We start from the raw sequence: 115,343 nt of genomic DNA, 5'->3' as shown, positions 1-115,343 counted from the left end.
AATCGCCTGCGGCCACTTCAAGACTGGCACAACCGACGCGGAAGAATACCGCGCGCTTGGTCCGACCTACGGCCGCCTAGATCCCGAACGGCATTTCATCGCCCGCGCGTCGGGCAACTCGATGAATGGAGGAAAACACCCCATTCAAGACGGCGACTACCTTCTTTTGGAGTTCATCACCCCCACTCGAGCCGGCGCCATCACGGGCGCGGTGATGGCGATCGAACGGCAAGACGAAACTGGTGAAGGAAACCAATATCTTCTGCGAACGGTCGTCAAATCACCGGAGGGTGGGTATATCCTACGCGCAAACAATCCCGACTATGAGGATTTACCCGCGACCGAAGACATGCGCACTTTGGCCCGGTTGAAGGATGTGATCAACCCGTTGGACCTTGCGATTGGCCAGGCGTTTATGCGCGAAGACATCCCGACGTTGTTCGGCGATGAGTTCAGCGTCGGCAAATGGAATGTCGGCCATATCTCGTTGGCCGGCCAGAAAGCGGCCGTTCTGCTGGTGACGATCAATAAGCAAGGCAAAGCGGCGGATCATCGGTACATGGATCACTGGATCGATGACAATACTTTCCATTGGCAAAGCCAAAACTCGACCACTCCGACCAATAAAAGAGGGCGTGAAATAATTGACCACGAGAAAACAGGTACTGCCATTCATTTGTTTGTACGCGAAAACAAGCTTTCAAATGGAAAAGCAGCGCCATTTTTCTATCATGGCACTGTGCGGTACAGAAGTCATTCGGGAAGTGGTCCGATGAGTGTCGTTTTTGAGAAGGACCGTTAGCCTCAAAGTAAACATCAGCGGCCCCATATCGGGCGTGCAGCTTACAAATCAATTGTCCTACGCTGCAGCACGCGGCGCTGCTCGCGCTATTACCGGTCCACGAACGCCGTCACAAAAATTGACGGCCATGGGCTACGCTCCTACCCCGCCTGTCGTAGAATGGCCTTAATCAACGCTGCTCGCTTGCCTGCCTTCGTAAGCGATCCGCCCCCACCCACATCCGCGGAGGCGAACCGCCCATGCTTCGGCAATTCCTGTGTCTTCTTGCCGCGCTGTTCCTGAGCCAAGCCGCGCATGCCGCGAGCGGTGAGCTGGTCATGATCGCGCCCACCGACCTGACCATGCCGCTGGTGCAGTTCCGCGACGGCAAACTGAGCGGCGGCATCCTGAAAGACCTGGGCGACGCCTTGGCCCAGCGGCTGGGGCGGCAAGCCAGCTACCTGAGCGTGGACGTCGATGGCGTGACGCCCACCCTGACCCAGGGCCGCGCCGATGGCATCTGCTACGTGCTGCCGTTCTGGATCGACGGCGACTACCAGTGGAGCCGGCCGCTGATCCCCGATGCGGAACTGGTGGTGGCGCGCGAGGGCGCGCCGCCGATCCGTTCGCTGGCCGACCTGCGCGACCGCCCCGTCGGCACCGTCACGGGCTACCGCTATCCGCGCGTGGAGCAGGTGCTGGGCCAGCAGTTCTTCCGCACCGAGTCGCCCAATATGGACAAGAACCTGCGCCGGCTGATGGCGGGCGAGGTACAGTACACCATCATGGTCCAGTCCTCCTTGGCCTACCTGACCCGCAACGACAAGACGCTGCGGCTGCGGCCCGACCTGGTGTTCTCCACCTTCAAGGCGCAGTGCGCGTTCTCGCGCAAGTCGACCATCCCGTTCCAGGACATCAACCGCGCCCTCGACGCGCTGGCCGACGACGGCAGCGTGGAGCGGATCCTGGCCCGCTACCGCTGAACTTCCGGCGTGCCCGGCGCGCCCAGCGTGGCGGCCAGCGCCCGCGCCGCGCGCCAGCGGCTGGCCGGAGCCGGGTGGTCTTCGCTGTCGAGATAGGGGCGGCCGCTGGCGCGCATCATCTTGCGGTAGTACAGGGCCAGCCGTTCGGGCGGCCAGCCGGCGCGCGCGGCCAGCAGCAGGCCCGCGTGGTCGGCCTCCGCCTCCTGCGCCAGATTCAGCGGCGCCAGCCTGGCCATCAGCGCCGCGTCGTGGTCGACGGCGTCCACCAGCGCTTCGAACGGACGCCCGGCCCAGGCCGGGTCCAGTACCAGCGCCTGCTCCAGTTCCCGCAAGTTGTGGCGCAGCGCGGCGTGCGCGATCTCATGCGCCAGCAGCATGGCCAGTTCCGCGTCGCTCAATTCCAGCCGTTCCACGTAGGCCTGGCTGACGAGGATCTTGCCGCCGGCCATGCAATCGGCGTCCTGGTCCGGATCGGAGCTGGTGTGGACTTCCCAGCGCCAGCTTGCTGTTTCGGGATAGTCGCGGGCGGCCTGCGCGATCAGGCCGGCCGCCACCCGCCGCACACGGGCCGTAAAGGCGGGCACCGGATCGAGCTGGCCGGCCGCATCGAACACGGCGACCCGGCTGGCGTACATGCCGGCCGCGTGCGCCGCCACTTGCTCCTGCGTGAGCGGCCGCGTCAAAGGCTGCGTCGAAAGTTGCGCCGAAGGCTGCGTCACAGGCTGCGTCACAGGCTGCGTCAACGGCTGCGTCAACGGCTGCGTCAACGGCTGCGCGAGCGATGGTGCGGGCGCGGCGGCGGAAGCGGCCAGCAGCGCCAGCACCGGCGCCGCACGTCGTATCTGCCTCGGAAGGAAAGAACACATGCCAGCCTGCTTGTGGAAACGATATTCGTCCATGTTAGGCCAGTCCCTGCGGCGACTCAATGCCTGAGCGCCTAAGCAATCTTCCATTTCAAAAATAGAACTGATAACATTAAAAAATTAATAACTTATGGAGCATGGCCATGCGCTTGCTGCTGCCCCTGACCTCCCTGCTGCTGGCGACCAACGCCGGCGCCGCCATGACCTACGTCGGCAAACCAGACTGCCTGATCGCCAATCCGCACCCCATCGAGGACGAACAGGCGAGCTGGAGCGGCGGTTGCAAGGATGGCTACGCGGATGGCATGGGCACCCTGAACTGGTCCGTCCGGGGACGCCCGCATGGCGGCTACGAAGGCGTGTTGGTGAAGGGCGTGCCCAACGGCCCAGGCTTCCTGCTGCTGGCCAACGACGCCTCGCTGCAGGGCGATTTCAAAGAGGGCAAGCTGGAGGGCAAGGGCGTCTACACCAACGCCAAGGGCGGCAAGCTCAACGCGACCTTCGTTGCCGGCGTGGCGACCGGTATCGCCGATTACAGTTCCCCGCAGGGCGACACGTACCACGGCGAGTGGCGCGGCAATACCCCCCACGGCCAAGGCAAGATGAGCTACGGCGCCGGCGGCAGTTACGAAGGCGGTTGGGCGAATGGAGAATTCAGCGGCAAAGGGGTGATCACCTACCCGAACGGGGTCGAGGTGACGCGTGAGTTCCATCCGCAGCCACGGCCGCGGGAACCGGTGGAACGGCCAAGCTACGGCGTCCGCCAGGAGCAACCCGACCTCGGCACCAACATCAAGCATGACGCCGCGTATGGCTTCAACGTGCCACCCGGCCTGAGCTACGCGCAACTGTCGCCGGAACAACAGCAACTGGTCAAGCAGCCGTACCATATCCTGCTGGAAGACGACGAGCCGCCCTATCCGATCAAAGGGCCGGAAGCGATCGCCAAGGCGTTCATGGAAATGCACGCCAAGGCCAGGGTGCGCGGCAAATTCCGGATCAATGTGCAGATCGACAGCGACGGCACGCCCCTCAGCGTCGCCGTACTGGAGGCGCCCGAGCCGGAACTGGGCCGTATCGCCGGTTCCGTGCTCATGCTCACCAAGTTCAAACCGGCGCGCTGCGGTGGCAAGCCCTGCGCCATGCGCTATACCTACAACACGGATTTCATCATCAAGCTGTGACGGTACGGCCGCAGCCTTCGCGGCGCGGGGTTAGCACGCCCTGCGCCAGCCAGTGCCGCAGATAGCCGGCCAACGCCGGCACGGCGGCCTCGCCCCGCTGCGCACCGATGTCTTCACATAGCGAGCCGAAGGTGGCGCCTTCGCCTATGCGCGACAGTGCGCCGACCTCGCCCACATCCAGCGAACGGAAATGCGGTTGCTCGCCGTGGCGCCACACCAGCCACGTCACGCTCGTATCGGATGGCGCCGCATCGGGCGGCGTTTGCTCCGCACCCAGCGCCTGCCATAGCGCCACCGCGTTCCAGCGCAACGGCAGCAGGCGTACGGATGGATGCCAGTCCAGCGCCAGCTCATCCAACGCTGACGGCGCCAGTTGCGCCACATCGGCCGCCGTCAGTGGCGCGGCATCGGCCGCGTCGAACGCCAGGCCCAGGGCCCATTCGAAGCGGGCCAGCTCCGCCACCCACGGGTACTCGGGCAAGGCTTGCGCGACATGGTCGGCAAAGACGTCGCCATACCAGCGCAGATTGGGCTGGCGCGAGGGATGGGCGGCCAGGTAACTGTCGGCCAGTTGCGCGAACAGCGCGTCGCCCAGATAGCTCCACGTCTTGTCGTATGCTTCGCACAGCGCCTCGCGCATGCGGACGCGGTAGGCGTTGCGGTAAATCGCCAGCCGCTCCAGCGCGCCCAGCCCGTACTGGCCGGACGGGCCAGACTGGCCACATACAGCGCGCACGATGGAGGGCTGCGCTCCGCCCTGGCCCGATATGTTGGCCGGCGCATCCGGTGACACGTCAGCCGCCATATCATCCGGCGCATCAGGCGGGACATCATTCGGCACATTCTCCAGCACCTCATCGGGCAGGTCTGCCAGCACATAGGCCTGGAACGCGGCCTGGATCTCCGCCAGCCCGTTCATGCCGCCTCCGCTTCGGTCAGCACGGCGGCGGCCAGCTGGCGTGCGCGCCGCAGTTCGGCCGCCAGCTCCGGCAACGGCGGAATGTTATCGTCCCGTTCTATCATGGTGGCCACTGGGCCAAAGCGGCGCAATGCGTCCGCGTACAGCGCCCACACGGGATCGGCCACCGGCTGGTCGTGGGTGTCGATGATGCAGCCGGCTTGCACGCTGTGGCCGGCCAGGTGGATCTGTTGCACCCGCCGCGTGGGCAGCGCGCGCAAATACGCGTGCGGATCGAAACCGTGATTGACGCTGCTGACGTAGACGTTGTTCACGTCCAGCAGAATCAGGCTGTCCGACTGTTCCGCCACGGCCGCCACGAACTCCCATTCGCGCAGCGTGTCGGCCGTGAACGACACATAGCTCGACACGTTCTCCAGCAGGATGGGGCGGCCCAGGTAGTCCTGCACGCGGCGCACATTGCGCACCACGGCGGCCACGGCTTCCTCCGTGTACGGCAGCGGATACAGGTCATGCATGTTCCGGCCGTGCACACCGGTCCAGCACAGGTGGTCCGACACCCACAGCGGTTGCACCCGCTCCACCAGCGCCTTGAGCGCGCGCAGGTAGTCGTCCGACGGCCCTTGCGGCGTGCCCACCGACATCGACACGCCATGCATCACGACTGGATAGTCGCGCCGTACGCGTTCCAGCATGGCCAGCGGCTTGCCGCCGGGGACCATGTAGTTCTCGGACAGGATCTCAAACCAGTCCACGCCCGAGCTGGCGGGACTGCTGCCGATCACGTCGAGGTAGTGGGCGGGACGCAGGCCCAGGCCGAAGCCGGGCGAAGCTTGCAGGCGGATGGCATGGTGCGGGTAGCTCAGGTGGTGGTTGGGGGAGACGGCGCCCGGTGGAGCGAGGCGCCGCCCGCTCGTGCGATGCGATGCTTACTTATCCAGGTCAACGATCTTGCCCTGCTTGGCGAAACACTCGCCGGCCTTGGACTTGAGGAAGCCGTGGCCCTTGCACACGTTCTGGCCCTTGCAGGCGTTTTCCGCCGTGGCGCAATCGCTGGTGCCCTTGCAGCTGTTGATGCCGGCGCAGTGTACGGTGTCGTCGGCGGCGATGGTGCTGGTGGCGGCGACGGCGGCGCCCGACAAGGCCATGGCGGCGACGGCGGCGGCGATCAGGGCGGCGGATTTGGTGGTGATGCGGTTGTTGGTGGTGTTCATGTTGTTCTCCAGGTGGGGTTGAATTGGTGGACACGTTGTCCCATCCCGCCCGGCACTGTCACAACAGTTGGCACCCGGCGTGGACTTGCACCTCTGTCGCCCTACTGCCGCGATTACTTACACATCCAACAAAAAATATTCGTCAAATCAAGGTGCGCGCACGCCAAACGGGCTACACCGCCATGTCCCGGACAATTTTGACTTAGATCAAAGTTTCTGTGGCACCGCAGCAATAGACTGATTGCGTTACTTCAATGAAACAAAGAGAGGAAATACAAATGCAAAAGTCTGCAGCAGCAATCATTCTGGTCTCCCTCGGCATGTTCGCCGGCAACGTGATGGCGGAAGAAAGCCCATGGCTGGTGCGCGCACGCGCCGTGCACCTGGACCCTGCAAACAAATCCGACCCAGTCGGTGGCGTGGGCGCTTCGGACCTCATCCACGTGAGCTCCAAGACCATTCCCGAAGTGGACATCTCCTATTTCTTCACCCGCAACGTGTCGGCCGAACTGGTACTGACCTACCCGCAAAAGCATGACGTGTCCCTGAACGGCACCAACATCGGTACCTTCAAGCACCTGCCGCCAACGCTGCTGGCCCAGTACCACTTCATGCCCGACGCGCAACTGAATCCATACGTCGGCGCTGGTATCAACTACACCAACATCACCAAGGTGGAACTGCTGAACGGCGCCGGTGGCCTGGAGCACAAGAGCTTTGGCCTGGCCCTGCAAGCTGGCGTGGACTACAAGATCGACAAGAACTGGTCGCTCAACTTCGACGTGAAAAAAGTGCAGATCCGCAGCGACGTGTTCGTCAGCGGCGCCAAGGTCAGCAACGTGCAAATCGACCCATGGCTGGTGGGCGTGGGCGTGGGCTACCGCTTCTAAGCAAGCCGGTTCCCCATCCATTCACGCGGCGCCCGCCGCGTGTATCGCCAGCGTCGCCCCCCGGTCATTACCCGGCCGGGCGCGACGCGCTTTTCATTGCGCTTTCCGCTTCGCTTGCCGTTTCGTTTTCTTCTCGCTTCCGCTTCGATCCCGTCTCCGGCCCACCCTGGCCACCCATCCGCGAACGGCACCCATCGCGCGCACCGCATGCGCCGCCTGGGCAGCAAAGGCGCCATCCGCCCGCCCCGCTGCCGCTATAATGGACCCACCTTTTTTGCTACCGACTCCCGCCATGCGCAAGATCCTGCTCGCCACCCTGCCCCTGCTGCTGACGGCCTGCGTCGATGACTCGGCCTCCTATTACGTGGGCGGCCGCGGCAGCAGTCACGCGCTGACCGTCAAGCGGGAACAGGAACACCTGTGGAAGCGCGACGCGGCCGTGTCGCTGATCCTGTCGCGCTTGCCGGACTGCCAGCGCCGCATCACGCTGGGCAGCATGCCGGCCAAGGAAGTGGAAATCGAACTGTTCGGCCTGGGCGAACAAGGGTGGATCCTGCGCGACGGCAACCAGCTGTGGCAGGTGGAGACGCAAACCTGCACCGAGCTGCCGGAACCGAAAAAGGAAGCGGGCGATTTGCTGGGCGTATTCCGGGTGGAAGGCGGCAAGCTGGTGTTCGTGCCGGCCGTGCTCTCGCCGGACGGCGCGCCTGGCGCGGCGGCCGATGGCCAGCCGGAGGCGCAGGCCGATGAAGGCCAGGCGGCGGCCGAACCCGGCGCGGCCGGCGGCGGCGCCCCGGCATCCGGCAAAGCGGCGCAATAACCCGGCGGAAAACAAATGGGGGCGTGACACGATCGTGTCACGCCCCCATGTTCGTTGCTGCCGGTTGATTAGCGCGACAGCGCCACCCGGCGCGCCGGCTTGGCCACGCGCGCGGGGGCTGCTGCCGTGGCGGCGGACCGCACGGCCTCGCCACTGAGCCGGAAGCGCGCCACCATGTCCGCCAGATGGGCCGCCTGTTCCTGCATGCTGCCGGCGGCAGCGGCGGCTTGCTCCACCAGGGCCGCGTTCTGCTGCGTCACGCTATCCATTTCCGTGATCGCCATGTTGACGTGGCCGATGCCGGTGCTCTGCTCGGTCGAGGCGGCCGTGATGTCGCGCATGATGGCCGTCACGCGTGACACGCTGGCCACCACCTGGTCCATCGTGGTGCCGGCCTGGGCCACGAGCGCGCTGCCGGCGTTGATGCTGTCGACGGAATCGTTGATCAGGGTCTTGATCTCCTTGGCCGCCGCCGCGCTGCGCTGGGCCAGGTTGCGCACTTCCGACGCCACCACCGCGAAGCCGCGGCCCTGCTCGCCGGCGCGGGCCGCTTCCACCGCCGCGTTCAGCGCCAGGATGTTGGTCTGGAACGCGATGCCATCGATCACGCTGATGATGTCGACGATGCGGGTGGCCGAGGCGTTGATGGTTTCCATGGTCTGCACCACTTGCGACACCACGCGTCCACCCTGCTCGGCCACGGCCGAGGCCGACTCCACCAGTTCATTGGCCTGCACCGCGTTGCTGGCGTTCTGGTTCACGGTGGAAGTCAGTTCCTCCATCGAGGCGGCCGTCTGTTCCAGCGCGCTGGCCTGCGATTCAGTGCGGGCCGACAAGTCCATATTGCCCGTGGCGATCTCGGCCGAGGCGGTGGCGATCATCTCGGCGCTGTGGCGGATCTCGCCGATGGTGTCGGCCAGTTGATCGCGCATGGCGCGCATGCCGTACAGGATGCTGCCACGGTCGCTGTCGTGGGTGTCCACGGCCGAACTCAGGTCGCCGCTGGCGATGCGGGCCGCTACTTCGCCCGCGTATTCCGGATCGCCACCGATGGTGTGGCGCAGACTGCGGTTGACCACGCTGACGATCAGCGCCAGCACGGCGCACACGGCCAGCAGCACGGCGCCCGAGGCGAGCAAGGAATTGCGGAACGCGGTGTCGATATCGTCCACATACACGCCCGTCAGCAGGTGCCAGTCCCACGGCGCATAGCGGCCCACGCGGCTCAGCTTGGGGACGGGGTCGGCGGCACCGGGACGGGGCCAGTAATAACGCACGAAGCCGCCACCTTCGGCGCTGTTGCCGGCGGCGACGATGTCGTGATAGATGTAATTGCCCTTGGGGTCTTTCAAGCTGCCCATGTCCTTGCCATCCATTTCCGGCTTGATCGGATGCATGACGACGACGGATTTGGAATCGTTGATCGACAGGTAGCCATCGGCGCCGTAACGCATGCTGCGGATCGCGGCCTTGGCCCGGTTTTGCGCCTCTTCCTTGGTCAACGCGCCCGACGCCACCTGGGCGTCGAACCCTTTGACGACACTGAGCGCGCTATCGACGATGTTGCGCAAATCATTGCTGCGTTCCTCCATCCGCACATCGCGCGCGTGAAAAGCGTCGACGATGAAAATCGCCATGATGCACAGCAGGCTGCAAATTAATGGTACCCACAGTTTTTGTTGGAAGGTCAGGCGATTCACGGCGAGCTCCTTTGTTGACAAGGAGAAAGAATACGCCGAAATGGTGCAGAGAGCTATACAGATGGGAACTGTCTGTCATTCATGTTGTTAATTTGCCGTAGAGGTTTTGATAAGGTGAGTGATAACAGCACACTCACCTTGTTGCCATTACGCCATCAGGCGCGCCGCTCGCTGTCGAGCAGGGCCACGGCATGGGCGTTGTAGCGCGCGCCAGCGGCGGCGCCGGCCGGTACCGCCTGCTCCAGCCGCGCCAGATCGGCCGCCGACAGGTGCACGCTGGCCGCGCCCAGCGCCTCGGCCAGCCGGGTGCGGCTGCGCGCCCCCACCAGCGGCACGATATCGCCACCATGCGCGGCCCCTTGCGCGGCCACCCAGGCGATCGCCACCTGGGCCACGGACACGCCCATCTCATCGGCGATGGCGCGCACCTGTTCCACCAGCGCCAGGTTGTGGCGCAGGTTATCGCCCTGGAAGCGGGGACTGTGCTGGCCACGGAAATCGCCCTCGCCGGCACGCTGGGCCGTCCAGTGGCCGCTGATCAGGCCGCGCGACAGCACGCCGTAGGCCGTGATGCCGATGCCCAGCTCGCGGCAGGTCTGCAGGATGCCGTCCTCGATGCCGCGCGAGATCATCGAATACTCGATCTGCAAATCGCTGATGGGGTGCACGGCGTGGGCCCGGCGCAGCGTGTCCGGCCCCACTTCCGACAGGCCGATGTGGCGGATCAGGCCGGCCTTGACCAGCTCGGCCATGGCGCCCACCGTGTCCTCGATGGGCACGGCCGGGTCCAGGCGGGCCGGGCGGTAGATGTCGATGTGCTGCACGCCCAGCCGTTGCAGCGTATAGGCCAGGAAATTCTTCAGCGCCACGGGCCGGTTATCCACCCCGCTCCAGCCGCCCAACGGGTCGCGCAGCGCGCCGAACTTGACGCTGATGACGGCCTGCGCGCGGCGGCCACCGGCCAGCGCCTCGCGCAGCAGCAGCTCGTTGTGGCCCATGCCGTAAAAGTCGCCCGTGTCGAGCAAGGTCACGCCGGCCTCCAGCGCGGCATGGATGGTGGCGATGCTTTCGGCGCGGTCGGCCGGGCCATACAGGTCCGACATGCCCATCAGGCCCAGGCCCAGTTGCGACACTTGCGGTCCGGTACGGCCAAGTTGACGTGTTTGCATGTGATTCTCCAGTTCGGTGTGGGGCGCCGCCAGGATGGGAGCGCGATGGCGCCATTATGCTATTATCGACTTGCACAATAAATGTGCAAAAATACATAACTTTATTCGAGAAAAATTAATAATCATGGACCAGCTGAAAGCCATGCACATCTTCAAGGCCGTGGCCGACAGCAAGAGTTTCACGCTGGCGGCCCAGCAGCTGGACTTGCCCAAGCCCACCGTGACCAACGCCGTGCAAGCGATCGAACAGCAACTGGGGGTGCGTCTGCTGCAACGCACCACGCGCAAGGTCAGCCTGACCGTGGAAGGCGCGCTGTACCTGGACCGCTGCGGCGCGCTGCTCAACGACCTGGACGACCTGAACGGCCTGTTCCTGGGCGACGGCCGCCAGCCGGCCGGCAGCCTGCGGGTGGATTTGCCGGAGCGTCTCGCCCACCAGGTGGTGATCCCGGCGCTACCCGATTTCTTCCAGCGCTATCCCGAGATCCAGGTCAAGCTCGGTTCGCGCGACCGCTACGCCGACCTGGTGGGCGAAGGCATCGACTGCGCCGTGCGGGCCGGCGTGCTGCGCGACTCCACGCTGGTGGCGCGCAAGGTGACGGACATGGAACAGATCAACGTGGGCGCGCCCGCCTACCTGGACCGCCACGGCCGGCCCCGCACGCTGGCCGACCTGCGCCAGCACTGGGCCGTCAATTTCTTTTCCAGCCAGACCGGACGCGATCTGGACTGGGAATACGTGGATGGCGAAGGCGTGCCGCGCACGCTTGCCATGCGCAGCCAGGTGTCGGTCAGCGGTACGGAAGCCTACCTGGAAAGCTGCCGCGCCGGCCTGGGCCTGATCCAGTCGCCCCGGCTCGGCATGCTGGACTTGCTGGCGGCAGGTGAACTGGAGGAAGTGCTGCCCGCCTACCGGCCCGCGCCGCTGCCGCTCAACATCGTGTATGCCCACAACCGCCACCTGTCGCCTCGGGTGCGGGTGTTTGTCGACTGGCTGGCTGATGTGCTGTTGCAGCATTCTGTGTCAAAATAAGCCATTCTTCCGCCAACCGCATTCTTCCCCATGACATTTCACCCCTACGCGGCGTTGCTGGCGCTGTGCGCGTGCGCCGCCGCCGGCGCCGCCCCCACCGCCGCGCCGCTCCACGTCGACACCGACGCCATGCTGTCCCAGATCACCACGCTCGCCTCGGACGAGTTCGAAGGCCGCGCGCCGGGCAGCCATGGCGAAACGCTCACCATCGACTACCTGCAACAACAACTGAAGAAACTGGGCCTGGAACCGGGCAACCCGGACGGCACTTATCTGCAAGCCGTGCCCATGGTGGGCATTTCCACCCATCCCACGCTCAGCTACCGGGCTGGCGCCGGCGCGCCCGTCAAGCTGGCCTATCCGGAGCAGTTCGTGGCCTGGAGCGCGCGCACGGAAAAGCAGCTCAACGTGGCCGATTCGGACCTGGTGTTCGTCGGCTACGGCATCACGGCGCCGCAATACCAGTGGGACGACTACAAAGGCGTGGACCTGCACGGCAAGACGCTGGTGGTGCTGATCAACGATCCGCCGCTGCCCGACCCCAAGCATCCGAAACAGCTCGACGCCAGCCAGTTCGGCGGCAAGGCGCTCACCTGGTACGGGCGCTGGAACTACAAGTTCGAGATGGCGGCCAAGCTGGGCGCGGCCGCCGTGCTGATCGTGCACGACACCAAGCCGGCCGGCTATCCCTACGAAGTGGTGCGCGCCAGCCTGGCGCGGGAAGTGTTCACCATCAAGAGCAAGGGGCCCAACCCCGCGTTTCCGCCGCTGGCCGGCTGGCTGCCGCTGGAACAGGCGCGCGCCATGTTCAAGGCCGGCGGCCAGGACTTCGACCAGTTGCAGCGCGGCGCCTTGTCGCGCGACTTCAAGCCGGTGGCGCTGGGCGTGAAAGTGAGCCTGAGCGCGCAGAACTCGTGGCGTGAGGTAGCGTCCAACAACGTGGTGGCCAAGGTCACCGGCTCGGACCCGGCGCTCAAGAATGAAGTCGTGCTCTACAGCGCGCACTGGGACCATTTCGGCATCGACACGACGCTGCCGGGGCCGCGCACCCAGCAGATCTTCCACGGCGCGCGCGACAACGCCTCGGGCGTGGCCGCCCTGCTGGCCGTGGCCAAGGCCTACAAGGCGCTGCCCACGGCGCCCAAGCGCAGCATCGTGTTCCTGTTTACCACCGGCGAGGAACGGGGCCTGCTGGGCGCGCAATACTACGCGCGCAATCCGCTCTACCCGCTCAACAAGACCGTGCTCGACCTGAACGTGGACGGCATCAACCTGTGGGGCCGCACGCGCGACGTGGAACTGGTGGGCATGGGCCGCAGCGATGCCGAGGAGGTGGTGGTCAGCGCCGCCAAGGCCCAGGGGCGCACCGTGCATGGCGAGATCAATCCCGAGCTGGGCACCTACTTCCGCAACGACCAGCTGGAATTCGCGCGCGCCGGCGTGCCGGCCCTGATCCTGCGCGGCGGCGCGCAATACACGGGCGCGGGCGCGGCGGCGGCGCTGGCCAAGCGCCAGGCTTACACAGCCAACCAATACCACACCGTGCACGACGTGGTGGAAGCGGACTGGGATTTGCGCGGCGCGGCGCAGGATATCGCGCTGTTGTACGAAGTGGGCCACCAGGTGGCGCAAGGCGGCACCACCCCGCAATGGAAACCGGGCGCCGAATTCAAGGCCGCGCGCGAGCAATCGCTGGCGGCGCGGCCGAAATAAACCCATCCGGCGCCAGCAAAAAAAATCAGGGACGGACCCCGATTTGCGCGAGCGCAAATCGGGGTCCGTCCCTGATTTTTTGGGCGTGTCAGTCGCGCGCCAGCGCCAGGAATTCCGTGCGCAGCGCCAGGTTGGGCTGCAACTCGCCCAGCATGGCCGAGGTGATGGTTTCCTCGCCCGGCGTGCGGATGCCGCGGCTTTCCATGCACATGTGGCGGCACTTGACGACCACCCCCACCGCCTTCGGTTCCAGCACTTCCATCAGCGCGTTGGCGATCTGGATCGTCATCCGCTCCTGCACTTGCAGCCGCTTGGCGAAGCAGTCCACGAGACGGGTCAGCTTGGACAGGCCGACGATCTTGCCATTGGGCAGGTAGCCGACCGTGGCTTTGCCGAAGAACGGCGCCAGGTGGTGTTCGCAATGGCTGTAGACGGGGATATTCTTCACCACGATCAGCTCGTTGTACTGCTCGGCGCCATCCTCGAACGCTTTCAGCAGCGCGACCGGGTCTTGCTCGTAGCCCGAGGTCCAGTGTTTCCAGGCCTTGGCCACCCGGTGCGGGGTTTCGGCCAGGCCGGGACGGTCCGGATCCTCGCCCAGCGAACTGAGCAGGCGACGCCAGTCTTGTTCCGTGAAAGCTTCTTCTTTAGACATGATGATGTAAGACCATAAAAATAACGATTGCCGCCAGTATATAGAAAATGCGGGCGGAGGATCGGCTGACGGCGCGGCAAGCCGCGCGCCGCGCCGTCAGCGCCCCGGCGGCCGGTGGGCGTTGATCAGGGCGGCCGCGACCGACACGGTGATGGGCATCTCGGGCCACGCGTCATCCGGGCCGAACCAGCGCGCGTCGGCGATCTCGGCGGGATCGACCCGGATCTCGCCGTCCAGGTAATCTGCCGTGAAGGCCACCATCAGCGAGTGGGGGAACGGCCAGGGCTGGCTGGCGAAGTAGCGCAGGTTATGCACCCGCAAGCCGACCTCCTCGTACACTTCGCGGTGCACCGCTTCCTCGATCGATTCGCCCGCCTCCAGGAAGCCGGCCAGCGCCGTGTAGCGCTGGTAGGGCGAATTGGCGTGCATGGCCAGCAACACCTGCTCGCCCTTGCGGATCAGCACCATCATGGCCGGCGAGATGCGCGGGTAGGCGCTCATGCCGCAGGCCGGGCACTGGTAGCAGCGCTCGCCCGCCACATGCTGCATGGGCGTGGCGCAGGCGCCGCAAAAGCGGTGGGTACGGGCCCATTCGGCCAGTTGCACAGCCCGCCCCGCCACGCCGAGAAAACCGTCGTCGCACACGCCAAACAGGGCGCGCAGGCTGTGCCAGCCGTATTCCGGCCCCGGCACGGCATCGCTGTCGGTCCAGGCCGTCTGGTAGTACTGGCCGTCCAGCATACCGACCGGGTGGATGCGCTCGGGCGCCAGCGCCAACGGGCCGAGCGCGGCAGCGGGCGGCAACGACAAATCGCTGTTGCACAAAAGCAACTGCCCGCGATACACTAGGAAGGTCCAGGGTGCGGCATCGGCTGGCGGGCGGAGCAGGGGAATGAAGGCGGCAGGGGTGCGGAGCATGGGGCCATGGGTGCGTCATCGATAACGGTGTCCATCTTACCGTGTTTCAAAATTGCTCACACGGCGACGCCCACGCGCTCGCGCCGGCCCCCGCCATCGTGGGCCCAATGCGCCCCCCGGCCGCCCCGAGAAAACCGCCGACCTGCTGCTGTTTTGGTTTAGAATGATCTGCGCATGTCTCTGGGGCAAGCGTCTCGCCGGCCGGTTGGATGAGGCCGGTGTCGGCCACTGGCGAACCGTTGCACAACGATTGAACGATGACAAATACATCCAAACTGAGCCCACCGGCTCTTCTCCAAGCGTTTACCGCCGCTTTGCGCAATAGTGACCATGTACGCACCGCCGAGCTGGCCACCCAGCTGGCCCGCACCGGTGCCTTGCCGATCACGGACCTGTTCAACCTCACCCAGCAATGGACCGAGCAAGGCCACCCCGCCCAGTCAGTGGCGCTGTTCCAGTTGTGGTTGGCCCACACCGAGACGCCGGCAAAGTACGCGGTGTTGTTCAATCTGGGCGTCACGCTCGCCAATTTGCAAGACCTCGACGGCGCCGAGGCGGCCTACCGTAGCGCGCTCGAACTCAAGCCCGATTTCATCGAAGGCTTGCTGAACCTGGGGACCCTGCTCGAACGCAAGGGCGACCCGCGCGGCGCGCTGACGCAGTGGAACAGCGTCACCGCGATCGCCAAACCGGACGAGCCGGCCCACCAGGCGTTCTACCAGCAGGCGCTGAACAACCTGGGACGGTTGCTGGAAATTCTCAAGCAGTATCCGGAAGCGGAAGATATGCTGACCCGCAGCCTGCTGGTCGACCCGGCCCAACCCAAGGTGATCACCCACCTGATCCATTTGCGCCAGAAACAATGTAAATGGCCGATCTACGCGGAAATCCCTGGCGTCACCTCGCAGGCGATGCGGGCCCACACCTCGGCGCTGGCCGTGCTGAGCGCGTCGGGCGACCCGCAAGTGCAGCTGGACGCGGCGCGCCGCTTCGTGGCCGAAAACGTCATCACGCCGACCACGCCGCTGGCGCCGGCCGATGGCTACCGGCACGACCGTCTGCGCATCGGCTACCTGTCATCGGACCTGCAGTCGCACGCGGTCTCGATCCTGACGGCCGAGCTGTATGAATTGCATGACCGCAGCCGGACCGAAGTGTATGCATTCTCCTGGAGCAAGGAAGATGGGACACCGCTGCGGGCGCGCGTGGTGCGTGCCATGGATCACTACATCCCCATCGCCCACATGAGCGACGAACAGGCCGCGCGCTGCATCCGCGAGCATGAAATCGACGTCCTGATCGACCTGCACGGCCTCACGGCCGGCACCCGGCCCAACATCCTGTCCTGGCGCCCGGCGCCCGTGCAAGTGACCTACCTGGGCTTCCCCGGCCCGACCGCGTTGCCCTGCATCGACTATGTGCTGGCCGACCGCTTCGTGTTGCCGCCCGACCTGGCCGCCTATTTCGTCGAACGGCCGCTGTATCTGCCCGACACCTTCCAGATCAACGACCGCCAGCGCGAAATCGGCCCGCGCCCCACGCGCGCCGCGTGCGGGCTGCCCGAGGACGCCTTCGTCTACTGTTCCTTCAACAACAATTTCAAGATCACGGAAACCATCTTCGCGTGCTGGATGCGGATCCTGCAGCGCACGCCAGGCAGCGTGCTGTGGCTGGTGGCCGACCACCAGGTGGTGCGCGACAACCTGCGCGCCAGCGCCCAGCGCGCCGGCGTGGATCCGGAACGCTTGTATTTCGCGGGGCGCGTGGGGCCGACCGAATACCTGGCCCGCTACCAGGTGGCCGACCTGTTCCTCGACACCGACACCTTCAACGCCGGCACCACCGGCAGCGACGCCCTGTGGGCCGGACTGCCGCTGCTGACCTGCGCCGGCCAGACCTTCTCCTCGCGCATGGCCGGCAGCCTGCTGCTGGCGGCCGGCTTGCCGGAGCTGGTGACCCACAACCTGGCCGACTACGAGGAACTGGCGGTGCAGCTGGGCCGCCAGCCATCCCTGCTGGCCACGCTCAAGCAGCGCCTGGCCGACAATCGCCTGAGCTGTCCCTTGTTCGACAGTCCGCGCCTCGTGCGCAACCTGGAAGACCAACTGGAAAGAATCGCCATGCACCCGACGCAGGAAATCAAGCAAACCCCGATCAACGACGTGCATAACGCCGACGTCTACAACTTCATGCGCAAGGATTACGGCGGCGTGGTGGAAGTGGGCTCCAGCAGCGGCGCGCTGGCGCGTGTCTACCGCGACGCCAACCCCGGCTGCAGCTACGTCGGCATCGAGATCGACGCCGACTACGCCGACGCCTCGCGCCGCCATTGCACGGAAGTCATACTGGGCAACGTCGAAAAGCTGTCGGACGACACCATCAACCGCATAGGCAAAGATGCCCAGTGCTGGGTGTTCGCCGACGCGCTGGAACATTTGTACGACCCATGGCAGCTGCTGCGCCGCATCAAGCACGCCTCCGGCGCCGGCACCGAAGTCGTGGCCTGCATTCCAAACGCGCAATACTGGGGCTTGCAGGCGCACCTGAACGGCGGCAAGTTCATCTACCAGGATTCCGGCATCCTCGACCGCACCCACATCCGCTGGCTGACGCGCCTGACCATCATCGACCTGTTCCAGGCCAACGGCTACCGGGTCGAGAACATGATCGCCCGTATCCTGACCCGGCCCAGCGCCGCCATGGAGGCGGCGCTGCGCCAGATGGCCCTGGCCAGCGGCAACGACCCCGACCTGGCCGTGCAGGACGCCACCGCCTTCCAGTACGTCGTCAAAGCCGTCGCCACCGCATAAGGATGCCCCATGGCCGATGCCGTTCACCTCTTCCATATCGCCTATTCGGAGCAGACCCTGGCCCAGGTGCCGCCCGGCTACCAGCCGCTCGACAACCTGAACAGTCCGCACAACGATTGGCGCGAGTACTGGCCGATCCGCAATTACCTGCTCGATCACGCGCTCGATGACGATGCCTGGTATGGCTTCTTCTCGCCCCGCTTTGCCCAGAAGACGGGGTTGAGCGCGGCCCAGGTGACGGCCTTCGTGCAAGCCAACGCGGCCCGCGCCGACGTGGTCACCTTCAGCCCGCAAGCCGACATGGGCGCCTTCTTCCTCAACGTGTTCGAGCAGGAAGAAGTGTTTTCGCCCGGCTTCATCGGCGCCGCCGAAGCGTTCCTGGCCGAGGTCGGCCAGCCGCTGGCGCTGGGCACGCTGGTGATGGATACGCGCCAGGTCGTGTTCAGCAATTACTTCGTGGCGCGGCCGGCCTTCTGGCGCGCCTGGCTGGTGCTGAACGAAGCCCTGTTCGCCCTGTGCGAAGGGCCGGCCAGCGACTTGCAGCGGCAACTGACCCAGGCGACCAACTACCCCGGCGCCGTGCAGCGCAAGGTGTTCCTGATGGAGCGCATCGTCTCGCTGCTGCTGACCGTCAACCCGGCATGGCGGGTGGCCGCCTACAACACCTTCGACTGCGCCTGGTCGGGCACGCCGCTCAACCAGTTCAAGCTCGAAGCCGTGCTCAGCGATGCGCTCAAGATCGCCATGCGCGAGCAGGGCTACCACCAGTACCGCGAAGCTTACGCCACGCTGCGCGACAAGCTGCGCCATCCCGCCGCCGCCGCCGACGCCACCTGATCGCCCCCCATGGAAAACCTGATCCTCATCCTGCACAGCGACGATATCGGGCCGGCGCTTCAGATCGCCGCCCCCCTCGACAGCTACCGGGTGGTCACCTTCGATCCCACCCTGCTCGACCGCATCCGGCACGCCGGCCTGGCGCGCGCGGAACTGATCGCCTGGCCCGACGCCCCCTCGTTCAACGACATGGACCGCGCCGCGCACCGCCAGGCCACTGCATTTGAACAGCGGCTGGACCCGCTCATCGCACGCCTCGCGCCCGGCCTCTCGATCGCCGGCTGGCAGCATTACAATCTGTATTTCCTGTTCATGACGCTGGGCTGGAACCAGGCAATCTGGCCTGCCATGGCCGCCCATTTCAGCCACTGCAAGCTGCACGTGCTGGTCTGCGATACGCCGCTGGCCTACTATTTCAATTCCTTCCTGCCCAGCGCCATGCTGCTCGATTACTGCCGCCAGCACGGCGTGGAGCTGGCGCCGTTCACCTACCCGCCCAAGGAGGCGCCGCAACGGCAGGTGCCGGCGCTGAGCGAGATCCGTCCCGCCGGCGAACGCCACCTGCTGCTGACGCACTTGCCGACCTGCATGTACGACATCGGGTACTTCAATGCGGAACTGGCGGCCAGTGGCAAGCAGGTGGTGAATCTGAAGGGCCGTTACTTCAACATGCCGGTGGTGGCGCATGAAACCATCGAGACGGCATCCCAGGACGCGCTGCTGGGGCTGCTGCCGCCGGCGTGGCAGGCAGCCTTGCCGGAGTTGCAAAGCCTGCTGACGGCCGAGATCGACGCCATGCTGCAAGCCTACCCGCTGCTGCCGCATTTTCGCCGCCGCCAGGCCGAGCACGTGGCGCAAGTCTATTGCGACCAGCTGGTGACGCAGGCGCTGCTGGAGCGACATTTCCAGCACAGCAAGCCGGAACGGCTGCTGCTGGCCGACCACGACACCGACTTCCACGGGCCGCTGCTGGCGTTCGCGCAACGCCACCAGTTGCCGGTCCTGTATGTGCCGCACTCGAAGACCACCTCGGACATCTTCTTCGACTATGGCAACCTGCTGTGCCTGACCCACCCGATCCAGGGCGACGTGATCCTGCGGCCGGATGGGCGGCGCGCGGCCCAGGCCAGCCTGGCGTTTCCGGAACAGCTGCAGTTCGCCACCGCGCCGCGCAAGCCGCTGGCCCGGGTCGGCATCCTGCTGCAGGCCGTGTCGTTGAATGGGATTTATGCCACCGACTTGCCGGCCTATATCGCGGGCCTGCGCCAGATGGTGGCCTGGTGCCGTGAGCACCAGCTGGAATTCACGCTGCGCTGCAAGCCGGCCTATTTCCTGATCAGCATGCTGGAACAGGAACTGGGGCTGGAGCGCGACATGTTGATGAGCGCGGTGCAAATACCGATGAGCGACTATGCGGTCAGCTGCGACCTGTGCCTGATGTACGACGCGCCGACGTCGGCCGAACTGGAATTCCTCAACCGCGGTATCCCCTTGCTCAACCCGGTGGTCAAGGACATGAGCAATGTGGAAGCGATGGTGGCCGATCCGGACATCATCCCGCGCGCCAGCGTGGCGCAAACGCTGAGGACCGCCACCACGCTGCTGCGCGATCCGGTGGCGCTGGATCATTTCCGCCGCCGTCAATTCACGGCCTACCTGTCGGCCTACCGCGATGCCCAGCCGCTGCGGGCCTTCCTGGATGGCCCGGCCGGCGGCGGCCGGCCAGGCTGAACCCGCGGCACCGGCGGGCGCGCCGCACTGGCGTACCCGCCCGTGCCTGGCGGCGCCCGGCGGCGCTTTACGTGCGCAGGTAGCGCGCCTGCTCGGCCTGCGTCAGGTGCACCTCGCCGTAGGCCGATGAGCCGCCCCAGATGTTATCCTTGTGCCACTTGCCATTCTCGATCCACCATACGCGTGGATCGCGGAAGCGGTCGGCGGTACGCCAGAACTCTTCCTCGCTCATGTCCACATAGTCCAGCCAGTACTGCAGGTCGCCCGACACCACGTGATCGTACTTGCGCACCATCTCGACCGCTTCCTCGCGCGTCATATAGCCGGTACGCACATCCTTCGAACCATGGTCGGAGCCGCGGCCATAACCGAATTTCACGAACTTGAGCAGATCGTGGATGCCATTCTCGTAGCGGTCGTCGAGGTTGGAGGCGCGCCGGTAGGTGCGCTCGAACGGGGTGGCCGACTCCTTCCAGCCATACAGGTCTTTCATGAGCTGGGTGTGCTTGTACGGGTCCCATTTGAAGAAGTTACCGATATACAGGCCGCGCACGCCGGTCTTCAGGATATCGTCATCATTCGGATACTTGGCCCACATCAGGTCGTTCTCCTTCAACGGCTCCTGCGGGTCGTTCAGCATGTCGTACCATTCGAAGCCGCGCAAGCCATGCTCGTGGCGCACCCGGGCCGAGAATTCGACGAAATCGTTCGGGTCATACATGCCCGAAATATCCCAGGCGATCTCGCCCCACACCATCAGCGGCACATTGAAGCGCACCGCCATCTGGATCGGCAGCGAGAAAATGCCGCAGTGGCCATGCCAGTTCATGTCGCCCATCTTGCGGAAGCACAGACGGTTCAACTTTTTCAACACCTCGACGCTGGGGCCCATCACCAGGTGATCGCAATTGAACACTTCGCGCATGCGGTCGCGGTTGTAATTGCCCTCGGGCAGATAATTGTTGCCGTGGTAGGTCACCAGCAGCGGCTTGAGGCCGTATTCGACCGCCATGATATGGGTCTGCCAGTAACTGTCCTTGCCGCCGCTGACCGGCACGATGCAGTCGTAGTCGCTGTCGGGCTTATGCTTGCGCAATTCCTCGATCTTGCGTTCAAACAGATTCTTGCGCTGGGCCCAGAATTCCGGCGTCAACTCTTCGAACGCCTCGGCCGTATGACAGGCGCTGCAGATCCCGTCGTCATCGACCGCCAGATTGACGGCGACAAAGGGGTAGGTGCAGCGGCTGCAGTATTGCATCCGACGATAATTACTCATCATGACTCCATAGGACTAAGTTTCGTTGATCATAGCGCAACGGGCATGGCGTGGATGATTTTTTTTGCCCTAAGCCAATATCGAGCGCGCCGGCCTCAGATCTCCAGCAGCTCGGGGGAACGCACCAGCAGGCCGGCGCCGTACAGGTGCTGGCGGGCCAGGTACACGCTCTGGTCGCTGTAGTGGAAGATATTGGCGGCCGCCACGGCGTCGACCCGGGTTTGCTGCAAACCTTGCGCCATGTGTTCCCACTCGCCCACGCCGCCGCAGCCGATCACGGGAAGCCGCACGGCGGCGCTGACCGTGTCGAGCAGGGGCAGGTCGTAACCGTTCTTCATGCCGTCGCGGTCGATGGAGTTGAGCAGGATCTCGCCGGCCCCCATCTGTTCCACGCGGCGGGCCCAGTCCACGGCGGTCCAGCCGGTGGCTTCGCGGTTGCCGTCGCGCCGCACGCGGTGCACGCCATCCTCCTCCAGCCGGGCGTCGATCGACACCACGATGCACTGCGAACCGAATTCGCGCGCCGCCGTCGTGATGAAGGCCGGGTCGTCCAGCGCGATGGTGTTGATGGCGATCTTGTCGGCGCCGCGCGACAGGCGTTTTTCGATATCCTGCAGGCTGCGGATGCGCCCGCCGATGGTGATCGGCATGAAGGCATTGCGCGACACGTCCTCGATGATATCGAGCACGCTATCGTGGTTGGCGTGGCCCAGGTCGTCGCGCCGCATGTCATAGGTGTCGTCGCGCGTGATATCGAGGTAGATCAATTCGTCCGAGCCCCATTCCGACAAGCGCTTGACGGCCGTGACGGGATTGCCCAGGTTCTGGTACCGCTTGAACAGCTTGCTTTGCACGAGGAAACCGTTGCGCAACAGCAGGACCGGGATGACGCGATGTTTTTTCATGACAAAGCCAAAAAGTTCTTGGCCAGCCGCATGCCGGCGCGCTGGCTCTTTTCAGGATGGAATTGCACCCCGTACACATTGTCGCGGCCGACGGCGGCGCAGAACGTGCCGCCATAGTCGCTGGTGGCCAGCACTTGCCCGGGCTGCGCCACGTCGAACATGAAGCTGTGCACGTAATAGAAGTCCGGCGCCTGCTCCAGGCCCGCGAGCAGGGGGCTGGGGCGCACCACGTCGATATTGTTCCAGCCCACATGGGGCAAGGGCAGGTCACCGGCTTCCAGCCGGCGCACGTTGCCGCCTATCCAGCCCAGGCCGGGTGTCTCGCCGAACTCGTGGCCGACGTCGGCCAGCACTTGCATGCCGACGCAAATGCCCAGGAAGGGCCGGCCTTGCTGGCGCACCACCCGTTCCAGCACGTCCAGCGGCAGGCGCTCGTGGATGCGCCGCATGGCGGCCGCGAACGCGCCCACGCCGGGCAGCACGATATGGCTGGCGGCCTCGATATCGGCCACCTCGTTGGAGACCACCACGTCCGTGGCCAGCGCGGCAAACAGATTGTAGACCGACTTCACATTACCCGACCCGTAGTCGAGGATACAGACCCGTTGCACTATGCTTCTCCCTGGTCCAGCAAGTCCCAGCGCAAGGCGGTGCCGCGCGCGATGGCCACCTTGGCCCGGCTGTCCAGCACCGTGCCGAGATGCTTGGGCGCCAGTCCCAGACCGGGACGGATGGCGCGCACGTTATCGGCCGTCAACGGCGCGCCGGCCGCGATGTCGCAGCTGGCGTACAGCGAACGGCGGAATTTGGTCGACGCCTGCTCGGCCTGCGTGGCGCCGTAACTGACCTGCCCCAGCGCCTGCCAGGCGCGTTCCGTTTCCGTCACCAGCGCTTGCAGTTCGGCCGGCTCCAGCGAGAAGGCCGAGTCGACGCCGCCATCGGCGCGGTTCAGGGTGAAGTGCTTCTCGATCACGCTCGCCCCCAGCGCCACCGCCGCCACCGACACGCCGATGCCCATGGTGTGGTCGGACAGGCCGATCTCGCAGCCGTACAACTGGCGCATGTGGGGGATGGTCAGGATGTTGGTATTGGTGGGCAGGGCCGGGTAGGTACTGGTGCACTTGAGCAGGATCAGATCCTGGCAGCCGGCGGCCCGCGCCACCCGCACCGTCTCGTCCAGCTCGCCCATGCTGGCCATGCCGGTGGAAATGATCATCGGCTTGCCGGTGGCGGCCACGCGCCGGATCAGCGGCAAGTCGGTGTTTTCGAACGAGGCGATCTTATAGCAGGCCACGTCCAGGCTTTCCAGGAAATCGACGGCGCTGTCGTCGAACGGGGTGCTGAACGGAATCATGCCCAGTTCACGGGCGCGCGCGAAAATGGGCGCGTGCCACTCCCACGGGGTATGGGCCTCCTGGTACAGGTCGTACAGGGTGCGTCCGTTCCACAGCGACTTGGGGTCGTTGATGACGAAATCGGGGCCGGCCACGTCCAGCGTCATGGTGTCGGCGGTATAGGTTTGCAGCTTCAAGGCATGCGCGCCGGCGCGGGCGGCGGCCTCGACGATTTCCAGGGCCCGCTCCAGCGATTGATTGTGGTTGCCGGACATTTCGGCGATAACGAAGGGCTGGTGCCCGAGTCCGACCTGGCGATGCGCGATTTTCATGTTCACTCTCTGGTTAATTGTCTGCCCCGAACAGGCGGGCGAAGCGTGGCCGTTGCGCGGCCCACTCGTGCGCCAGGATGCCCAGCAAGGCCACATCGGTGCGGCGGCCATCCTTGATGACGTTGGCGCGCCGCGTCCCTTCCAGCGTGAAGCCGAATTTCTGGTGCATCTCGATCACCTTGGGATTGCTGGCCAACACTTCGCAATTGAGTTTCTGCAGGCCGAATTCGCCGAACGCCAGGTCCAGCAGGCGGAATTCCACCAGGCCGCCCACACCCTGCCCCTGCATGGCCGGGCTCAGGTAGAACGCCCATTCGGCCGACTGATGCTGGGGCTTGATGGCGCTCAGCGATACCAGCCCTTCGATGTTACCCATGTACAAAACCACCCAGGCCCGCTGGCTGGGGTTGGCGGCCAGGCTGGCCAGCCAGGCGGCGTGCTCGGGCACACCGATCTCATGGTCGGAATACATGTGGCAACGCACTTCGGGCGCGTTGCGCAACTGGCGCACCCGCTCCTGGTCCGCCGCGCTGCGCTCCAGCAGCGGCACGAACTGGACGCTGTCCAGACGGGGCTTGTTCAAGGCAACCTCCTTTACGTTCAACTGCTGGGCGCCAGGATGGCAGCGCACAGGCGGCCACACCCTTGCCCATCGATCATGCCGAAGTCCGGGAACCAGTGCGCGGGGATGCCGTCGGCGCACCAGCGCTCCAGGGCGCCGGCCAGGGCGGGCTCGTCCGCGTCAGCGGCGTCGCCCAGCCAGTCCACCAGGCCGCGTTCGGCCAGCAGGCCGGTCACCGCGCGCTGGTTGTCGGCCACCGTCACCACCACGCAGGGCAAGCCCAGGCACAAGCGTTCCCAGCAGGTGGCGCCGCCGGCGCCCAGCGCCAGGTCGGCCTGCATCATCAGCGGCGCCAGGCTGGGCAAGGCGCGATGCAGGCGCAACATGGCGTGCGGCGCCGCCAGCGCCTGCAAGTCGGGCCAGGCCGGGTTATTGGCCCCCACCACGACGTCAGCCGTCACACCGGGCAGGCTCAGGGAGATAATGGCCCGCATGGCGCGCTCCGTCAAGCCGTCGCGGTCGACGCCGCCGAAGAACACCAGCAGGCGCCGCACGGCGCCCTGGCGCGGGCGCGCTTCCTGGTGCAGGCGCGCATACAGCGGTTGCAACAGGGCGTAGCGTGGTCCGGCCAGCACCTGGCAGCCAGCCGGCACCAGCCCGTCGTAGCGGGCCGCGCCCTGCGCCGTCAAGTTTTGGTCCAGCAACAGGTCGCACGCGTGGCGCCGGTCGGCCAGGTCGTCGATGACCAGGATGCGGCCCACGCTGGCGCGCATGGCTAGCTGCCAGCGCCAGTCCAGCCCGTAATGGTCAACGATCAGCCAGTCTGGCCGCCACGGCAGCGCGGCCGCCGTTTCGGCCGCGTCCGTCTCCCAGCGCGCGCCCACCCAGGCCGCGTGCGCCGGCTGCGCATCGGCATCGGCGCTGGCCCCGCCATCGAGCGCCAGCAAGCGCACCGGGAAGCCCAGCGCCTCGAGCTGCGGACCCAGATGGCCGGGATGGGCACGGCACACGAAGGCCACCTCGGCCCCGCCGGCGCGCAACGATTCGGCCAGGGTCAGGCAGCGCATCACGTGGCCCGAGCCTATCTGCCACGCGGCATCGGTGCGAAAGACGATACGCATGGCGCCCCCTCAGGCCGTGGGGCCGGGGTCCAGGCGCAGCGCCTGGTAGGCCAGTTCGGCCCGGCGCCAGTCATCCGGCGTGTCGATATCGACCGCGCGCCAGGGCGGGATCACCAGCCCGCTGCCGTGCAGGTGGGGCGAGCGGCCCGCCAGCCAGGCGTCGCGCCGGCCCCAGTAGAACTGGCCGGCGTCGTAATAGCCTGGCGCCAGGTCCTGGCTGCGGGTGGCGGTAAATTCGGGAAAGAAGGGCGCCATGGCGCCATCGGCGTCGCGCCGCAGCGCGCGCTGTACGGCGGCCGGAAACACGGTCACGGCGAACGCGTAACCGGCGGCGTTGTTTTCGAGCAAAGCCAGCGCCGCGCCCAGGTCGGCACTGGCCAGCAATGGCACGGCCGGATAAATGCAGCACACCTGTTCGGCCTGCGGCCAGCCCAGCGCTTCGCAACGCTCGATCGCATCGATCACCACCGGTGTGGTGCCGGCGTGGTCGTCGGCCAGTGCCGGCGCCCGCAGGAACGGCACCTCGGCGCCGTACTGGCGCGCCGTGGCGGCGATCTCGGCGTCGTCGGTGGACACCACGATATGGTCGAACAGGCCGCTGGCGCGGGCCGCCTCGATCGCGTACGCGATCATCGGCTTGCCGGCGAACGGCTTGACGTTCTTGCGCGGGATGCGCTTGCTGCCGCCGCGGGCCGGAATCACGGCCAATCTCATGCCAGCGCGCTCCGCACGGCGGCCACCACCTGGTCTTGCTCGGCCTCGCTCAAGGCATAGTACAGCGGCAGGCTGATGGCCCCGGCGTAATAGCTTTCCGCCTGCGGACACAGGCCGGACTGGAAGCCCAGCCGCTGGTAATACGGCTGCTGGTAGACCGGGATGTAGTGCACATTGGCGCCCACCCCCTGGGCCCGCAGCGCGTCGAACACGGCGCGCCGGCGTTCCGGCGCCACGTGGATCGGATACAGGTGGTAGGCCGAGCGGCCGCTTGCGGCCTGGCCGGGGGTGCGCAACGCCAGCGGCGCCAGCAGCGTATCGTAGCGGGCCGCCAGCGCGCGCCGGCGCGCCACGAATTCATCGAGCCGGCTCAGCTGCGACAGCCCCAGCGCGGCCTGCAGGTCGGTGATCCGGTAGTTGTAGCCGAGCGCCACCTGTTCGTAGTACCAGGCGCCCTCGTCCGGATGCTGCAGCAGGGCCTGGTCGCGCGTCATGCCGTGCGAACGCAGCAGTTGCAAGGCCTGGTGCAGTGCCGGCTGGCGCGTCAGCACCATGCCCCCCTCGGCGGTGGTGAGGATCTTGACCGGGTGGAAGCTGAACACGGTCAGGTCGCTGTAGGCGCAGTTGCCAACCTTGCCGTCGCGGTAGTCGGCGCCCACCGCGTGCGAGGCATCCTCGATCACGCGGAAGCCGTAGCGCTGCGCCAGCGCGGCGATGGCCGCCATGTCGCACGACTGGCCGGCGAAATGGACCGGGATCACCACCTTGGGCAGGCGCCCGGCCTGGGCCGCCTGTTCCAGCTTGCGTTCCAGCGCCTGCGGGCACAGGTTGTAGGTGACCGGGTCGATATCGACGAAATCGACCTGGGCGCCGCAATACAGGGCGCAATTGGCCGAGGCCAGGAAGGTGTTGGGCGAGGTCCAGACCAGGTCGCCCGGCCCCACCTGCAGCGCCAGGCAGGCGATGTGCAGCGCGGCCGTGGCGTTGGCCACCGCCACCGCGTGCGGCGCGCCGCAATAGGCCGCCAGGCCTTGTTCGAAGGCGGTGATGGCCGGCCCCTGGGTGATCCAGTCCGAGCGCAGTACGGCCACCACGGCCGCGATGTCCTGCTCCGAAATCGATTGACGGCCGTAAGGGATCACGTCGGGCTGCCTTGCGCGATCAGGGCCTGGATCGCCGCCACGTCGAGGAACACGGGATTGGTGCCGGAACTGTATTCGAAACCGCTGGCGACGGCCGCGCCGGTCTCGCCGCAACCGTTGACTTCATACGGCGTTTCCATGTTGAACGCGATCGAGGGCTTGATCACGAAGTGGTCGTGGAATTCCAGCGTCAGGTGCGAATCGTCCAGCGGGCACATCACCTCATGCAGCTTTTCGCCCGGACGAATGCCGATGATCTTGCGCGGCAGCTGGGGCGCCATGGCCTGGGCCAGGTCGAGGATGGTGGCCGACGGAATCTTGGGCACGAAGATTTCGCCGCCATGCATGCGGGCAAAATTCTTGATCACAAAGTCCACCCCGTCCTGCAGCGTGATCCAGAAGCGCGTCATGCGCTCGTCGGTGATGGGCAATTCCTTGACGCCTTCGGCCAGCAGCTTCTGGAAGAACGGGATCACCGAACCGCGCGATCCGACCACGTTACCGTAGCGCACCACGGAGAAGCGGGTCGAGCGCTGGCCGACGATGTTGTTGGCCGCCACGAACAGTTTATCCGAGGCCAGCTTGGTGGCGCCGTACAGGTTGATGGGATTGGCCGCCTTGTCGGTCGACAGCGCGATCACCCGGTGCACGCCGCAGGCCAGCGCCGCATGGATCACGTTCTCGGCGCCATAGATATTGGTCTTGATGCATTCCATCGGATTGTATTCGGCCACCGGCACGTGCTTGAGCGCGGCCGCGTGGATCACATAGTCGACCCCGTCCATGGCCTGCGTCAGGCGCGCCTGGTCGCGCACGTCGCCGATGAAATAACGCATTTGCGGCGCGTTGAACGTCTGCGCCATTTCATATTGCTTGAGTTCATCGCGCGAATAGATGATCACCTTCTTGGGCTGATAGCGCGCCAGGATGGTCTGCACGAACTGTTTACCGAAGGAGCCGGTGCCGCCGGTGATGAGGATGGTTTTTTGATTGAGCATCGCGTCTTCCATAGATGAGTAGTGGCGCCGGGCCGACGCGCCATTATGCCTAGTATGCCCCATATCAACAATGACGGGGTCCAGAAAATTGCCGCGTGCTAGGGCTCGCGCACCGATTCGCTCACCGCCTTGGTCAGCGGCCACACCAGGTAGGACAACACGGAACGGTGGCCCACCACGATCTCCGCTTGCAGCGTCATGCCGGGCAGCAGGCGCGACTGCGGTTTCATGTTCTTGAGCGTGGCCTTGCCCAGCGTGATGCGGCTCAGATAATACGCATCCTGGCCCTGGGCCTGCGCCGTGTCGCGCCGGAACGCATCCTCGCTGACGGTGCGCACCGTGGCCGGCAAGTCGCCGTGGCGCTGGAACGGGAACGCGTCCAGTTTGATGTGCACTGGGTCGCCCGGCTTGATATAGCCGATGTCGAGCGAATCGATCTGCACTTCCGCCTCCAGCGTGGCCGCCAGCGGCACCAGGGTGAAGAACGGTTCGGCCTCGCGCGCGATGGAGCCGGTCGACAGCTTGGCGATCTCCAGCACCACGCCGTCGGCCGGCGCCGTCAGGCTCACCAGCTGGTGGCGCTTGTCGGCCTTCTGCAACTGCTCCTGCACGTCGTTACGCTCGCGCGAGATCAGCAGCATGTCCTCCATCGTCTTCTGGCGCCAGCTGCGGTCGAAGGCAGAGCGCTCGGCTTCCAGCCCGGCCAGCTCGCGCACCAGTTCCTGCTCGCGGTTCTTGGCCATCAGCTGGTCGCGCTCGACCTCGAGCCGCTTGTCCTGGGCCGCCAGCAACTGCATGCGGGCCCCGTACTGCTGGGCCACCAGCTTCTCCTGCATGGCCTCCAGCTCGCGCACCGATTTCAGGCGCGCCGCCAGCACCTGCTGGTCGCGCCGGTTGGTTTCCAGCGACGCGCGCAGGCGGCCGATGTTCTCCGTCAGCCGGTCCAGCTGGGCGCTGAAGTTGGCGCGCCGCTCGAGCGCCAGGCGCTGCTGCAGCAAGCTGTCGGCGTCGCCAGTGGTCAGGGTGGGCGCCGTCTTGCCCGACAGTTCCAGCGCCAGGCTGTCGCTCTGGGTGGTCAGGCTGCGCAGCTTGCTGCGCAACTGGCTTTCGTCGGCCTGGGCGAAGGTGGGGTCGAGCGTGGCCAGCCGTTCACCCTTGTGCACCACCTGGCCCACCCGCACTTCGATCTTTTGCACGATCGACGTTTCCAGCGGCTGCACCACGATGTTGGGCAAGGGATTGATCAGACGGCCGCGGCCCACCACCACCTGGTCGATCTCCGACAGGCTGGCCCAGACCAGCGCGATCAGCAGCGCGCCGGCCAGCACGGGCAAGGTGATGCGGGCGAAGCGCGGCAGCGGCCGCAGTTCGATCTCGTCCGCGTCGGGCAGGAATTCGACTTCCTTACGGCCGGCGCCGTCGTTCACAGGTGGCTTGTTTGTTGATTCCATAGGTGCTGATAGGTCTCGCTGCGCTGTAACAATTCTTCATGCCGGCCGCTGTCCATCAGGCTGCCGCGCTGCATGACCAGGATGGCGTCGGCGTTGACCAGGGTCGACAGGCGGTGCGAAATCATCACCACCGTACGGCCCACGGCGATGCGCGACAGGTTGTTGATGAAGATGGCTTCGCTTTCCGGGTCCAGCGCGCTGGCCGCCTCGTCCAGGATCAGGATGCGCGGCTTGGTCAGCAGGGCGCGGGCGATCGACAAGCGTTGCTTCTGGCCGCCCGACAGGTTGGAGGCATTCTCCTCGAGCAGCGTATCATAGCCCTGCGGCATGCGCTCGATGAATTCGTCGGCGCCGGCGGCCGAGGCGGCCGCGACGATTTCCTCGAACGTCGCGTCGGCCTTGGCGGCGGCGATGTTCTCGCGCACCGTGCCGCGGAACAGGAAGTTTTCCTGCAACACCACGCCGATCTGACGCCGCAAATGGGTCAGGTCGATTTCGCGCGCATCGACCCCGTCAAAGCGCACAATGCCTTCCTGCAGCGGATACAGGCCCTGGATCAGCTTGGTCAAGGTGGTCTTGCCGGAACCGCTGCGGCCGACGATGCCGACGATGGTGCCCGGCTCGATGGCGAAACTGGCCCGGTCCAGCGCCGTGGTGGTGGCGCCCGGATAGCGGAACGTGACCTGGTCGAAGGCGATCCGGCCCTGCAGCTGCGGCCGCAGGCCGGCGCCGCCGGCACGCCCTTCCGGCGCGCGGTTCATGACCTCGCCCAGCATGCGCACCGACAGCGCCGTCTCCTGGTATTCGTTGACCAGGCCGACGATGCTGATCAGCGGTTGCACCACGCGCCCGGTGATCATCTGGAAGGCGATCAGCGCGCCCACCGACAGGGTCTGGTCGAACACGTCCTGGGCGCCGATCACGATGATCACGACCGGCAGCAGCTTGCCGAGGAAGTCGGTGATGGCGTTGCCCGTGATGGAAATCTGGCCGACCCGGAAGTGCATCGCGATCGACTCGGCCGAACGCTGGTCCCAATGCTTGCGCTGGGTCGGTTCCAGCGCCAGCGCCTTGACCGTGCGCATGCCGTGCACGGTCTCGACCAGCATGGCCTGGCGCCGTCCTTCGGCCGAGTACAGGGCCGACAGGCGGCGCTGGAACGTCGGCACCATGGCCGCCACCACGGCACCGATGGCCACCGTGAAGGCCAGCGTGATCATGGCCAGCTTGACGGAATAGGTAAACAGGATGGGCAGGAAGATCAGCAGCGCGGTCGCGTCCAGCGCCGTGAAGAACAGCCGGCCGGTGAGGAAGTTGCGGATCTTTTCCAGCTGCTGCATGTGGCGCGTGATGACGCCGGCACTGGTGGTTTCGAAGTAATCGATCGGCAACGTCAGCAGGTGGCCAAAGGTGCGCCGGGTCAGCCGCATGTCGATCTTGTTGGTGGCCGCCAAGGTCAAAATCTGGCGCAGGAAGCCGAACAGGGCGTCGAACACCAGCGCGATGACGATGCCCACGCCCAGCACCACCAGGGTGGAATTACTCTGGTGCACCAGCACCTTGTCGATCACCAGCTGGAAGAACACCGGCGAGGCGAGCGCCAGGAAGTGCATGGCGATGGCGGCGATGGCGATATCGCGGAAGGCCGCCTTCTGCTTGAGGATTTCGGGAATGAACCAGCGCAGGCCGAAGGGCTGATTGACGTCCGTCAGCGCGTGCTGGCGTTTGACGAACAGCACCGCGCCATGCCAGCGGCTGGTGAACTGGGCTTTATCGAGCAGGATCAAGCCCACGCCTTCCTCGAGCGGATCGAGGATCACCACCTTGCCATCCTCGCTGCGCACGCCGACCACGATCACGGCGTTGCCATTGTCGAGCCGCGCCATCAGCGGGAACACCCCGCCCTGGGCCAGCAGGGTATCCCAGTCGAGGTGGCCGACCCGCGCCTTGAGCCCAATCTCGGTCGCGATGCGCAGCACCAAGGCATCGGCTGGCTCGGCTGCCCCCAGGGCGTAATCGTCAACCAAGCGTTCTGGGTGGACTTGCAACCCATGATGCTGGGCGATGGCGGTCAAGCATTGTACGACGGTATGGGGAAATTTCGCTTGCATCGTCTCAGGCTAAAGTGAATACACGGGGGAACAAGCTGGCGCGGCAGGCCGAGCATGATTCTACTCTGCCTGCCGCGCCCTGTGGCGGCTTTTTCCACCTGCTGCGGCGCCGTTTAACGGGGCATGGCGAGCACGCCTTGCACGGCCGCCACGTCCCAGCGCGCGATGGCGCTGGCCACGCTGACGCCGCCTGGCGCGGCGGCGCCAGCCAGGGGGGCGGCGCCGGTGCCGGCCTGGGCCAGCAGGCCAGCCAGCCGCTGGGCCGCACCGGCCAGGCCGGGGCTGGCGGCGCTCTGGAACCAGACGTCGGCCATGGCATGGTGCTGGCCATCGACGGTTTCGTAGCGGGAACTCAGTCCCACCCAGTTGCCGTTGTTGACCTGCCCCTGCGCCTGGGCCGCCAGGTCCAGGCTGGCGATGCCACGCTGTTGCAGCGTGCTCAGTTCGGACGCCTGGCTGACGCCGTCGGCATTGCTGTCGACCCACACTGTCAAGGCGCCAAAGGCGCTATCGTTGCGGTCGATCTTGCCATCGCCGTTGCTGTCGAGTGCCGCCAGTGCCTGGTAACCTTGGGCCGCCTTGCTGCCGTCGGCCAGAGTCACGGCACTACCGAACAGCTCACCGCCGTCGTCGATCCGGCCGTTACCGTTGCGGTCCATCGCCAGCAAGCCATCGCCGCCGCCGACCCAACCGGTGTTGACGGCCGTACCGCTGGCCTGGATGTCGAACTGCACACCGGCCGCCACATTCAAGGTCTGCACGCCGTTGCCATCCAGGTCCAGCACCAGCGGTGTCTGGCCCAGGTACAGCAGGTGAGGCAACTGGGTGCCGCTGAGCGCGGCGACTTGGGTCGTGGTGAGGGCGCGTGACTGGACCGAAGTCAGCGCTTCCAGCTGCGCCGTGCCAAGCGCGGCCATGTCCGCCGTGGACAGGATGTGGATGGCGGCCGTGCGCAGCGCGGCGATCGCCTGCGGTGCCAGCGCCACCAGGTCGGCCGTGCCCAGCGCGGCCACCTGGGCCGAGCGCAGCGCGGCCACCTGGACCGTCGTCAAGGCGGCGGCCAGGCCGGTGCTGAGCACGGCCATGCTGCTGGTGCCCAGCGCCGCCACCACGGCCGTGCTCAAGGCTTGCAGCTGGGTGGTGCCGAGCGAGTCGATAAAGGAGGTGCTGAGCGCCGCGATCTGGGCCGTGCGCAGCGCCGCCACGGCCGCCGTCGACAATTGGTTCAGCTGGGCACCGCTGAGCGCGGCCACTTGCGTCGTGCTCAGCGCGGCCACTTGCGCCGAGCGCAACTCGCCCAGCTGGCTACTGGTCAGCGCCGCCACTTCCGCACTGCTGAGGCCAAGGATGGCGCTGGTGCGCAAGGCGCTGAGCTGGCTGCCATCCAGGCTGGCCACGCCGGCGCTCGCCAGTGCCTGCACCTGGGCCGAGCGCAGCGCGGCGAAGTCGGCACTGGACAAGGCGGCCAGCTGGGCCGGCGACAAGGCCGCCACCTGGGCCGTCGTGAAGGCGGCCACCTGGCGCGTGTCGAGCGCGTCCAGCTGGCTGGTGCCGAGCGCGCCGATGGCGGCCGTCGACAGCGCCGCCACGGCGCTGGTGCGCAGCCCGGCCAGGGCACTGGGCGCCAGCACGGCCACATCGCCCGTGCTCAGCGCGGCCAGTTGGACGGTGCGCAGCGCGGCCAGCTGGGCCGTCCCCAGGCCGGCCACCTGCGCCGTCCCCAGGGCGGCGATGGCCGCCGTGTTGAGCGCGCCGAAGGCGGCCGTGCGCAAGGCATTCAATTGTGTGCTGCTGAGCGCGCCGATATCGGCGGCGTTCCAGCTTGCCACCTGGGCGGTACGCAGCGCCCCCAGGTCGTCCGGCGACAGACTACCCAGCTGGGCGCTGTTCAAGGCCTCCAACTGGGCCGTGCCCAGCGCCGCGATCTGGGGTGTGCTCAGCGCGCCAAGTTGGCTCGTGCTGAGCCCCGCCACCAGCGAGGTGGCCAACGCAGCGATGGCGGAAGTGCGCAACGCCGCCAGCCAGCTGCCGTCCAGGGCCAGCACGCTGGCGCTGGACAAGGCCGCCAGCTGGGCGGTACGCAAGGCGCCGATATCGGCCGAATCGAGGGCGGCCAGCTGGCCGCTGCCCAGCACGGCCACCTGGCCCGTGCGCAGGGCCGCGATCTGGCGCGTGCCCAAGGCGGCGATCTGGCTGGTGGCCAGGGCCGCCAGCTCGGTGGTGCCGATGGCGGCGATGGCCGAGGTGCCCAGTTGCGCCAGCAAGTGCGGCGTCAGCGCCGTCAGCCCCAGCGCCATCACCTGTTCCGGTTTGAGCGCGGCCACCTGGCGCGAGCTGAGTGCATCGATCTGGCTGGTGCCGAGCGCGACGATGCCGGCGCTGCCCAACGCCACCAGGGACGAGGTGCGCAGCGCGCCGATCTGGGCCGTGCTGAGCGAGGCCAGGTCGGCGCCGTTCAAGCCTGCCATCTGGCTGCTGTGCAGGGCGCCGATGTCGTCCGGCGACAGTGCGGCCAGCTGGGTGGTGCCGAGCGCGGCCAACTGGGCGCTGCCCAGGGCCGCCACCTGGCCGGTCCCCAGGGCGGCCAACTGAGCCGTGCTGAAGGCCGCGACTTCGTCCATGGCCAGCCCGCGCACTTGGCTGGTGCGCAGCACCGCCAACTGGGCCGTGCCGAGGGCGGCGATACCGGTGCTGCCCAGGGCCTGCAGCTGCACGGTACGCAGTGCCATCAATTCAGCGCTGCTGAGGGCGCCGATCTGGGCGCTGCCCAGGACGGCGATCTGGGCGGTGCCGAAGGCCGCCAGTTGGGCCGTCCGCAGGGTGGCGATCTGGCTGGTTGTCAAGGCGGCGATAAAGGAGGTGTTGAGCGCAGCCAGCGCGGCCGTCTTGAGCGCGCCGAAGCCGGCGGACGACAGCGCCGCCACGTCGGCCCCGCTCATGCCCGCGATCTGGGTGCTGCTCAGGGCCGCCACCTGGGCGGTACGCAGCGCGCCCAGCTGGCCGGTGGTGAGCGCGTCCAGCGCCGTCTGGCCGAGCGCGCCGATCACGCTGGTGCGCAGGGCGGCCACCTGGCTCGTGCTCAGGCTGGCCAGCACGGCGGTACCAAGCGCGCTGATCTGGCTCGATTTCAAGCCTGCGATGGCGTCTGTGGCCAGCTGCATGACCTGGCCGCTGCCAAGCGCGGCCAGCTGGTCGGCCGTCAGGGCCGCGACCTGGGCACTGCGCAAGGCGTCGAACTGGGCGCTGCCGAGCGCGCCAATGCCGGCCGTCCCCAGCGCCACCACGGCGCTGGTGCTGAGCGCACGGACCTGGGCCGAGCCCAATGCCGCCAGCGCCGCGCTGCCCAGCGCGGCCACCTGCACCGTGCGCAAGGCGCCGATGTCGGCCGTCGGCAAGGCCGACAACTGGGCTGTCGTCAGGCTTTGCAGTTGTTCAATGGACATGGCCGCCATCTGGGCCGGCAGCAGGGCGGCCAGCTGGCCGCTGGTCAGCGCGTCCACGCCGGCCACGCCCAGCGCCGCCAACTGGGACGACGTCAGCGCGGCCACGTCGGCCGAGGCCAAGGCGGCCAGCTGGGTACTGGTCAAGGCGGCGATTTCGCTGGTGGCCAGCAAGCGCACCTGGCCCGTGTACAAGGCCGCCACCTGGGTGGTGGTGAGTGCGGCCGTCAGCGTCGGCCCCAGCGCTTGCAGCTGCGGCCCCTTGAACCAGCGGATCTGATCACCACTAAACGCCTGCAGCTGGCTGGTGCTGAGCACGGCAATGTTGGCGGTCGTGAGCAAGCCGATCGCGGAAGTAGACAGGGCGGCAATGTCGGCCGTGCTGAGAGAGGCAATATCGGTCATGGTCGGAATCGATCCACACTGGGTTCAAAGATGAAATTGACGTACAGCAATTGATTTCAAGCAAGGCTACGCCTATCGGAGTCGACGGTCAACCTGAACTTGCGTTCCTTGAGCTTATGACAAAAACAATGAATTAATGTTGCGCCGTGATGGTGGTGCGGAGTGCCGTGCCGGCCGCTTCCTGGTGGAAGCGGCCGGCAGGTGGGGACGACTGACTACTTACTTCGCGACGAACAGCGTGCCGTTGGTGGCGCCCTGGTTCAGGCCGATGGTACGGGTGCTGTGGTCAGTGCCGGCCAGATCGGCGGCGCTGCCCAACGGCTTACCGTTGGCATCGAACTGTTGCAGCACGTCAGCCATGCGGGTGGCGACGCCCAGGGTGTCGCCTGGTTGCGGCAGCGCCAGCTGGCCGGAGCCGGTGGCGGCGTTGTTGCCCGCCGCATCGAAGCCGGTGATGGCTTGCGCCATCGCGCTGGCCTTGCCGCGCAGGTCGTTCTGGAACCAGACGTCCGCCATGGCATGGTTCTGGCCGTCAACGGTTTCGTAGCTGGAGCTCAGTCCCACCCAGTTGCCGTTGTTGACTACCCCGTTCTTCTGGGCCGTCAGATCCAGGCTGGCGATACCGCGCTGTTGCAGCGTGCTCAGTTCGGACGCTTGGCTGACGCCGTCGGCATTGCTGTCGACCCACACTTTCAGGTCGCCGAAGGCGCTATCCTTGCTGTCGATCTTGCCATCGCCGTTGCTGTCGAGTGCCGCCAGTGCCTGGTAACCATTGGCCGCCTTGCTGCCGTCGGCCAGGGTCACAGCACTACCGAACAGTTCGCCGCCGTCATTGATCCGGCCGTCACCATTGCGGTCCATCGCCAGCAAGCCATCGCCGCTGCCGACCCAACCGGTGTTGACGGCCGTACCGCTGGCCTTGATGTCGAACTGCACGCCGGCCGCCACGTTCAGCGTCTGCACGCCGTCGCCATTCAGGTCCAGCACCAGCGGCGTGACGCCGATGTAGGTCAGGTGGCTGATCTGGGTGGTGGTCAGGGCGTCGATCTGGGTGCTGCTCAAGGCCTTGGTCTGGCTGGACGTGAGCGCCTCGATCTGGCCGGTGGTCAGCGCCTGCATGTCGGTGGTCGACAGCGATGCGACCTGGGCCGTACGCAGGGCACGCACATCCCCGGTGCTCAGCTCGACGAGCTGGTTGGTGCTCATGGCCGCCAGTTGCGTGGTGGTGAAGGCCGCCACTTGGGCCGTGCTCAGCACATCGATTTCAGTGGTGCTGATGGCGGCCACCTGGGCCGTGGTCAGGGCCGCGATGGCGGCCGTGCCCAGTGCCAGCACTTGCGAGGAACTCAGTTCCACCAGACCGGCGGTGGCCAGCGCTGCCACTTGCGCCGTGCGCAGGGCGGCGATGTCGTTGGTCTGGAAGGCGACGATCTGCGCCGAGTTCAAGGCCGCCACTTCGCCCGTACCGAGCGCCACCACTTGCGCCGTGCGCATCACGTCGATGTCGGTGGTGCTCAGGGACGCGGCCTGGGTGGTGGTCAGCGCGGCGATGGCGGCGCTGCCCAGTGCCATGAAGGACGCGGTGTTCAGTTCCCGCAGGTCGCTGGTGCTCAGCACGGCGATCTGCGCCGTCCTCAAGGCGGCAGCCTGGACGCTGGTCATCACGCTGGCCTGGGTGGTGCTGAGCGCGGCGGCGACGGTGGTGCTCAGGGCCGCGATGGAACCGGTGCTCAGGGCCACGAACTGGCCGGTGGTCAGCGCGGTCACGTCGGTGGTGCCGAGCGAGGCCACTTGCGCCGTGCGCAGCGCGCCGATGTCCGACGAGCTCAGCTCGACGATCTGGTTGGTGCTCATGGCCGCCAGCTGGGTGGTGGTCAGGGCCGCCGTTTGCGCCGTGCCCAGCACGTCGATTTCGGTGGTGCTGATGGCGGCCACCTGGGTCGTGGTCAGGGCCGCGATGGCGGCCGTGCCCAGTGCCATGAATTGCACCGAGCTCAGTTCCACCAGACCGGCGGTGGCCAGCGCGGCCACTTGCGCCGTACGCAGGGCGGCGATGGCGTTGCTCTGGAGCGCGACGACCTCGTTGGTGGTCAGCGCGGCCACGTCGCTGGTGGTCAACGCCACCACTTGCGCGGTGCGCATCACGTCGATCTGGGTGGTGCTCAGGGACGCGGCCTGGGTGGTGGTCAGCGCGGCGATGGCGGCGCTGCCCAGTGCCATGAAGGACGAGGTGGTCAGCTCCACCAGGTCGCTGGTGCTCAGCACGGCGACCTGGGCCGTCTTCAAGGCGGCGGCCTGGGCGCTGGACATCACGCTGGCCTGGGTGGTGGTCAGCGCGGCGGCCACGGTGGTGCTCAGGGCCGCGATGGAACCGGTGCTCAGGGCCACGAACTGGCCGGTGGTCAGGGCGGTCACGTCGGTGGTGCCGAGCGAGGCCACTTGCGCCGTGCGCAGCGCGCCGATGTCCGACGAGCTCAGCTCGACGATCTGGTTGGTGCTCATGGCCGCCAGTTGCGTGGTGGTCAGGGCCGCCGTTTGCGCCGTGCTCAGCACGTCGATTTCGGTGGTGCTGATGGCGGCCACCTGGCCCGTGGTCAGGGCCGCGATGGCGGCCGTGCCCAGTGCCAGGAATTGCGCCGAGCTCAGTTCCACCAGGCCGGCGGTAGCCAGCGCGGCCACTTGCGCCGTCTTCAGGGCGGCGATGGCGTTGGTCTGGAAGGCGACGATCTGCGCCGAGGTCAGCGCGGATACGTCACCGGTGTTCAACGCCACCACTTGCGCCGTGCGCATCACGTCGATGTCGGTGGTGCTCAGGGACGCGGCCTGGGTGGTGGTCAGCGCGGCGATGGCGGCGCTGCCCAGTGCCATGAAGGACGAGGTGTTCAGTTCCCGCAGGTCGCTGGTGCTCAGCACGGCGATCTGGGCCGTCTTCAAGGCGGCGGCCTGGGCGCTGGACATCACGCTGGCCTGGGTGGTGGTCAGCGCGGCGGCCACGGTGGTGCTCAGGGCCGCGATGGAACCGGTGCTCAGGGCCACGAACTGGCCGGTGGTCAGCGCGGTCACGTCGGTGGTGCCGAGCGAGGCCACTTGCGCCGTGCGCAGCGCGCCGATGTCAGTCGAGCTCAGCTCGACGATCTGGTTGGTGCTCATGGCCGCCAGCTGGGTGGTGGTCAGGGCCGCCGTTTGCGCCGTGCTCAGCACGTCGATTTCGGTGGTGCTGATGGCGGCCACCTGGGCCGTGGTCAGGGCCGCGATGGCGGCCGTGCCCAGTGCCATGAATTGCGCCGAGCTCAGTTCGACCAGGCCGGCGGTGGCCAGCGCGGCCACTTGCGCCGTGCGCAGGGCGGCGATGGCGTTGGTCTGGAACGCGACGACCTCGTTGGTGGTCAGCGCGGCCACGTCGCCGGTGGTCAACGCCACCACTTGCGCCGTGCGCATCACATCGATGTCGGTGGTGCTCAGGGACGCGACCTGGGTGGTGGTCAGCGCGGCGATGGCGGCGCTGCCCAGTGCCATGAAGGACGAGGTGTTCAGCTCCACCAGGTCGCTGGTGCTCAGCACGGCAACCTGGGCCGTCTTCAAGGCGGCGGCCTGGGCGCTGGTCATCACGCTGGCCTGGGTGGTGGTCAGCGCGGCGACGGCGGTGGTGCTCAGGGCCGCGACGGAACCGGTGCTCAGGGCCACGAACTGGCCGGTGGTCAGCGCGGTCACGTCGGTGGTGCCGAGCGAAGCCACTTGCGCCGTGCGCAGCGCGCCGATGTCAGCCGAGCTCAGCTCGACGATCTGGTTGGTGCTCATGGCCGCCAGCTGGGTGGTGGTCAGGGCCGCCGTTTGCGCCGTGCTCAGCACGTCGATTTCGGTGGTGCTGATGGCGGCCACCTGGCCCGTGGTCAGGGCTGCGATGGCGGCCGTGCCCAGCGCCAGGAATTGCGCCGAGCTCAGTTCCACCAGGCCGGCGGTGGCCAGCGCGGCCACTTGCGCCGTGCGCAGGGCGGCGATGGCGTTGGTCTGGAAGGCGACGATCTGCGCCGAGTTCAGTGCGGACACGTCACCGGTGTTCAACGCCACCACTTGCGCGGTGCGCATCACATCGATGTCGGTGGTGCTCAGGGACGCGGCCTGGGTGGTGGTCAGCGCGGCGATGGCGGCGCTGCCCAGTGCCATGAAGGACGCGGTGTTCAGTTCCCGCAGGTCGCTGGTGCTCAGCACGGCGACCTGGGCCGTCTTCAAGGCGGCGGCCTGGGCGCTGGAGATCACGCTGGCCTGGGTGGTGGTCAGCGCGGCGGCCACGGTGGTGCTCAGGGCCGCGATGGAACCGGTGCTCAGGGCCACGAACTGGCCGGTGGTCAGCGCGGTCACGTCGGTGGTGCCGAGCGAGGCCACTTGCGCCGTGCGCAACGCGCCGATGTCAGTCGAGCTCAGCTCGACGATCTGGTTGGTGCTCATGGCCGCCAGCTGGGTGGTGGTCAGGGCCGCCGTTTGCGCCGTGCTCAGCACGTCAATTTCGGTGGTGCTGATGGCGGCCACCTGGGTCGTGGTCAGGGCCGCGATGGCGGCCGTGCCCAGCGCCATGAATTGCGCCGAGCTCAGTTCCACCAGGCCGGCGGTGGCCAGCGCGGCCACTTGCGCGGTGCGCAGGGCGGCGATGGCGTTGGTCTGGAACGCGACGACCTCGTTGGTGGTCAGCGCGGCCACGTCACCGGTGGTCAACGCCACCACTTGCGCGGTGCGCATCACGTCGATCTGGGTGGTGCTCAGGGCTGCGGCCTGGGTGGTGGTCAGCGCGGCGATGGCGGCGCTGCCCAGTGCCATGAAGGACGCGGTGTTCAGTTCCACCAGGTCGCTGGTGCTCAGCACGGCGACCTGGGCCGTCTTCAAGGCGGCGGCCTGGGCGCTGGTCATCACGCTGGCTTGGACGGTGCTGAGCGCGGCGGCGACGGTGGTGCTCAGGGCCGCGATGGAACCGGTGCTCAGGGCCACGAACTGGCCGGTGGTCAGCGCGGTCACGTCGGTGGTGCCGAGCGAGGCCACTTGCGCCGTGCGCAGCGCGCCGATGTCAGTCGAGCTCAGCTCGACGATCTGGTTGGTGCTCATGGCCGCCAGCTGGGTGGTGGTCAGGGCCGCCGTTTGCGCCGAGCCCAGCACGTCAATTTCGGTGGTGCTGATGGCGGCCACCTGGCCCGTGGTCAGGGCCGCGATGGCGGCCGTGCCCAGCGCCATGAATTGCGCCGAGTTCAGTTCCACCAGACCGGCGGTGGCCAGCGCGGCCACTTGCGCCGTGCGCAGGGCGGCGATGGCGCTGGTCTGGAGCGCGACGACCTCGTTGGTGGTCAGCGCGGCCACGTCGCCGGTGGTCAACGCCACCACTTGCGCGGTGCGCATGACGTCGATCTGGGTGGTGCTCAGGGACGCGGCCTGGGTGGTGGTCAGCGCGGCGATGGCGGCGCTGCCCAGCGCCATGAAGGACGCGGTGTTCAACTCCACCAGGTCAGCCGTTTCAAGCACGGCGACCTGCGCCGTCTTCAGTGCCGCCGCCTGGCCGGTGGTCATCACTTGGATCTGGGTGCTGCTCAATGCCACGATACTGGAGGTACCGAGTGCGGCGATGCCGGAGGTGCTCAGCGCCATGAATTGCGACGACGACAATTCCACCACGTCCGTCGCGCTCAATGCCCCCACCTGCGCCGAACGCAGCACGCTCACATTGCCGGTATGCAGGACCGCGATCGAATTCGTGCTCAACGCCGCGACCTGGGCCGAGGTCAGCGCCACCGTCTGCGCGGTGCTCAGCACATCGATCTGGGTGGTCGTCAAGGCTTGGACCGCGGAGGTCGTCAGCGCGGCCATTTCGGCGGTCGTTAACGAGCCGAACTGGGCGGAATCCAGCACTTGCACCTGGCTCGAGGACAGGGCGGCGATTTCAGTCGTACCCAATCCAGCGATCTGCGTCGTGGATAGCGCGGCGATCTGGCTGGTAGTGAGGGTTGAAACGATGGTCATTTTCATTCTCCTTGGAACTGCATTGGGTACGGAATTGGATATCGCGAGCTTGCCGTTTGTCGCTGACGATCCGAATATTCGGACGCTACGTTTACCTTTTAACGTCCGGCAACTTCGGAACTTTAGTGGTACGTGATACTTTGAAGCATTTATTTTATTGCCGAAAGAACATATTTGCTGTCATTCTTACAGCCATTTCTTTGCAGCGCGTGCTTGGTACAAGGCGACAGCCTCAGCCGGGGAATTAAATATTTTTTTTCCCAATCGCAACGCCTGGCATTACCACGCGGAAAAATATCGCTCGCTGCGTCGGGACCAAGTATAACCAGAAAATTGCCCCAACGCATTTTTTGCGCCATCTTTTTTTGCCCGTCAAGTCATGCAAAGCACCATTGGCGACCTGGTGCCGAGCGTCTGCCGGGGCCGGAACCCGGCCACACCGGGTCGCCACTGTTGCGCGACACCAACGACACCAGCTCGCGCCGGCCATCGCTAGTATCGTGCACAATGATTGCCATTAAATTAATGATGAGCGGCAGGTATCGCCGTGTATTCTGCGTTTAATTACGTTTACATACAAGCAATATTTCTTCCGGGACAGTGACACCGCCAACCGATCGCCAGCCATGGCCAGGCGCGGGCCGCTGTCCGCGCCTGCCGGGGCGCCCTAGCGCGCCGCCACCCACGCCTTGACGCGCGCCTCCAGTACATCCATCGGCAAGGCGCCGGCGCCCAGCACGACGTCATGGAAGGCACGGATATCGAACTTGCTACCCAGGCGCTGGCGCGCATAGTCGCGCAGTTCCAATATCTTCAGCTGGCCGATCTTGTAGCCGAGCGCCTGGCCCGGCCACACGATGTAGCGGTCGGTTTCGCTCTGCACATCCACCTCCTCGATGCCCGAGTGGGCGTGGAAGTAGTCCACCACTTGCTGCCGGTTCCACTGTTTATAGTGCAGGCCGGTATCGACCACCAGCCGGATGGCGCGCAGCATCTCGCCCTGCAGGTGGCCATAGTAGCTGTACGGATCGCCGTAGAAGCCCAGCTCCTCGCCCAGCCGCTCGGCGTACAGGGCCCAGCCTTCCGTATAGGCCGTGTAGTTCGGTTGCTGGCGGAACGCGGGCAAGCCCTGCAGTTCCTGGGCGATGGCGATCTGCATGTGGTGGCCCGGCACACCTTCGTGCAAGGCCGTCGTTTCCACCTCGATCAGCGAACGCTTGGCGAACTCGCCCGTGTTGACCATCACCCGGCCCGGACGGCTGCCGTCCGGCGTACCCTGGTTGTACGATGCGCCGGCCGCGCCCTCCTCGCGGAACGCCTCGACTGGCATGATCTTGACCTTGGCCTTGGGCAAGACGCCGAACTGCTGGGGCAGCTTGGCATACATCTGGTCCGTGTATTGACTATATAGATCCAGCAATTGCTGGCGCGACTTGGGATGCAGGGCCGCGTTGGCGTGCACGGCCGCGTTGAAGCTGTTCAGGTCGGCATAACCCATCTTTTTGGCCACGGCCAGCATCTGGCCCTCGATGCGGGCCACTTCGGCCAGTCCCAGCTGGTGGATCTGCTCCGGCGTCTGTTCCGTGGTGGTGGCCACGCGCACCCGGTACCCGTAGCGCGCGGCGCCGTCCGGCAGCGACCACAGGCCGGGCTGGGTGCGCCCTTGCGGCAGGTAGACGTTTTTCACGAAGGCGGCGAACTGTTGATAGGCCGGCAGCACGTCATGGGCGATGGCGGCCAGGATGTCCTGGCGCAGGCGGGCCTGGTCGGCCACGCTGACACTGGCCGGGAAGCGGTTCAGCGGTTCGGCGAATGGCGAGGCGGCCGGGGCCATGGCGGCCAGCTCGTCGCACTGGCGCGCGATCTTGGGGATCAGGAACTGGGGCGGCATCAAATGGTCGTGCATGCCGTTGCGCATCTGGACGGTGGTGTCGGCGAAGGCGCGCGGCAACTGGTGCAGACGGGCCAGGTAATCCTCATAATCCTTGACCGTGTCGAAGGCCAGCGCCGACACCAGTTGGGGCGCGTCGATGTGGATGCCGGAATTTTGCAACACCGGCATTTCCCACTCCTTGAAGCGGGCGCCGTCCAGGTTCAGGCGCAGCGAGCGCACCATCAACGCCTGGTTCAGCTGTTCCTGCTCGGGGAAGCCGGTGGTGTCGATGGCTTCGAAGCGGCGCAGGAACTCGGCGGAAGCGCGGAGGTCGGCGTCGATGGCGGCCTGGGAGTAGTCCGTCAGGCGGTCGTTAAAGCGCTTGTCGCCCAGCATGGAAGCGTACTCGGGATTGGTACGCATGGTGTAATCCCACTGCTCCGTGATCAGGCTGGCTAGCGCCTGGCGGCGCGCGGCCAGGTCGGGCGCGGCGGCGCCGGCATGGGCCAGGCCCATCACGAGGGAGAACAGCAGCGCGCTGGCGCCGCGGCGGGAAGTCAAAGTCATGGTGGCTGATCCAAGGAAAAATGGTGGAGGCTGCACTGTAGACGGACTGGTCATGGGCGGCAGGGGGAATGTGACAGAGCGTTGAATGTTGGGCATGGATTGCGCGACGGCGGGACAGGACGTGGCCGGCCCAGCGGGAATTCTTGGTATGATGGGGGACGCCCACGCCCGGCGTGGACACCGAACAGTGCAATCCTCCCCATCCAGACTCTTACCGACACCGACACCGTGAATACGCCCAACCTGACCATCACGCCCTCCACCCACCGCCTGAGCGACGCCGAACGCGCCAAGCTGATCAGCAACCCCGGCTTCGGCCGCATCTTCACCGACCACATGGTGGTGATCCCCTACCGCGACGGCGCCTGGCAAAAAGGCGAACTGAAGGCCTACGGTCCCCTGCACCTGGACCCCTCCTGCTCCGCGCTGCACTACGGCCAGGCCATCTTCGAAGGCTTCAAGGCGTTCTCGCAGCCGGACGGCAGCGTCAAGACCTTCCGTCCCGAAGCGAACGCGGAACGCTTCAACCGCAGCGCGGCCCGGCTGGCCATGCCGGCCCTGCCGCCGGCCCTGTTCATGGAAGCGGCCGATGCCCTGATCAGCCTGGACGCGGCCTGGGTGCCGAAAGCCGTGGGCGAGAGCCTGTACCTGCGGCCACTGATGTTCGCCACCGACCCGTTCCTGGGCGTGCGTCCCGGCAACGAATACCTGTTCGTGCTGTTCGCCTCGCCGGCCGGCGCCTACTTCCCGCAAGGCGTGAAGCCGGTCACCGTGTGGATCAGCGAAGACTACGTGCGCGCCGCGCCCGGCGGCACCGGTGAAGCCAAGTGCGCCGGCAACTACGCGGCCAGCCTGGCGGCCCAGGCCCAGGCGCTGGACAAGGGGTGCGACCAGGTGGTGTGGCTGGACGCCGTGCACCGCGAATACATCGAAGAGATGGGCGGCATGAACCTGTTCTTCGTCTACAAGGAAGACGGCAAGACGGTGCTGGTGACGCCGGAACTGACCGGCACCCTGCTGCCCGGCATCACCCGCCGCAGCCTGCTGGAACTGGCCGTCGACCTGGGCTTCGAAGCACAGGAGCGCAAGCTCACCGTGCAGCAATGGCGCGACGACGTGGCCGCCGGCCGCATGACCGAGGCCTTCGCCTGCGGCACGGCCGCCGTGATCACCCCGGTGGGCACGGTCAAGGCCAACGGTTTCGAGATGACCATCAACCATGGCCAGAACGGCCCCGTCACCCTGGCCCTGCGCGAGGCCCTGCTGGGCATCCAGCACGGCACGGCGGCTGACAGCCACCACTGGATGCACACCATCCAGGCCTAGCCGCCGCCCGCCGCATGAATGACGCGCAATTCGACCGCCTGCACGACCAGATCGACGCCCACGCCAAGGAGGTCGAGCGTTTTCATGACGAGGTGACGGTACTATCCCGGCAAGTGGCCAACTGCGACCGGCTGGTCAAGCTGGCCAACGCCAGCCTGGGCCAGATCGACGAAAAGATCGCCGAAGCGGTCCAGGTCGGCGCCCAGGCGCAACTGAGCGCCGACGCCGCCAGCGCGCAAGCCAGTGCCGCCGCGACAGCCGCCGTCCACACCGCCATCGGCGAGCTGGTCGGAACCATGCATGACGCCACGCAAGCGGCGCGGGAGGCCGCCGCCTCGTTGGACACACGGCGCTTCAAGACCGGCGCCTGGATCGCGGCTTACGCCGCAGTCACCATCTTGTGCTGCGTGGCCACCGCGTACGTCACCAGCCGCGCCTTGCGCGGCAACGCCCTCACGCCGGAGCAGGCCCAGTACATCGAACTGGGCAAGGCTCACGAAGCCTTGCTCGGCAACGCCAGCGACAAGGAACTGAAACAAATATCGGCGATACGCAATCGCCCGCCCAGGACGAAATAGCGTCAGCGTTCCACTCCGTCCCGCGCGCGCGCGGGTTCGCCGCACCCGGCGACGCCCCCGACCAACAGGCCTTACGACTTATCGGCCGTTGCCGTCAGCTCGCCAGCCTTGATGGCGCTCATCAAGCCCAACAACGTGCTGAAGGCGTTGCTGTCGGCGCCGCCCATTTGCACCTGCGGCACCAGCGGCACCTTGGCCACCTCGAACGCCTCGGCCAGGCGCAGCATCACGGTCTGCATCAATTGCTTGTCGGCGCCCTCGCCCTGCATCGCCTCGGACTTGGCCTGGATGGCCGCCGCTTCCGCCTCGCCGACCGAGCGGATCGCGGACGCGCGGCCCGAACCTTCCATCTCCTGCTTGAAGCGTTCCGCCTGCGCCAGCGCTTCGATCTCCTGGCGCCGCTTCTCGGCCGCCTTGACGCTGGCCGCGCCCTGGTTCTCCTTGATCGAGATATCGACCAGCGAGCCGGTCAACTCCTTCTGCTTGGCGGCGCGCTGCTCGGCCTCATTCAGTTCACGCTCCTTGTCGGCCGCGATCTGCTTTTGCGCGAACGTTTCCACCTGTTCGCGCGCGATCTGGCGGTCGCGCAACTGGGCCATGATGTTCTCGATCTTGTTGTCGCCTTCCTGCGGCTTGGGCGTGCCGATCAGCACCTCCTGGAATTCCAGCGAATAGGCCTGGAAGCGCTGGCGCATGTCTTCCGAAGCATTGGCCTGCAACTCGCTGCGCGACTGGATCAGTTCAATGAAGGTCTTGGTCTGCGACACGTTCTTGAAGTACGAGGACACCATCGGGTCCAGCGTCTGCTCCACCAGCTGCGCCACGTTGCCGAAGCGCTGCACCACCATCGGCGCCTTGCGGTAGTCGATGTGCACCACCACCGACAGCGGCAATTGCGGTTCGAACGCATCCTTGGTGATCAGCGTGATCTCGCGCAGGTTCTTGTCAAAATTGGAACCGCTCTCGCCGGACTTCCACATCAGCACAAAGTTCGTGGTGGGCACCAGTTCGATCTTGCCGGCGTAGGTGTTGAACGCGTACTTGCCAGGCATGAGCGGATCGCGCCATACGCCGCGGCAGCCGCTTTCCACCAGCTCACCGTGCGTGTATTCGGTGCCGGACAAGTCAGTACCTTTGTGGCCCGTGTAGGACACCACCACGCCCACATAGCCGACCGGGATCACCGTCTTCTTGATGAATTCCACCGTCGCGAACAAACGGTTGATGAAGTAGGTGCCTTCCACCAGCACCCGTTCCTGGCGACCGCGACGTCCACCGGCGGCGAGAAATTTTTCCGGCTCCTGGAAGGCGTTGTGGCTGTCGCCCACGTCCGGCGCCAGCAGTTCGTCCTTGAGCAGGCCGGGACCATCCTGCACCGTCACCACGGCCAGCTGGTCGGAATCGTGCGAACCGGTGGTCTCCTTGATGACGACGGGCGTAAAGCCGCCGCGTTCATCGAGCAGGCCGCGCATCTGCTCGTAATAGATCTTTTCCTTGGCGTCCAGCGACATCGAATAGGTCGCCTCCTCCGTCATCACGACGAACAGCGCCGGGTTGATGATGTGCGTGCCTTCGCGCAGGATCATGCGCTGCGGGCCTTTCTGGCCGCCGTTGGCGAGGAAGCTGCGCACGTCGCGGAAATCGGCGATGCCGGCATTGTCGGCCAGCGTCTGCCCGGCCGGCAGGTCGATGCCGTCCCGTGCGAACACGTAGCCGATGGTGCCCTGCGTGACCGACACCATGGGATGAATGTGGACCCGGTACTGGAACGGCGCGAAGAAGTGGAAACCGCCGCGCCGCAGTTCCGCCTGCAGGCCCGCCTCGCCCTTCAGCGCCAGCAGCCCGCTCTGCACGGAGCCCGATGAGCTCCACAGTTTTTCGACGACCCCGATGCGGTCGTTGGGGATGTACTTGATGACACCGGAAACCAGCAACAGCAGCATGGCTATCAGCAGCGCTACAGCGACTACCATAAGGCCAAATATCAGGCTCGACATACATACCTTTCGGTGGTGGAAAAAACTGGAAAAGCAGATGCGTCACGGCGACGCGGAGGGGCGCGCGTGACGTCAGCGACGCGGCGGTGCCGTGACTGGCAAATGGGAAGGGAGATGGCTGGCATCAGCGGGGCTGGGCGCGCCAGTCGCTGGGGCGATGTGGTGGGCGATGGCTTGCGCGGAACGCGCGGGTGACACAGAATCGAACACGATTATTGTTATTGCTCTTCAGTAATTGCGTAGAATCATTCTGGCATAAATTAGTAAAAGTTAAAGGTTGCCCGCCGCGATTAGAATAGCTTCTCTAACTGACGGTTAAGCTAAGCGGCGAATTACTGGGCAACGTCCGCAGCATGCGGATTTCTTGGCGGCCTATAACCGGCGCGTGGAAGAGGAGGGTCTGGCGCTGGAGATTCAGGGCGCCCTGGATCGCCTCTTCGGCGCATATTGAGCCGGCGATGAATCCAGACAAATGCCTTGTGTGAGCGCTCACTGTTTTTGCCAAAAAAGCTTTAGATGTTAAAAAGCCCCGTGACTTCAACAAGTTACGGGGCTTTTTCTACAATTCGTTCGAAGCTACGGATTAAAATGGTTATATACAGTAAAAAGTGTAAACAGCTCTGCATGTGAGTGAGTGCGCGTGCATATGGCGTGTGAGTGAGTGCGCCATGTAAACAGACATCTACTATACATCAGTTGTTTACACTTTTGAAGCCAAATCCGAACGCGTTTCCCCTTGGTCTTAGACTGAGGCATAACCAAGGTTATGCGGATAAGTTGGCCGATATAGAGGCAAGTCGGTCAGAATCTACAGCGATGTTCGGAGGGACGGCAAGCCCTTGGGGCCCGTCCAACAGTACTTTGAAATTAACGAGTGGGGAGAGTTGAGGGCAGTAGCAATTCGAAATGAGGCAGTACTCAACAGCTGCTATGGCTCTTACGGGCCAATTTGGCTTCTACCAGGAGAGCCTGGATATTAAGGTAACCGCCAAACATTGGGGCAATAAGTCGGCGCACGGGCAGAGCAGCCGACTGGCCACGAATGAGTTATGGCTTACTCTTTATTTGGCGGTTTGATGCCCAACTCGGCATGGTAGTTTTGAAGCGTAGTGAAGCGATAATCCTTCAGGATATTGCTATCATTTTTACTAGCACCACGAACATACTTTTTCACGTATTTATTGAAATCTCTCGCGATTGCGGCCGAGTTGTCTTTAATGCGGAGAAACTCTGGGCGGGGGATAATAAACTCCGATTCAGAAATATATTCTTCTTTTGATAACAGAACGGCCTTAGAAAAGTCCAATCCCTTACTTTCCTTAGGGGCAGTGATGAACCCGTTGTACGGCCTCATATTGGAGCGGAGAGGAATACCAAATTTAAGCCCATTCACTTCAACAAGCACGATGCCGTAGCCGCGAGTTTTATCACCGGTCCACTGAGTACCAGTTTTGTCCATCACTTCTACAAGGTGCTTATTCTCTTCGTAGAATACCTCGTTAAGTTTTTTTACTTCCATGTATTCTCCCGTATAAAAATTTCAGGCGAAAAAAAAGCCCCTACACTTAGGGGCTTTTTTCTAGACGCTTATGTTATTAACGTGGGGCCGTCCATCCACCACAATCTTTCGAACTTCAAACGCTTATGTTATTAACGTGGGGTCGTTTATCCGCCACAAGCTTTCGCACTTCAGATTCTTATGTTTTTAACGTGGGGTCATCTATCCGCCACAAACTTTCGTACTTCAGACTCTTATGTTATTAACGTGGGGCCGTCCATCCGCCACAACTTCCAAGACCAATGCTACCAAAGAACCCGGGCCATGTCAACTCCGTGAGTGACAGCAACTTATGTGGATGCTCCTCGGGGGCCGACAGCTCTCTACGTTCAACAGTATAGGAACAATTTCAAAACTGCGGTCTTGCGGTAGCGTAGGTGGAGCATTACCCTGACATTTCAAGGCGAAATCAAGAGCAACCCCGTTTGGCATGGCGCGGGAACCGGCCCGAGGCTGCGAACTAACGAGCCGCATTCATCGGTCAACAAAAGGCAAATGTTGTGGTCTACATGGGCCCTGCGGCCCATACCCCGCTACTGAGGGAGACTGCATTACTTAGGCACGCAGTAGTGCAGCCTCGGAATTTGCGGCAATCTCCTGCCTCAGGAAGCTGACCAAACCAACATTGCGTAGCTCGGCTTTCGGAGGAGCCTCGACCGCTGCTTTAGCGGCGGCTTCGTCACCTACGATGATAACTTGCTCCTGAGCCCGCGTGATTGCGGTATAAACGAGCGTTCGGTCGAGCATACGGCTGCCAGTCAGGACGACAATGATGCGTTTCCATTGAGACCCCTGAGATTTGTGGATGGTCAACGCATAGCCCAACTCCAGGTCTGGAAGCATCTCCGCAGTGATGGGGCGGCGTTCGCCGTCATCCCAAAGAACCCATGCAATGGCGTGGCCAAGTTCCGTCCCGTCCTGCTCCGACAACAAGCGCGGCGCTTTCTCAATCTCGACCACGGTGCCGAGGGAACCGTTTTGCAAACCCCAATCCCAAAGGTTCTTTGTGCAGAGAATCGGGTCCCCCAAGTGAACGCCCGCCGAAACGTCCATATCGAATTCGTCATTTTGGACAAGCAGCGTAGGCCCTTGCCTGGTAAATTTGGCCTGGCACACCTCGTTTAAGGAATGCACTCCATCAGCATTGCCCTTTCGCGCAGATAGAATCTGTGTGTGTTCTCGGTCAGATTCGTACAGCGCAATCACCACGTCAGGAATGTCTGCAACCTTGGCTGGGAGGAAGGATATCGGTGAGACACCGTCATCAGGCAACTGCGGCCAACGCCCAGCGCGAATAGCGGCTGCCGCATCAGCGATAGCACCGCCATATCGTTTCACCTGGGTCAGCTCTACCACTGGAATCTGAGGAATTCTAGCCAGTGCGTGCAGGACCAGCCCAGGCCCAACGGGCATAAGCTGCGAGGTATCGCCGACCAAGAGAATCCTTACGTGGTCTGGCAGCAGCTCACAAAGCCGATGCATGGTGACGATATCGACCATCGAGGCTTCATCGACCACCACGACCGCAGGGCCATCGAAATCAAGGCTGTCGGCATTCTTAAAGAAGCGCGCTAGCGTTGAAGATGCCAGTCCTGTGGCTTCGGTCATTCGTTTCGCCGCTCGACCGGAAAGAGCCACCTGGTGCACTGCAACACCAGACATCTCATACGCTTTAAGAATCGCCTTCAGCACAGTCGTTTTGCCAACGCCCGCGCCACCCAGTATCACGGCAAAGGGATTTTCAACCGCTCTGTGAACAGCTTGCTTTTGCTCAGTATTTAAATCGAATCCTTCTGCCTGCTCGTAGTCATGAACGAGCTCGTTGACCCGTGCCGCGCTGAGCAACGGTGCTGGGCTAAGGCGGCTTGCAATGGCTTTCGCCACAGTCCGCTCCATCAGCATGGCACCTAGCAGGTGGACGTTGCCGTTGTCACCAATGACGTAGCTTCCGTTACTTAGTCCGGTCTCAAGGGCGGACATGATGAGCGAACGATGCGCGGAACCGCCCAGAACGCTCTCCACACGTTTCAGGAGGCTCGGGATAGGGGTAACGGTGTCCCCACCATCAAATAGCCTGTAAAGCGCTTCCTCGACAGCGGCCTGAAGGCGGCGTGGGTCGTCCTCAGCCACTTGGAATCGGGCACGGGCGAAAGCGTCCACCGATTTCCAACTGGCAGAGAAGGACAAGAGCCGGTACGGGTCCTCAGCAAGCTTCTCTTCTGCTTCGTTGCCAAAGAAGGCCAGTAGCTTCTTACCAGTGCGAACATCAATCCCGCTTCCTTGCAGCCACTGCAAAGTCCGAGTGCTGCCTTGCTGCGCCCATGCCGCCACCGCCACCTCAGCCATCTCCGGCGAAAGGACGGTGGAAAGCTCCGTGATATCTCCGCTATCGAGAAGTGAATACAACCGCTCTCCAAAGGTATCCCAGAGCCTCCGAGCCTTGACCATTCCGATGCCTTCAAACTCTTCGGACTCCGCAATGAACGAAACGATATGCTCACCGGAGAGTTGCATCAATGCGATGTCGTGCGCATCAATCTGCTTCTCTGTGATGAGAAAACCATTGGTGTTCCTGCGGTATTCCTTAACCTCGCCGATTACCTGCCACCACTGACCTGGCTGAACTCGAGCCTCTCCAAGCTGAGCTCCTGTGGTCTTAACCACAAAATAGGACTTTGCATCAACGACATTGCCCAACTGGTCGATTTCAGTGCCAACAAAGATGCAGCCTCCACGGCCATAAGGGTTTTGGCTGCGGATAGACTGAACGCGAAGATTGACCGTAAGGCTCATCGTGGCAGTCGTCCTGTAGTTGAAAGAACTTCGCGTAAAACAGCAAACTTATCAAGCTGCCGTTTAAGTTCTTGGTTTTCGGTCTTCAAAGAAGCATTTTCCAGCTCCAAGCGACGAAGACGTTCGGCATCAAATGACTTCGGTGAGCCCGCAACCGGGACCGTCTTCGGCTGTACGGAAGACGATTGCGGCTCGCCTTTGGTTACCAGCGGCGGCAAAATGCCACGCTCCCTCAGTTCAGCCTCTTTCCCCAGTAATGCCGCTTTAATCCGGGGATTCTGGTTGATAGCACTGCCGCCGAAGGCACACTCTGCTGCGATTTCTTTGCGCGAGAGGACGCCGTCGCGCATATTTACGATTTGTCTAAAATCATCGTCAGTTTTGCTGGACAGCCACGTAATGAACTTCTGAAAGTTCACCTCAGCTATTTGCTGGCCATTACCTTTGCTTACCATTCTTAGCCTTTCTGCCTTTGTTCAGCGAGACGATTTTGTCGTCTGTAGAGTCTCGCAACGAAGGTGGCAAAGGCACATCCAGCTGCGCCTCGGTAAAGCCTTTAGCCGATGCATTGTGTGTCCAGCGTATAAACTTCGCTCGATAACCCACGCACTCATTCATGAGCCGCGCATTTTCGGCCTTAAGCGTGTCGATAGTCTTCAAGAGCCCCAGGGTGCGAGCGTCTTGAGGCTGTGGACGTCCTTGCTCTTTCGCGAGTGAAAGCTTCCGCGTCGAGAATGCTTGCGCGATTCTGGGGTGATTGAGTAACGCCTGGCGAGTGTACTCCGTTGCTATAGCAGCTTTAATAGCTGCAATCAGCAAATCCCAAGTCAACTTTCCAGTCCATTTGTCGAGAAGATGCTCAACAACCTCGATGACAGTTTCATCGATAACCCGACCTCTAGGTTTAGCCACGCTTATTCACCTTATCCAGCAGTTTATTCATCCTCGGCGTCATAGAAACCGTCTTCGCCTCCGCACGAGCAGCAGTTGCTTGGTCAATTCGTGAAGCGGGCCGGAGACCCGTGAGCTTTACGGTCGCGCCGTCAGGAATGTTTGAGTCCGTCAAAATCTGAATTAACTTTTCTGCGTGGCTCAAGGTTTGACGTTGGTGCACCACCCACCGAGAGGCCCCATGAACAAAGTCCTTCTCCGCCTCCTCAGCGTTGGCAAGGAGAATTTGCGTCTCATCCCTGAAGCGAATGAGATTGGCAAGCTTCACGTTATCCCCTTTTACGCAAATCAATTCATTGCAATTAAGGCAATCCAAATGAATCTGGCACGGCGACGACGCATAGTCATGCGTGCACATCCCGTAGTCCGAGATATGGGCACTTTTGGTCCGTAAGATTCCAGAAATGTCGTCCCGTCGAGCGACAACTCGAACCTTCTTAGTGTTTAAATCCCCGCCAAACACGTCGGCTTGAGATGTCTTGGAGACTTCACGTACCTTGGCGACTAGTTCCTCGCCAGACACATGGTCATAGGCCGCGTTCTGGCTTACATCAGCGCGCCCGGACCACATAGCAATGTCTAATTGTGAAGCGCCGTTCGACTGAGCGAGGGTGTTCAGATAATGCCTCATCTGGTGTGAACGGATTTTTATCGGCGAGCCATCGTCCTCGGTGAGGTTAAAGCGCTCGAAGATTGTTCTGGCTACACTTCCGCTTTCCCCGATTCGAGAGGCAATCTGGTCCGAGGTTACGTAGTCGATAAGGCACTGGTAGGTATTTAATGTCGCGTCCAGTTCAAACCGCCTACAGCAAAACAATGCCTCACTGAAGCGCAGACCCGGTTGCGCGTAAGGAAAGCCCTCTGGCAGCTTCGCGACGATAGCCGCCTCAACCTGCGCGAACGAATACAACCCTGTGCGAGAGCCCACTACTTTGATTTTTGCGTTGTTGCACCAGCCTTTTGCATTGCCGGGATTTTCAATGCCCCACAAAATCTGGCTAATCTCAGACAAAGTTACTAACTCCTTTGCTCTGAGGTGCTCAAATCGTTCAGGCAGATAGACCTTGGTAGGGTTTGATTCGTACCATGAGGCTATCTTTCGGGCCTCAGCCGATACATCCAGAAGATTACCAAATGCCTTTTTGGCAACCTCAGCCATCGTGGGAACAATCCAACGAACTTCGTCTTGGAAGTCTTTAGATGGTGGAAGACGAATGCCGAATTGAGGGGTGTTGTTTGAATCAACGGCCTCTACGATGCAGTTAACTGCAAGGCGCACGGTTTCATTGATACGTTGCGGAGCGCAGTGGAGGAGGCCGAGTACAGACCCGATATAGAGCTCATCCGGTTGGCTAGCATTCACAAACACGTGGGCCATCGCTTCGATGGCACGTGCCGAGGGCATCTTTTCTTCACGGGCCTTATCGGCTACGGCTCCAACACGTGAAATGTTGTCTCGGTTCCGCGTTATCCCTTTATGCCACTGAGCCTTGACTTGCGTGAGTTCATGCTCAATAAGAAAACTATTGAGATATTCGAGCTCACCTGCGTACTGTACAGCTACATCATGGCTGTAGTCTTCAAGGAGAAGGTCACGGGCATCGTTAAGTATGTCGTGCGTGATTAAATGAACCTGCCCGACAATTCCTCGCCTTTGCATTACTTCATCTAAAACCCGCAAGGCTGTAAGCCTGTTGACCCATGCCTTCGACGGGCGGCGACTGTAAGAATATCTAAAATATGCCTGGGCAAACGGCAAGAACAACGGCGACATGGTTGGTAAATCGCAAGCCGCTTTCGCGGCTTGATAGCCCGAAAAAATCACTCGGATTGCTTTATTGCGCCCCTTGGAGCTTACAGTGCCGCTAATGTCCCAAATCGGCTCGTCGAAGGGTAAATCAGCACCAAAGGTGCTGAGCTCTGTGCGGCAGCGATGAATGAACAAGTCAAGGTTGCCTCGCTTGTCGAGGTCTGCCCGAGGAGTGAATGCAAAAATCATGTGTTCACTCATTCGAAGCCTCTTCTTTCATCTTAGTTTTGATACGATTGCATTCCCGAATGACGGCACGAATCGCGTCTATGGTTAGGTCATTTACCGCTGCCACTCGAGGCCCTGAGGTTACAAACAGGCGCTCACGCTCTTTTTCCAAGTGGTCGAGCAGCTTTTCATGCGGGCCATCGAGCCAGGCCTCAAATGAGAAACATGTGTAGCACGCTATCGGGGCTCTAAATTTGCAGTCATACTTGGAGCCGCAACTACCGAAGCCCTCTTTACTGTGACGGAAGTCTTTGATTGTGCTAGCTGGGTCATCAGCACGAGTGGCATCCTCGTGCTTCGATAAGATACGACCCAGGAAAGCGCTGGCGATGGGTGCAAGGTCACTGCCCAGGAGTCTATCCAGCCTTGAAGCAATCTCGGGAATTGCAGCAATATACGCTTTGATGTTTTGCGTGTCGCTATGGCCCAGAATTTCGGCAATGACCAATTCACCAAAACCTTCTTGAGCAGCCCGTGTTCCAATCGTATCGCGGAAACGACCGATAGCTAAATTCATGGGTTCCATTGTCCGTGGACTAACTGGAGCGATTGCGCTCAAAGCTTCCTTGTAATGCTTTGCCAATTCCTGGGTAGCCCAATGCCACTCAAAACCAGCGCCAATTCGGTGCCCCGGGCGGTGTTCAACGTCAGAGGGGAATAAGGGCTCCTCGCCATCAAGGTCAAACATGGCCTTCACGCCTTGCGCATAAGCCCATAAAGCTTCGCCGAACTGAAACACTAATGGCCGCACCAAAAACGAATCTCGAATCACCTCTTCGCGCTGCTTGGCCTTAGGGATGCTGATTTCGTAGGAGATGTCACCAAACTCATCAACCTTGCGGACTAAGTCTTTTACCTTTAACGCACAGTATTGCGAAATGCGCTGCCCTGTCAGAATCGCTAACCAAGTTAGATAAAAATACTGTTCCTCGATGAGATTAGAGGCGTACGCACTGTTTAGCGCACTTACGATTTGTTGAAGCTCATAGTCAGTAAATGGGCCGTTTACGGGGTCAAGTGTGCGAACCGCTTTACCCTTGCTATTTCCCTTCTTTTTTGTATTGGCCAGTAGCCTAGCAGCTTCATCGGATAAGCCACGATATTGCAACTTTGACCACATTGAGAGGAGAGCCCCTAGCTGAGAAGCTAGCCCTAACTCATCTTTCAGGCCGTGTTGTCCGATAAAGCTCGACACGTGCCAGTCGGTAATTTCGGAAACCGGTTCGGCAGTGATGCTAGCAATCGTCAAGGCTAATCGTTTAAAAGTACGAAAGAGATTCACCGCATACGACGGTGAATTCTTCTCGAAGGTGTGGATTAGAACCCGTTTCAGAGGAAGCACCAAAGGAGCGACCTGAGCAGGCAGGCTCTCAAAATTGATAGCGACATACGTCACGCCGTCCGCAAAAGACCAAAACATTGGGCGCGGGTCAAAATGGGATTTGCTTCTCAGCGTTACTACCGAAGGCAATTCGTCATCAAGTTTTGCCCAAGCCTCTCGCCGTTTACGTGCGGCCTCAACCTCAGCTTCGCTCTCAGCAGAGTCAGCCGCAAAGAACTCGAACTCATTTTGACTCACGCTTGTGCCTCTCTATAAATGTCATTTTGCATTGCCAGTGATGCCGCCTGAGCCTGTTCTTCCACAAAACGAGCTGTGTAGTCAGCTTCTGATTTCGAGTTTTCAGTCCAGCCCATCAGATAGTTTCTGACTTTCCGTTGGTCTTCCTTAGAAAGACTGCCTTTTGCAAACTCCGAGAAGGAATCGTTCCATGTATGCCTTAAGATGTGCGCAGCAACAGATGCCAATTCTGGAAATTTTTCCCTCACTGTTTTGAACATATAGTCGATGGAATTTAGCGCCAACGGTTCGCCATCCCTCGCAACAATAAGAAACGGATGTCGCCGGGCAGCTGGAATAGCAGCTCGCTCCTCGTCGATATAAGCTTTAAGAACTTCGACCAATAGGTCTCCCATTGGAAGGGTCCGCTCCAAGGTTTTTGCCTCTGGCTGACGGTCCCTGGGGTCTTCTGGGTCGTCCGGACGTCGGGCGATGAAGATTGTGTTGTTCGAGAAATTGATATCCTCAATTTTCACCCCCAGCAACTCCCCCTTCCGAATACCCAAATCACGAAGCAAACGAACAATTAGGTAGTTGCGTTTGCGGATGAAAGAGTTCTTCCAGGGATTTTCTGGTGAATCGGCGGACACCACCGCCCACAGCCGTTCCTCCACAGATTTGGTCAAACCTTTTTTCTTCTTAGTTGGCGACTTACCAGGCGTTCGCGCTCGAATCGCTTTGACCACCATCGCAGCGATTCCCCTAAACTCATTCCGATTCGAAGGGATTTTCGACAAAAAGGCATAATCGGCTAGCCAGTCGAGATACTTGGCAATGTAAAGCAGTCGCTTCCCAGCGGTGTTGCTTTGCACAACAGCTACATCGTAGTGAGCAGCCTTGGACTTCTCCAAAGGTTTTCGATGAAGTGAAACGTTTGCGGTCTCCGCGACCTGGTCAGCAAACCGCAGTCCAGCCTTATCGTATTTGCAACGAGCAACCAAACCCTCAACTTCGCCCAATGAAAGAAGGTCATTCTGACGAATCCTATCCATCAAAGTTACCTTCGCCTCGGCTAGGCTTTCATATAGGAATGAAACGGCACTCAAGGCGTCTGCAATCGTATTGACCTCAAGACGCTGCGAGCGGAGCGACAAAGACCAAGCCGTAGGCTCGAATAAGCCCAGCCCTGTCTCGCCATCAACAAGCAGAGGCATCCGTTCGCCCCCACCCATATCGACATTTCGAACAGCATACTTTGCCGCCAAATTAGCTCCTGTTGTTTACATTTCCTTATATTAGGTTATACACAAAGTCACTATCGCGTCAACAAAAACCGTAAACAAATAAAAACGCCCTGCAAATCAAAGACTTGCAGGGCGTTGTTTACAGAATCAGATTTACTGCGTCTCAGAACGGAATATCGTCATCCATATCCGAGAAGTTCGGCGCCGGCTTCGGTGCCGGGCGCGGTGCCGGTGGGGCCATTTGCGGACGCGGAGCCGGCGCCTGGCGGGCCGGTGGTGCGTCGTAGCCGCCCTCGTCCATGCCGGCGTCGCCGCCCATGCCCTGGCGGCCACCCAGCATTTGCATCTGCTCGGCGATGATGTCGGTCGCGTACTTCTCCACGCCATCCTTGTCGGTGTACTTGCGGGTCTGCAGGCGGCCTTCCACGTAGACCGACGAACCTTTCTTCAGGTACTGGCCGACGATTTCAGCCAGGCGGCCGAAGAAGGAAATGCGGTGCCATTCCGTCAGCTCTTTCTGCTCGCCCGTGTTGCGGTCCTTGGAACGGTACGAGGTCGCCACGGCGATGTTGGCGATCGCGTCACCGCTGGGCATGTAGCGAATTTCCGGATCACGGCCCAGATTGCCGACGATGATGACTTTGTTGACTGATGCCATGAATAAAACTCCTGAGTAACGGCCGCTGCTGCTGCGCGGTGGATGTTTTGTAAAACCAAACGGCGATTATATGCCATGCCGCCAACCGGAGGCCAAGCAATTCGCGCGGCCCCGGCCAGCCCGCTGGGGAGCAACTTTTTCGTATTGCCTGTGAAACAAGCGAGGCTGATACTGTTATTATATACAGTATTTAATACTCAACCTTTAGCGCTGTATCAATCGCGCCGCGAATGACGCGCCGGCCCGGCCGTCGGCGCCTGCCGACACGCGGACGGAAACCCGGCTATAGTACTAGGTTGACCCGTTAGTCCCGGTCCGGACGCGCGCCGGCCCGCACCACACTACTGAAAGCAAGCCTCGACATGGAACAGATCCGCATCCGCGGCGCACGCACGCACAACCTCAAGAACATCAATCTCGACCTGCCGCGCAACCAGCTGATCGTGATCACCGGCCTGTCCGGCTCGGGCAAATCCTCGCTCGCGTTCGACACCCTGTACGCTGAGGGCCAGCGCCGCTACGTGGAATCGCTGTCGGCCTACGCGCGCCAGTTCCTGCAACTGATGGAAAAGCCGGACGTGGACTTGATCGAAGGCTTGTCGCCCGCCATCTCGATCGAACAGAAAGCCACTTCCCACAACCCGCGCTCGACCGTGGGCACGGTGACGGAAATCCACGACTACCTGCGCCTGCTGTATGCGCGCGTGGGCACGCCCTACTGCCCCGACCACCCTGAAAATCCGCTGGCGGCCCAGTCCGTGTCGCAAATGGTGGACGCCGTGCTGGCCATGCCCGAAGGCACCAAGCTGATGATCCTGGCACCCGTGGTGGCCAACCGCAAGGGCGAGCACGCCGACCTGTTCGAGCAGATGCAGGCCCAGGGCTTCGTCCGTTTCCGGGTGCAGAGCGGCACCCACGACGCCAAGATCCATGAAGTGGACAGCCTGCCCAAGCTGAAGAAGACGGAAAAGCACACCATCGACGTGGTGGTGGACCGGATCAAGGTCAACGCCGAGCTCAAGCAGCGGCTGGCGGAAAGTTTCGAGACGGCGCTGCGGCTGGCCGACGGCCGCGCCGTGGCGCTGGAAATGGACACCGGCCACGAGCACGTCTATTCCAACAAGTTCGCCTGCAATGTGTGCGGCTACTCGCTGCAGGAACTGGAACCGCGCCTGTTCTCGTTCAATAATCCCATGGGCGCCTGTCCCGAGTGCGACGGCCTGGGCCACATCGAATTCTTCGACCCCAAGCGCATCGTCGCCTTCCCCAACCTGTCGCTGGCGTCGGGCGCCGTCAAGGGCTGGGACCGCCGCAACCAGTTCTATTTCCAGATGCTCTCCAACCTGGCGGCCTTTTACGAGTTCGACCTCGACCTGCCGTTCGAGCAATTGCCGGCGGCGGCCCAGCAAGTGATCCTGCACGGTTCGGGCAAGCAGCAGATCCCGTTCGCCTACGTCAACGAGCGCGGCCGCACGGTGATCAAGGAGCACACCTTCGAAGGCGTGGTCACCAACCTGGCGCGGCGCTACCGGGAGACGGATTCCATGGCCGTCAAGGAAGAGCTGGCCAAGTTCATCAACGAGAAGAAATGCCCTTCCTGCCACGGCGCGCGGTTGCGGGTGGAGGCGCGCTACGTCAAGGTCGGCACCGGTAAGCAGGAAAAAGCCATCTACGAGATCGCGGAAAAACCGCTGCGCGATACGCTGTCGTTCTTCGAGCAATTGAAACTGAAGGGCGCCAAGAAGGATATCGCCGACCGCGTGATCAAGGAAATCGTGTCGCGCCTGAAGTTCCTCAACAACGTGGGCCTCGATTACCTGTCGCTGGACCGCAGCGCCGACACCCTGTCCGGCGGCGAAGCCCAGCGCATCCGCCTGGCGTCGCAGATCGGCTCCGGCCTGACGGGCGTGATGTACGTGCTCGATGAGCCGTCCATCGGCCTGCACCAGCGCGACAACGACCGCCTGATCGACACCCTCAAGCACTTGCGCGATATCGGCAACAGCGTGCTGGTGGTCGAGCACGATGAGGATGCCATCCGCACGGCCGACTTCATCGTCGACATGGGCAAGGGCGCCGGCGTGCACGGCGGCGACGTGATCGCCCAAGGCACGTTGAAGGACATCCTGAAAAACAAACAGTCGCTGACGGCCCAGTACCTGAACGGCACGCTCAAGATCGCCGTGCCGGCCAAGCGCCACGCGGCCGACCCGGACCGCCAGCTGGTCATCACTGGCGCCACCGGCAACAACTTGAAAAGCGCCACGCTCAACCTGCCCGTGGGCTTGATGACATGCGTGACGGGCGTGTCCGGCTCCGGCAAATCGTCGCTGATCAACGACACGCTGTATCCGGCCCTGTCGCGCCACCTGTACGGCTCGCAGACGGAGCCGTCGCCGCACGACAGCATCAGTGGCCTGGAGCATTTCGACAAGGTGATCGCCGTTGACCAGGCGCCGATCGGCCGCACGCCCCGTTCCAACCCGGCCACCTACACGGGCCTGTTCACGCCCATCCGCGACCTGTTCGCCACCGTGCCGATGGCCAAGGAACGCGGCTACAGCGCGGGCCGCTTCTCGTTCAACGTCAAGGGCGGCCGCTGCGAGGCGTGCCAGGGCGATGGCGTGATCAAGGTCGAGATGCACTTCCTGCCGGACGTGTACGTGCCGTGCGACGTCTGCCACGGCAAGCGCTACAACCGCGAAACGCTGGAAGTGCATTACAAGGGCAAGAGCATCACGGAAATCCTCGACATGACGGTGGAGGATGCGCACGAATTCTTCAAGCCGGTGCCGCTGATCGCGCGCAAGCTGCACACGCTGCTGGACGTGGGCCTCGGTTACATCAAGCTGGGCCAGAGCGCCACCACCTTGTCCGGTGGCGAGGCGCAGCGCGTCAAGCTGTCGCTGGAACTGTCCAAGCGCGACACGGGCCGCACCCTGTACATCCTGGACGAACCGACCACGGGCCTGCACTTCCACGACATCGACCTGCTGCTGAAAGTGATCCACCGCCTGCGCGACCAGGGCAACACGCTGGTCATCATCGAGCACAACCTGGACGTCATCAAGACAGCGGACTGGATCGTGGACCTGGGGCCGGAAGGCGGCGCCGGCGGTGGCCAGATCATCGCCAGCGGCACCCCGGAAGACGTGGCCGCCAACCCGGCCAGCGTGACGGGCAAGTATCTGCAGCCGCTGCTCAAGAGCAAATAAGCGGCTGGCAGGGACACACCCGGAATCGGCGCCACCGGCCCCGATCCAGGTCGCCGGTCGCGGGGTCTGTCCCCAGGCAGGCGGCATCGGGTCGCCAGCCTGAAAAACAGCTCAGGCCGCCTCGCGCGTTCCGCGCAACACCAACTCCAGCTGGTCGAGCCGGTCGAAGCCCCAGAACGGCTCGCCGTCCACGATCATGAACGGCACGCCGAACACGCCCTGGGCGATCGCGTCCTCGCTGGCCTGCCTGAACGCGGCTTTGACGGCCTCGTCCTCCAGCGCGGCCAGCAACGCAGCCCGTTCCACGCCCAGGCGGGCGGCGATCCCGGCCAGCACTTCCCGGTCTTCGATGTCCACGCCATCGCCGAAATAGGCGGTGAGGCAGGTGCGGGCGAACGCGGCGGCCGTGTCCTCGCCATGGGTAGTGGCCAGCCACGTCATGGCCCGGCCCGGCGCCAGCAACAACTTCGGGAAGCCGGGCGGCCAGTGAAAGGGGATGCCCGCCAGCCGCGCGCTGCGCGCCACGTCGCGCCGCACATAATCCCATTTCATGGGCACGAATGGCGTCAGCTGGGTGCCGGCCGCCTTGCTCAACACCGTCATCAACACGGGCTGCCAGCGCACTTGGCGCCCGTGGGCGGCGGCCAGCCGCTCGATGCGGCTCGCCGCCAGATAGGCATACGGCGACACAAAGTCAAAGTAGAACGCGATATCACGGCTCATGGTCAGACTCCTGGAAAAAAGTCGTCGTTACTATCGGGCAGGGAACGCAGCAAGGCCACCAGGCCGGAAGGCCAGGCCAGGTAGAGCGCCACGGGGACAAGCAACAGCAAGATACTCATGTCAGCCTCCTTTTTCGCACACATGTGCGAAATTAAAGCGAAAAATGGCCGGGGCGCACGCCCCCGGTCCGCCGGCTACACCTCGTTGAAACTCTTGTAGGTGGAAATCAGCCGGTTGAAAGCGCGCTGCGCGTGGCGCTGCGCCGTGTCATCGTGCAGGAAACGGCTATCGTGCAGCAAGCCCACGATCAGGCTGTAGATCTCATACACCAGCTGTTCAGGGTCGGTATCGGGCCGCAGCTGGCCCGCTTCCATGGCCTGGCCTATGGTCTTGCGCAGCGACGCGCGCCATGCCTGCGCGCCCTTGGCCAGACGGTCGCGCAGCGGGCCGGGCTGGTCGTCGAACTCGAACGCGCCAGCCGTGTACAGGCAGGAATGGAGCACCACGCCGTCACAGACGCGGCGCATCCAGTTGCCAACCTGGGCCGTCAGGCGGGGCAAGCCGCGCGGCAGTTGCAGCGTGGGCAGGACGATGGCGGCCGCGAAGCGGCGATCGTACTCATCAAGCACCGCCTCCTGCAACGCCTCCAGCGAACCGACGCGGGAAAACACGCCGCTCTTGCTGATGCCGGTGCGCTTGGCGATCTCGCCCAGCGACAGCTTGCCGATGCCTTCGGCGGCCGCCATGGCGGCGGCGGCGGCAATGATGGCGGCATAGGTGGCTTCGCTCTTGGCGGTCAGGGTATCCATGCAAGCAAGTTTAGCACACCTGTGCGAAATTTGAAGCCGGAGACGCAAAATCTGGGACGCAACACCATTTTGCAAATTAGAAAAATGGAGTTACGTCCCCGATTTCGAGATGTTGATAAAAAAAGCGCGCCACTGGGGCGCGCTTGGCGGGCGGCGCGGGGCCGCCGGGTCAGATGCTGGCTCAGCCGTTCAGGCGTTGCTCCAGCTTGGCCATGTTGTCCTTCAGTTCCTGCGGCAGATGGTAGGCCAGCTTCTCGAACAGTTCGGCGTGCAGTTTCAGCTCGGCGCGCCAGGCATCCTTGTCGATCGAGGTGATCATCTCGAACTCTTCCGCCGAGAACGGCAGGCCGTCCCAGTGGATGTCGCCGAAGCGTGGGGTGGTACCGAACAGGTTTTCCACGCCGCCCGCCTGGCCTTCCAGACGTTCCAGCATCCACTTCAGCACGCGCATGTTGTCGCCGAAGCCAGGCCACACGAAGTGGCCCTGCTCGTCGGTGCGGAACCAGTTGACGCAGTAGATCTTCGGTGCGGCCGCGCCCAGCTTGGCGCCCATGTCCAGCCAGTGCTGGAAGTAGTCGCTCATGTTGTAGCCCATGAACGGCAGCATGGCGAACGGATCGCGGCGTACCACGCCCATCTGGCCAGCGGCGGCGGCGGTGGTTTCGGAACCCATGGTGGCGGCCATGTACACGCCTTCGATCCAGTTACGGGCTTCCGTCACCAGCGGCACGGTGGTGGAACGGCGGCCACCGAAGATGAAGGCCGAGATCGGCACGCCGGCTGGATCGTCCCAGGCCGGGTCGATCACGGGGTTCTGGGTCGAGGCCACGGTGAAGCGGGCGTTCGGGTGGGCGGCCTTGGTGCCGGAGGCCGGCGTCCAGTCCTTGCCCTGCCAGTCGATCAGGTGCGCCGGCGCTTCCTTGGTCAAGCCTTCCCACCACACGTCGCCGTCGTCGGTCAGCGCGACGTTGGTGAAGATGGTGTTCTCGTTCAGGCAGGCCATGCAGTTCGAGTTGGTCTTGGTGTTGGTGCCAGGCGCCACGCCGAAGTAACCCGCTTCCGGGTTGATGGCGTACAGGCGGCCGTCGGCGCCCGGTTTGATCCAGGCGATGTCGTCGCCGATGGTGGTCACTTTCCAGCCATTGAAGGTGGCTGGCGGGATCATCATCGAGAAGTTGGTCTTGCCGCAAGCCGATGGGAAGGCGGCCGCCACGTAGTGCTTCTTGCCTTCCGGCGATTCCACGCCCAGGATCAGCATGTGTTCAGCCAGCCAGCCCTTGCCGCCGGCCTTGGCTTCCTTGTGGCCCATGTTGGAGGCGATGCGCAGCGCGAAGCATTTCTTGCCCAGCAGCGCGTTGCCGCCGTAGCCGGAGCCGAACGACCAGATTTCGCGCGTTTCAGGGAAGTGCACGATGTATTTGGTGGCGTTGCATGGCCACGCCACATCCTTCTGGCCAGCCTTGAGCGGTGCGCCTACGCTGTGCACGCACGGCACGAAGGCGCCGTCTTCGCCCAGCACGTCGTACACGGCGCGGCCCATGCGGGTCATCACTTTCATGTTGACGGCCACGTAAGGCGAGTCGGACAGTTCCACGCCGATGTGGGCGATCGGCGAACCCAGCGGGCCCATCGAGAACGGCACCACATACATGATACGGCCGGCCATGCAGCCATCGAACAGGCCGTTCAGGGTGCCGCGCATCTCGGCCGGTTCCATCCAGTTGTTGGTGGGGCCGGCGTCTTCCTTGGTGGCCGAGCAGATGAAGGTGCGGTCTTCCACACGCGCCACGTCGGTCGGGTCGGAGCAGGCCAGGTAGGAGTTCGGACGCTTGTCCTGGCTCAGGCGCTTCATGGTGCCGGCGGCCACCATCTCGGCGCACAGGCGGTCGTATTCCTCTTGCGTACCGTCGCACCAGTAGATACGATCCGGTTTGGTCAAGGCGGCCACATCGGCCACCCAATTGATCAGTTTTTGCTGCTTGATGTAAGCTGGGACGTTCAATGCTGCAACGCCACCCATAACGGGCTGATTCATAGTACCTCCAATGCCAATAAAAGAATTCTGGTCTAGTCCCGGCAGGCAGGATCGTCGTCAGCCGCGCGCGCTGGTGGCGCGCGCCTTGCGCCTGGAAGCCGTGGCGATGGTTGGCCAGGTTCCGGCGGAGTCGGCGGTCATGTCGCGTGCCCCGCGCCGGCGGGACACGCAGCCCAATCATGTGCCTGGGCTGATGGAACGTATTGCGCGGGCTCGCTGGTCGGGCCCGAAAATAAGTGGGCGATTGTACACCTGTCCACCTCGCTTTCCGACAAAAATGTAGGAGTAATTGTTGAGTAAAGTAGTAAGCTATTCCGGAAATCCCTAAACCTGTTATTTCGCTACGAAATCCACCCCAAAATCTGTCTACTCCCATGAAAATCGCAATTCTCGACGATTACCAGAATGCTACGCCTAGTTTGGGTTGCTTCAAGCTCCTGGACGGTCATGATGTCAAAGTCTTCAACAATACGGCGCGCGGATTGGGCCAGCTGGCGATCCGCCTGGCGCCGTTCGACGCGCTGGTGCTGATCCGCGAACGCACCGAGTTGAACCGGGCACTGCTGGCCAAGCTGCCCAACCTGAAGCTGATTTCCCAGACCGGCAAGGTGTCCGGCCACGTCGACGTGGCGGCCGCCACCGAACGCGGCATCGCCATCGCCGAAGGCGTGGGTTCGCCCACGGCGCCGGCCGAACTGACGTGGACCCTGATCATGGCCGCCACCCGCAAGATCGTGCCCTATGCCAGCAACCTCAAGGATGGGCTGTGGCAGACCGCCTCCATCAACCCGGCCCTGAACACGGTGGGCACGGTGCTCAAGGGCCGCACGCTGGCGATCTGGGGTTACGGCAAGATCGGCCAGTTGCTGGCCGGCTATGGCCGCGCGTTCGGGATGCGGGTGCTGGTGTGGGGCAGCCAGGCCAGCCGCGAGGCGGCCGTGCGCGATGGCAATGAAGCGGCCGGCAGCCGGGAAGCGTTCTTCGAGCAGGCCGACGTGCTGAGCCTGCATTTGCGCCTGAACGACGCCACCCGCGGCATCGTCACGGCCGAGGACCTGGCGCGCATGAAGCCCAGCGCCCTGTTCGTCAACACCAGCCGCGCCGAACTGGTGCAGCCGGAGGCGCTGGAACGGGCCCTGCCCCAGGGCCGGCCCGGCGCCGCGGCGCTCGACGTGTTTACGGACGAACCGCTGCCGGCCAGCCATCCGCTGCTGCGCATGCCGGTGGTGCTGGCCACGCCACACCTGGGCTATGTGGAGCGCGACAGCTACGAGCTGTACTTCCGCCATGCGTTCCAGAACGTGGTCGATTTCGCGGCAGGTACTTGCGAGACAATCCTCAACCCGGACTACCGCCAGCACCTGCGGGCGGACTGAGGCCAATGGCGGGCTGGCGGGCTAGCGGATTTCCGGCAGGCCCGTCAGATTGATGGCGGGCGCGGGCAGCGCGTGGACCTGGCTCCACAAGCCGGCCCAGCCGGGCGGCCACGGCAGCGCCGGCCCCGTGTAAGGCGGCAGCGTGGCCCGCACCGGCACCACCGGCACCGGCGGCATGTCCTGCAGCGCGCCACCGGCCGGGCGCTGCATGTCCAGGCTGTACATATAACCGGGCAACAAGGCGGTGCACACGGCGGCGAACCAGGCCGTGTGGTCCTCGTCGCGGCCCAGCGCTTGCGCCAGCCCTTGCGGATCAAAACGGGCCAGCGCGTGGATCAGCTCGTCCGTGGTGGCGCCCGGCGTATCGCCCCAGCCCATCACGGGATTGACGTTGTAGTCGGCGCCCGAACCATACCAGCCTTCGCGCCAGGAGCGCTGCATCCAGTCGCGCTGGCCGGTGAACAGATGCCAGCGCCAATGCAGGCCGGACGGCTTGGGCCAGGAATACAGGTACAGCCGCTGATAGCCGGCCTGGTGCAGCGCGCGCACCACCGCCATCAGGCGCGCGTGCGGCATGCGGTCGGGCGCGGCGCGCCTGAACAGGATGGCCTCGCCATCGGCGAACTGCACCTCGTCGGTGGACAGGTTCAAGTCCAGGGTCCGGCTTTCACTGCCGAAACGGGCGCTGATCCAGCCCGTCAGCAGGTTGACGGCCGTGATCACGCCGTAGCCACGGTGACGGTGGAAGATGACGGTGCCGGGAGCGAGGGTTTTCATGACGGGGGCAGCCAGGGGCAAACAAAGTATCCAGTGTAGTCACAGTATGCCCAACTTTCCAGTGCCCCGTGACGGTGCGCGGCGGACCGGGGCGCGGGTCATGGCAGGCCCGGTCAGCGCGCGTTTCTTGCTAGTTCTTTGCTATCATGCGCCTCACTTCACTGTAGAGGATTTCTCCCACCATGACCTTGCGCATCCTCGCCACCGGCGGCACTTTCGACAAACACTACGATGAACTCAACGGCAAGCTGGGCTTTGGCGACAGCCACGTGCCGGCCCTGCTGGCGCGCTGCCGCCTGACGGTGCCGGTGGCGTTGGAGCAATTGCCGCTGATGGATTCGCTCGACATGGTGGACGCCGACCGCGCCCGCATCCTGGCCGCCTGCCAGGCCGCCAGCGAGCGCGCCATCGTCATCATCCACGGCACCGACACCATGCCGCAGACGGCCGCCGTGCTGGGCCCGGCCAAGCTGGGCCAGACCATCGTGCTGACGGGCGCCATGATCCCCTACGAGATCGCCAATTCCGACGCCCTGTTCAACCTGGGCTTCGCCTGCGGCGTGGCCCAGACGCTGGCGCCGGGCGTGTACGTGGCCATGAACGGCCAGATCTTCGCCTGGGACAACGTACAGAAAAACCGCGCGGCCGGCGTGTTCCAGCCGCTCTAAATGCAAAAAACCGGGGTCAGGTCATGCCCACACGCAAATTGCGCGATGGCATGACCTGACCCCGGGGTTGGCGGCGTGTGGCTTAGGCTTTGGCTTCGCCGCCCAGCGCTTCGACCACGTCGGCCAGCAGCTTGCTCAGTTCGCCCGTCATCAGCATGAAGTCGCCGTCGAAGCGCTCATCATCGTTGCGGGTCGACGATTCCTTCTCGCTGATCACATCCAGCGGCTTGACGCCCTTGATGGCCAGCGATTCCGTCAGCACGAACGAGATCTTGCTGTCCCACGTCATGGCCAGGCGGGTGCACTGCTTGCCGGCGGCGATGTGGCGCCGCACTTCGTCCGCTTCCAGCGTGTGGCGCACGTAGCGCACGGCGGCCTTGCTCTCGCCCGTGGCGCGCAATTCCGTATCCATGTCGACCGTGAAACCGGATGGGGCGTCGTCCGCCTGCAGCCATTCCGTCATCACGCCCACCGGCGAGCGCTGCACGCGCAGGCTTTCCAGCGGCAATTTATCGACCGCCTTGAGCAGCAGCTTGATCACTTCGTCGGCCTTGGCCGGGCTGGCCGCGTCCACCACCAGCCAACCGTTGACGGGGTCGATCCAGGTCCACACATTGCTGCGGATGGAGAAGGCGCGCGGCAGCAGTTCATCGGCCACGCGCTCCTTCAATTCCTTCATGGCTTTCTTGCCGGGCGCGAAACCTTGCGCCTCTTCCATCTCGGCCGCACGGGCCTTGGCCACCTGGTTGATGACGGTGGAAGGCAGCAGTTTCTTTTCCGTGCCCAGCAGGATCAGCATCTGCTTGTTGACCACATGGACCAGACCGCCGTTCGGACGGGGCGTGTCCCAACCCTGGCGCAGCAGTTCGTTGCTGCTGGCAGGCACGAAGGAATGGGGCGCCAGCGCTGCTTCCAGTTGTTCCGGGGTGTACGCCCAAGGGGCGGGCAGACGGTAAATCTGAAGATTCTTGAACCACATAAGTGTATTTGCCTTGTTTCAGTGTTGCCAGGGGAACGACATTTTACACGCTCGCGGCGCGCCTTATTGAAACAACTCGCCCTGCACCGGACGGGGCGCCAGCGGTGCCGCGCCGCGCGGCTCCAGCGTGCTGGCCCGCACCCCCAGCAGCCGCAAGCGCCGTTCCAGTCCCACCCGCTTCAGGCCGGCGCGCGCCGCGTGCAGGATGGCGGTCGCGTCGTCCACGGCTTGCGGCACGGTGACGTTGCGGCTGACGATCTGGAAGTCGTCGAAACGCAGCTTGATGCTGATGGTGCGGCTCACATAACCCTTGCGCCGCAAGTCCTCGGCCAGCCGGTCGCACAGGGCCGTGAGGATGGACGACAGCGCGGCCCGGTCCTGGCGCGCGTGCAGGTCGCGCTCGAAGGTGGTTTCGCGGCTGATGGATTTGGTTTCGGAACTGGTGGCCACCGCGCGCGTGTCGACCCCGTGCGCGGCGTCGGCCAGCCAGCCCGCGTAGTGGTGGCCGAAGTGCTGTTGCAGCAGGCCGGGATCGGCGGCGGCCAGTTGGCCGATGGTGGCGATGCCCAGCGCGGCCAGCTTGTCGGTGGCCTTGGGGCCGACGCCATTGATCTTGCGCACCGCCAGCGGCCAGATGCGGGCCGGGATGTCGTCGTAGTCCAGCACGGTCAGGCCATCCGGCTTGTCCAGGTCGGAGCAGATTTTCGACAGCAGCTTGTTGGGCGTGACGCCGATCGAACAACTGAGGCCGGTGGCGTCGCGCACGGCCTGCTTGATGCGCGACGCCAGCGCGACTGTCTCCCCCTCCACGTCGGTCAGGTCGATGTAGATCTCGTCGATGCCGCGGTCCTCGATTTCCGGTGCAATGGCCGCCACGGCCGCCTTGAACAGCCGCGAAAAATGCCGGTAGCGGTCGAAATTGACGGGCAACAGCACCGCGTCCGGCGCCAGCCTGGCGGCCTTCATCATGCCCATGGCGGAACCGACGCCCAGCGCCCGCGCCTCGTAGGTGGCGGTGGTGATCACGCCCCGGCCCACGTAGTCGCGCAAATGGGCGTAGCGGCGGCTGCCGTCGGGCAGCACCTGGGGCTGGCTGTCGCGGCCGCCGCCGATGACGACGGCCTGGCCCCGCAAGTCCGGATAGTGGAGCAATTCCACGGACGCGTAAAACGCATCCATATCGAGGTGGGCAATGCGCCGCGCGCGCGCTGTCATGGTGGTGGCGGGTGGCCATCATGGGCCGGATACTGTGAATACATACAGTATTACCGCAAACGGGCTGGTCCGCAAGGGGGACCCGGCCCGGCCCCATCACTTTTATGCAACAGCCGCCGCCGGCCAGCCCCGCCGGTGAAACTTTCCGTGCGGAATGGAACTTGGCCGCGGCGCGGCGGTGCTACACTGGGGTTCTATCGACCACCGTCTTGCCATGCTTGTTCGCCCACCGCTGTTGGCCCTGGCTCTGACCCTGGCCGCCCCTGTGGCGCCTGCGGCCGCCTACGTCTGCCCGCCCGTCACCCGGGTCGGCTTGAGTGACCTCGGCTATGCTTCCTACCGCCAGGATGGCCATTACCGGGGCACGGCCGTGGACCTGGTCGAGGAACTGGGCCGGCGCACCGGTTGCCGCTTCCAGTTCGCCTGGTATCCGCGGAGCCGGCTGTTCGCCGAATTCAGCGCCAACCACGTGGACATAGTGATGAGTTCCCTGCCTGATGCCGGGCGCGACCGGATCGGCCTGTGGATGCCCTACGCCTACACCCGCTTTGAACTGGTGCTCAAGCACCGGGCCGATAGTGCTTACGCCAGCCTCGCCGAGTTCGTCGAGCGGGATACGGGCCGGCTCAACATCACGCGCGGCATACACTATCCGCCCACCGTGCAGCGCCAGCTGGAGCGGCTGCAACTAGCGGGCCGGCTCGAATATGTGAACGATTTCGATACCGTGTTCCGCAAGATCCAGGCCGGCCGCGCCGACGGCACGCTGGCGCCTATGATGATCCACCGTTGGCACAGCCAGCGCCTGGGCGCGGAGGCGGGCCTGGCGCGCTACGAATTGTCCGATTGGCCGCGCGGCATCGTCGGCGCCTACGCCTCGCGCGCCAACCTGGCGCCCGAACTGCGCTCAGCCTTCCATGCCAGCTTGCGCGCCATGGTGGCCGACGGCACGGTCCAGGCTATCTACGGGCGCAGTCTCGGCGCCGAGGCGAGCAAACAGATCTTCGCCGGCGGCATGCGCGACATTCTCGACAATTACGAACGCTAGCGGGCCGGCCTGCAATTATTTGCGAAAAGCCTTGCGGAACGCGCGGCCCTGCTTGTAGAATACGGCCTCGTTCAGCAGTTGCAATATTGGCTGCGTGTTTTCAAGCGAGCATGGGTGCTTAGCTCAGTTGGTAGAGCGGCGCCCTTACAAGGCGTAGGTCGGGAGTTCGAGCCTCTCAGCACCCACCATGCACCTGAAGACATCGACGATTTGGAGTGGTAGTTCAGTTGGTTAGAATACCGGCCTGTCACGCCGGGGGTCGCGGGTTCGAGTCCCGTCCGCTCCGCCAACATTTCGCAGATGACCCCCATGGGTTATTCGCACACAGAGTAACAAAACGTCGTATACCGACGCCGCAGTTTGGAGCGGTAGTTCAGTTGGTTAGAATACCGGCCTGTCACGCCGGGGGTCGCGGGTTCGAGTCCCGTCCGCTCCGCCAACATCCCTTAAGGGCCCGATCATGTCGGGCCCTTATTCATTTCCGCCGCCAGAATAAACAAACCGGGGCGTCACACCATGCGCATGGTGTGACGCCCCGGCTATTGCTTCCCGCCTGTTGCTGCTGGCGGCCTGTCAGGCGGCGCTGTCGTCGGAACGGATCAGGTGATCGAAAGCGGACAGAGCGGCCTTGGCCCCTTCGCCGACGGCGATCACGATCTGCTTGAACGGCACCGTGGTCACGTCGCCGGCCGCGAACACGCCCGGCACGGAAGTCTGGCCACGCGCGTCGACTTCGATTTCACCGTGGCGCGACAGGGTCACCGTCTCCTTCAGCCATTCCGTGTTCGGCACCAGGCCGATCTGCACGAACACCCCTTCCAGTTCCACCCGTTGCGGCGCACCGGACACGCGGTCCGTATAGCTCAGGCCATTGACCTTCTTGCCGTCGCCGTGGATCTCCGTGGTCTGGGCCGACACGATCACCGTCACATTGGCCAGGCTGCGCAGCTTACGCTGCAACACGGCATCGGCCCGCAGTTCCGCGCCGAACTCCAGCAGCGTCACATGCGACACGATGCCGGCCAGGTCGATGGCCGCTTCCACGCCGGAATTGCCACCGCCGATCACGGCCACGCGCTTGCCCTTGAACAGCGGGCCGTCGCAGTGCGGGCAGTAGGCCACGCCATGGTTGCGGTATTCCTTCTCGCCGGGCACATTCACTTCGCGCCAGCGCGCGCCGGTGGCCACGATCACCGACTTGCTGCGCAAGGTGGCGCCGCTCTCGGTCTGCACTTCGATCAGCTTGCCCGGCAGCAGCTTGGTGGCGCGCTGGGTGTTCATGATGTCCACTTCATAGTGCTTGACGTGCTGCTCCAGCGCCACGGCGAACTTGGGCCCTTCCGTTTCCTTGATCGACACGAAATTTTCGATCGACAGCGTATCGAGCACCTGGCCGCCGAAGCGGTCGGCCAGCACGCCCGTCTTGATGCCCTTGCGGGCCGCGTAGATGGCGGCCGCCGCGCCGGCCGGACCGCCGCCGACGATCAGCACATCGAACACGTCCTTCTTGTTCAACTCGGCCGCCTGGCGGGCGCCGGCATTCTTATCCAGCTTGGCGAGGATTTCCTCCACGCTGGTACGGCCCTGGCCGAAGTGTTCACCGTTCAGGAACATCATGGGTACAGCCATGATCTGGCGCGTCTCCACTTCCTGCGGGAACACGCCGCCATCGATGGTGGTGACCTTGATACGCGGGTTGATGACGGCCATCGCGTTCAGGGCCTGCACCACTTCCGGGCAATTGTGGCAGGACAGCGAGATGAAGGTCTCGAAGTTGAAATCGCCGTCCAGCTGGCGCACCTGCTCGATCACGGCGTCGTCCAGGCGGATGGTGTGGCCGCCCACTTGCAGCAGCGCCAGCACCAGCGAAGTGAATTCATGGCCCATGGGCACGCCGGCGAAACGTACGCCAATGTCGGTGCCGGGGCGGTTGATGCTGAACGAAGGCTTGCGGACGTGCTCATCGTGCCGTTCGGCCAGCGTGATCTTGTCGCTCAGCGACACGATATCGAGCAGCAGCTGGCGCATGTCGCGCGCGGCCGCGCTGTCATCGAGAGATGCGACCAGTTCGATCGGTTGCACCACCTTTTCCAAATAGGCTTTCAACTGGGATTTCAGGTCTGCATCTAACATGATTTTTCTTCCTTACTCAAAACTTGAGGCGTATGCCGGGCCGGACGCCCGGACCGGCATCGCGGTACTACTGTGTGTGAACCAGCAGGTTCATGCAGCTATGCTTAGATCTTGCCAACCAGGTCCAGCGAAGGCTTCAGGGTGGCGGCGCCTTCGGTCCATTTGGCCGGGCACACTTCACCTGGGTGCGAAGCGACGTACTGGGCGGCCTTGACCTTGCGCAGCAGTTCGGTGGCGTCGCGGCCGATGCCGTTGTCGTGCACTTCCAGCACCTTGATCTGGCCTTCAGGATTGATCACGAAGGTGCCGCGCAGGGCCAGGCCTTCTTCCTCGATCATCACTTCGAAGTTACGGGCCAGCAGGCCGGTCGGGTCGCCCACCAGTGGGTACTGGACTTTCTTGATGGCGTCCGAGGTGTCGTGCCAGGCTTTGTGGGCGAAGTGGGTATCGGTCGAGATGCCGTACACTTCCACGCCCAGCTTGGCGAATTCAGCGTAGTTGTTGGCCAGGTCTTCCAGTTCGGTTGGGCAGACGAAGGTGAAGTCGGCTGGGTAGAACACGAATACCGACCACTTGCCTTTCAGGGACGCTTCCGTCAGGTCAACGAATTTGCCGTTGTGGTAAGCGGTGGCCTTGAATGGTTTTACTTGGGTGTTGATCAGAGACATTGTGGTTTCCTCGTGAAGGTTGTGAATCAATGAGACGTCAGTGTAAAGTCTTTTGATCCATATGCAAAATTGATTGTCGCAATACATTCAATATATTTTGACTATCGATTAAACATATAGAAACGCTATTATCCCCGTTCCACGCCAGGATGGCGCGGCCCGGCGCGCCAAGGGAAATTCGGTGTCAGGTCTGTCATTCGGACAGTCGCCGCATATCTTTGAGATTCCTCAAGGCGAGTGTTTTTTATTGTGATAAGAGTGACAATGCAAGACCTACCACATGTGACAACTACGTCGATTGATTAAACTCAAAGGGATTATCCCTGAGTCCGAATGACAGACCTGACACCGACTCTTAGGTGTTATCCAGCGCCCGGTTCACGCGCCACGCCAACGGCAAGGTCAGCAGCAAAATGGCGGCCAGCGCCATCAGCGCGACGGGCACGCCGGCCACGTCGCCCAGGCGGCCGAATAGTATCGGCGAGAGGGCGCCACCGCCGATGGTGCCGGTGTAGAACAAGGCGAACGCTTGCTCGCGCTTGCCGGGCGCGGCCAGTTCCGGCACCGTGCCATACAGCACGGACGAGGTGCCGTTCAGCGCCAGCCCCAGCAACGGCAGCAAGGCCAGCACGCCCGCCTGCGGCAGCCACACGGCCAGCACCATCAGTAGCGCGGTGAGCGACTCGGTGATCCACACGGTTTTCATCATGCCGATGCGTGCCCCCAGGTAGCCGCAAAACAGCTTGCCGAACGCGCCGCCCACGAACAGCAGCGACAACGCCAGGCCGATGCCGGCCGTGCCGGCGCCCTTGCTTTTCAACAGGAAGGGCAGGAAGGTGAGAAAACCCATGCGCACGGCGCTGTCCAGCACGCCCGTCAGCAGCAGCGCGCGCAGTCCGCCGGTCGAGCCCGGCCGGGAAGCGGTGGCCGCCGCCGTGCGCGCGTGCGCGGCGCCCACGGGCGCCGCCGGGATCAGCCACCACAATAGCGCGGCCGCGCCCAGGCCAAGCAAGCCCATCAGCGTGACGCTGGCCTGCCAGCTGAGCACCACCAGCATCAGCCCCACCAGCCCCGGGATCAAGGTCTTGCCGATGTCGCCGGCGAAGTTGTACTGGGCCAGCGCCTGCTTGACGCCACCACCAGCCTCGTGACTGTCGGTGACCATGGACGACGCCAGCGGGTGCTGGGTGCTGGCGCCCAGGCCGCCCAGCAGCAACGCCAGCAGCAGCACGGCGATGCCGCTGGCCTGGCCCACGATCAGGTAGGCCACGCCGGCCAGCGCCGTGCCGCCCACCAGCATGCGCTCGCGTCCCCAGCGCCGCGCCAGCCGGCTGGCCAGCAGCTGAAAACCGGCCATCATGCCTGAGTAGGCGCCCCGTAACAGGCCCACCACCGCGTAGCTGAGGGCGAATTGGGTTTGCCAGATCGGCAGCAGCACGTAGATGAGGTCAGTCAGGCCGTCATGGATGGCGTGGGCGCTGCAGGCGGCCAACAGGGAGCGGCGGCGGATGGCAGCGTCGGACGCGACCAGCTCTGCGGTCACGGTGGCGGCGGGCGTATCGGGCATCGGCGTAGGGGGCGTGTGCAAAAAAGCAATCTTACTGCTTTATGGCGCACACCGCCCGGGTTCAGGCATGGCTGCGGGGTTCGCGCGCATGCGCCAGCGCTTGCTGCTGGGCCTGCTCGTGTGCCTGCGCCTTGAGCAGCGCGTCGAACTGGTCGGCCGGCATGGGGCGGGCGAACAGGTAGCCCTGGCCATAGTCGCAGCCGGCCGCCAGCAGCAACTCGCGCTGCTCGGCCGTTTCCACCCCTTCCGCGATCACCCGCAGGCCCAGCTTGTGGGCCATGACGATGATGGCGTCCGACAACGCCATGTCGCTCGATTCAGGCGCCAGGTTGCGGGTGAAGCTGCGGTCGATCTTGAGATAATCGATGTCGAACTTCTTGAGGTAGGACAGCGAGGAATAGCCGGTGCCGAAATCGTCCAGCGCGACCTGGATCCCGGCGTCGCGCAACTGCAGCAGCTTGTTGCTGACGGCGCTGTTGGCGTCGAGCAGCAAGCCTTCCGTGATCTCCACCACCACCGACTGGCCCGGCAAGTCCAGCGCCTGCAATTCGCCCAGCCAGGCCTGGTAGGAGCCATCCTCGCGCTGGAATTCCAGCGGCGACTGGTTGACGCTGACCTGGAATTCGGGATGGTGTTCGCTGCGCCAGCGCCGTACCCATTGCACCGATTCACGCAGCACCCAGGAGCCGATCTCGATGATCAGGCCGCTGGCCTCGGCCAGCGGGATGAATTCCAGCGGACTGACCATGCCGCGCTGCGGGTGGTTCCAGCGGATCAGCGCCTCGGCCTTGTGGATGCGCCCCGTGCGCAGGTGCACGATGGGCTGGAAGTACAGCGCCAGCTGGCCGCCCTTGAGCGCGCCGCGCAAGTCGTTGGTCAGGCGCATGCGGTTGAGCGCGGCCACCTGCAAGGTCGGCGTGAAATAGCTGAAGCGGTTGCGCCCGCCGCCCTTGGCCGCGTACATGGCCTGGTCGGCGTGCTTGAGCAGGCTGTCGATGTCGCGCGCGTCGTCCGGGTACAGTGTGATGCCGATCGAGGCCGACACGAACGCTTGCTCCTCGCCCAGCTGGAATGGGGCCCGCAGGCTGCCGAGGATGTGCTGGGCGATGCTGTCGACCCGGCCCGCCTCGTCCACCCCGGACAGGATCACGGTGAATTCGTCGCCGCCCAGGCGCGCCACCGTGTCGGACTTGCGCACGCAGGCGCTGATGCGGTGCGCCGCATCGACCAGCAGCACGTCGCCCTGGTGGTGGCCCAGCGTATCGTTGACTTCCTTGAAGTGGTCGAGGTCGATGAACAGCACCGCGATGCGGCCGCCGTCGCGCTGGCTCTTGAGGATGGCGTGCGCCAGCCGGTCGTGGAACATGCGCCGGTTGGGCAGCTGGGTCAGGGCGTCGAAATTGGCCTGCTGCCACACCAACGCCTCGGTCTCCTTCTTGTCCGTCACGTCCTCGATCATGCACAGGTGGTGCGGGTGGCCGCGGTCGGCCGTGTCGATCGCGGCCACCGAGGCGATCGAGGCGTCCACCCACACCACCGTGCCGTCCGGCCGCAGCAGCCGCTTGGACAGCTTGTAGCCGGCGATGCGCCCGGCGTTGAGCTGCTCCATCTGCAACTGTTCCGGCGCCACGTCGTCCGGGTGGCAGATGTCGTACCAGCGGCTGGCCACCATCTCTTGCTGCGAGCGGCCGGCGATTTCCAGGTAGCGCGGGTTGATCTCGCTGAAGCGGCCGGTGAGCGAATCGATCAGGGCGATGCCCATGGGCGCTTTTTCGAACATGGTGCGGAACCGCAGCTCGCCCTTGCGGATGGTTTCCTCGGCCCGCTGGCGTTCGCGCGCCAGCAGCGAGAAGTGCACGGCCAGGCCCAGCACCAGCAGCAGCGCCGCCGCGCCCAGCACCCGGTATAGCCAGCGCAAGCGGGTGCCGTTCTCGCCGGCCTGGTACATGAAGCCGTCGAAGCTGGCGTGGGCCGGCAGCATGCCCAGCCCCGCGTACACGTCGGCGATATGGCGCCAGCGCTCCGGGTTCATGTAGCCGATCTCGACCAGCACCGGCTGCACCAGCGGCACCATCTGGCGCGCCTCGTACAGCAAGTGCTGGCGGTCGTTGCGGCGCGAATACTTGTTGAGGATAAGGTCGGCGATCTCCTCCTGGTGGCTCATGGCGTACTGCCAGCCGCGCATGCTGGCGGCGCGGAACGCCTTGACCCGCTGCGGATGGGCCGCCAGTTCGGCCTCGCTGGTAAACAGGTTGTCGCCGTAAAAATCGATGCCGGCCGCGCGCGGGCTGTAAATGTCATAAGGGAAACCGAGCCGGTCGAAAATATCGGGCTCGTTGGTGGTGTAGATCGACAAGGCGTCCACCTTGCCCGACACCAGGTCGTCCGGGTTGAAGCTGTGCTCGACGCGCTGGAAGCTGCCGACCGGTATCCCTTCCTGCTTCAGGTAGGCCAGCAGTTCGTCGGCGTTGCTCATCTCATCGGTGAGCGAACCGATCATGGCGCGCTTGCCGACGATGCGGCGCAGGTCCGGCTCGGCGCCGCTCTGGCGCATCGCCAGCGCATACGGCGAATGCTGGAAGATCACGCCCAGCACCACCACCGGCTTGCCGGCCAGGCGCGCCAGCAACAGGCTGCTGGCGCCCACGCCATAGTTGGCCTGGCCGGTGAGCACGGCCCGCTCCGGCTCGTTGCTGTCGTTGCCCTCGCGGATTTGCACGTCCAGCCCCGCCTCGCGGTAGTACCCCTGCTCCAGCGCCGCGTAATAGCCGGCGAACTGGAACTGGTGCAGGTGCTTGAGCTGCAGCGTGACGGTGTCGAGCGCGTGGGCCGGCGCCGCGGCCATGGCCAGCCAGGCCCAGCCCAGCAACAGCCAGCGCCCCCGTACCAGGTGACGGACGGCGCGGCGGCAGCGGGCGGCAAGGCGGGCGGACAAGTCGGGCACGGCGGATTCCAGTGGCAGGGTGATGGGCATGCATGCGGGCACGGGCATGCCCGCAGATTGTAGCCCGTCCCGCCACCGCCACGCATGCCGTGTCGTTGCTTTACGACAAAATAGTGCGTCCGGCGGGGCCGGCGATGGCGTAAAAAAAAAAAGGCGGCTGGGCTCGCGCCCGCCGCCTGCTTCGGCCCCCGCCAGCCCGTCAGGGCAGGTTGATGGGCATGGGCGCCGACACGGTTTTGCCGTTGCCCAGCTGGCCTTCCACGTTGCGGCCCCAGCCCCACAGGGTGCTGTCGGTCCGCAAACCGAAGCTGTGGCTGGCGCCGGCGCTCACGCTGCTCCAGGTGGTGGCCACGCCGATCTGGTTCGGGCTGTTCGTATCCAGTCCCAGACCGTCACCCAGTTGGCCGTCGCCGTTGGCGCCCCAGCCCCACAAGGTGCCGTCGGTGCGCACCGCCAACGTATGGCTGCCGCCGGCCGACACCACGGCCCAATTGATGGCGGTGGTGATCTGGGCCGGCGCCATCACATCGAGCGAGCCATTGTTGCCCACCTGGCCGAAACTGTTACCGCCCCAGGCGAACAGGGCCCCGTCGGCGCGGATCGCGATCGAGTGCGTGTCGCCGGCCGACACGGCGGTCCAGGTCGAACTGCCCACGCGGTAAGGCGCCAACACATCCGTGCCGCTACTGTTATTGCCAACCTGACCATTCAGGTTGCCGCCCCACGCATAGAGCGAGCCATCCGTGGCCAAACCCAGGCTGTGGGTGGCGCCAGCCGCCACCTTGAGCCAGAGGATGGGAGTGGCCATGGTGATCTTGGTCGGCACCAATTTGTCGATATTGCCGCCGTCGCCCAACTGGCCATTGAAGTTGCGGCCCCAGCCCCACAGTACGCCGGCCTTGTTGACGGCCAGCGCATGGGCCTTGCCGGCCGCCACATAGGTCCAGTCGCTGGCCGTGCCGACCTTGACCGGGGTGGCCTTGTCGACCGTGGTGCCGTCGCCCAGCTGGCCGTTCTGGTTGAAGCCCCAGGCCCACAGCGTACCGTCGGTGCGCAACGCGATGGTGAACTGTTCACCCACCGCCACCTGTTTCCACGTCAGCACACTGCCCGTCACCAGGGTCGGGGTCTGGCGGTCGGTGGTGGTGGTGTCGCCCAACTGGCCCCGGTTGTTCAGGCCCCAGCCGTACAAGCTGCCGTCGGCCTTGCGGGCGAAGGTCTGGTTGCCGCCGGCCACCACCGTGGTCCACGGCGCCTTGACGGTCACGTCGGTGCTGCCGGCCACGTTGCCCGAGGTCTGGGTGTAAGTGGCCGTGATGGTGTCGGTGCCGACCGCCTTGCCGGTGATCTGGCCGCTGGAAAACACGGTCACCAGGGTGCCCTTGGCGCTCCAGGTCACGCTCTTGGTCAAGTCCTTGGTGCTGGAATCCGAGTAGGTGGCGGTGGCGGTCAGCGGCAGGCTGGTGCCGATGGCGATGGTGGGACTGGCCGGCGTGATGGCGATCGACACCACGGTCGGCGTGGTGGATGGCGTGGTGCTGGCGCCGCCGCCACCGCCGCCGCAGGCGGTCAGCACGGCCAGCAGCGGTACCAGTAACAGGGGCGACAATTTAAAGGTAGCTTTCATGGTCTTCCATTTCTTCACAAAGAGGGGCCGCACCGGTCCAGGGCGTGCGAGGCGCGCACCACGCGCAAGCCGCGCCAGCATGCAGCCAGTGTAGCCGGCGGCGCCGGCCGGCCATCGTCCGAGCAAGCCTGAATTATCCACGTAAATGGACGGATTGCGGCCATTCGCAACATTTCTTTTCGGAATTATAAGAAAAAAAAACCGGCGCCCGCCTGTCGTCGCGACAGGTGGGCGCCGGCCGGTGGGCGCGCCGCGGGTGACGGGCGGCCGCCGCGCGCTACTTGCGGCCGCGGGCCGGCGCGGCGGCACGCGCCGGTTTGCCGCCCTTGGCCGGGGCGGCGGCCGGTTTCTTGACCTTGATGGTGTCGAGAATGGAGGGCCGGGCCTTGGTCTCGATGGCGGCGCGCGCCGTCAGCGAGCCCGTCAGTGCGTTGGCGCGGACGCCGCGGGCCGCGGCCGCGGCGGGTCCTGCCTTGGGCGCGGGCGGCGGCGACGCGCGGCGCTGCTCGGCCGCCAGCGCCTTGCCGCCTTCCTCGCCCGGCGACCAGGCCGGGATCAGGTGCTTGTCGCCGTTACCGATCAGGTCGGCCCGCCCCATGGCGATCAGCGCCTCGCGCAGCAAGGCCCAGTTGTCCGGGTCCTGGTAGCGCAGGAAGGCCTTGTGGATGCGCCGGATCTTGCCGCTGCGGGCCGTCTCCACCACTTCCGAGTCGGCCGTCACCTTGTGCAGCGGGTTCTTGCGCGTGTGGTACATGGTGGTGGCCATGGCCATCGGCGTGGGCATGAAGGTCTGCACCTGGTCGAGGCGGAAATTGTTCTTCTTCAGCCACAGGGCCAGGTTCAGCATGTCCTCGTCCGTCGTGCCGGGGTGGGCCGCGATGAAATACGGGATCAGGTACTGCTTCTTGCCCGCCTCCAGCGAGAAACGGTCGAACATTTCCTTGAACTCGTCGTAGGCGCCGATGCCCGGCTTCATCATCTTCGACAGCGTGTTGGTTTCCGTGTGCTCGGGCGCGATCTTCAGTAACCCCCCCACGTGGTGGGTCACCAGTTCCTTGACGTACTCGGGCGAGCGCACGGCCAGGTCGTAGCGCAGGCCGGAACTGATCAGGATCTTCTTCACGCCGGGGATGGCGCGCGCCTTGCGGTACAGCGAGATCAGCTTGCTGTGGTCGGTGCCCAGGTTGACGCAGATGGATGGATAGACGCACGACAGCCGGCGGCAGGTGGTCTCGATCTCCTTGCTGCGGCACGACAGGCGGTACATATTGGCGGTCGGCCCGCCCAGGTCGGAAATGGTGCCGGTGAAGCCCTTGGTCTTGTCGCGCACATGCTCGATCTCGCGCAGGATGGAGGGCTCGGAACGGCTCTGGATGATGCGGCCCTCGTGCTCGGTGATCGAGCAGAAGGTGCAGCCGCCGAAGCAGCCGCGCATGATGTTGATGGAAAAGCGGATCATCTCCCAGGCCGGGATATGGGCGTTGCCGTAGCTGGGGTGGGGGCCGCGCGCGTAGTTCATGTCGTACACGCCGTCCATCTCATCCATCTGCAGTGGCAGCGGGGGCGGATTGAGCCACACGTCGCGCTCGCCGTGCGCCTGCACCATGGCGCGCGCGTTGCCGGGATTCGATTCCAGGTGGAACACGCGCGAAGCGTGGGCGTACATCACCGGGTCGGTACTCACCGTCTCGTAGGACGGCAGCCGCACCACGGTCTTGTTGTGCTGCTCCTTGGCCATGGCCAGCCGCTCCTCGCGGCTCATGATGCGGATCGGCTTGAGCACCTCAGGCGCGGCGCCCGCGTTTTCCGTGGCGCAGGCCGTCTTGTCCTCTTTCGCCATCGCATACGGATCGGGGATGGGATCGACCTTGCCTGGCACGTCGACGCGGGTGGAGTTTTGCACACCCCAGTCCGGCCCCGGCAACCAGCCGGGCGGCACCATGAAGGCGGTGCCGCGCAGGTCGCGGATGGTCTTGATGTCCTCGCCGGCGGCCAGGCGGTGGGTCAGGTCCACCAGCGCCCGCTCGGCGTTGCCGAAGATCAGCAGGTCGGCCTTGGAATCGGCCAGCACGGAACGGCGCACCTTGTCCGACCAGTAATCGAAGTGGGCGATGCGGCGCAGCGACGCCTCGATCGAGCCGACCACGATCGCCGTACCGGGATAGGCTTCGCGGGCGCGCTGGGCGTACACGGTGACGGCGCGGTCGGGCCGCTTGTTCGGCTCCGCGTTGGCCGTGTAGGCATCCTCGGAGCGGATCTTGCGGTCGGCCGTGTAGCGGTTGACCATGGAATCCATATTGCCGGCCGTGATGCCGAAGAACAGCCGTGGCTGGCCCAGCACGCGGAAGGCGTCGGCCGACAGCCAGTCCGGCTGGCTGATGATACCGACCCGGTAGCCTTGCGCCTCCAGCAGCCGGCCCACCAGGGCCATGCCGAAGCTGGGGTGGTCGATGTAGGCGTCGCCCGTGATCAGGATGACGTCGCACGCATCCCAGCCCAGCGCGTCCATTTCGGCGCGGGACATGGGAAGGAAAGGCGCGGCCGCAGCACGCGCAGACCGCTTGGGGACGGTCGCAAATAAATGGGTAGGGGAGCTCATATCGGACGACATTGTACCGGAAATACCATGATGCCGCGTACCAACTGCCCGTTTTTTGGGCAATTCATTTCAGGAATTCTTTTATTATTCAATCACTTGTGGATGAGCTTGCAAACATGGCGATGCGACAAGTCATGTCAGAGTCCCATTGCTTTAGCGGTCATCTTTGCTATAACGGAAACAGGCAACTTACTCCAACCAGGCAGGAGAACATCATGCGACGCCGTCTCTATTTCATGCTGCCCGATGTGCCCGGCGCCCGCGCCGTGCTTGACGAATTGCTGCTGGCCCGCATCGAGATCGGCCACATGCGTTTCATGGCCCGCGAGGGGTCCTTGCCGGCCGACATGCCGGACGTGAGCATCCTGCAGAAAACGGACGTGGTGCATGGCGCCCAGCTGGGCATCATCATCGGCGGCGTGGTGGGCCTGGCGGCGGGGGTGTTCCTGACCCTGTTCCCGCTGGACGGCTACAGCGTGCGCACGGCCGCCATCCTGCTGGTGGCGCTGGGCGGAGCGCTGTTCGGGGGCTGGGCTTCCGGCATGAACGCGGCCGCCATTCCGAACACGCGGCTCAAGCAGTTTGCCAGCCGCATCGAACAAGGGCAGGTGCTGTTGATCGTGGACGTGCCGGTGCGGCGCGTGGATGAAATCGAAGACATGATCGCCAAGCGCCATCCCGAAATCAGCTTTGGCGGTAGCGAACCGCCGATGCTGGCGTTTCCGTAACGCTGGCTGCCCGGGACTACCGGTCCCGGGTCCTGATTCCCGGCCGGCCCAACGCGTACGCGGGGGCCGGCTTTCTTATGGGCTGATGGGCGGCGCTGCGTGGCGGGCCCGCTCAGATGCCCATGCTGGACAGGATGTTGCCCAATTCGCGCAGGGCCGGTTCCAGCTGCGGATGCTTGGCGGCGAACTTGGCCGACAATTCCTGCGTGCGTTCAGCCAGGCCGTAGGTGGTGGTGCCGGCATCGGCCGCGCGCTGGGCTGGCGCCCGTTCCATGAGGGCCTTGATATCGCCATCGAGCTGCTGCAGCAGTTCCAGCAATTCCTCATCCACCGGGCCGGCCGAGGCCAGGCGGTGGTGCAGGGAAGTGAGCGATGCTTTCAGGTTGCTGTCCATATTCAGTGTCCGGTCAATGGGTAAAGGTGGTGGCCAGGTACAGGTCTTCCACCTGCTTCCTGGCCCAGGGAGTGCGGCGCAGGAATTTCAGGCTCGACTTGATGCTAGGGTCGCTGATGAAGCAATTGATGTCAATCCGCACGGCCAGCTGTTCCCATCCGTAATGGGCTTGCAGGCGGGTGACGATCGCTTCCAGGGTGACGCCGTCCAGGCTGGGTTTGTTCATGGTACTCATGGTGACTATCTTACGCATATTCAGGGTGGCGGGCGCTGTTTCCTGCGTCCCGCTTGCGCCGGCACATGGAAACAGGGCCAGCCGCATCAGTGACGCGGCTGGCCCTCCATTGTAGCGCCGGCCCCGCCGGCACCGCGCTTACTGTCCGTTCAAGCCGCGACGGTCCAGCAGCGGGGCGATAATGGCGTCGCGGCCGCGGAAGTCGCGGAACAGCTGCAACGCGTCATCCGTACCGCCGCGCGACAGCAGGGTCTTGCGGAACCAGTCGCCGTTCTTGCGCAGCAGGCCGCCGTTTTCCTTGAACCACAACACGGAATCGGCATCCAGCTTCTCGCTCCACAGGTAGGCGTAGTAGCCGGCCGAGTAGCCGCCCGAGAAGCTGTGCGAGAAGTAGGTGGTGCGGTAGCGCGGCGGCACCGGCGCGAAGTCCACACCCATGTCCTTCAACGCCGTCGCTTCAAAGCCCAGCACGTCGGTCGGAATCTGGGCCGGGGCCAGCTGGTGCCAGCGCTGGTCCAGCAGCGCGGCGGCCAGGTATTCCGTCGTCGTGTAGCCCTGGTTGAATTTCTTGGACCCGATCACCTTGTCCAGCAACTCCTTGGGCATGGCCGCGCCGCTCTTGTAGTGGGTGGCGTAGTTGGCCAGCACTTCCGGCCACACGGCCCACATTTCGTTCACTTGCGACGGATATTCCACGAAATCGCTGGGCACGTGGGTGCCGGAGAAGCGCGGATAGGTCACGTTGGAGAACATGCCGTGCAGTGCGTGGCCGAACTCGTGGAAGGCCGTCTTCACTTCATCGTAGGTCAGCAGCGTCGGCTCGCCGGCCGTCGGCTTGGGAATGTTGAGGTGGTTGGCCACCACCGGATGGGTGCCCAGCAGTTTCGATTGCGACACGTACTCGTTCATCCATGCGCCGCCCTGCTTGTTGCTGCGGGCGTACATGTCGGCGATGAAGATGGCCAGTCGTTTGCCGTTGGCGTCGAACACGTCGAACACGCGCACGTCCGGGTTGTACACGGGCAGGTCCTTGCGCTCCTTGAACGACAGGCCGTACAGCTTGCCGGCCGCGTAGAACACGCCCTTGGTCAGCACGTTGTTGAGTTCAAAGTAAGGCTTGAGCTGGTTCTCGTCGAACGAGAAACGCTGGGCGCGCAGCTTGTCCGTGTAGTAGGCCCAGTCAGCCGCGCCCACCTGGAAATTGGCGCCTTCGGCATTGGCCAGCGTTTGCAGGTCGGCCGCTTCCTTGCGCGCGTTGTTGACGGCCGGCTTGGCCAGCTCGCCCAGCAGCGTGTTGACGGCGTTGGTGGTCTTGGCGGTCTGGTCTGCCAGCGCATAGGCGGCGAAGTTGGCGTAGCCGAGCAGCGCGGCCTTGTCGGCGCGGGCCTTGGCGATCTTGAGCACGATGTCGCGGCCGTCGAACTCGCCGCCATGGCTGCCGCGTGCCAGCGAAGCGGCCATCAGGCGTTCGCGCACGGCGCGGTTGCTCAGCACGGCCAGCGGCGCCTGGCCGGAAGTGTTGGTGATGGCGATCAGGAACTTGCCGTCCAGGCCTTTGGCCTTGGCGGCGGCGGCCGCCGTTTCGATGGCCGCGTCCGTCATACCGGCCAGTTCGGCGCGGCTGTCCACCACCAGCGCGGCAGCGTTGGCTTCCTTCAGCACGTTCTGGGTGAACGCCGTCTGCAGGGTGGCGATGTCGGCGTTGATGGCTTTCAGTTTTTCCTTGTCGGCGGGCGACAGCTTGGCGCCGGCGCGCACGAAGTCGGTGTGATAGCGTTCCAGCAAGTGCTTCGCTTCCGCGTTCAGGTGCAGCTTGTCGCGCTTGGCGTACAGCTGGTCCACACGGGCGAACAGCTTGGCGTTCAGGAAGATGGCGTCGCCATGGGCGGCCAGCTTGGGCGACATGTCGCGGTCGATGGCGTCCAGCGCGTCATTGGTGTTGGCGCCCTGCAGGTTCTGGAAGGTGGTCTGGACCCGGTCCAGCAAGCGGCCGGTACGCTCCATGGCGACGATGGTGTTGTCGAACGTGGCCGGCTTGGCGTTGTTGGCGATGGCGTCGATTTCCGCCAGTTGCACCCGCATGCCTTCGGCGAAGGCGGGCGCGAAATGCCCGTCCTTGATCTTGTCGAAGGCCGGGTAGCCGAACGGCAGCGTGCTCGGCTTGAGGAACGGGTTGCCAGCCAGCGCGGCGGCTTGGGAGGCATCGGCGGCGGTGGCCGGCGCGGCCGGCGCGGCATGGGCGAACTGGGTCATGGCAAGGCCGAGGCTGGCCACGAGTACGAGCATCTGAGGACGGGGCATGTTTTCATCTTTCAAAGGACGCCAAGGAATGCTGACGCGGGTAGCGCAGCATGGGAGCGGCAGATGATAGCAGGGAGACATTCAACTTTCACCAGAAAGCAATGTTGCAGCGCACACAAGCGTGGCGGCAGTGGAAGCGCACGAGTTCATTTACAATAAGACAATGGGGGGGGGGGGGGGGGGGGGGGGGGGGGGGGGGGGGGGGGGGGGGGGGGGGGGGGGGGGGGGGGGGGGGGGGGGGGGGGGGGGGGGGGGGGGGGGGGGCTGCACTTCTTAATTTAAAAAAAAAAAAACCCCCCCCCCCCCCCCCCCCCCCGGCGCTGGCGCCCCCCTGAACGCACCATACTGTTGACCACGATGAATACCGAGCAGCTAAAAGACCATTGCCAACACTATCCTGCCGCAGTGGCCACGCTGCACGGGGCGCCCAGCAACATCCTGGTCTACAAGGTGGGCGACAAGACCTTCGCCTACTTCAAGACGAGCGAACCGGAACGCTGGCGCTTCAGTTTCCGCGTGACGCCGGACCGTTTCCTGGAATTGACGGGCATGCCGGGTGTGAAACCGGCCCGCTACATGGGCCGCTTTCATTGGGTCACGGTGGTGGACGTGCGCCGTTTCCCGGCCGATTATCTGACCGAACTGGTGGCCTGGTCTTACGACAAGGCGTTCCGTTCGCTGAGCAAGGCGCAGCAACGGGCGTTGACGGCGGACGCGCAATAAGGCCGGGTTTTCACGACTTCAGGTGTGCCTCGATGCGCCGGTCCGGCACGAACCACATCACGGCCACCAGCACGTACATGGCGAACGCGGCCCACACGTGCAGGAAGGACAGCGGAATGGCCAGCAGGTACAGCACGGGGGAAATGAGGCCCTTGCGGTCCTTGCCGACGGCCTGCGCCAGCGTCGGATTATGGGGATTGCGGGAAATCAGGGCCCGCTCCAGGACCTGGTAGGCCACGGCCGACATGAACAGCATGCCGCCATAGAACGCCACCGGCACGGGCGCGAAGTGGTTCTCGCCCATCCAGCCGGTGGCGAACGGGATCAGCGACAGCCAGAACAACAGATGCAGATTGGCCCACAGCACGCAGCCATCGACCACGGACGAGGCGTGCAGCATGTGGTGGTGGTTGTTCCAGTAGATGCCCACGTAGATGAAGCTGAGCACATAGCTGAGCAGCACGGGCAGCAACGGCAGCAGCGCCGCCAGGTCGCTCCCGTGCGGCACCTTCAATTCCAGCACCATGATGGTGATGATGATGGCGATCACGCCATCGCTGAACGCTTCCAGTCTGCCTTTACCCATGTTCCTATTTCCTGGAAATTGGCAGCCACAACGGCGCCGCCAGTTCAATTCACGGTGGACTCATCTCTTATTGGTGCAGGACCGATGCCCCCCCGATTGACCGGCCTGTTAGCCGGACATCAGCCGGCTTCGAAGGCCGAAATGCGAGGCGGCCTTCGCCATGGTCCGATCGAAGGTCCACAATTCCGCTTGGTATGCCCGGACCAGCGCCAAATGCAGCGCGTCGCCCGCGCGCAGACCGGTCTGCCATCCATCCAGCATATGCGCCGCCATGCGATGGTCGTTATCATCGACCGCAAGCCTGACCAGGGCGGGCGCTACCAGGCTGGCAAAAGCGTCGACCGCCTTGCGTGCCCCACTCCGGGTGATGAGCTTGCGCCGGACCTGTACGCCCAAGGCGGACAACAATTCCACTTCCGTCCAACTGCTAAACGCCAGGACATCACCCGGACTGGTCATCAAACTTTCAGCGCGTTGACTGCCGGTTTCCGGCAGCAGGAAAGCCATCAAGACGCTGGTATCGATATACCGCATCAGAAGCGAGCCGAATCGCGCAATTTGCGGATGAATTCAGCTGCCGGCTCACCCTGATATTGAATGCCGGCCCGGTGTTCGGCCAGGCTTGGGACAGGCGGCCGCGGTGGATCGCTCTTCACGAGCTTGACGACCGCCTTGCCGCGTTTGGTGATCGTCACCTGTTCACCGCCTTCCACCAACTCGATCAGCTTGCTCAGCTGTGCTTTCGCCTCAGCCAAAGAAAACGTGTGCATGAGAACCTCATGACTATCTGGATGGTCATTTGATCATAGCACGCAAGGGGTCGGCAGGGGGCGGGAACGGATGCTGGTCTGGCAAACCGGCCATTACCCCATGCGCTTCAACGCGCAAATCTTGTTGCCCGACGGATCGCGCAGATACGCCAGGTACAGCGCGCCATGGGCGTTGGCCCGCACGCCCGGCGGATCTTCGCAGGCCACGCCGCCATGGGCCAGGCCGGCCGCGTGCCAGCGCTCGGCCAGCTCGGGGGTTTCCGCCGCGAAGCCGATGGTGGCGCCGTTGCCGTGGCAGGCCGCTTCGCCGTTGATCGGCTTGCCGATGCCGAACACGCCGGTCTTGGTCACGTAGAACACCCGGCCCTTGTCGTCGAACTTGCCCGGCGGCACGCCCAGCACGCCCAATATCGCATCGTAAAATTGTTTCGACTTATCAACATCGTTGGCGCCGACCATGATATGGCTGAACATCTTGTCTCCCGGTTAATGAAGTGAGCGGCCAGTGTAACCCATCCGGCGCGCCGTTCCCCCCTGGCGCCGCGCCGCCGCGTACCGTATTTCCACACTGGCGGTGGGTCATCATGATCACAAGACTTACGCGAACTAGAGGCGGAGGTCTAAAATACGCATTTGGGCCGTGGAAACCCCACCGCCGCCCCGCGCGACGCCCGAAAAGTCCGTGCCTGAAACACGATGTCAGGCAGCGGGTACCTACCATCTACGAGGGAATTAATATGGCAACACAGAAACCAAAAGTCATTTACACGCTGACGGACGAAGCACCGCTGCTGGCAACCTATTCCCTGCTGCCTATCATTAAGAAATTCACGGCCCCGGCCGGCGTCGACGTCGTCACGAGCGACATCTCGGTCGCGGCACGGGTGCTGGCGGAATTCTCGGAGTACCTGAGCGACGCCCAAAAAGTGCCGAACGCGCTGGCCGAACTGGCTGAACTGACGCAAAAGGCCGACACCAACATCATCAAATTGCCCAATATCAGCGCCTCCGTGGCCCAGCTGATGGCGTGCGTACGCGAGCTGCAAGGCCGTGGCTACCCGCTGCCCGACTATCCGGAAGATCCGAAGACGGACGCCGACAAGGCGCTCAAGGCCCGCTATGGCAAGTGCATCGGCAGCGCCGTCAACCCTGTGCTGCGCGAAGGCAACTCGGACCGCCGCGCGCCCAAGGCCGTGAAGGAATTCGCGCGCAAGCATCCCCACTCGATGGGCGAATGGAGCCAGGCGTCGCAAACCCACGTGTCGCACATGCACCATGGCGACTTCTACCACGGCGAAAAGTCGATGACGCTGGACCGCGCGCGCGACGTCAAGATGGAACTGCTGACCGCTTCCGGCAAGACCATCGTGCTGAAACCAAAAGTCTCGCTGCTGGCCGGTGAAGTCATCGACAGCATGTTCATGAGCAAAAAAGCGCTGCTGGAATTCTACGAACGCGAACTGGAAGACGCGCGCAAGACGGGCGTGATGTTCTCGCTGCACGTGAAAGCGACCATGATGAAGGTGTCGCACCCGATCGTGTTCGGCCACTGCGTCCGTATCTTCTACAAGGACGCGTTCGCCAAGCACGCCAAGCTGTTCGAGCAACTGGGCGTGAACGTCAACAACGGCATGGTCAACCTGTATGACAAGATCGAGACGCTGCCCGCCTCGCTCAAGGAAGAAGTGCTCAAGGACCTGCACGCCTGCCACGCCAACCGTCCTGAACTGGCGATGGTCGATTCGGCCAAGGGCATCACCAACTTCCATTCGCCCAACGACATCATCGTCGACGCGTCGATGCCAGCCATGATCCGCCTGGGCGGCAAAATGTGGGGCGCCGACGGCCGTCCGAAAGACGTCAAGGCCGTGATGCCGGAATCGACCTTCGCCCGCATCTACCAGGAGATGATCAACTTCTGCAAATGGCATGGCAACTTCGATCCACGCACCATGGGCACCGTGCCCAACGTGGGCCTGATGGCGCAGCAAGCCGAGGAATACGGTTCGCACGACAAGACCTTCGAAGTGCCGGAAGCGGGCGTGGCCAACATCACCGACCTGGCCACCGGCGAAGTGCTGCTGACCCAGAACGTGGAAGAAGGCGACATCTGGCGCATGTGCCAGGTCAAGGACGCGCCGATCCGCGACTGGGTCAAGCTGGCCGTCACCCGCGCCCGCAACTCGGGCATGCCAGCCGTGTTCTGGCTCGATTCCTACCGTCCGCATGAGAACGAACTGATCAAGAAGGTCCAGGTCTACCTGAAGGATCACGACACCACCGGCCTGGACATCGAGATCATGTCGCAAACGCGCGCCATGCGCTACACGCTGGAACGCGCCATGCGCGGCCTGGACACCATCTCGGTGACCGGCAACATCCTGCGCGACTACCTGACCGACCTGTTCCCCATCATGGAACTGGGCACCAGCGCCAAGATGCTGTCGATCGTGCCGCTGATGGCTGGCGGCGGCATGTACGAGACGGGCGCCGGCGGTTCGGCACCGAAGCACGTGAAACAGCTGGTGGAAGAAAACCACCTGCGCTGGGATTCGCTGGGCGAGTTCCTGGCGCTGGCCGTGTCGCTGGAAGAGCTGGGCATCAAGACCGGCAACGCCAAGGCCAAGATCGTGGCCAAGACGCTGGACGAAGCCACCGGCAAGCTGCTCGACAACAACAAGTCGCCATCGCCACGCACCGGCGAGCTGGACAATCGCGGCAGCCACTTCTACCTGTCGCTGTACTGGGCCCAGGCCCTGGCCGCGCAGACGGAAGACAAGGAACTGCAAACCCACTTCGCGCCGCTGGCGCAAGCACTGGCAGCGAACGAGGCAAAGATTGTCGAGGAACTGGCCGCGGTGCAGGGCAAGCCGGTCGATATCGGCGGCTACTACGCGCCCGACGCGGAGAAGACCTCGGCCGCCATGCGTCCGAGCGCCAGCTTCAACGCGGCATTGGACGCGGTGTGATGTAAGGTGCGGCTTCCCCATGCCTGCGGCTGGGGAAGCACCGCACCGCGCGATCAGTAGTGGGGTGGACGTTCATGGGGCATGCCGCCCCCGCCGCCCTGCGGCTGTTCACGCACGCGCTGGGCCAGCGTGGCGCACAGCAGTTCCAGCTTGTCGATCTGCTGTTGCTGCTCGTACACGCGCTGATTCAGCGCCTCCACCAGGTGTTCCTGGTGCGCCAGTTTGATTTCGATATCGATGAAACGGTCTTCGGTACTCACGGCAAACTCCTGCATGAAAGCATGCATTCTACCGCCCGCCGCGCCTACTTCAGGTAGATCCCGCCGCACACGATCAGATCGTCCTCCGGCACGCAGTACATGGACTTCGGTTCGATCTTGCCGCTGACGGGGTTGGTGAACTTGTAATCCTGCCAGAATGGCGCTTTTTTCTTGGCCAGCTCGACCCGTTCCTTGATGAAGGCCTTGCCGTCGACGTCCTTAATCGCCATCAGGTTCTTGCCGATCATCTTGGCGTTGGCGCCATGGGCGCGCACCACGCCATCCATGCCGTAGACCACCAGGTAGAGGTCGCGGTCGACGAACTGGCCCTCATGCTTGTTGATTTCAGTATAGGTCTTGTCCCGGCCATTGGCCTTCAGGTAGAGCAAGCCCTTGCGCACCATGGCCTCCGCTTCCGGCTTGGTGGCCAATTCGGCTGCCTGCACCTGCCCCAGCAGACCAGCCAGCACCAGTATTCCTGGCGCCCCGAATTTCCAGCGTAGTGACATGCTCGCCTCCAACGGTGAATGCCGAATCGGCATACGAATTTGTATGCTGATTGGCATGATCAGATGCTAGCACCACCGTCAAATCAAGGTGGACGATTTTTTGCACTGGACAAAACGGGGTGAAAACGCCGCCAGCCCCTGTCAAATCAAGTCTTGGGGGTGGCCAGCAATTCCTTCATGCGCGCCAGCCTTTCCTTGGGCGTGAGCACTTCAGACTCGGTGGGCGCGGCCGTGCCCACGTCCAGCTCCATTTCCTTGATGAAGCGCGACGGGTCGCAATGGACTTGCTCGCCGGCCCGCTTGCGCTTCTTGCACCAGGTGATCTGCAAGGTGCGCTGGGCCCGCGTGATGCCCACGTACATCAGCCGCCGCTCCTCCTGCACGCGGGCGGCGATGCTCTCGGCCGGCGCGTCGGCGTCGCCCTTGTGGGGCAGGATGCCCTCCTCGCAACCGACCAGGAACACGTGCGGATATTCCAGCCCCTTCGAGGCGTGCAGGGTGGACATGCGCACCGCGTCCGGGTCCTCGTCCTGGCCTTCCAGCATGGACATCAGCGCCACCATCTGGGTCAGTTCCAGCACGTTCTTTTCCTCGCCGTCGCGGTCCTTGCCGCCACGGCCACGGTCCTTGAGCCAGTTGGTGAATTCCAGCACGTTCTGCCATTTGCCCTGGGCCGCGCGCTCCTCGAACATGTCGTACAGATAGGATTCGTAGTTGATCGCTTCCAGCAGGTCGTCCAGCACCTGGGCCGCGTTGTCGCCGCTGCCGGACGGGCCGGGGCGGCTGGCGCGCGCTTCCAGGTTGTTGATGAAGTTGCAGAAGTCGCGCAGCGGCTTGAGCTGGCGTTCGTTGAGCTTGCCTTCGATGCCGCCCTTGAACACAGCCTCGAACAGCGAGCACTGCCACTGGCCCGAGAAGGTGCCCAGCACTTCCAGCGTGGACTGGCCCACGCCGCGGCGCGGCGTGGTGACGGCGCGGATGAAGGCCGGGTCGTCGTCCGTGTTGGCCAGCAGGCGCAAATAGCTGATGATGTCCTTGATCTCGGCCTTGTCGAAGAAGCTCTGGCCACCCGAAATCGTGTACGGGATGCGTTCCTTGCGCAGCGCCTGCTCGATCACGCGGGCCTGGTGGTTGCCCCGGTACAGGATGGCATAGTCGGACCACTTGTTCTTGCGCTCGAAACGGTCGGCCGAAATCATGATGGCCACCTGCTCCGCTTCCTGGTCGTCATTGGCCATGCCCAGCACCTTGATCGGCTCGCCCAGCCCGTGCTCGGACCACAGCGATTTCTCGAACAGCTTGGGATTGTTGCCGATCACGGCGTTGGCCGCCTGCAGGATGCGGGTGGTGGAGCGGTAATTTTGCTCCAGCTTGATCACTTCCAGGTTGGGGAAGTCGGTCTGCAAGGTCTTCAGGTTCTCCACCGACGCGCCGCGCCAGGCGTAAATGGCCTGGTCGTCGTCGCCCACGGCCGTGAACATGGGCTTCTTGCCGATACCCGTCACCAGCAGCTTGACCAGCTCGTACTGGCAGGTGTTGGTGTCCTGGTACTCGTCCATCAGCAGATAGCGCAGGCGGCGCTGCCACTTGTCGCGGATCGGCTCGTTGTTGCGGAACAGTTCCACCGGCAGGCGGATCAGATCGTCGAAATCGACCGCCTGGTAGGCCGACAAGGTGGCCACGTAGCTACGGTAGATGCGGGCCGACTGCGCCTCGTCCTCGTCCTTGGCCTTTTCCAGCGCCACCTCGGGATCGACCAGGCCGTTCTTCCACAGCGAGATGTCGGTCTGGATGCGGCGGATCAGCTGCTTGTCCGTGGTGATGGCCAAGTCCTGCACCAGCGAGGCGCAATCGTCGCTGTCCATGATGGAAAAGCGGTCCTTCAAGCCCACGCCGTTCGCTTCCTGGCGCAAGATCTTCACGCCCAGCGAGTGGAAGGTGGACACGGTGAGCTGCTTGGCCTGGCGCGGCTGCTTGAGCAGCTTGGCAATGCGCTCCTGCATCTCCAGCGCCGCCTTGTTGGTGAAAGTGAGCGCGGCGATGGTGCGCGGATCGTAGCCGCGGTCCTCGATCAGGTGGGCGATCTTTTGCGTGATCACCCGCGTCTTGCCGGAACCGGCGCCGGCCAGCACCAGGCACGGACCGTCGAGATAGGTGACGGCGGCGCTTTGCGGGACGTTGAGGCCGAATTGTGGTGCTTTGGACATCGGAATGGCAGACAGGCTGAGGTGAGCCGGCCATTGTAGCAGCCCTACGCGCACCTGACGCGGCGCATGAAGGCCGTGGCCATTTGCGTTACCATGCTCGGGTAGTGGCGCACCGCGCGCCCGACTTTAAAATGGCCGCACTATGAAATTCGAACACTTAATTGAAATTAACGATCCACTCAATCCGCTGATCGATCCCCTCAGCGTGGACCAGCTGTGGCGCGGCCTGGTGCTGCGCGCCGAGTCGCCCAAGCTGTTCGTGCCCCACCTGGACGAATGCGTGATCGTCGAACGCGGCGAGCACACGTTCCGCCGCCGCCTGCGCTACGGCGAACTGGTGATCGAGGACCAGGTGCTGCTCACGCCCATGCACCAGATCCGCTACGACGTGGCGCCGCAGCAGGACATCGCCGCCTCCAGCCTGACGATGACCATCGAACGGCCCGAAGCCCACGTACTCTTTGTCCGCTTCGAATATGAGGACGCGCACGACGCGGCCACCGACGCGGCCAACGCCATGTACGACGAATTCCGCCGCTCGGCCTACCAGGAGTCGGACATCGACACCATCCGCGTGCTGCGCGATTTGGCCGCCAACGGCCGCCTGGATGCGGTTCTCAACTAACCCGGCGCCATCAGGGGCGGGCCAGCCGCCCCCACACCTGCTCCATCCGCAACGGCTGGCCCCCCAGCGCCAGTACCTGCTCCGGCGCCAGCACGTCGCGGATGGCGTGCAGCTCGCCGCGCGTATCGCGTTGCAGGAATACATTGAGCGGCGCGCCGCGCGGGCCGATCACTGATTCCACATGCGGCGTGGTCGAACGCAAACCCTTGCGCGACACCACGCCCACCTCCCCGTTCAGCAGCTTGACCCAGGTGCCCACGGGATAAATGCCCAGCTCACGGATCATCACGGCCGCCAGTTGCCCGTCCAGCACGCTGCGCCCTTCCAGCAGGATGTCGCGCAGGGCCGCGTTGGGCAGCAACGGTTGCAAATAATGGCGGCTGACCACCCGTGCGCAATAGCGGTCGGCCAGCGCGATCAGCTTGGCGCCGACGGGAATCTCGGCCCCGTCCTTGCCACCCGGATAGCCGCTGCCATCCTCGTTCTCGTGGTGATGCAGCACGCAGGCCAGCCATTCCGGGTCGCTGACGCCCGCGTGGCGCAGCAGGGCCGCGCCGCGCTGCGGATGCTGGCGCATCCGTTCCAGGTCTTGCGGGCTCAGTTTTTCCTTGCTCTCGTGCAGGCGCAACGACTGTTCCTGCATGCCCACGTTCATGGTCAGCGCCGCCAGCGTGGTGGTGAAAATAGCGCGCGCATCGTGGCGCAACGCGCGCGCGGCCAACTGGGCCAGCACGGCCGTGTCCACGCTGTGGCGCACCGCGTACGGCGCCGCCTGCTGGTTGTGCAGGATGCTGGCCACGGCCACGTCGGCGCTCAGGTCCACGGCCTGCGTCACCAGCAGCGCCACTTCCTCCAGCCGGCGCACCGTATCTTGCGGCGCCAGCCGGGCCGCCACCAGTTCCAGCGCCTGCTGCAATTCCAGGCAGGCCGTGTTGAGCTTGCGCAGCACGGACTGGGTCGCGGGCGCCGGTGCCGGCGCCTTGGCGTCGCCGTGATCCTCATAGGAGCCGCGTTCGACCAGGTAGTCGATCTGGTTGGCGTTGGCGATCAAGTGCCCCTTGCGCACCAGCAGCATGCCATTGCTGGCGTACACATCCCACGGCACCAGCATCCCCAGCTTCAGGTCCGCCCGGCTGACTCTGTTAATCCCCACTCATTCCCCCGCGCGGCCAAGCTGGCTGGCGCACCGTCATCGCCTGTTGGTAAAAAACCACTGGACAGCAGCATAACGGGTTTGCCGGGGCCTGCCGTAGAGATTCCGGCGTAGGGGCGGGAAAAGTGGGACAGACTGTTGTATTTTTGCTTTAACGCATCATTGATTTCCAAACTACAATCAAATCGACGGCCACGCCGCCACCCGCGCCCACTCACTCGCCGGGGCAGCAAGGCACGCCTTCCGCTCCCCTCGCCGGCCCCTCTTCCAATTGGCGGGCCAGGTCGCGCAAGGCGGTGCGCACCCCTTCCTCCACCACAGGATGGTAGAACGGCATGTCCAGCATGGCCGCCACCGTCAGTCCCGCCTGGCATGCCCAGGCCAGCAGGTGAGCCAGGTGTTCGGCCCGCGGCCCTACCATTTCCGCGCCCAGGAAGCGGCCGCTGCCGTGCTCCCCGTACACGTGCAGCAAGCCCTGGTTTTGCAGCATGACGCGGCTGCGTCCCTGGTCCTCGAAACGCACCTGGCCGATGGCGAAATTGCCCGCATGGGTCTGGCACAGCGTGCGGTAGCTGGCGCCGGCCGTGGCGATCTGCGGTTCGCTGAAAGCCACCGCCAGCGGCGTGCGCCGCAGGCCCGGCGCCACCTGCGGATAGCGGGCCGCGTTGTGGCCGGCGATCTTGCCCTGGTCGACCGCTTCCGGCAGCAGCGGCCGTTCGTCGTTGGCGTCGCCGGCGATGAAGATGGCGCTGGCGCCGCACTGCATGGTCTGTTTGTCATACAGCGGGATACCATGGCGGTCCAGCGTCAGGCCCGTCGTTTCCAGCCCCAGCTGGTGTACATTGGGCTGGCGGCCGATGGCGCACAGCACGTGATCGTAGCGCTCCTCGTGCAAGCGGCCTGCGTCGTCGCGGCTGCGCAGCAGCAATTGCGGGCCATCGGCCGCGATCGCCTTGACGGCCGTGTGGAAGCGGATATCGAGTTCGCGCGCCAGCGCTTGCGCGGCGGCCAGGCGCACGGCCGGGTCGCCCAGCTGGGCCATGCTGTCGCCGCGCGCGTACAGGGCCACCCGCACGCCCAAGCGGTGCAGGGCCTGGCCCAGCTCCAGGCCGATGATGCCGGTACCGATCACGGCCACCGAGGCGGGCAGCGCGGTCCAGTCGAACACGGCGTCGCTGCCGGTCACGCCGGGGCCGGCAGCCAGCCAGGCCGGCGGCAGGATGGGGCGGGAGCCGGTGGCGATCACGATCCGGGCCGCCTGCACTTCCGTGTGCTGGTCCACTTGCAAGCAGTCGCGCGCCACAAACCGGGCATGGCCGCGCAACTTGTCGGCGGCGGGAATCTGGTCCACCGTGTCGAGCACGAAGCGGACAAAGCGGTCGCGTTCACCTCGCACGCGGGCCATGACGGCCGCGCCGTCGACCCGTACGGCGCCCGCATGCACCCCGAACGCGGGCGCGGCCGCCACGGCGTGGGCCGCTTCGGCCGCCGCGATCAGCAGCTTGCTGGGCATGCAACCGACGCGCGCGCAGGTGGTGCCGTAGGGTCCGCCTTCGATCAGCACGGCCCGGCTGCCGGCCGCGCGGGCGGCCCGGTAGGCGCCCAGGCCGGCCGTGCCGGCCCCGATCACGGCCACGTCCGTTTCGATGATCCGCATCATGTGCTCCCCCCGGCGGCAGGCCGGCATGGGCCGATGTTACGCTGGTTTGCGTTACCGCACAGGGAAGGCGCGCACCGTTGCGCGGAGCGCGGTTGGATCGACTTTCAGTTTTACTTTGCGGCAAAACCGCATTAGTATTACTTATCGTTCCGAACTTTTATAAGTGCAGCTTATGGGAAACCTGGACTACCGTGCCCTGGCCGTACTCGACGCTGTCGCCAGCCAGGGCAGTTTTGAAAAAGCCGCACTGGCCCTGGGCATCAGCCAGTCGGCCGTGTCGCAGCGCATCAAGGCCCTGGAAGACGCCAGCGGCCGCCTGCTGATCGTGCGCGGCCAGCCGGCCGTGCCCACCGGACTGGGGCAACGGCTGGTTTCCCACCACCGCAACGTCAAGCTGATGGAAGCGGCGCTCGACATCGACCTGGGCAACCCGGTCAGCATGCCGGAAATCGCGCTGGCGGTGGACGCGGCCAGCCTGGCCACCTGGTTCCCCTTGAGCCTGCAACCGTTGCTGTCGCCACCGCGCTGCCAGTTAAACGTGCAGGCGGCGGCGCCGCAACTGGCGCTGCACCTGGTGCATGAGGGCAGCGTGTTCGGCTGCGTGGCGGCCAGCGCCGATCCCGGCGCCGACCCGCCCAACGGCCCCAACGTCACGGCACTGGGTCTGATGCGCTATGTGTGCGTGGCCACGCCCGTGTTCGCCGGCCACTGGTTCGGTGATGGCTTCTCCGCCGAGGCGGTGGCGCTGGCGCCGGCCGTGGTCAGCGATGGCGAGCTGATGGCGCGCTACCTGGCGGGCGCCGTGCAGGTGCAAGGGGCGTATCCGCACCACACCATGCCGCTGTCGCCGGCCTACAGCGAATGCATCCACGGCGGCCTGGCGTATGGCTTGCTGCCGTTGCCGCAGGCGCGGCCGGCGCTGGCGCAGGACAGGCTGGTGGACCTGGCGCCGGGACAATACGTGGACGTGGCGCTGGCCTGGCACGCCTGGAACCTGGACACGCCCTTCACGCGCGCCCTGTCCGAACAGGTGGTGACGACGGCGCGGCGTTATCTGCTGCAACCATAGCCTGAAAGAATTCGGGACGTAACACAATTTAGAATTCGGGACGTAACACAATTTCGGCGCTTGGAAATTGTGTTACGTCCCGAATTATTTGGACGGCGGCCACTTCAAATATCGAGCGGATCCACTTCCAGCGACCATTTGACGCGGCTTTTCAGGTCGCGCAAGGTGGCCATCCAGTGCTTGAGGAAAGCCTGCAGGGCTGGCCGCGAGGGCGATTCCACCAGCAATTGGGCCCGGTCCACGTTGTGTACCCGCGTCATGCTCATGGGGATGGGGTCGTTGATGGTGATGCCGCCATGCTCCACGCAGTCGCGCGCCGTCTGCAGGAATTCGATGGCCGTGGCCAGTTCCGGCGCCTCCGCCCGCAACAAGGCCTGGAACAGATAGGGCGGCAGCGCCGCCTGCTCGCGCTCCTCCAGCAGAGCGGTGGCGAAATGGTCGTAATCATGGTTGACCACGGCCCCGTACAACGGATGCTGGGGATAGCGGGTCTGGATCAGCACCTCGCTGGCGCTGCCCCCTTCCGTGCGGCCGGCCCGCCCCGCGCGCCCGGCCACCTGCATCAGTTGCGCGAACAGGCGCTCGCTGGCCCGGTAGTCCTGCGAGAACAGGGCCGTATCCGGATTGAGGATGCCGACCAGGGTCAGCTTTTTGAAGTCGTGCCCCTTGGCCACCATCTGGGTGCCGATCAGGATATCGACCTCGCCCCGGTGCACGGTGTCGAACGCCTCCTGCGCGCTGCCCTTCCTGCGGGTGGAATCGGCGTCGATACGCAGGATGCGCGCTTCCGGGAACAACTGCTGCAAGCCCTCCTCCACCCGCTGCGTACCCCGGCCCAGCGGCTGCAAGTCCACGTTGCCGCAAGTGGGGCAGTGGCGCGGGATGCGCAGCTCCAGGCTGCAGTGGTGGCAGCGCAAGCGGTGCTCGGGCTTGTGCAGCACCATGAACGAGGTGCAGCGCTTGCAGTCGCTGATCCAGCCGCAGGACTCGCAGCAGATCACGGGCGCGTAGCCGCGCCGGTTCAGGAACAGCAACGACTGTTCGCCGCGCTCCATGCGCAGGCGCAGCGCGTCCACCAGCTGCGACGTCAGGCCATCCTTGGGCTTGTCGCGCTCCATGTCGAGCAGCTTCACTTCAGGCAGGGTGGCGTTCTGCACGGCCCGCTCGCGCAGTTCCAGCTTGCGGTAGCGGCCGCACCGGGCGTGGTGCCAGCTCTCCAGCGATGGCGTGGCCGAACCGAGCACGATGGGGATGCCCAGCTGCCAGGCGCGCCACACGGCCAGGTCGCGCGCCGAATAGCGCAAGCCTTCCTGCTGCTTGTAGGACGGGTCGTGCTCCTCGTCGATCACGATCAATTTCAGTTGCGGCAGCGAGGCCAGGATGGCCAGCCGCGTGCCCAGCACGATGCGGGCCTTGCCCTGGTGCGCGGCCAGCCAGTGCAGCATGCGCTCGCCTTCGGACAGGCTGCTGTGCAACGTGGCCAGCATCACGCCGGGGAAGCGCGCGCGGATGTTGCCTTCCAGCTGGGGCGTGAGGTTAATCTCCGGCACCAGGATCAATATCTGGCCCTCGGGCTCGCGCGCCAGTACCTGGGCGCAGGCTTGCAGATACACTTCCGTCTTGCCGCTGCCCGTCACGCCGTACAGCAGGGTGGGCGCGTAGCCCTGGGCGCCGCCGATGGCGTCCGCCGCTTCCTGCTGAGCCGGGTTGAGGCGGGGCATGGCGAGCGGCGTGCCGTCGTGCGGGGTGTCATGCTTGGCCAGCTTTTTCAGCGCCCGGTCCAGCGCCACCGTGGTCAGCACCCGCAGATTCTTGGGCAGGCCGGGCAGCGCCACTTCACCGAGCGGGCGCTGGTAGTAATCGGCCGCGAAGCCGGCCAGCGCCAGCCACTGCGGCGACAGCGGCGACAATTGGCTGCGCACGGCCAGTACATCCTTGAGCTTGGCTTCCGGCACCTCGGTCCGGTCGGCGATGTCCACGATCAAGCCCATCACTTCGCGCCGGGCGAACGGCACCAGCGCCAGTTGGCCGATCCGCGGTGGATTTGCAGGATCGCAAGTCCAGCGGTAATCGAACACGGCGTTCAGTGGCGTATCCAGCACAATCCGCAGGATGCAGGGGGTGGTCATGATGTGGCCGCACAATTCAAGTGTTTTTCCCCGACGATGGCGCCCATTTTGCGCGGCTGGAAACTATCCACAGTTTTTGTGGATAACTTTGTGGACAAGGGAAAATTAATTCACGGAAACCGACGACTTTCGCCTTGCCAGTGTCATAAACCGTGCAAAAAGCCAAAATTAATTCCCTTATAAATCAATAACTTGGAAAATACTCCCTAGGGGAGGAAAAAATCGCGCCAGTTCCGCGCCGCTGTGTATAAGTGAAGTATTTGGTGGACTTTTCGGCCCGAAATCAAGCACTTTTTTGCACCGGATGCCACGTAGATCACGTTTGCCGCAGAGCAGCATCCCTTTACATCCAACGATAAAGCGCAGCGCATTCTACACATACTGCAACAACAACGTTTGGATCGAAACAAGGCCGTTATCACGACAAAAACATTACCTTGGTTTGATGCAGCGCAACATGGACTTGAAGCTGTGTGCCAGGAAAACGGCTAAGTAGCGGTTTACTAAGGTCTTTTCTTTTTTATCCACAGTTTTAGTGGATAACTTTGTGGACAATGGCCGTACAAGCCTGTTTCACCGCTGGGATAAGGTTTACCTAACGCTAATCTTGCCTCTGGGGAGACAAAAATAAACCTATCATAATCAATTACTTAGAACACCGCTCCCAGTAGGGAAAAACGCACTGCCTGTTATTTCAGCAGCAAATAAAATTGTGTATAAGTCGGTATCGGACGAACGAAGACAGCATGAAAAAAGGGCGCGTTTCCGTGGAAACGGCCCCTTTGGCTTGAAACGAGGTCAGGCGCGCAGGGCGCGGCTGTGGCTGTGGACGGCTTCCACCATGGCCGCCACGTGTTCCGGGTCGGTGAACTGGGAAATGCCGTGGCCCAGGTTGAACACGTGGCCGCTGTTGGCGCCCGGCTTGCCGAACGCGTCCAGCACCTTGTGCACTTCGGCGCGGATCTGGTCCGGGCTGGCGAACAGGATGGCCGGGTCCAGGTTGCCTTGCAGGGCCACCTTGTCGCCCACCAGGGCGCGCGCCTGGCGCAGGTTGACGGTCCAGTCCAGGCCCACGGCGTCGGCGCCGACGCCGGCGATCTCCTCGATCCACTGGCCACCGCCCTTGGTGAACACGATGGCGGGAATGCGTACGCCATCCTTTTCACGTTTGAGCTGGGACACCACCTGCTGCATGTAAGCCAGCGAGAATTCCTGGTAGGCGCCATCGGCCAGCGCGCCGCCCCAGGAATCGAAGATCATCACGGCCTGGGCGCCCGCGTCGATCTGGGCGTTCAGATACTCGGCCACGGCCTTGGCGTTGGTGGCCAGCACGTGGTGCATCAGGTCCGGACGGTTGTACAGCATCTTCTTGATGGTGTGGAACTCGCGCGAACCCTGGCCTTCCACCATGTAGCAGGCCAGCGTCCACGGGCTGCCGGAAAAGCCGATCAGCGGCACGCGGCCATTGAGTTCAGTGCGGATCTGGGTCACGGCCTTGAACACGTAGTCCAGCGAACCCGGTTCCGGGGTGCGCAGGGCCAGCACGTCCGCTTCCGTCTTCAGGGGACGCTGGAACTTCGGCCCTTCGCCTTCGACGAAGTACAGGCCCAGGCCCATCGCGTCAGGCACGGTCAGGATGTCGGAGAACAGAATGGCCGCGTCCAGCGGGAAGCGGTCCAGCGGCTGGATTGTCACCTCGGTGGCGTAATCGGGATTGGTGGCCAGGCCCATGAAGGAGCCGGCCTTCTGGCGCGTGGCGCGGTATTCCGGCAAATATCGCCCGGCCTGGCGCATCAGCCACACGGGCGTGTAGTCGGTGGGCTGGCGCAGCAACGCGCGCAAGAAGGTGTCGTTCTGGAGCGGGGCGAATTGTGGCATGAAAGGCAATCGATGGCGGGAATAAAAAAGCTATTATCGCATCCCGCGCCCCGTTTTTACGCATCGTCCTGTCCCCGACGTGACGAAACGTAGGCCCGGCGCGACGCGCGTTCATGCCGGACGCATACTGAAACTAAGGCTGGAACATTGGCCGCGCTTTCACTATGATGCCAGCACCCCGATCCCGACCTTTTTTGGAGCGACCATGCACCCTGCCACCCCACTGCCCACCGCACCGTTCGGCGCCTGGCCATCGACCATCAGCGCCGCGCGCGTGGCGGCCGGCGCCACGCCGCTGTCGCAACTGGCCGTGGGCGGGGCCGACGGCGCCGACATCTACTGGCTGGCAGGCCGCGCCGCCGAGGCGGGCCGCAATTCCCTGCTGCGCCACCGGGGCGCGGCGACGGCCGAACTGACCCCGCTGCCCTACAACGTGCGCAGCCGGGTGCATGAATATGGCGGCGGCGCCTTCCTGGTGGACGGCGACACGGTCTACTTCTCGCACTTCGCCGACAACCTGCTGTATCGCCAGCAGGGCGACGGCCCGGCCGTGGCCCTGACCCGCCCCGGCAAGCAGCGCCACGCCGACTTCGTGGCCGACCGTACCCGCGCACGCCTGATCAGCGTGCGCGAACTGCATGGCGACGATCCGCACGCGCAGCCCGTCAACACCCTGTGCGCGATCGGCGCGGACGGCGCCGAGACGGTGCTGGTGCACGGCGCGGACTTTTATGCGGCGCCGCGCCTGTCGCCCGATGGCCGCCAGCTGGCCTGGCTGAGCTGGGACCACCCGCGCATGCCGTGGCAAGGCACGGAACTGTGGCTGGCGCCAGTGCTGGACGACGGCAGCCTGGGTGTGCCACGCCGCGTGGCCGGCGGCCCCGAGGAAGCCGTGTGCCAGCCCGAATGGTCGCCCGCCGGCGTGCTGCACTTCGTGTCCGACCGCAGCGGCTGGTGGAATCTGTACCGCCTGGCCGGCGATCAAGTCCAGGCCCTGTGTCCGATGGAGGCGGAATTCGCCACCCCGCACTGGACCTTCGGCGGTTCCATGTACGGCTTCCGCTCGGCCGATGAAATCATCTGCACCTACATCGTGCAGGGCGTGAGCAAGCTGGCCCGCCTGCGGGTGGACAGCGGGCGGCTGGAGCCAATCGCCAACCCGTATCAGGAAATCCGCGAACTGCGGGTCGGCCCCGGCTTCATCGCGCTGATGGGCGGCAGCCCCACCATCGCGCTGGAACTGGCCCGCATCGAGTACACCAGCGCGGAAGTGGAAGTGCTGGCCCGTTCCATCGAAACGCTGCCGGCCGTGGCCGAACTGTCCGTGCCGCAGTCCATCAGCTACCCCAGCGCGAACGGCCGCACGGCGCACGCCTTCTTCTACCCGCCCTGCAACCCGGCCGTGCAGGCGCCGGCCGCCAGCCTGCCGCCCGTGATCGTGATCAGCCACGGCGGTCCCACCAGCATGACCACCAGCACCCTCAAGCTGGCCACCCAGTACTGGACCAGCCGTGGCTTCGGCGTATTGGACGTGAACTACGGCGGCAGCGCCGGCTTCGGCCGCGCCTACCGCGACGCGCTCAAGGGCCAGTGGGGCATCGTCGATGTCGAGGACTGCATCGCCGGCGCCCGCGCGCTGGTGGAACGCGGCCAGGCCGACGGCGACCGGCTGATCATCCGCGGCGGCAGCGCCGGCGGCCTGACCACGCTGTGCGCGCTGACCTTCCACGACGTGTTCAAGCTTGGCGCCAGCTACTACGGCGTGTCCGACCTCAAGGGCCTGGACCAGGATTCGCACAAATTCGAATCGCACTACAACGAATACCTGATCGCGCCGCAGCCGGCGGCCGAGGCGCTGTACCAGGCCCGCTCGCCAATCAACCACACGGACCGGCTGGCGCGGCCCATGATCTTCTTCCAGGGCCTGGACGACAAGGTGGTGCCGCCGCAGCAATCGGAAACCATGGTGGCGGCGCTGCGCGCGCGCGGCGTGCCCGTCGCCTACGTGCCGCTGGAAGGTGAAGGCCACGGCTTCCGCAAGGCCGAGAACATCGTGCGCACGCTGGAAGCGGAGCTGTACTTCTACCAGCGTCTGTTCGGCCTGCATCCGGGTGACGCGCCCGGCGCAGTCCATATCGACAACCTGCCCGCTTGATGAACGAAGCACTACTGCAGGCCGAATTCGACGCGCTGGCCTACCACGAAAAAATGACGCTGGCCCTGCTCGCGCTGGTGGGCGAGCCGATGGGCCGCGCCACCATCCTGGACCACCTGCACGCGGCCCGCATCGAAGACCACCATGGCGACAAGCTCACCGTCGCCTCGCTGGACGACGCGCTGCGCAAGCTGGAACGGCTGGCCTTCTCCAACGTGGTGACGGGCCGTGGCCACAGCTGCAATCCGGGCCTGCGCTGGCCCGCCATCCGGGCCGCCATCGGCACCCATGCGCTGGACGACTTGAGCCAGGCGCACGACCTGCTGGTGCCGCTGCGCCAGACCTGGAATTCCGTGGAGCCCCGCAGCTACCGGGCCGGCGTGGCCCGCCTGCGCATGGCGCTGCTGCGCGGCCAGGACCCGCAGCGCGTGCTGCCGTTGCTGGCCTTCTGCCAGGGTTGCTACGAGGCGGCCCAACTGCATCCCATTATCGAGATCTTCGGCCGGCCGTTCGAGGCGGGCATGATCGCGCGCGTCCACCCGCTGCTGCAGGACGACATCCTGACGCTGCTGCTATCGAACGCGCAGCGCGACTACGCCAGCGCGCCCGTGCTGCGCGACTTCACGGAACAGCACTTCCAGCGCCGCCGCGCCGGCGGCGACGACGTCACGCCAGCGCTGCGCCTGGCGCTGGCGGAAGACGCCATCCTGTGCGGCCGGCTGGACGACGCGGGCCGCTACCTGGAAGGCACGGCCGGCGCGCCCAGCCAGTTCCTGGCCAGCGTGATCGTGCTGCTGCGCGGCGCCGCCTCGGCCGCCATCAGCGGCTTCGACGCCGCGCTCAAGATGCTGCGGCGCGAATCGGGCAAGCGCAAGCAGCTATTCACGGGCATGGGCGGCCACCTGTACGTGCTGGCCATGCTGCGCCAGGGCGACGCCAAGCTGGCCAAGGCGGCCGAAGCCTACCTGGAAGCGGCGCTGCGCGCGCCGCACAACCACGACAGCGCCGTCTACCAGCAGCTGGACCTGCTGCGCCAGGTGCGCGCCGGCACGCTGCAGCCGGATACGGTGACCAAACGCGCGTGGGAAACAGGATTGCAAGCCCAGATGTTCCAGGGCTTGCTGTACTTCTGGCTGTCGCAACCCCAACTGGCCGAGTATCGTCCCCAATTGCAGGAACTGGTGCAGCTGGCCGACCGCGCTGGCTATCACTTCATCGCCGGCCAGACAGCCACCCTGCTGGGCCACCTGGGCGACGCGGAACAGGCGCGCCATGGCGCGGCCCTGCGCCGCCAGCATGGCTACGCCGACCTGACTTCCTGGTTCGAGCGGCAGGAAGCGTGGCAGCGCCAGCTGGCCGCCCTGATCGCCCTGCAGCAGGACGCCGCGCCCGCGCCGGGCGGCAACGCGCGCCTGGCCTGGGTGCTGACCTTCCATCCGCGCCACGGCCTGACGGGAATCGAACCGCGCGAACAGAAGCGCGATGCGCGCGGCATCTGGGGCAAGGGCCGCGCCGTGGCCTTGAAGCGGCTGCGCTACGAGGCGGAGCAGTTCGATTTCCTCACGCCGCAGGATGTGCGCGCGTCCGAAGCGATCGGGGTGGCGCACCGCCACTACCATTCCTCCGGCCTGGCCTACGAGATCGACCCGCAGCGGGCGGCCGCCGCGCTGGTGGGCCACCCGCTGCTGTTCTGGCACGACGCGCCCGACACCCGGGTTGAACTGCTGGGCGGCGAGCCGGAACTGCTGATCCGCAAGCAAGGCGACAACCTGACGATCACGCTGCAACCGCCGATTCCCGACGACGGCAGCACCGTCATCATCAACAAGGAAACGCCAACCCGGCTGCGGGTGATCCAGATCCTCGACGAACACCGGCGCATCGGCGCCATCGTCGGCGACGGCCTGACCGTGCCGCGCCACGCGGAACAGCAGGTGCTGCAGGTGATCGGCTCGATCTCGTCGCTGGTGACGGTGCAGTCGGAAATCGGCGGCACCGGCACCGACATGGAGCAGGTGGCGGCCGACGCCCGCCTGCACGTGCACCTGCTGCCTTACCAGCACGGCTTGAAGATGCAGTTGCTGGTGCGGCCGCTGGCCGGCGGCGCCTACTACCCGCCCGGCACTGGCGCCGACAGCGTGATCGCGGACGCGGGCGGCAAGCCGGTGCAGGCGCGCCGCGACCTGAACGGCGAACGCGATGCGGAACGGGCGCTGGTGGCGCGCTGCCCCATCCTCGAATCGGCCGAGCAGGAACACGGCGAATGGCTGCTGGGCCAGCCGGCGCTGTGCTTGCAACTGCTGGTGGAACTGCAGGCGCTGGAACAGGACAGCATCGTGCTGGCCTGGCCGGAAGGCGAAAGCTTCCGCGTCACGCCCAAGGTGGGCAGCGGCCAGCTGCGGCTGGCCATCAAGAGCCACAAGGACTGGTTCGCGGCCAGCGGCGAAGTGCAGGTGGACGAAGGCCAAGTGCTGGATTTGCGCACCCTGCTGGAGCTGATGCACACCAGCCAGGGGCGCTTCGTGGAATTGGGTGACAACCGCTTCCTGGCGCTGACGGAGGAACTGCACCGCCGCTTGCTGGAAGTGTCGGCCTACGGCGAACTGACGGCCGACGGCGTGCGCCTGCATCCGCTGGCCGCGTTCGCGCTGGAGGACCTGGCCGACGACGCGGGCGGACTGAAGGCGGACAAGCTGTGGAAGGAACACCTTGCGCGCATGCAGACGCGCACCGAGTTCGAGCCGCAGCTGCCCAGCACCCTGCAGGCGGAATTGCGCGACTACCAGCGCGAAGGCTACGACTGGCTGGCCCGTCTGGCCCATTGGGGCGTGGGCGCCTGCCTGGCCGACGATATGGGCTTGGGCAAGACGCTGCAAGCGCTGGCCCTGATCCTGGCCCGCGCACCGCAAGGGCCGACGCTGGTGATCGCGCCCACCTCCGTGTGCCTGAACTGGATCAGCGAGGCGGCCCGCTTCGCGCCCACCCTCAACGTCAAGCTGTTCGGCGCGGGCGACCGCGGCGAAACGCTGGCCACCTTGCAGCCGTACGACGTGGTGGTGGCCAGCTACGGCCTGCTGCAGCTGGAGGCGAAGCTTTTTTCCGGCGTGCGCTGGCACACCATCGTACTGGACGAGGCGCAGGCCATCAAGAACGGCGCCACCAAACGGTCGCAGGCCGTGATGGCCTTGCAGGGCGACTTCAAGATGGTGGCCACCGGCACGCCGCTGGAAAACCACCTGGGCGAACTGTGGAACCTGTTCCGCTTCATCAATCCCGGCCTGCTGGGCAGCATCGAGCAATTCAACCTGCGCTTCGCGGGGCCGATCGAGAAAGCCCAGAACCACAAGGCGGAAGTGGGCGCGCGCCAGCGGCTGCGGCGCTTGATCCAGCCGTTCATCCTGCGCCGCACCAAGGCCCAGGTGCTGGCCGAACTGCCTTCGCGCACCGAGATCACGCTGGAAGTGGAGTTGTCAAAGGAGGAAACGGCGCTGTACGAATCGCTGCGCCGCGCGGCGCTGGAAAACCTGGAGAAGGTGGAAGGCCCGACCGAGCGTAAATCGATCCAGATCCTGGCCGAGATCATGAAGCTGCGCCGCGCCTGCTGCAATCCGCAACTGGTGGCGCCGGCCCTGGGGCTGGCCAGCAGCAAGCTGGCCGCCTTCGCCGACCTGCTGGAAGGCTTGCTGGACAACCGCCACAAGGTGCTCGTGTTCAGCCAGTTCGTCGACCACTTGAAGCTGATCCGCGACCACCTGGACGCCAACGGCATCCGCTACCAATACCTGGACGGCGCCACCCCCATGCAGGAGCGCAAGACGCGGGTCGACGCATTCCAGGCCGGCGACGGCGACGTGTTCCTCATCAGCCTGAAGGCGGGTGGCATGGGCATCAACCTGACGGCGGCCGACTACGTGATCCACATGGACCCGTGGTGGAATCCGGCCGTGGAGGACCAGGCTTCGGACCGGGCCCACCGCATGGGCCAGCAGCGGCCCGTCACCATCTACCGGCTGGTGGCGCGCCACACGATCGAGGAAGGCATCGTGGCGCTGCACCAGCACAAGCGCGACCTGGCCGACAGCCTGCTCGATGGCAGCGACCTGGCGGCGCGCATGTCGGCGGCCGACATGCTGGCCATGCTGGCCGAAGGCATGCAGCGCGGACGCGAGATGTAGCGGGGTGTAACGGGCGCCCTCGCGGGCCCCGTTTAGTGATAATCTCCCACGCTTGACCTTGGCGCGCCGCCCCAAACCTGCGAATATGCGCGTCTTGCCCCAACATCTACGAGGCTGCTTTTATATGATGAAGACCCATATCGCGCTGGCTGCACTGCTGACGTCGATCGCGCTGGCGCCGGCCAGCGCCAGCACCCACAAACACCATGCCAAGGCGGCCGCCAGCACGGCCAAGTCGGGGACCAAGAGTTCGTCCCACGGCAAGCACGCCAAGAGCGATGGCAAAAGCGGCGGCAAAAGCAGCGCCAAAGGGGACAGCAAGAGCCACGGCAAGCATGGCAAGGGCAAGTCCCATGCGGCCGCGCCCGTAGCGGCGGCCGCCACCGTGGCCGCCGCCGTGCACCACGCCCAGCCAGCGCCATCGTCGGAACGGCGCCAGGACAAGGCGCTCGACACGCTCGGCGTGCAGTTCCTGAACGCGCTGTGGCGCATCGACCCGGAAAGCGCGATCTACGCGGGCAAGTACGACACGGCCGCCACCATGACCGTCTACGATCCGGCCACGCTGGCCAAACAGCAGGCGTTCACGGACGACTGGCTGGCCCGCTTCGCCAAGGTCGATACGCGCCAGCTGTCGGCCCGCCAGCGCACCGACCTGGCCCTGCTCGTCAACAAGCTCAAATCGGACCGCTTCAACCTCACCACGTTCCGCGAATACCAGTGGAATCCGGCGCTGTACAACGTGGCCGGCCCGATCGACCTGATCCTCAACACGGAATACGCGGCCAAGCCGCAGCGCCTGCGCACCCTGCTCAAGCGCATCGCCAGCGTGCCGGCCTATTACGACGCGGCCCGCGCCAACCTGGCCAACCCCACGCCCGAGCACACCAAGCTGGCCATCAAGCAGGCGCCCGGCGTGCTCACCATGCTGACCCAGCTGGACAAGGAAGCGCAGGCGTCCATCCTCACGCCTATGGAAAAACAGCTGTTCACCCAGCGCATCAACGCGGCGTTGACGGCGGTGGATGGCTACGTGGCCTACCTGACGGACCTGGACCAGACCATGGCCAAGAACGGCAGTGGCCGCTCGTTCCGCATCGGCAAGGATTTGTACGAGCAGAAGTTCGCGTTTGACATCCAGTCCGGCAGCACCGCCGAGCAGACTTACCGCAAGGCGCTGGCCGCCCGCGAGGACTTGCTGGCCAATATGGACAAGCTGTCCGACGAGCTGTGGACCAAGACCATGGGCGACGCCGCCAAGCCGAACGACCGCTACGCCAAGATCGGCATGGTGATCGACAAGCTGTCGAGCCACCACGTGGCGCGCGAGGACTTCTTCAAGGAGATCCGGCGCCAGGTGCCGCTGCTACAGGACTGGGTGATCAGCCACGACCTGCTCACGCTCGATCCCAACAAGCAGCTGGAAGTGCGCGCCACCCCGGCCTACCAGAGCGGCGTGGCCGGCGCCAGCATCGACGCGCCCGGCCCGTACCGTCCGCAGGACCGCACCTACTACAACGTGACCCCGCTCGACGGCGCCACCCCGGAAGCGGCCGAAAGCAGCCTGCGCGAGTACAACGACTGGATCCTGCAGATCCTCAACATCCACGAAGCCATCCCCGGCCATTACGCGCAACTGGTGTACGCCAACCGCTCGCCGTCCATCGTCAAGTCCATCTTCGGCAATGGCGCCATGGTGGAAGGCTGGGCCGTATACGGCGAGCGCATGATGCTCGAAGCGGGCTATGGCGACAACGCGCCCGAGATGTGGCTGATGTGGTCCAAATGGAACCTGCGCAGCGTGACCAACACCATCCTCGACTATAGCGTGCATGTGCTGGGCATGACGCAGGAACAGGCCATGGACCTGCTCACGCGCCAGGCGTTCCAGACCCGCAGCGAGGCCGAGGAAAAATGGCACCGGGCCCAGGTGACGTCGGTGCAGCTGACCAGCTATTTCAGCGGCTACAGCGAAATCATGGAATTGCGCGAGCAGCGCAAGCAGGCGCTGGGCGGCAAGTTTTCGCTCAAGGAATTCCATGAGCAATTCCTCAGCTACGGCAGCGCACCGGTGCGCGTGATCCGCGAGCTGATGACGCAGTAAGCGGCAGGCAGGCAAGACAACGACGGACGCGGCAACGCGTCCCGTTTGCTTTCCGGGATTCAAGCATGGCTACCGTTGACGGCGGATGTTTGGCCTGTGTTTGCGGGCCCGCAAGCGCGTTGAAAAATGGTCCGCTACGATTGCCGCAGTGACGGAAGCGCGACGTCGTTTCTGCTACGATGAATTCCGGGAGTGACAATGACCATGCCCATTCAATTCGACACGCTCGAGTACGCTAGAAAGCTGGCGGAGGGCGGCATTCCCCAGCCGCAGGCGGAGACCCACGCGCAGGCGCTGGGCGACGTGATGGCCACTGCCGTCGTGGCACCAAGCGAACTGGTGCTGCTCAAGACGGACGTGCTGGCCCGCATCGACGTCGCCAAGCGCGAGCTGACGGCCGCCATAGAAAAGGTCGCCAGTGAACATGCCAGCGCCATCGCGCGTAACCGGCTGGAAGCCAACGACGCGATTGCCCTGCTCAAGCGCGATTTTGATGGCCGACTAACGGCCGCGACGCACGATATCCATGCCCGCATCGACCTCAGTACCCAAATCCTTGATGCCAAGATTGATGGTGCGAAGTATGAACTCAACGCCAAGATTGACGATGTGAAGCATGAACTCAACGCCAAAATTGACAGTGTGAGTCAACAACTCAACGCCAAAATTGACGACGTGAAGCATGAGTTGAGTGGCAAGATTCAAGCACTCGACGTCAAAATCGACCAAGCGAAACAGGAGTTGAGTGGCAAAGTTCAAGCGCTCGACGCCAAAATCGACCAAGTGAAGCAGGAGTTGAGTGGCAAGGTTCAAGCGCTCGACGCCAAGCTCGACCGGATGGCCGGGCAGTTCAACGGACTACGCTGGCTGGTATTCGCCAACCTGGCCGCCAACGCCGTCATCCTCATCAAATTATTCGCCTGACGCGCCTGGTCATTCGATTGCGTGCCCTCAAAATCCCGCCTCATCATTAGCGATACGACAACTCTTCCATGCCGGGTGCCAGCGGCTTTTCCAACACGCCACAAGGCAAGGTGCTGGTGGCCGCCTTTATGGATTCCTACAACCAGATGGTGAAAGCGGTGCGCAATTACCGGGCCCAGGAAGTCGAGGGCGGCCTCGGCAATGAAGGCAAGCGCATGACCAACTGAGCTTGCCGGGCCGTCAGGACGTCTCTTCGGGCGCCTGGGTCACCCGCACGAACACGGGCGCGACCAGCAGGCCCAGTTCGAACAACAGGCACATGGGCAGGGCCAGCGAGAACTGGCTGACGATATCGGGCGGCGTGACGACGGCCGCCACCACGAAGGCGCCGACGATGGCGTAGGGCCGCACTTCCTTGAGCTTTTCCACGCTCACCAGGCCCATGCGCACCAGGATCACGACCACCACCGGCACTTCGAAGGTGGCGCCGAACGCTAAACACATCGACATGACAAAATCGAGATAGTTTTCGATATCAGGCGTGACGGCGATCGACTGCGGCGAGAATTCGTTGATGAACTTGAACACCCGGCCGAACACGAAGAAGTAGCAGAACGCCACGCCCGACATGAACAGCAGCGAGGATGAGATCACCAGCGGCGCGATCAGCCGCTTCTCATGGGCGTACAGGCCGGGGGCGATGAAGGCCCACAACTGGTACAGCACCCACGGCAGGGCCAGGATGAAGGCGATCACCAGCGTCACCTTCATCGGCACCAGGAAGGGCGAAATGACGCCGGTGGCGATCATCTTCGAGCCCACCGGCAGCGAGGCGATCATGGGACGGGCGATGATGTCGTAGATGTGCGAGGGGCCGGGCCACGCCAGCAGCCCGACACACACCAGCACGATGCCGATCGACGCCTTGACCAGGCGGTCACGCAACTCGATCAGATGGGAGATAAAGGTCTCTTCGCCCGGTGCAGGTTTAGTCATTTAGTAAAACGAGGAGGAGGAATTGCCGCGCGGGCGGAAACGGGCCACGCGCGCCGCACCCGACGTCACGTGCAGCTTGCCGCCGTGGCGTTGCTTGTACCAGCCGGGAATGGCCGAATTGCGCACCAGCTTCTTGCGGCGGAACTCGCGCGCCTTGCGTGACAGGTCGTCCGGGGTGGCGCTGATCACGTGCTCGACCGTCGGGAAGGGCGTGCCATCCCAGGCGCCTTGCACTTCGGCCAGATTGTCCGAGACGGCTTTTTCCACGTCCTGCTTGACGTTCTCGGCCGCCTGCTGCACTTCCTTTTGCAAATTCTTCAATTCCTCCATCTCGATTTCACGCGAGACTTCGGATTTGACTTCATTCAGGTAACGCTGTGCCCGGCCGTACAAGGACCCGGCCATGCGTGCCACCTTCGGCAGCTTTTCAGGACCGATGACGACCAGGGCGACGACGCCGATGATGGCTAGTTTGGAAAGACCGAGATCAATCATAGGGCGCAAGCGATCGCGGACGGGGCCAGGGCCCCGCGCCGCTTATTGCTTGTTCTTCTCTTTCGCGTCGACGTCGATGGTGGGCGGGGCGGCCGGGGTGGCCGGTTTCTCTTCCTCGCCGCGCACGCCATCCTTGAAGCCCTTGACGGCCTTGCCGATGTCGGAACCCATGTTGCCCAGCTTTTTGGTACCAAACACCAGCATCACGACCACCAGCACGATCAGCCAGTGCCAAATACTCATAGAACCCATCTTAATCCCCTTGCAAGGGCGTACGCCCAAAGAACTCAGTTATACCCAATACGCACAGTATAAGCGAAGCGCGGGCTGTCATGTGGATGTCACATGGACTAGCCCGGCCTCATCCAGAATGCTTAATAGCGTGTTTAATGCAGACGGCGCCACGGATGCGGACCGCCCACCAGGTGCAGGTGCAGATGGTACACCTCCTGGCCGCCATCGGGGCCGCTATTGATGACTGTTTTGTAGCCGCCGCTGGGCGTGCCGTCCGCCTCGTAGCTGACGGCGCAGCCGAATTCCTCGGCCAGGCGCGGCACCAGCGCCAGCATCTTGCCCAGCAGCGCGGCCTGGTTGGCCGTGCAGTCCGACAGCGTGGCGAAATGCTGCTTGGGGATCAGCAGCAGGTGCACCGGCGCGGCCGGGTTGATATCCTTGAATGCCAGCAAGTCCTCGTCCTCGTAGACGATGGTCGAAGGAATCTGCTTGGCCGCAATCTTGCAAAAAATACAGTTATCCACAAACA

The 115,343-nt window shown here is 64.2% G+C and carries 87 protein-coding genes and 3 tRNA genes (1 of these 90 only partly in view); 29 read left to right on the top strand and 61 right to left on the bottom strand.

Translation table 11 applies throughout. From position 1 onward, the window contains the following. A protein-coding gene (locus H3H39_RS03520) for a DUF3427 domain-containing protein (protein WP_182151880.1) crosses the window boundary here: on the top strand, window positions 1-802 show its 3' portion. It extends 3,059 nt beyond the left edge of the window; the window shows 802 of its 3,861 coding nt (coding positions 3,060-3,861); its start codon lies off the left edge, out of view; its stop codon occupies window positions 800-802. A 239-nt stretch (window positions 803-1,041) separates the two neighbouring features. Next, window positions 1,042-1,764, top strand: a complete 723-nt coding sequence (locus tag H3H39_RS03515) for a substrate-binding periplasmic protein (protein ID WP_182151879.1) — start codon at window positions 1,042-1,044, stop codon at window positions 1,762-1,764. Here H3H39_RS03515 and H3H39_RS03510 read toward each other — a convergent pair. After that, the gene (locus tag H3H39_RS03510) at window positions 1,755-2,630 is read right to left on the bottom strand and encodes a M48 family metalloprotease (RefSeq protein ID WP_182151877.1); all 876 of its coding nucleotides are present in this window, start codon (window positions 2,628-2,630) and stop codon (window positions 1,755-1,757) included. The two genes, H3H39_RS03515 and H3H39_RS03510, sit on opposite strands and share 10 nt — an antisense overlap. A 140-nt stretch (window positions 2,631-2,770) precedes the next feature. Here H3H39_RS03510 and H3H39_RS03505 point away from each other — a divergent pair, with 140 nt between their 5' ends. Then, the gene (locus H3H39_RS03505; protein WP_182151875.1) at window positions 2,771-3,811 is read left to right on the top strand and encodes an energy transducer TonB; all 1,041 of its coding nucleotides are present in this window, start codon (window positions 2,771-2,773) and stop codon (window positions 3,809-3,811) included. On the opposite strand, the gene H3H39_RS03500 is transcribed toward H3H39_RS03505, so the two are convergent. The 3 genes from H3H39_RS03500 to bufA2 form a co-directional block, all read right to left on the bottom strand. Next, window positions 3,801-4,730, bottom strand: coding sequence for an HvfC/BufC family peptide modification chaperone (locus H3H39_RS03500; RefSeq protein ID WP_182151874.1), 930 nt, complete (start codon window positions 4,728-4,730; stop codon window positions 3,801-3,803). The two genes, H3H39_RS03505 and H3H39_RS03500, sit on opposite strands and share 11 nt — an antisense overlap. After that, window positions 4,727-5,575: an MNIO family bufferin maturase gene (bufB, locus tag H3H39_RS03495; RefSeq protein ID WP_182151970.1), complete on the bottom strand. Its 849-nt coding sequence runs from the start codon at window positions 5,573-5,575 to the stop codon at window positions 4,727-4,729. The genes H3H39_RS03500 and bufB overlap by 4 nt, the downstream gene beginning before the upstream one ends. Window positions 5,576-5,659: 84 nt before the next feature. After that, the gene (gene bufA2, locus H3H39_RS03490) at window positions 5,660-5,944 is read right to left on the bottom strand and encodes a BufA2 family periplasmic bufferin-type metallophore (protein ID WP_182151872.1); all 285 of its coding nucleotides are present in this window, start codon (window positions 5,942-5,944) and stop codon (window positions 5,660-5,662) included. A 278-nt stretch (window positions 5,945-6,222) separates the two neighbouring features. On the opposite strand from bufA2, the gene H3H39_RS03485 reads away from it, so the two are divergent. Next, entirely contained in the window at window positions 6,223-6,834 is a 612-nt protein-coding gene (locus H3H39_RS03485) for an OmpW/AlkL family protein (protein WP_182151871.1), read from the top strand. Between the two features lie 274 nt (window positions 6,835-7,108). After that, on the top strand, window positions 7,109-7,654 hold the full coding sequence (locus H3H39_RS03480) for a hypothetical protein (protein WP_182151869.1): 546 nt from the start codon (window positions 7,109-7,111) through the stop codon (window positions 7,652-7,654). Window positions 7,655-7,722: 68 nt separating this feature from the next. On the opposite strand, the gene H3H39_RS03475 is transcribed toward H3H39_RS03480, so the two are convergent. Continuing rightward, window positions 7,723-9,354, bottom strand: coding sequence for a methyl-accepting chemotaxis protein (locus H3H39_RS03475; protein ID WP_182151867.1), 1,632 nt, complete (start codon window positions 9,352-9,354; stop codon window positions 7,723-7,725). Between the two features lie 155 nt (window positions 9,355-9,509). Further along, on the bottom strand, window positions 9,510-10,523 hold the full coding sequence (locus H3H39_RS03470) for an aldo/keto reductase (RefSeq protein ID WP_182151865.1): 1,014 nt from the start codon (window positions 10,521-10,523) through the stop codon (window positions 9,510-9,512). Window positions 10,524-10,647: 124 nt separating this feature from the next. Here H3H39_RS03470 and H3H39_RS03465 point away from each other — a divergent pair, with 124 nt between their 5' ends. Both H3H39_RS03465 and H3H39_RS03460 read left to right on the top strand, forming a co-directional pair. After that, window positions 10,648-11,556, top strand: a complete 909-nt coding sequence (locus tag H3H39_RS03465) for a LysR family transcriptional regulator (protein ID WP_182151864.1) — start codon at window positions 10,648-10,650, stop codon at window positions 11,554-11,556. Window positions 11,557-11,586: 30 nt separating this feature from the next. Continuing rightward, on the top strand, window positions 11,587-13,269 hold the full coding sequence (locus H3H39_RS03460; protein WP_182151863.1) for a M20/M25/M40 family metallo-hydrolase: 1,683 nt from the start codon (window positions 11,587-11,589) through the stop codon (window positions 13,267-13,269). A gap of 88 nt (window positions 13,270-13,357) precedes the next feature. Here the strand turns inward: H3H39_RS03460 and folE are convergent, their stop codons facing one another. After that, entirely contained in the window at window positions 13,358-13,924 is a 567-nt protein-coding gene (gene folE, locus H3H39_RS03455; protein WP_182151861.1) for a GTP cyclohydrolase I FolE, read from the bottom strand. 96 nt (window positions 13,925-14,020) lie between these two features. Further along, window positions 14,021-14,842, bottom strand: a complete 822-nt coding sequence (nudC, locus tag H3H39_RS03450) for an NAD(+) diphosphatase (RefSeq protein ID WP_182151859.1) — start codon at window positions 14,840-14,842, stop codon at window positions 14,021-14,023. 257 nt (window positions 14,843-15,099) lie between these two features. Here nudC and H3H39_RS03445 point away from each other — a divergent pair, with 257 nt between their 5' ends. The 3 genes from H3H39_RS03445 to H3H39_RS03435 are packed head-to-tail and all read left to right on the top strand — an operon-like array spanning window position 15,100 to window position 20,220. After that, complete coding sequence (locus H3H39_RS03445; RefSeq protein ID WP_182151857.1) at window positions 15,100-17,652, top strand: O-linked N-acetylglucosamine transferase family protein; 2,553 nt, start codon at window positions 15,100-15,102, stop codon at window positions 17,650-17,652. Window positions 17,653-17,661: 9 nt separating this feature from the next. Next, window positions 17,662-18,489, top strand: a complete 828-nt coding sequence (locus tag H3H39_RS03440; protein ID WP_182151855.1) for a hypothetical protein — start codon at window positions 17,662-17,664, stop codon at window positions 18,487-18,489. A 9-nt stretch (window positions 18,490-18,498) separates the two neighbouring features. Next, complete coding sequence (locus tag H3H39_RS03435) at window positions 18,499-20,220, top strand: hypothetical protein (RefSeq protein WP_182151853.1); 1,722 nt, start codon at window positions 18,499-18,501, stop codon at window positions 20,218-20,220. Window positions 20,221-20,287: 67 nt separating this feature from the next. Here H3H39_RS03435 and H3H39_RS03430 read toward each other — a convergent pair whose 3' ends face one another. The 14 genes from H3H39_RS03430 to H3H39_RS03365 form a co-directional block, all read right to left on the bottom strand. After that, on the bottom strand, window positions 20,288-21,496 hold the full coding sequence (locus tag H3H39_RS03430; RefSeq protein WP_182151851.1) for an N-acetyl sugar amidotransferase: 1,209 nt from the start codon (window positions 21,494-21,496) through the stop codon (window positions 20,288-20,290). 95 nt (window positions 21,497-21,591) lie between these two features. After that, entirely contained in the window at window positions 21,592-22,401 is an 810-nt protein-coding gene (gene hisF, locus H3H39_RS03425) for an imidazole glycerol phosphate synthase subunit HisF (protein ID WP_182151849.1), read from the bottom strand. Next, complete coding sequence (hisH, locus tag H3H39_RS03420) at window positions 22,398-23,012, bottom strand: imidazole glycerol phosphate synthase subunit HisH (RefSeq protein WP_182151847.1); 615 nt, start codon at window positions 23,010-23,012, stop codon at window positions 22,398-22,400. The genes hisF and hisH overlap by 4 nt, the downstream gene beginning before the upstream one ends. Next, a complete protein-coding gene (pseI, locus tag H3H39_RS03415) occupies window positions 23,012-24,067 on the bottom strand; it encodes a pseudaminic acid synthase (RefSeq protein ID WP_182151846.1) in 1,056 nt (351 codons plus the stop codon). Before pseI ends, hisH begins: the two co-directional genes overlap by 1 nt. Before the next feature lie 13 nt (window positions 24,068-24,080). Beyond that, window positions 24,081-24,650, bottom strand: a complete 570-nt coding sequence (gene pseH, locus H3H39_RS03410; RefSeq protein ID WP_220461404.1) for a UDP-4-amino-4,6-dideoxy-N-acetyl-beta-L-altrosamine N-acetyltransferase — start codon at window positions 24,648-24,650, stop codon at window positions 24,081-24,083. 17 nt (window positions 24,651-24,667) lie between these two features. Further along, the gene (gene pseG, locus H3H39_RS03405) at window positions 24,668-25,750 is read right to left on the bottom strand and encodes a UDP-2,4-diacetamido-2,4,6-trideoxy-beta-L-altropyranose hydrolase (RefSeq protein WP_182151845.1); all 1,083 of its coding nucleotides are present in this window, start codon (window positions 25,748-25,750) and stop codon (window positions 24,668-24,670) included. Window positions 25,751-25,759: 9 nt separating this feature from the next. Then, complete coding sequence (pseF, locus tag H3H39_RS03400) at window positions 25,760-26,464, bottom strand: pseudaminic acid cytidylyltransferase (RefSeq protein ID WP_182151843.1); 705 nt, start codon at window positions 26,462-26,464, stop codon at window positions 25,760-25,762. Beyond that, window positions 26,461-27,606, bottom strand: a complete 1,146-nt coding sequence (gene pseC / locus H3H39_RS03395) for a UDP-4-amino-4,6-dideoxy-N-acetyl-beta-L-altrosamine transaminase (RefSeq protein ID WP_182151841.1) — start codon at window positions 27,604-27,606, stop codon at window positions 26,461-26,463. Before pseC ends, pseF begins: the two co-directional genes overlap by 4 nt. Beyond that, window positions 27,603-28,604 carry a UDP-N-acetylglucosamine 4,6-dehydratase (inverting) gene (gene pseB, locus H3H39_RS03390; RefSeq protein WP_182151836.1) on the bottom strand — a complete coding sequence of 334 codons (1,002 nt, stop codon included), beginning with the start codon at window positions 28,602-28,604 and terminating at the stop codon, window positions 27,603-27,605. Before pseB ends, pseC begins: the two co-directional genes overlap by 4 nt. A 98-nt stretch (window positions 28,605-28,702) precedes the next feature. Beyond that, window positions 28,703-30,055 carry an HlyD family type I secretion periplasmic adaptor subunit gene (locus H3H39_RS03385; RefSeq protein WP_182151829.1) on the bottom strand — a complete coding sequence of 451 codons (1,353 nt, stop codon included), beginning with the start codon at window positions 30,053-30,055 and terminating at the stop codon, window positions 28,703-28,705. Further along, the gene (locus H3H39_RS03380; protein ID WP_182151827.1) at window positions 30,028-32,166 is read right to left on the bottom strand and encodes a peptidase domain-containing ABC transporter; all 2,139 of its coding nucleotides are present in this window, start codon (window positions 32,164-32,166) and stop codon (window positions 30,028-30,030) included. Before H3H39_RS03380 ends, H3H39_RS03385 begins: the two co-directional genes overlap by 28 nt. A gap of 113 nt (window positions 32,167-32,279) precedes the next feature. Continuing rightward, window positions 32,280-36,011 (bottom strand): beta strand repeat-containing protein, encoded by a 3,732-nt coding sequence (locus H3H39_RS03375; RefSeq protein WP_182151825.1) that lies wholly within the window; start codon window positions 36,009-36,011, stop codon window positions 32,280-32,282. Window positions 36,012-36,230: 219 nt separating this feature from the next. Next, a complete protein-coding gene (locus H3H39_RS03370) occupies window positions 36,231-42,011 on the bottom strand; it encodes a beta strand repeat-containing protein (protein ID WP_182151823.1) in 5,781 nt (1,926 codons plus the stop codon). Between the two features lie 667 nt (window positions 42,012-42,678). Further along, on the bottom strand, window positions 42,679-44,451 hold the full coding sequence (locus H3H39_RS03365) for a DUF885 domain-containing protein (RefSeq protein WP_182151822.1): 1,773 nt from the start codon (window positions 44,449-44,451) through the stop codon (window positions 42,679-42,681). Between the two features lie 228 nt (window positions 44,452-44,679). Between H3H39_RS03365 and H3H39_RS03360 the strand changes: the two genes are divergently transcribed. Both H3H39_RS03360 and H3H39_RS03355 read left to right on the top strand, forming a co-directional pair. Then, entirely contained in the window at window positions 44,680-45,777 is a 1,098-nt protein-coding gene (locus tag H3H39_RS03360; RefSeq protein ID WP_182151820.1) for a branched-chain amino acid aminotransferase, read from the top strand. A 14-nt stretch (window positions 45,778-45,791) separates the two neighbouring features. After that, window positions 45,792-46,355, top strand: coding sequence for a hypothetical protein (locus tag H3H39_RS03355; RefSeq protein WP_182151818.1), 564 nt, complete (start codon window positions 45,792-45,794; stop codon window positions 46,353-46,355). Between the two features lie 71 nt (window positions 46,356-46,426). On the opposite strand, the gene H3H39_RS03350 is transcribed toward H3H39_RS03355, so the two are convergent. From H3H39_RS03350 to ssb, 9 genes are all read right to left on the bottom strand, one after another. Beyond that, the gene (locus tag H3H39_RS03350; RefSeq protein ID WP_229217834.1) at window positions 46,427-48,328 is read right to left on the bottom strand and encodes an SPFH domain-containing protein; all 1,902 of its coding nucleotides are present in this window, start codon (window positions 48,326-48,328) and stop codon (window positions 46,427-46,429) included. Between the two features lie 1,078 nt (window positions 48,329-49,406). Continuing rightward, window positions 49,407-49,871: a type III toxin-antitoxin system TenpIN family toxin gene (tenpIN, locus tag H3H39_RS03345; protein WP_182151815.1), complete on the bottom strand. Its 465-nt coding sequence runs from the start codon at window positions 49,869-49,871 to the stop codon at window positions 49,407-49,409. Window positions 49,872-50,465: 594 nt separating this feature from the next. After that, window positions 50,466-52,703 carry an ATP-dependent DNA helicase gene (locus H3H39_RS03340; RefSeq protein ID WP_182151814.1) on the bottom strand — a complete coding sequence of 746 codons (2,238 nt, stop codon included), beginning with the start codon at window positions 52,701-52,703 and terminating at the stop codon, window positions 50,466-50,468. Then, a complete protein-coding gene (locus H3H39_RS03335; RefSeq protein WP_182151813.1) occupies window positions 52,700-53,158 on the bottom strand; it encodes a VPA1267 family protein in 459 nt (152 codons plus the stop codon). The genes H3H39_RS03340 and H3H39_RS03335 overlap by 4 nt, the downstream gene beginning before the upstream one ends. Beyond that, on the bottom strand, window positions 53,142-53,615 hold the full coding sequence (locus H3H39_RS03330; protein WP_182151811.1) for a hypothetical protein: 474 nt from the start codon (window positions 53,613-53,615) through the stop codon (window positions 53,142-53,144). The genes H3H39_RS03335 and H3H39_RS03330 overlap by 17 nt, the downstream gene beginning before the upstream one ends. Then, window positions 53,608-55,665 (bottom strand): integrase, encoded by a 2,058-nt coding sequence (locus H3H39_RS03325; protein WP_182151810.1) that lies wholly within the window; start codon window positions 55,663-55,665, stop codon window positions 53,608-53,610. Before H3H39_RS03325 ends, H3H39_RS03330 begins: the two co-directional genes overlap by 8 nt. Further along, the gene (locus H3H39_RS03320; RefSeq protein WP_182151808.1) at window positions 55,658-57,271 is read right to left on the bottom strand and encodes a site-specific integrase; all 1,614 of its coding nucleotides are present in this window, start codon (window positions 57,269-57,271) and stop codon (window positions 55,658-55,660) included. The genes H3H39_RS03325 and H3H39_RS03320 overlap by 8 nt, the downstream gene beginning before the upstream one ends. Then, entirely contained in the window at window positions 57,268-58,515 is a 1,248-nt protein-coding gene (locus tag H3H39_RS03315; RefSeq protein WP_182151806.1) for a tyrosine-type recombinase/integrase, read from the bottom strand. The genes H3H39_RS03320 and H3H39_RS03315 overlap by 4 nt, the downstream gene beginning before the upstream one ends. A 142-nt stretch (window positions 58,516-58,657) precedes the next feature. Beyond that, entirely contained in the window at window positions 58,658-59,152 is a 495-nt protein-coding gene (gene ssb / locus H3H39_RS03310) for a single-stranded DNA-binding protein (RefSeq protein ID WP_182151805.1), read from the bottom strand. 362 nt (window positions 59,153-59,514) lie between these two features. Here ssb and uvrA point away from each other — a divergent pair, with 362 nt between their 5' ends. Continuing rightward, entirely contained in the window at window positions 59,515-62,367 is a 2,853-nt protein-coding gene (uvrA, locus tag H3H39_RS03305; protein WP_182151804.1) for an excinuclease ABC subunit UvrA, read from the top strand. A gap of 111 nt (window positions 62,368-62,478) precedes the next feature. Here uvrA and H3H39_RS03300 read toward each other — a convergent pair whose 3' ends face one another. From H3H39_RS03300 to H3H39_RS03290, 3 genes are all read right to left on the bottom strand, one after another. Beyond that, window positions 62,479-63,090 carry a 2-hydroxychromene-2-carboxylate isomerase gene (locus H3H39_RS03300; protein ID WP_182151803.1) on the bottom strand — a complete coding sequence of 204 codons (612 nt, stop codon included), beginning with the start codon at window positions 63,088-63,090 and terminating at the stop codon, window positions 62,479-62,481. Window positions 63,091-63,284: 194 nt separating this feature from the next. Then, window positions 63,285-63,899: a TetR/AcrR family transcriptional regulator gene (locus H3H39_RS03295; RefSeq protein ID WP_182151802.1), complete on the bottom strand. Its 615-nt coding sequence runs from the start codon at window positions 63,897-63,899 to the stop codon at window positions 63,285-63,287. A gap of 181 nt (window positions 63,900-64,080) precedes the next feature. After that, a complete protein-coding gene (locus H3H39_RS03290) occupies window positions 64,081-65,934 on the bottom strand; it encodes a phosphoenolpyruvate carboxykinase (GTP) (RefSeq protein WP_182151801.1) in 1,854 nt (617 codons plus the stop codon). A gap of 374 nt (window positions 65,935-66,308) precedes the next feature. On the opposite strand from H3H39_RS03290, the gene H3H39_RS03285 reads away from it, so the two are divergent. Beyond that, window positions 66,309-67,310, top strand: a complete 1,002-nt coding sequence (locus H3H39_RS03285; protein WP_182151800.1) for a D-2-hydroxyacid dehydrogenase family protein — start codon at window positions 66,309-66,311, stop codon at window positions 67,308-67,310. Between the two features lie 21 nt (window positions 67,311-67,331). On the opposite strand, the gene H3H39_RS03280 is transcribed toward H3H39_RS03285, so the two are convergent. Then, window positions 67,332-68,087: an L-asparaginase gene (locus H3H39_RS03280; protein ID WP_182151799.1), complete on the bottom strand. Its 756-nt coding sequence runs from the start codon at window positions 68,085-68,087 to the stop codon at window positions 67,332-67,334. Window positions 68,088-68,269: 182 nt separating this feature from the next. Here H3H39_RS03280 and H3H39_RS03275 point away from each other — a divergent pair, with 182 nt between their 5' ends. Then, complete coding sequence (locus H3H39_RS03275; RefSeq protein WP_182151798.1) at window positions 68,270-68,755, top strand: asparaginase domain-containing protein; 486 nt, start codon at window positions 68,270-68,272, stop codon at window positions 68,753-68,755. Window positions 68,756-68,837: 82 nt separating this feature from the next. On the opposite strand, the gene H3H39_RS03270 is transcribed toward H3H39_RS03275, so the two are convergent. Continuing rightward, complete coding sequence (locus H3H39_RS03270) at window positions 68,838-69,734, bottom strand: recombination-associated protein RdgC (RefSeq protein WP_182151797.1); 897 nt, start codon at window positions 69,732-69,734, stop codon at window positions 68,838-68,840. A 63-nt stretch (window positions 69,735-69,797) separates the two neighbouring features. Continuing rightward, window positions 69,798-70,949, bottom strand: coding sequence for a DNA polymerase IV (dinB, locus tag H3H39_RS03265; protein WP_182151796.1), 1,152 nt, complete (start codon window positions 70,947-70,949; stop codon window positions 69,798-69,800). 214 nt (window positions 70,950-71,163) lie between these two features. Between dinB and H3H39_RS03260 the strand changes: the two genes are divergently transcribed. The 4 genes from H3H39_RS03260 (at window position 71,164) to H3H39_RS03245 (ending at window position 72,436) form a co-directional block, all read left to right on the top strand. Then, complete coding sequence (locus H3H39_RS03260; RefSeq protein ID WP_182151795.1) at window positions 71,164-71,997, top strand: substrate-binding periplasmic protein; 834 nt, start codon at window positions 71,164-71,166, stop codon at window positions 71,995-71,997. A 112-nt stretch (window positions 71,998-72,109) separates the two neighbouring features. Continuing rightward, window positions 72,110-72,185 (top strand) — tRNA-Val (locus H3H39_RS03255). A gap of 24 nt (window positions 72,186-72,209) precedes the next feature. Beyond that, a tRNA-Asp gene (locus tag H3H39_RS03250) sits at window positions 72,210-72,286 on the top strand. A 73-nt stretch (window positions 72,287-72,359) separates the two neighbouring features. Further along, a tRNA-Asp gene (locus H3H39_RS03245) sits at window positions 72,360-72,436 on the top strand. 134 nt (window positions 72,437-72,570) lie between these two features. Here H3H39_RS03245 and ahpF read toward each other — a convergent pair. The 6 genes from ahpF to H3H39_RS03215 all read right to left on the bottom strand — a co-directional run bounded on the left by ahpF (window position 72,571) and on the right by H3H39_RS03215 (window position 83,535). Next, window positions 72,571-74,130, bottom strand: coding sequence for an alkyl hydroperoxide reductase subunit F (ahpF, locus tag H3H39_RS03240; protein WP_182151794.1), 1,560 nt, complete (start codon window positions 74,128-74,130; stop codon window positions 72,571-72,573). Between the two features lie 104 nt (window positions 74,131-74,234). Beyond that, on the bottom strand, window positions 74,235-74,798 hold the full coding sequence (gene ahpC / locus H3H39_RS03235) for an alkyl hydroperoxide reductase subunit C (RefSeq protein WP_182151793.1): 564 nt from the start codon (window positions 74,796-74,798) through the stop codon (window positions 74,235-74,237). A 355-nt stretch (window positions 74,799-75,153) separates the two neighbouring features. Next, complete coding sequence (locus H3H39_RS03230) at window positions 75,154-76,365, bottom strand: MFS transporter (protein ID WP_182151968.1); 1,212 nt, start codon at window positions 76,363-76,365, stop codon at window positions 75,154-75,156. Between the two features lie 61 nt (window positions 76,366-76,426). Continuing rightward, entirely contained in the window at window positions 76,427-79,309 is a 2,883-nt protein-coding gene (locus tag H3H39_RS03225; RefSeq protein ID WP_311196840.1) for an EAL domain-containing protein, read from the bottom strand. 199 nt (window positions 79,310-79,508) lie between these two features. Next, a complete protein-coding gene (locus H3H39_RS03220) occupies window positions 79,509-80,936 on the bottom strand; it encodes an Ig-like domain-containing protein (protein ID WP_182151791.1) in 1,428 nt (475 codons plus the stop codon). A 277-nt stretch (window positions 80,937-81,213) separates the two neighbouring features. Further along, window positions 81,214-83,535 carry a YgiQ family radical SAM protein gene (locus H3H39_RS03215; RefSeq protein WP_182151790.1) on the bottom strand — a complete coding sequence of 774 codons (2,322 nt, stop codon included), beginning with the start codon at window positions 83,533-83,535 and terminating at the stop codon, window positions 81,214-81,216. Window positions 83,536-83,750: 215 nt separating this feature from the next. Here H3H39_RS03215 and H3H39_RS03210 point away from each other — a divergent pair, with 215 nt between their 5' ends. Beyond that, entirely contained in the window at window positions 83,751-84,263 is a 513-nt protein-coding gene (locus tag H3H39_RS03210) for a DUF1269 domain-containing protein (RefSeq protein WP_182151789.1), read from the top strand. Between the two features lie 112 nt (window positions 84,264-84,375). Here H3H39_RS03210 and H3H39_RS03205 read toward each other — a convergent pair whose 3' ends face one another. The 3 genes from H3H39_RS03205 to H3H39_RS03195 all read right to left on the bottom strand — a co-directional run bounded on the left by H3H39_RS03205 (window position 84,376) and on the right by H3H39_RS03195 (window position 87,193). Next, entirely contained in the window at window positions 84,376-84,657 is a 282-nt protein-coding gene (locus H3H39_RS03205) for a DUF4404 family protein (protein ID WP_182151788.1), read from the bottom strand. A gap of 13 nt (window positions 84,658-84,670) precedes the next feature. Beyond that, complete coding sequence (locus H3H39_RS03200; protein WP_182151967.1) at window positions 84,671-84,883, bottom strand: VF530 family protein; 213 nt, start codon at window positions 84,881-84,883, stop codon at window positions 84,671-84,673. A 147-nt stretch (window positions 84,884-85,030) separates the two neighbouring features. Further along, window positions 85,031-87,193: a M3 family metallopeptidase gene (locus tag H3H39_RS03195; RefSeq protein WP_182151787.1), complete on the bottom strand. Its 2,163-nt coding sequence runs from the start codon at window positions 87,191-87,193 to the stop codon at window positions 85,031-85,033. 357 nt (window positions 87,194-87,550) lie between these two features. Between H3H39_RS03195 and H3H39_RS03190 the strand changes: the two genes are divergently transcribed. Next, window positions 87,551-87,916 carry an MmcQ/YjbR family DNA-binding protein gene (locus tag H3H39_RS03190; protein WP_182151966.1) on the top strand — a complete coding sequence of 122 codons (366 nt, stop codon included), beginning with the start codon at window positions 87,551-87,553 and terminating at the stop codon, window positions 87,914-87,916. 10 nt (window positions 87,917-87,926) lie between these two features. Here the strand turns inward: H3H39_RS03190 and H3H39_RS03185 are convergent, their stop codons facing one another. The 4 genes from H3H39_RS03185 to H3H39_RS03170 all read right to left on the bottom strand — a co-directional run bounded on the left by H3H39_RS03185 (window position 87,927) and on the right by H3H39_RS03170 (window position 89,746). After that, complete coding sequence (locus H3H39_RS03185; RefSeq protein ID WP_182151786.1) at window positions 87,927-88,502, bottom strand: TMEM175 family protein; 576 nt, start codon at window positions 88,500-88,502, stop codon at window positions 87,927-87,929. A gap of 108 nt (window positions 88,503-88,610) precedes the next feature. After that, window positions 88,611-89,036: a type II toxin-antitoxin system VapC family toxin gene (locus H3H39_RS03180; RefSeq protein ID WP_255462315.1), complete on the bottom strand. Its 426-nt coding sequence runs from the start codon at window positions 89,034-89,036 to the stop codon at window positions 88,611-88,613. After that, window positions 89,036-89,272 carry a type II toxin-antitoxin system Phd/YefM family antitoxin gene (locus H3H39_RS03175; protein WP_182151784.1) on the bottom strand — a complete coding sequence of 79 codons (237 nt, stop codon included), beginning with the start codon at window positions 89,270-89,272 and terminating at the stop codon, window positions 89,036-89,038. The genes H3H39_RS03180 and H3H39_RS03175 overlap by 1 nt, the downstream gene beginning before the upstream one ends. Before the next feature lie 93 nt (window positions 89,273-89,365). After that, on the bottom strand, window positions 89,366-89,746 hold the full coding sequence (locus tag H3H39_RS03170; RefSeq protein ID WP_182151783.1) for a VOC family protein: 381 nt from the start codon (window positions 89,744-89,746) through the stop codon (window positions 89,366-89,368). A gap of 263 nt (window positions 89,747-90,009) precedes the next feature. On the opposite strand from H3H39_RS03170, the gene H3H39_RS03165 reads away from it, so the two are divergent. After that, on the top strand, window positions 90,010-92,241 hold the full coding sequence (locus tag H3H39_RS03165) for an NADP-dependent isocitrate dehydrogenase (protein ID WP_182151782.1): 2,232 nt from the start codon (window positions 90,010-90,012) through the stop codon (window positions 92,239-92,241). Window positions 92,242-92,294: 53 nt separating this feature from the next. On the opposite strand, the gene H3H39_RS03160 is transcribed toward H3H39_RS03165, so the two are convergent. The 3 genes from H3H39_RS03160 to H3H39_RS03150 all read right to left on the bottom strand — a co-directional run bounded on the left by H3H39_RS03160 (window position 92,295) and on the right by H3H39_RS03150 (window position 95,217). Beyond that, the gene (locus tag H3H39_RS03160; protein WP_182151781.1) at window positions 92,295-92,516 is read right to left on the bottom strand and encodes a SlyX family protein; all 222 of its coding nucleotides are present in this window, start codon (window positions 92,514-92,516) and stop codon (window positions 92,295-92,297) included. A gap of 29 nt (window positions 92,517-92,545) precedes the next feature. Continuing rightward, window positions 92,546-93,010, bottom strand: coding sequence for a cache domain-containing protein (locus H3H39_RS03155; RefSeq protein WP_182151780.1), 465 nt, complete (start codon window positions 93,008-93,010; stop codon window positions 92,546-92,548). Between the two features lie 146 nt (window positions 93,011-93,156). Then, window positions 93,157-95,217: a UvrD-helicase domain-containing protein gene (locus H3H39_RS03150; protein ID WP_182151779.1), complete on the bottom strand. Its 2,061-nt coding sequence runs from the start codon at window positions 95,215-95,217 to the stop codon at window positions 93,157-93,159. Window positions 95,218-95,359: 142 nt separating this feature from the next. On the opposite strand from H3H39_RS03150, the gene H3H39_RS03145 reads away from it, so the two are divergent. Continuing rightward, window positions 95,360-95,842: an SRPBCC family protein gene (locus tag H3H39_RS03145; RefSeq protein ID WP_182151778.1), complete on the top strand. Its 483-nt coding sequence runs from the start codon at window positions 95,360-95,362 to the stop codon at window positions 95,840-95,842. 10 nt (window positions 95,843-95,852) lie between these two features. On the opposite strand, the gene H3H39_RS03140 is transcribed toward H3H39_RS03145, so the two are convergent. Both H3H39_RS03140 and H3H39_RS03135 read right to left on the bottom strand, forming a co-directional pair. Beyond that, window positions 95,853-96,995 (bottom strand): HD-GYP domain-containing protein, encoded by a 1,143-nt coding sequence (locus H3H39_RS03140; RefSeq protein WP_311196838.1) that lies wholly within the window; start codon window positions 96,993-96,995, stop codon window positions 95,853-95,855. 214 nt (window positions 96,996-97,209) lie between these two features. Further along, the gene (locus tag H3H39_RS03135) at window positions 97,210-98,652 is read right to left on the bottom strand and encodes a dihydrolipoyl dehydrogenase (RefSeq protein WP_182151964.1); all 1,443 of its coding nucleotides are present in this window, start codon (window positions 98,650-98,652) and stop codon (window positions 97,210-97,212) included. 175 nt (window positions 98,653-98,827) lie between these two features. On the opposite strand from H3H39_RS03135, the gene H3H39_RS03130 reads away from it, so the two are divergent. Next, window positions 98,828-99,724: an ArgP/LysG family DNA-binding transcriptional regulator gene (locus H3H39_RS03130; protein ID WP_182151777.1), complete on the top strand. Its 897-nt coding sequence runs from the start codon at window positions 98,828-98,830 to the stop codon at window positions 99,722-99,724. 104 nt (window positions 99,725-99,828) lie between these two features. Here H3H39_RS03130 and H3H39_RS03125 read toward each other — a convergent pair whose 3' ends face one another. Both H3H39_RS03125 and hemE read right to left on the bottom strand, forming a co-directional pair. After that, window positions 99,829-101,853, bottom strand: a complete 2,025-nt coding sequence (locus H3H39_RS03125) for a primosomal protein N' (protein WP_182151776.1) — start codon at window positions 101,851-101,853, stop codon at window positions 99,829-99,831. 798 nt (window positions 101,854-102,651) lie between these two features. After that, on the bottom strand, window positions 102,652-103,731 hold the full coding sequence (gene hemE / locus H3H39_RS03120) for a uroporphyrinogen decarboxylase (protein WP_182151775.1): 1,080 nt from the start codon (window positions 103,729-103,731) through the stop codon (window positions 102,652-102,654). Window positions 103,732-103,936: 205 nt separating this feature from the next. On the opposite strand from hemE, the gene H3H39_RS03115 reads away from it, so the two are divergent. The 5 genes from H3H39_RS03115 (at window position 103,937) to H3H39_RS03095 (ending at window position 113,316) form a co-directional block, all read left to right on the top strand. Then, window positions 103,937-105,886 carry a dipeptidyl-peptidase 5 gene (locus H3H39_RS03115; protein WP_182151774.1) on the top strand — a complete coding sequence of 650 codons (1,950 nt, stop codon included), beginning with the start codon at window positions 103,937-103,939 and terminating at the stop codon, window positions 105,884-105,886. Next, window positions 105,886-110,061, top strand: coding sequence for a DEAD/DEAH box helicase (locus H3H39_RS03110; RefSeq protein WP_182151773.1), 4,176 nt, complete (start codon window positions 105,886-105,888; stop codon window positions 110,059-110,061). The genes H3H39_RS03115 and H3H39_RS03110 overlap by 1 nt, the downstream gene beginning before the upstream one ends. Window positions 110,062-110,185: 124 nt before the next feature. Continuing rightward, a complete protein-coding gene (locus H3H39_RS03105) occupies window positions 110,186-112,165 on the top strand; it encodes a DUF885 domain-containing protein (RefSeq protein ID WP_182151772.1) in 1,980 nt (659 codons plus the stop codon). A 198-nt stretch (window positions 112,166-112,363) separates the two neighbouring features. Next, window positions 112,364-113,089: a DUF1640 domain-containing protein gene (locus tag H3H39_RS03100; protein ID WP_182151771.1), complete on the top strand. Its 726-nt coding sequence runs from the start codon at window positions 112,364-112,366 to the stop codon at window positions 113,087-113,089. A 68-nt stretch (window positions 113,090-113,157) separates the two neighbouring features. Then, window positions 113,158-113,316 carry a hypothetical protein gene (locus H3H39_RS03095; RefSeq protein ID WP_446033170.1) on the top strand — a complete coding sequence of 53 codons (159 nt, stop codon included), beginning with the start codon at window positions 113,158-113,160 and terminating at the stop codon, window positions 113,314-113,316. 13 nt (window positions 113,317-113,329) lie between these two features. On the opposite strand, the gene tatC is transcribed toward H3H39_RS03095, so the two are convergent. The 4 genes from tatC to H3H39_RS03075 all read right to left on the bottom strand — a co-directional run bounded on the left by tatC (window position 113,330) and on the right by H3H39_RS03075 (window position 115,338). Beyond that, window positions 113,330-114,085 carry a twin-arginine translocase subunit TatC gene (gene tatC, locus H3H39_RS03090; RefSeq protein WP_182151770.1) on the bottom strand — a complete coding sequence of 252 codons (756 nt, stop codon included), beginning with the start codon at window positions 114,083-114,085 and terminating at the stop codon, window positions 113,330-113,332. Then, the gene (gene tatB, locus H3H39_RS03085) at window positions 114,086-114,580 is read right to left on the bottom strand and encodes a Sec-independent protein translocase protein TatB (protein WP_182151769.1); all 495 of its coding nucleotides are present in this window, start codon (window positions 114,578-114,580) and stop codon (window positions 114,086-114,088) included. 42 nt (window positions 114,581-114,622) lie between these two features. Then, the gene (gene tatA, locus H3H39_RS03080) at window positions 114,623-114,832 is read right to left on the bottom strand and encodes a Sec-independent protein translocase subunit TatA (RefSeq protein WP_182151768.1); all 210 of its coding nucleotides are present in this window, start codon (window positions 114,830-114,832) and stop codon (window positions 114,623-114,625) included. Between the two features lie 134 nt (window positions 114,833-114,966). Then, window positions 114,967-115,338 carry a histidine triad nucleotide-binding protein gene (locus H3H39_RS03075; protein WP_182151767.1) on the bottom strand — a complete coding sequence of 124 codons (372 nt, stop codon included), beginning with the start codon at window positions 115,336-115,338 and terminating at the stop codon, window positions 114,967-114,969. Window positions 115,339-115,343 lie beyond the last annotated feature (5 nt).

This window comes from Rugamonas apoptosis (genome assembly GCF_014042355.1).
Classification (GTDB): Bacteria; Pseudomonadota; Gammaproteobacteria; order Burkholderiales; family Burkholderiaceae_D; genus Rugamonas; species Rugamonas apoptosis.
This window is presented reverse-complemented; position numbering and strand designations above follow the sequence as displayed.

Bases quoted from the DNA above. Each gene is read 5' to 3' on its own strand.
- H3H39_RS03515 (WP_182151879.1), top strand. From the start codon at position 1,042: ATGCTTCGGCAATTCCTGTGTCTTCTTGCCGCGCTGTTCCTGAGCCAA.
- H3H39_RS03510 (WP_182151877.1), bottom strand. From the start codon at position 2,630: ATGTGTTCTTTCCTTCCGAGGCAGATACGACGTGCGGCGCCGGTGCTG.
- H3H39_RS03505 (WP_182151875.1), top strand. From the start codon at position 2,771: ATGCGCTTGCTGCTGCCCCTGACCTCCCTGCTGCTGGCGACCAACGCC.
- H3H39_RS03500 (WP_182151874.1), bottom strand. From the start codon at position 4,730: ATGAACGGGCTGGCGGAGATCCAGGCCGCGTTCCAGGCCTATGTGCTG.
- bufA2 (WP_182151872.1), bottom strand. From the start codon at position 5,944: ATGAACACCACCAACAACCGCATCACCACCAAATCCGCCGCCCTGATC.
- H3H39_RS03485 (WP_182151871.1), top strand. From the start codon at position 6,223: ATGCAAAAGTCTGCAGCAGCAATCATTCTGGTCTCCCTCGGCATGTTC.
- H3H39_RS03470 (WP_182151865.1), bottom strand. From the start codon at position 10,523: ATGCAAACACGTCAACTTGGCCGTACCGGACCGCAAGTGTCGCAACTG.
- H3H39_RS03465 (WP_182151864.1), top strand. From the start codon at position 10,648: ATGGACCAGCTGAAAGCCATGCACATCTTCAAGGCCGTGGCCGACAGC.
- H3H39_RS03460 (WP_182151863.1), top strand. From the start codon at position 11,587: ATGACATTTCACCCCTACGCGGCGTTGCTGGCGCTGTGCGCGTGCGCC.
- folE (WP_182151861.1), bottom strand. From the start codon at position 13,924: ATGTCTAAAGAAGAAGCTTTCACGGAACAAGACTGGCGTCGCCTGCTC.
- nudC (WP_182151859.1), bottom strand. From the start codon at position 14,842: ATGCTCCGCACCCCTGCCGCCTTCATTCCCCTGCTCCGCCCGCCAGCC.
- H3H39_RS03445 (WP_182151857.1), top strand. From the start codon at position 15,100: ATGACAAATACATCCAAACTGAGCCCACCGGCTCTTCTCCAAGCGTTT.
- H3H39_RS03440 (WP_182151855.1), top strand. From the start codon at position 17,662: ATGGCCGATGCCGTTCACCTCTTCCATATCGCCTATTCGGAGCAGACC.
- H3H39_RS03435 (WP_182151853.1), top strand. From the start codon at position 18,499: ATGGAAAACCTGATCCTCATCCTGCACAGCGACGATATCGGGCCGGCG.
- H3H39_RS03430 (WP_182151851.1), bottom strand. From the start codon at position 21,496: ATGAGTAATTATCGTCGGATGCAATACTGCAGCCGCTGCACCTACCCC.
- hisF (WP_182151849.1), bottom strand. From the start codon at position 22,401: ATGAAAAAACATCGCGTCATCCCGGTCCTGCTGTTGCGCAACGGTTTC.
- pseI (WP_182151846.1), bottom strand. From the start codon at position 24,067: ATGAAAATCGCGCATCGCCAGGTCGGACTCGGGCACCAGCCCTTCGTT.
- pseG (WP_182151845.1), bottom strand. From the start codon at position 25,750: ATGCGTATCGTCTTTCGCACCGATGCCGCGTGGCAGATAGGCTCGGGC.
- pseF (WP_182151843.1), bottom strand. From the start codon at position 26,464: ATGAGATTGGCCGTGATTCCGGCCCGCGGCGGCAGCAAGCGCATCCCG.
- pseB (WP_182151836.1), bottom strand. From the start codon at position 28,604: ATGCTCAATCAAAAAACCATCCTCATCACCGGCGGCACCGGCTCCTTC.
- H3H39_RS03385 (WP_182151829.1), bottom strand. From the start codon at position 30,055: ATGGAATCAACAAACAAGCCACCTGTGAACGACGGCGCCGGCCGTAAG.
- H3H39_RS03380 (WP_182151827.1), bottom strand. From the start codon at position 32,166: ATGCAAGCGAAATTTCCCCATACCGTCGTACAATGCTTGACCGCCATC.
- H3H39_RS03375 (WP_182151825.1), bottom strand. From the start codon at position 36,011: ATGACCGATATTGCCTCTCTCAGCACGGCCGACATTGCCGCCCTGTCT.
- H3H39_RS03370 (WP_182151823.1), bottom strand. From the start codon at position 42,011: ATGACCATCGTTTCAACCCTCACTACCAGCCAGATCGCCGCGCTATCC.
- H3H39_RS03365 (WP_182151822.1), bottom strand. From the start codon at position 44,451: ATGACTTTGACTTCCCGCCGCGGCGCCAGCGCGCTGCTGTTCTCCCTC.
- H3H39_RS03355 (WP_182151818.1), top strand. From the start codon at position 45,792: ATGAATGACGCGCAATTCGACCGCCTGCACGACCAGATCGACGCCCAC.
- H3H39_RS03350 (WP_229217834.1), bottom strand. From the start codon at position 48,328: ATGGTAGTCGCTGTAGCGCTGCTGATAGCCATGCTGCTGTTGCTGGTT.
- tenpIN (WP_182151815.1), bottom strand. From the start codon at position 49,871: ATGGAAGTAAAAAAACTTAACGAGGTATTCTACGAAGAGAATAAGCAC.
- H3H39_RS03340 (WP_182151814.1), bottom strand. From the start codon at position 52,703: ATGAGCCTTACGGTCAATCTTCGCGTTCAGTCTATCCGCAGCCAAAAC.
- H3H39_RS03335 (WP_182151813.1), bottom strand. From the start codon at position 53,158: ATGGTAAGCAAAGGTAATGGCCAGCAAATAGCTGAGGTGAACTTTCAG.
- H3H39_RS03325 (WP_182151810.1), bottom strand. From the start codon at position 55,665: ATGAGTGAACACATGATTTTTGCATTCACTCCTCGGGCAGACCTCGAC.
- ssb (WP_182151805.1), bottom strand. From the start codon at position 59,152: ATGGCATCAGTCAACAAAGTCATCATCGTCGGCAATCTGGGCCGTGAT.
- uvrA (WP_182151804.1), top strand. From the start codon at position 59,515: ATGGAACAGATCCGCATCCGCGGCGCACGCACGCACAACCTCAAGAAC.
- H3H39_RS03300 (WP_182151803.1), bottom strand. From the start codon at position 63,090: ATGAGCCGTGATATCGCGTTCTACTTTGACTTTGTGTCGCCGTATGCC.
- H3H39_RS03295 (WP_182151802.1), bottom strand. From the start codon at position 63,899: ATGGATACCCTGACCGCCAAGAGCGAAGCCACCTATGCCGCCATCATT.
- H3H39_RS03290 (WP_182151801.1), bottom strand. From the start codon at position 65,934: ATGAATCAGCCCGTTATGGGTGGCGTTGCAGCATTGAACGTCCCAGCT.
- H3H39_RS03285 (WP_182151800.1), top strand. From the start codon at position 66,309: ATGAAAATCGCAATTCTCGACGATTACCAGAATGCTACGCCTAGTTTG.
- H3H39_RS03280 (WP_182151799.1), bottom strand. From the start codon at position 68,087: ATGAAAACCCTCGCTCCCGGCACCGTCATCTTCCACCGTCACCGTGGC.
- H3H39_RS03275 (WP_182151798.1), top strand. From the start codon at position 68,270: ATGACCTTGCGCATCCTCGCCACCGGCGGCACTTTCGACAAACACTAC.
- H3H39_RS03270 (WP_182151797.1), bottom strand. From the start codon at position 69,734: ATGTGGTTCAAGAATCTTCAGATTTACCGTCTGCCCGCCCCTTGGGCG.
- dinB (WP_182151796.1), bottom strand. From the start codon at position 70,949: ATGACAGCGCGCGCGCGGCGCATTGCCCACCTCGATATGGATGCGTTT.
- H3H39_RS03260 (WP_182151795.1), top strand. From the start codon at position 71,164: ATGCTTGTTCGCCCACCGCTGTTGGCCCTGGCTCTGACCCTGGCCGCC.
- ahpF (WP_182151794.1), bottom strand. From the start codon at position 74,130: ATGTTAGATGCAGACCTGAAATCCCAGTTGAAAGCCTATTTGGAAAAG.
- ahpC (WP_182151793.1), bottom strand. From the start codon at position 74,798: ATGTCTCTGATCAACACCCAAGTAAAACCATTCAAGGCCACCGCTTAC.
- H3H39_RS03230 (WP_182151968.1), bottom strand. From the start codon at position 76,365: ATGCCCGATACGCCCGCCGCCACCGTGACCGCAGAGCTGGTCGCGTCC.
- H3H39_RS03220 (WP_182151791.1), bottom strand. From the start codon at position 80,936: ATGAAAGCTACCTTTAAATTGTCGCCCCTGTTACTGGTACCGCTGCTG.
- H3H39_RS03215 (WP_182151790.1), bottom strand. From the start codon at position 83,535: ATGAGCTCCCCTACCCATTTATTTGCGACCGTCCCCAAGCGGTCTGCG.
- H3H39_RS03210 (WP_182151789.1), top strand. From the start codon at position 83,751: ATGCGACGCCGTCTCTATTTCATGCTGCCCGATGTGCCCGGCGCCCGC.
- H3H39_RS03205 (WP_182151788.1), bottom strand. From the start codon at position 84,657: ATGGACAGCAACCTGAAAGCATCGCTCACTTCCCTGCACCACCGCCTG.
- H3H39_RS03200 (WP_182151967.1), bottom strand. From the start codon at position 84,883: ATGAACAAACCCAGCCTGGACGGCGTCACCCTGGAAGCGATCGTCACC.
- H3H39_RS03195 (WP_182151787.1), bottom strand. From the start codon at position 87,193: ATGCCCCGTCCTCAGATGCTCGTACTCGTGGCCAGCCTCGGCCTTGCC.
- H3H39_RS03190 (WP_182151966.1), top strand. From the start codon at position 87,551: ATGAATACCGAGCAGCTAAAAGACCATTGCCAACACTATCCTGCCGCA.
- H3H39_RS03185 (WP_182151786.1), bottom strand. From the start codon at position 88,502: ATGGGTAAAGGCAGACTGGAAGCGTTCAGCGATGGCGTGATCGCCATC.
- H3H39_RS03180 (WP_255462315.1), bottom strand. From the start codon at position 89,036: ATGCGGTATATCGATACCAGCGTCTTGATGGCTTTCCTGCTGCCGGAA.
- H3H39_RS03175 (WP_182151784.1), bottom strand. From the start codon at position 89,272: ATGCACACGTTTTCTTTGGCTGAGGCGAAAGCACAGCTGAGCAAGCTG.
- H3H39_RS03170 (WP_182151783.1), bottom strand. From the start codon at position 89,746: ATGTTCAGCCATATCATGGTCGGCGCCAACGATGTTGATAAGTCGAAA.
- H3H39_RS03165 (WP_182151782.1), top strand. From the start codon at position 90,010: ATGGCAACACAGAAACCAAAAGTCATTTACACGCTGACGGACGAAGCA.
- H3H39_RS03160 (WP_182151781.1), bottom strand. From the start codon at position 92,516: ATGCAGGAGTTTGCCGTGAGTACCGAAGACCGTTTCATCGATATCGAA.
- H3H39_RS03155 (WP_182151780.1), bottom strand. From the start codon at position 93,010: ATGTCACTACGCTGGAAATTCGGGGCGCCAGGAATACTGGTGCTGGCT.
- H3H39_RS03150 (WP_182151779.1), bottom strand. From the start codon at position 95,217: ATGTCCAAAGCACCACAATTCGGCCTCAACGTCCCGCAAAGCGCCGCC.
- H3H39_RS03145 (WP_182151778.1), top strand. From the start codon at position 95,360: ATGAAATTCGAACACTTAATTGAAATTAACGATCCACTCAATCCGCTG.
- H3H39_RS03135 (WP_182151964.1), bottom strand. From the start codon at position 98,652: ATGCGGATCATCGAAACGGACGTGGCCGTGATCGGGGCCGGCACGGCC.
- H3H39_RS03130 (WP_182151777.1), top strand. From the start codon at position 98,828: ATGGGAAACCTGGACTACCGTGCCCTGGCCGTACTCGACGCTGTCGCC.
- H3H39_RS03125 (WP_182151776.1), bottom strand. From the start codon at position 101,853: ATGACCACCCCCTGCATCCTGCGGATTGTGCTGGATACGCCACTGAAC.
- hemE (WP_182151775.1), bottom strand. From the start codon at position 103,731: ATGCCACAATTCGCCCCGCTCCAGAACGACACCTTCTTGCGCGCGTTG.
- H3H39_RS03115 (WP_182151774.1), top strand. From the start codon at position 103,937: ATGCACCCTGCCACCCCACTGCCCACCGCACCGTTCGGCGCCTGGCCA.
- H3H39_RS03110 (WP_182151773.1), top strand. From the start codon at position 105,886: ATGAACGAAGCACTACTGCAGGCCGAATTCGACGCGCTGGCCTACCAC.
- H3H39_RS03105 (WP_182151772.1), top strand. From the start codon at position 110,186: ATGATGAAGACCCATATCGCGCTGGCTGCACTGCTGACGTCGATCGCG.
- H3H39_RS03100 (WP_182151771.1), top strand. From the start codon at position 112,364: ATGACCATGCCCATTCAATTCGACACGCTCGAGTACGCTAGAAAGCTG.
- H3H39_RS03095 (WP_446033170.1), top strand. From the start codon at position 113,158: ATGCCGGGTGCCAGCGGCTTTTCCAACACGCCACAAGGCAAGGTGCTG.
- tatC (WP_182151770.1), bottom strand. From the start codon at position 114,085: ATGACTAAACCTGCACCGGGCGAAGAGACCTTTATCTCCCATCTGATC.
- tatB (WP_182151769.1), bottom strand. From the start codon at position 114,580: ATGATTGATCTCGGTCTTTCCAAACTAGCCATCATCGGCGTCGTCGCC.
- tatA (WP_182151768.1), bottom strand. From the start codon at position 114,832: ATGGGTTCTATGAGTATTTGGCACTGGCTGATCGTGCTGGTGGTCGTG.